The 111,319-nt window shown below is 41.8% G+C and carries 81 protein-coding genes and 3 pseudogenes; 35 read left to right on the top strand and 49 right to left on the bottom strand.

What is annotated here, in order from left to right; translation table 11 throughout:
- Positions 1-392: 392 nt before the first annotated feature.
- The 5 genes from V7K60_RS15355 to V7K60_RS15335 all read right to left on the bottom strand — a co-directional run bounded on the left by V7K60_RS15355 (position 393) and on the right by V7K60_RS15335 (position 6,666).
- Positions 393-545: a hypothetical protein gene (locus V7K60_RS15355; RefSeq protein WP_334926727.1), complete on the bottom strand. Its 153-nt coding sequence runs from the start codon at positions 543-545 to the stop codon at positions 393-395.
- Complete coding sequence (locus V7K60_RS15350; protein ID WP_334926726.1) at positions 521-1,336, bottom strand: DUF928 domain-containing protein; 816 nt, start codon at positions 1,334-1,336, stop codon at positions 521-523. Before V7K60_RS15350 ends, V7K60_RS15355 begins: the two co-directional genes overlap by 25 nt.
- Positions 1,337-1,396: 60 nt before the next feature.
- Positions 1,397-3,796 carry a CHASE2 domain-containing protein gene (locus V7K60_RS15345; RefSeq protein ID WP_334926725.1) on the bottom strand — a complete coding sequence of 800 codons (2,400 nt, stop codon included), beginning with the start codon at positions 3,794-3,796 and terminating at the stop codon, positions 1,397-1,399.
- A 461-nt stretch (positions 3,797-4,257) separates the two neighbouring features.
- On the bottom strand, positions 4,258-5,409 hold the full coding sequence (locus tag V7K60_RS15340) for a DUF1822 family protein (protein WP_334926724.1): 1,152 nt from the start codon (positions 5,407-5,409) through the stop codon (positions 4,258-4,260).
- Between the two features lie 75 nt (positions 5,410-5,484).
- Positions 5,485-6,666: a sigma-70 family RNA polymerase sigma factor gene (locus V7K60_RS15335; protein WP_334926723.1), complete on the bottom strand. Its 1,182-nt coding sequence runs from the start codon at positions 6,664-6,666 to the stop codon at positions 5,485-5,487.
- Between the two features lie 324 nt (positions 6,667-6,990).
- Between V7K60_RS15335 and V7K60_RS15330 the strand changes: the two genes are divergently transcribed.
- From V7K60_RS15330 to V7K60_RS15290, 9 genes and pseudogenes are all read left to right on the top strand, one after another.
- Positions 6,991-7,332 carry a hypothetical protein gene (locus tag V7K60_RS15330; protein WP_334926722.1) on the top strand — a complete coding sequence of 114 codons (342 nt, stop codon included), beginning with the start codon at positions 6,991-6,993 and terminating at the stop codon, positions 7,330-7,332.
- Positions 7,333-7,760: 428 nt separating this feature from the next.
- A pseudogene (locus V7K60_RS15325) lies at positions 7,761-7,976 on the top strand (cysteine peptidase family C39 domain-containing protein); the annotation flags it as partial.
- A gap of 322 nt (positions 7,977-8,298) precedes the next feature.
- A complete protein-coding gene (locus V7K60_RS15320; RefSeq protein WP_334926720.1) occupies positions 8,299-8,679 on the top strand; it encodes a hypothetical protein in 381 nt (126 codons plus the stop codon).
- Positions 8,680-8,960: 281 nt separating this feature from the next.
- A complete protein-coding gene (locus tag V7K60_RS15315; protein WP_334926719.1) occupies positions 8,961-11,180 on the top strand; it encodes a peptidase domain-containing ABC transporter in 2,220 nt (739 codons plus the stop codon).
- A 55-nt stretch (positions 11,181-11,235) separates the two neighbouring features.
- Positions 11,236-12,738, top strand: a complete 1,503-nt coding sequence (locus tag V7K60_RS15310; protein WP_334926718.1) for an HlyD family efflux transporter periplasmic adaptor subunit — start codon at positions 11,236-11,238, stop codon at positions 12,736-12,738.
- Between the two features lie 200 nt (positions 12,739-12,938).
- A complete protein-coding gene (locus V7K60_RS15305; RefSeq protein ID WP_334926717.1) occupies positions 12,939-16,613 on the top strand; it encodes a two-partner secretion domain-containing protein in 3,675 nt (1,224 codons plus the stop codon).
- A gap of 765 nt (positions 16,614-17,378) precedes the next feature.
- A complete protein-coding gene (locus V7K60_RS15300) occupies positions 17,379-20,543 on the top strand; it encodes an S-layer family protein (protein WP_334926716.1) in 3,165 nt (1,054 codons plus the stop codon).
- A 33-nt stretch (positions 20,544-20,576) separates the two neighbouring features.
- The gene (locus V7K60_RS15295; protein WP_442944407.1) at positions 20,577-23,240 is read left to right on the top strand and encodes a CHAT domain-containing protein; all 2,664 of its coding nucleotides are present in this window, start codon (positions 20,577-20,579) and stop codon (positions 23,238-23,240) included.
- 243 nt (positions 23,241-23,483) lie between these two features.
- A complete protein-coding gene (locus tag V7K60_RS15290) occupies positions 23,484-24,857 on the top strand; it encodes an alpha-amylase family glycosyl hydrolase (RefSeq protein WP_334926715.1) in 1,374 nt (457 codons plus the stop codon).
- 27 nt (positions 24,858-24,884) lie between these two features.
- Here the strand turns inward: V7K60_RS15290 and hisD are convergent, their stop codons facing one another.
- Positions 24,885-26,165: a histidinol dehydrogenase gene (gene hisD, locus V7K60_RS15285; RefSeq protein ID WP_334926714.1), complete on the bottom strand. Its 1,281-nt coding sequence runs from the start codon at positions 26,163-26,165 to the stop codon at positions 24,885-24,887.
- Positions 26,166-26,301: 136 nt separating this feature from the next.
- On the opposite strand from hisD, the gene V7K60_RS15280 reads away from it, so the two are divergent.
- Positions 26,302-27,090: a tryptophan-rich sensory protein gene (locus V7K60_RS15280; RefSeq protein WP_334926713.1), complete on the top strand. Its 789-nt coding sequence runs from the start codon at positions 26,302-26,304 to the stop codon at positions 27,088-27,090.
- A 213-nt stretch (positions 27,091-27,303) separates the two neighbouring features.
- Positions 27,304-27,540 carry a hypothetical protein gene (locus tag V7K60_RS15275; RefSeq protein WP_334926712.1) on the top strand — a complete coding sequence of 79 codons (237 nt, stop codon included), beginning with the start codon at positions 27,304-27,306 and terminating at the stop codon, positions 27,538-27,540.
- Positions 27,541-27,796: 256 nt separating this feature from the next.
- On the opposite strand, the gene V7K60_RS15270 is transcribed toward V7K60_RS15275, so the two are convergent.
- Positions 27,797-28,156, bottom strand: coding sequence for a Rieske (2Fe-2S) protein (locus tag V7K60_RS15270; RefSeq protein ID WP_334926711.1), 360 nt, complete (start codon positions 28,154-28,156; stop codon positions 27,797-27,799).
- Positions 28,157-28,415: 259 nt separating this feature from the next.
- On the opposite strand from V7K60_RS15270, the gene V7K60_RS15265 reads away from it, so the two are divergent.
- The 4 genes from V7K60_RS15265 to V7K60_RS15250 all read left to right on the top strand — a co-directional run bounded on the left by V7K60_RS15265 (position 28,416) and on the right by V7K60_RS15250 (position 34,367).
- Entirely contained in the window at positions 28,416-30,260 is a 1,845-nt protein-coding gene (locus V7K60_RS15265; RefSeq protein WP_334926710.1) for a vWA domain-containing protein, read from the top strand.
- Positions 30,261-30,495: 235 nt separating this feature from the next.
- Positions 30,496-31,539, top strand: coding sequence for a type I glyceraldehyde-3-phosphate dehydrogenase (gene gap, locus V7K60_RS15260; RefSeq protein ID WP_334926709.1), 1,044 nt, complete (start codon positions 30,496-30,498; stop codon positions 31,537-31,539).
- Positions 31,540-31,781: 242 nt separating this feature from the next.
- On the top strand, positions 31,782-33,212 hold the full coding sequence (pyk, locus tag V7K60_RS15255) for a pyruvate kinase (protein WP_334926732.1): 1,431 nt from the start codon (positions 31,782-31,784) through the stop codon (positions 33,210-33,212).
- 150 nt (positions 33,213-33,362) lie between these two features.
- Positions 33,363-34,367, top strand: a complete 1,005-nt coding sequence (locus tag V7K60_RS15250) for a transaldolase (protein WP_334926708.1) — start codon at positions 33,363-33,365, stop codon at positions 34,365-34,367.
- A gap of 204 nt (positions 34,368-34,571) precedes the next feature.
- Here the strand turns inward: V7K60_RS15250 and psbN are convergent, their stop codons facing one another.
- Complete coding sequence (gene psbN / locus V7K60_RS15245) at positions 34,572-34,703, bottom strand: photosystem II reaction center protein PsbN (protein WP_292866665.1); 132 nt, start codon at positions 34,701-34,703, stop codon at positions 34,572-34,574.
- An 85-nt stretch (positions 34,704-34,788) separates the two neighbouring features.
- On the opposite strand from psbN, the gene psbH reads away from it, so the two are divergent.
- The 3 genes from psbH (at position 34,789) to pth (ending at position 36,180) form a co-directional block, all read left to right on the top strand.
- Positions 34,789-34,992: a photosystem II reaction center phosphoprotein PsbH gene (psbH, locus tag V7K60_RS15240; protein WP_334926707.1), complete on the top strand. Its 204-nt coding sequence runs from the start codon at positions 34,789-34,791 to the stop codon at positions 34,990-34,992.
- A gap of 142 nt (positions 34,993-35,134) precedes the next feature.
- Positions 35,135-35,407 (top strand): TatA/E family twin arginine-targeting protein translocase, encoded by a 273-nt coding sequence (locus V7K60_RS15235; protein ID WP_099103129.1) that lies wholly within the window; start codon positions 35,135-35,137, stop codon positions 35,405-35,407.
- Positions 35,408-35,538: 131 nt separating this feature from the next.
- A complete protein-coding gene (pth, locus tag V7K60_RS15230; protein WP_334926706.1) occupies positions 35,539-36,180 on the top strand; it encodes an aminoacyl-tRNA hydrolase in 642 nt (213 codons plus the stop codon).
- Between the two features lie 270 nt (positions 36,181-36,450).
- Here the strand turns inward: pth and rpsU are convergent, their stop codons facing one another.
- Complete coding sequence (gene rpsU, locus V7K60_RS15225; RefSeq protein ID WP_069073049.1) at positions 36,451-36,630, bottom strand: 30S ribosomal protein S21; 180 nt, start codon at positions 36,628-36,630, stop codon at positions 36,451-36,453.
- Positions 36,631-36,986: 356 nt separating this feature from the next.
- On the opposite strand from rpsU, the gene V7K60_RS35285 reads away from it, so the two are divergent.
- From V7K60_RS35285 to V7K60_RS15210, 3 genes are all read left to right on the top strand, one after another.
- Complete coding sequence (locus V7K60_RS35285) at positions 36,987-37,163, top strand: hypothetical protein (RefSeq protein ID WP_442944406.1); 177 nt, start codon at positions 36,987-36,989, stop codon at positions 37,161-37,163.
- A 310-nt stretch (positions 37,164-37,473) separates the two neighbouring features.
- Entirely contained in the window at positions 37,474-37,602 is a 129-nt protein-coding gene (locus tag V7K60_RS15215) for a hypothetical protein (RefSeq protein WP_334926705.1), read from the top strand.
- A gap of 71 nt (positions 37,603-37,673) precedes the next feature.
- Positions 37,674-38,519, top strand: coding sequence for an SPFH domain-containing protein (locus V7K60_RS15210; protein WP_334926704.1), 846 nt, complete (start codon positions 37,674-37,676; stop codon positions 38,517-38,519).
- Here the strand turns inward: V7K60_RS15210 and folP are convergent.
- Entirely contained in the window at positions 38,516-39,376 is an 861-nt protein-coding gene (folP, locus tag V7K60_RS15205) for a dihydropteroate synthase (RefSeq protein WP_334926703.1), read from the bottom strand. The genes V7K60_RS15210 and folP overlap by 4 nt on opposite strands.
- A gap of 52 nt (positions 39,377-39,428) precedes the next feature.
- Positions 39,429-40,160: a triose-phosphate isomerase gene (gene tpiA / locus V7K60_RS15200; RefSeq protein WP_334926731.1), complete on the bottom strand. Its 732-nt coding sequence runs from the start codon at positions 40,158-40,160 to the stop codon at positions 39,429-39,431.
- An 88-nt stretch (positions 40,161-40,248) separates the two neighbouring features.
- On the opposite strand from tpiA, the gene V7K60_RS15195 reads away from it, so the two are divergent.
- Both V7K60_RS15195 and V7K60_RS15190 read left to right on the top strand, forming a co-directional pair.
- A complete protein-coding gene (locus tag V7K60_RS15195; protein ID WP_334926702.1) occupies positions 40,249-40,542 on the top strand; it encodes a hypothetical protein in 294 nt (97 codons plus the stop codon).
- Positions 40,543-40,604: 62 nt separating this feature from the next.
- Positions 40,605-42,086, top strand: a complete 1,482-nt coding sequence (locus V7K60_RS15190) for a GTP-binding protein (RefSeq protein WP_334926701.1) — start codon at positions 40,605-40,607, stop codon at positions 42,084-42,086.
- Between the two features lie 71 nt (positions 42,087-42,157).
- On the opposite strand, the pseudogene V7K60_RS15185 reads toward V7K60_RS15190, so the two are convergent.
- The 3 genes and pseudogenes from V7K60_RS15185 to hisF form a co-directional block, all read right to left on the bottom strand.
- Positions 42,158-42,253 (bottom strand): annotated as a pseudogene (locus V7K60_RS15185) (IS5/IS1182 family transposase); the annotation flags it as partial.
- 150 nt (positions 42,254-42,403) lie between these two features.
- Positions 42,404-42,595 carry a hypothetical protein gene (locus tag V7K60_RS15180; RefSeq protein ID WP_334825280.1) on the bottom strand — a complete coding sequence of 64 codons (192 nt, stop codon included), beginning with the start codon at positions 42,593-42,595 and terminating at the stop codon, positions 42,404-42,406.
- 99 nt (positions 42,596-42,694) lie between these two features.
- The gene (gene hisF, locus V7K60_RS15175; protein WP_334926700.1) at positions 42,695-43,468 is read right to left on the bottom strand and encodes an imidazole glycerol phosphate synthase subunit HisF; all 774 of its coding nucleotides are present in this window, start codon (positions 43,466-43,468) and stop codon (positions 42,695-42,697) included.
- A gap of 235 nt (positions 43,469-43,703) precedes the next feature.
- Here hisF and ruvB point away from each other — a divergent pair, with 235 nt between their 5' ends.
- The 3 genes from ruvB to V7K60_RS15160 all read left to right on the top strand — a co-directional run bounded on the left by ruvB (position 43,704) and on the right by V7K60_RS15160 (position 48,658).
- Complete coding sequence (gene ruvB, locus V7K60_RS15170; protein ID WP_334926699.1) at positions 43,704-44,804, top strand: Holliday junction branch migration DNA helicase RuvB; 1,101 nt, start codon at positions 43,704-43,706, stop codon at positions 44,802-44,804.
- Between the two features lie 167 nt (positions 44,805-44,971).
- On the top strand, positions 44,972-45,775 hold the full coding sequence (locus V7K60_RS15165; protein ID WP_334926698.1) for a tetratricopeptide repeat protein: 804 nt from the start codon (positions 44,972-44,974) through the stop codon (positions 45,773-45,775).
- A gap of 96 nt (positions 45,776-45,871) precedes the next feature.
- Positions 45,872-48,658, top strand: coding sequence for an HAD-IIIC family phosphatase (locus V7K60_RS15160; protein ID WP_334926697.1), 2,787 nt, complete (start codon positions 45,872-45,874; stop codon positions 48,656-48,658).
- Positions 48,659-48,772: 114 nt separating this feature from the next.
- Here the strand turns inward: V7K60_RS15160 and V7K60_RS15155 are convergent.
- The 3 genes and pseudogenes from V7K60_RS15155 to V7K60_RS15145 form a co-directional block, all read right to left on the bottom strand.
- Positions 48,773-50,182 (bottom strand): annotated as a pseudogene (locus V7K60_RS15155) (cytochrome P450).
- Between the two features lie 74 nt (positions 50,183-50,256).
- Positions 50,257-51,072, bottom strand: a complete 816-nt coding sequence (locus V7K60_RS15150; RefSeq protein ID WP_334926696.1) for a TIGR01548 family HAD-type hydrolase — start codon at positions 51,070-51,072, stop codon at positions 50,257-50,259.
- Between the two features lie 40 nt (positions 51,073-51,112).
- Positions 51,113-51,583, bottom strand: coding sequence for a DUF29 domain-containing protein (locus V7K60_RS15145; protein ID WP_334926695.1), 471 nt, complete (start codon positions 51,581-51,583; stop codon positions 51,113-51,115).
- 137 nt (positions 51,584-51,720) lie between these two features.
- Between V7K60_RS15145 and V7K60_RS15140 the strand changes: the two genes are divergently transcribed.
- Entirely contained in the window at positions 51,721-52,020 is a 300-nt protein-coding gene (locus V7K60_RS15140) for a 30S ribosomal protein PSRP-3 (protein ID WP_094333099.1), read from the top strand.
- A gap of 10 nt (positions 52,021-52,030) precedes the next feature.
- Here V7K60_RS15140 and V7K60_RS15135 read toward each other — a convergent pair whose 3' ends face one another.
- The 4 genes from V7K60_RS15135 to atpD all read right to left on the bottom strand — a co-directional run bounded on the left by V7K60_RS15135 (position 52,031) and on the right by atpD (position 58,560).
- The gene (locus V7K60_RS15135; protein WP_334926694.1) at positions 52,031-53,875 is read right to left on the bottom strand and encodes a serine/threonine-protein kinase; all 1,845 of its coding nucleotides are present in this window, start codon (positions 53,873-53,875) and stop codon (positions 52,031-52,033) included.
- 228 nt (positions 53,876-54,103) lie between these two features.
- Entirely contained in the window at positions 54,104-56,209 is a 2,106-nt protein-coding gene (locus V7K60_RS15130) for an SPFH domain-containing protein (protein WP_334926693.1), read from the bottom strand.
- 259 nt (positions 56,210-56,468) lie between these two features.
- Positions 56,469-56,882 carry an ATP synthase F1 subunit epsilon gene (atpC, locus tag V7K60_RS15125; protein ID WP_334926692.1) on the bottom strand — a complete coding sequence of 138 codons (414 nt, stop codon included), beginning with the start codon at positions 56,880-56,882 and terminating at the stop codon, positions 56,469-56,471.
- A 229-nt stretch (positions 56,883-57,111) separates the two neighbouring features.
- Positions 57,112-58,560 (bottom strand): F0F1 ATP synthase subunit beta, encoded by a 1,449-nt coding sequence (atpD, locus tag V7K60_RS15120; protein WP_190891177.1) that lies wholly within the window; start codon positions 58,558-58,560, stop codon positions 57,112-57,114.
- 753 nt (positions 58,561-59,313) lie between these two features.
- Here atpD and V7K60_RS15115 point away from each other — a divergent pair.
- Positions 59,314-60,138 carry a SirB1 family protein gene (locus V7K60_RS15115; protein ID WP_334926691.1) on the top strand — a complete coding sequence of 275 codons (825 nt, stop codon included), beginning with the start codon at positions 59,314-59,316 and terminating at the stop codon, positions 60,136-60,138.
- A 109-nt stretch (positions 60,139-60,247) separates the two neighbouring features.
- On the opposite strand, the gene V7K60_RS15110 is transcribed toward V7K60_RS15115, so the two are convergent.
- Positions 60,248-60,697, bottom strand: coding sequence for an SRPBCC family protein (locus tag V7K60_RS15110; RefSeq protein ID WP_334926690.1), 450 nt, complete (start codon positions 60,695-60,697; stop codon positions 60,248-60,250).
- Between the two features lie 262 nt (positions 60,698-60,959).
- On the opposite strand from V7K60_RS15110, the gene V7K60_RS15105 reads away from it, so the two are divergent.
- From V7K60_RS15105 to V7K60_RS15085, 5 genes are all read left to right on the top strand, one after another.
- A complete protein-coding gene (locus V7K60_RS15105) occupies positions 60,960-62,636 on the top strand; it encodes a mechanosensitive ion channel (RefSeq protein ID WP_334926689.1) in 1,677 nt (558 codons plus the stop codon).
- Between the two features lie 144 nt (positions 62,637-62,780).
- Positions 62,781-62,984, top strand: coding sequence for a hypothetical protein (locus tag V7K60_RS15100; protein ID WP_334926688.1), 204 nt, complete (start codon positions 62,781-62,783; stop codon positions 62,982-62,984).
- A gap of 12 nt (positions 62,985-62,996) precedes the next feature.
- Entirely contained in the window at positions 62,997-63,203 is a 207-nt protein-coding gene (locus V7K60_RS15095) for a hypothetical protein (protein ID WP_334926687.1), read from the top strand.
- A gap of 26 nt (positions 63,204-63,229) precedes the next feature.
- A complete protein-coding gene (locus V7K60_RS15090; protein WP_334926686.1) occupies positions 63,230-63,817 on the top strand; it encodes a hypothetical protein in 588 nt (195 codons plus the stop codon).
- A gap of 345 nt (positions 63,818-64,162) precedes the next feature.
- Positions 64,163-65,194: an HNH endonuclease gene (locus tag V7K60_RS15085; protein ID WP_334926685.1), complete on the top strand. Its 1,032-nt coding sequence runs from the start codon at positions 64,163-64,165 to the stop codon at positions 65,192-65,194.
- Between the two features lie 385 nt (positions 65,195-65,579).
- On the opposite strand, the gene V7K60_RS15080 is transcribed toward V7K60_RS15085, so the two are convergent.
- From V7K60_RS15080 to V7K60_RS14955, 26 genes are all read right to left on the bottom strand, one after another.
- Positions 65,580-66,881, bottom strand: coding sequence for a hybrid sensor histidine kinase/response regulator (locus V7K60_RS15080; protein ID WP_334926684.1), 1,302 nt, complete (start codon positions 66,879-66,881; stop codon positions 65,580-65,582).
- The gene (locus tag V7K60_RS15075) at positions 66,878-69,727 is read right to left on the bottom strand and encodes a CHASE2 domain-containing protein (RefSeq protein ID WP_334926683.1); all 2,850 of its coding nucleotides are present in this window, start codon (positions 69,725-69,727) and stop codon (positions 66,878-66,880) included. Before V7K60_RS15075 ends, V7K60_RS15080 begins: the two co-directional genes overlap by 4 nt.
- 249 nt (positions 69,728-69,976) lie before the next feature.
- Positions 69,977-70,963 carry a DUF928 domain-containing protein gene (locus V7K60_RS15070; protein WP_334926682.1) on the bottom strand — a complete coding sequence of 329 codons (987 nt, stop codon included), beginning with the start codon at positions 70,961-70,963 and terminating at the stop codon, positions 69,977-69,979.
- Between the two features lie 194 nt (positions 70,964-71,157).
- Positions 71,158-73,719: a CHAT domain-containing protein gene (locus V7K60_RS15065; protein WP_334926681.1), complete on the bottom strand. Its 2,562-nt coding sequence runs from the start codon at positions 73,717-73,719 to the stop codon at positions 71,158-71,160.
- Between the two features lie 77 nt (positions 73,720-73,796).
- Complete coding sequence (locus tag V7K60_RS15060; protein ID WP_334926680.1) at positions 73,797-76,277, bottom strand: S-layer family protein; 2,481 nt, start codon at positions 76,275-76,277, stop codon at positions 73,797-73,799.
- A 140-nt stretch (positions 76,278-76,417) separates the two neighbouring features.
- Positions 76,418-76,726: a hypothetical protein gene (locus V7K60_RS15055; RefSeq protein ID WP_334926679.1), complete on the bottom strand. Its 309-nt coding sequence runs from the start codon at positions 76,724-76,726 to the stop codon at positions 76,418-76,420.
- A 538-nt stretch (positions 76,727-77,264) separates the two neighbouring features.
- A complete protein-coding gene (locus V7K60_RS15050) occupies positions 77,265-77,432 on the bottom strand; it encodes a CopG family transcriptional regulator (protein WP_094348841.1) in 168 nt (55 codons plus the stop codon).
- A gap of 564 nt (positions 77,433-77,996) precedes the next feature.
- Entirely contained in the window at positions 77,997-79,337 is a 1,341-nt protein-coding gene (locus V7K60_RS15045) for a DUF4910 domain-containing protein (RefSeq protein ID WP_334926678.1), read from the bottom strand.
- Positions 79,338-79,351: 14 nt separating this feature from the next.
- Positions 79,352-80,290: an NAD-dependent epimerase/dehydratase family protein gene (locus V7K60_RS15040; RefSeq protein ID WP_334926677.1), complete on the bottom strand. Its 939-nt coding sequence runs from the start codon at positions 80,288-80,290 to the stop codon at positions 79,352-79,354.
- Positions 80,291-80,330: 40 nt separating this feature from the next.
- Positions 80,331-81,215 carry a hypothetical protein gene (locus tag V7K60_RS15035; protein ID WP_334926676.1) on the bottom strand — a complete coding sequence of 295 codons (885 nt, stop codon included), beginning with the start codon at positions 81,213-81,215 and terminating at the stop codon, positions 80,331-80,333.
- Positions 81,216-81,380: 165 nt separating this feature from the next.
- The gene (rfbC, locus tag V7K60_RS15030) at positions 81,381-81,938 is read right to left on the bottom strand and encodes a dTDP-4-dehydrorhamnose 3,5-epimerase (RefSeq protein WP_334926675.1); all 558 of its coding nucleotides are present in this window, start codon (positions 81,936-81,938) and stop codon (positions 81,381-81,383) included.
- Positions 81,939-81,977: 39 nt separating this feature from the next.
- Positions 81,978-82,631: a PIG-L deacetylase family protein gene (locus tag V7K60_RS15025; protein ID WP_334926674.1), complete on the bottom strand. Its 654-nt coding sequence runs from the start codon at positions 82,629-82,631 to the stop codon at positions 81,978-81,980.
- Positions 82,628-83,425 (bottom strand): sugar phosphate nucleotidyltransferase, encoded by a 798-nt coding sequence (locus V7K60_RS15020; protein ID WP_334926673.1) that lies wholly within the window; start codon positions 83,423-83,425, stop codon positions 82,628-82,630. Before V7K60_RS15020 ends, V7K60_RS15025 begins: the two co-directional genes overlap by 4 nt.
- Before the next feature lie 39 nt (positions 83,426-83,464).
- Complete coding sequence (locus tag V7K60_RS15015; protein ID WP_334926672.1) at positions 83,465-84,730, bottom strand: class I SAM-dependent methyltransferase; 1,266 nt, start codon at positions 84,728-84,730, stop codon at positions 83,465-83,467.
- A gap of 20 nt (positions 84,731-84,750) precedes the next feature.
- Complete coding sequence (locus tag V7K60_RS15010; protein ID WP_334926730.1) at positions 84,751-85,779, bottom strand: NAD-dependent epimerase/dehydratase family protein; 1,029 nt, start codon at positions 85,777-85,779, stop codon at positions 84,751-84,753.
- Positions 85,780-85,784: 5 nt separating this feature from the next.
- Positions 85,785-88,328: a glycosyltransferase gene (locus V7K60_RS15005; protein WP_334926671.1), complete on the bottom strand. Its 2,544-nt coding sequence runs from the start codon at positions 88,326-88,328 to the stop codon at positions 85,785-85,787.
- A 50-nt stretch (positions 88,329-88,378) separates the two neighbouring features.
- Positions 88,379-91,024, bottom strand: a complete 2,646-nt coding sequence (locus tag V7K60_RS15000; protein ID WP_334926670.1) for a tetratricopeptide repeat protein — start codon at positions 91,022-91,024, stop codon at positions 88,379-88,381.
- A 368-nt stretch (positions 91,025-91,392) separates the two neighbouring features.
- Entirely contained in the window at positions 91,393-92,637 is a 1,245-nt protein-coding gene (locus tag V7K60_RS14995; protein ID WP_334926669.1) for a calcium-binding protein, read from the bottom strand.
- Positions 92,638-92,750: 113 nt separating this feature from the next.
- Positions 92,751-92,921, bottom strand: coding sequence for a hypothetical protein (locus V7K60_RS14990; RefSeq protein ID WP_334926668.1), 171 nt, complete (start codon positions 92,919-92,921; stop codon positions 92,751-92,753).
- A 6-nt stretch (positions 92,922-92,927) separates the two neighbouring features.
- Positions 92,928-94,190, bottom strand: coding sequence for a nif11-class peptide radical SAM maturase 3 (locus V7K60_RS14985; protein WP_334926667.1), 1,263 nt, complete (start codon positions 94,188-94,190; stop codon positions 92,928-92,930).
- Between the two features lie 67 nt (positions 94,191-94,257).
- Positions 94,258-94,698 carry a Nif11-like leader peptide family RiPP precursor gene (locus tag V7K60_RS14980; RefSeq protein WP_334926666.1) on the bottom strand — a complete coding sequence of 147 codons (441 nt, stop codon included), beginning with the start codon at positions 94,696-94,698 and terminating at the stop codon, positions 94,258-94,260.
- A gap of 85 nt (positions 94,699-94,783) precedes the next feature.
- Complete coding sequence (locus tag V7K60_RS14975; RefSeq protein WP_334926665.1) at positions 94,784-97,876, bottom strand: tetratricopeptide repeat protein; 3,093 nt, start codon at positions 97,874-97,876, stop codon at positions 94,784-94,786.
- 532 nt (positions 97,877-98,408) lie between these two features.
- The gene (locus tag V7K60_RS14970; RefSeq protein ID WP_334926664.1) at positions 98,409-98,639 is read right to left on the bottom strand and encodes a hypothetical protein; all 231 of its coding nucleotides are present in this window, start codon (positions 98,637-98,639) and stop codon (positions 98,409-98,411) included.
- Between the two features lie 436 nt (positions 98,640-99,075).
- Positions 99,076-99,864 carry a peptidylprolyl isomerase gene (locus tag V7K60_RS14965; protein WP_334926663.1) on the bottom strand — a complete coding sequence of 263 codons (789 nt, stop codon included), beginning with the start codon at positions 99,862-99,864 and terminating at the stop codon, positions 99,076-99,078.
- Positions 99,865-99,971: 107 nt separating this feature from the next.
- The gene (locus tag V7K60_RS14960) at positions 99,972-101,519 is read right to left on the bottom strand and encodes an HlyD family efflux transporter periplasmic adaptor subunit (protein ID WP_334926662.1); all 1,548 of its coding nucleotides are present in this window, start codon (positions 101,517-101,519) and stop codon (positions 99,972-99,974) included.
- 147 nt (positions 101,520-101,666) lie between these two features.
- Complete coding sequence (locus V7K60_RS14955) at positions 101,667-104,777, bottom strand: peptidase domain-containing ABC transporter (protein ID WP_334926661.1); 3,111 nt, start codon at positions 104,775-104,777, stop codon at positions 101,667-101,669.
- Positions 104,778-107,263: 2,486 nt separating this feature from the next.
- On the opposite strand from V7K60_RS14955, the gene V7K60_RS14950 reads away from it, so the two are divergent.
- Both V7K60_RS14950 and V7K60_RS14945 read left to right on the top strand, forming a co-directional pair.
- A complete protein-coding gene (locus tag V7K60_RS14950) occupies positions 107,264-108,463 on the top strand; it encodes an acyl-CoA dehydrogenase family protein (RefSeq protein ID WP_334926660.1) in 1,200 nt (399 codons plus the stop codon).
- Positions 108,464-109,070: 607 nt separating this feature from the next.
- The gene (locus V7K60_RS14945) at positions 109,071-110,120 is read left to right on the top strand and encodes an FHA domain-containing protein (RefSeq protein WP_334926659.1); all 1,050 of its coding nucleotides are present in this window, start codon (positions 109,071-109,073) and stop codon (positions 110,118-110,120) included.
- A 183-nt stretch (positions 110,121-110,303) separates the two neighbouring features.
- On the opposite strand, the gene V7K60_RS14940 is transcribed toward V7K60_RS14945, so the two are convergent.
- Positions 110,304-111,251: a D-2-hydroxyacid dehydrogenase gene (locus tag V7K60_RS14940; protein WP_442944405.1), complete on the bottom strand. Its 948-nt coding sequence runs from the start codon at positions 111,249-111,251 to the stop codon at positions 110,304-110,306.
- Positions 111,252-111,319 lie beyond the last annotated feature (68 nt).

Below are 111,319 nucleotides of genomic sequence, written 5' to 3'. Positions count from 1 at the left end.
CAACAGCAAGATTTGATTCAAGGCTTAACTGGTTTTCATTGGTGGATTCAAATCGAGGCTTAATCATAAGTAATTTACCGAACATGATATAACTCCCCCGATGCCTTGGGGGAGAACCGGATATTTCCCCCCTTTTTAAGGCAGGGCTGTTTCATTTCACAAAGGATAAGAGTTTGTCAATATCATTAGAGGTAAATCTTTGGGCTGAGGTGATGGAAGAATAACCATTTCGGCGCCAAATATTGAGTGCGATGCCGTTCGTAGAGCGTCTCGTAGAGAAGGCGGGCTTTTCTGCAGAACGCTACGCGAACGCCTACGTTCCAAGTACTGATAGATTTGCAGGGGCGTTACCCTTACGTATAGTCGAATGATCTTCATTAAAAATCACATCCTTAAACGGCAGTCGCCTCAAGTCGGGCTTTGCCGCCCACAGCGCTACCTTCCCAATGAAGACGATTCTCAATCCCCCAAACCGAATTTGCCTGACCGACTTTTGCAAGAGGTCTATTGCTTTGCTGTGCTACTTTGCATTGGCTTGGCAACATTTTATCAGAGGTTGTTTAGCTAAATTCTCTAAATCTACGGATTTAAGCAAATTCATCCACTCCACGGCTAGAGTTGGATCTTCAGGTTTGCTAAGATGTAATTCAGCCAAAGTAGTCAAGGCATCGTACCAAATACCATTCTGGGCATAAAGGTTTACCCGTTGCTGAGGAGTTGCTTGCTTCAAGCTATCTACTAATTTAGGATTTAGATTGACCCGTTGCACCCATCCTTCTACATACTCCTGTTCTACGGGTTGTTGTGGATTGCAAATAACTTTTATCTTGAAAAACCAGTGATACATCTTGTTTACTTGCAATGGGGAAGTATTTGCACTTAAGGGAATGCTAATAATTCCTGGTACTTCTGGTATTGTTACTATTGTTCGGTAAAGGGTTTGACTTGGTTTACCTGACTCATCTTTGACAACAAACTCAATGGAATCAATTAGGGATTTTTGATAGGGGACAAAAAACCAAAAAGTTGGATATTCCTGATTCGTCAAGCCCCAAACTTTAGTAACAGAAACAGCTTCTGTTTGTCCTTGTTTAAGTGTTTCTTCGTATACAGGTGTAAGTGCAATAGCAGACTGATTACTAACACCACAACCACGACTTGCAGCTCCTCCGCGATCGCCTGCTGCACCCCTGTCTGGAGGAGGCGGAGGAGGCAAAAATTTCTTAGGAATGGCGGCAACTGATGTCATCCAAATCATTGGAGAATAGCCGATAATTCCCAACAAAGTCGTTCCGAATGCAGCGATTAATTGTATTTTTTGCCAATAGCTTTTCATAAAACCTCCTAACTACTGCCTGCTAAATGGCGATTTTCATGTTTCCAATTGGCGTTATTATTAATTTTTAAATTTTATGTTTAAGTAAGTTGTAGCTATTAAACTATTACCTATTAAAGCCAACATAGCAGGAATCAGGGGAACCCAACAGCTATATACAATTAAAAATATAAAACAGCTAACGTATAAACTGATTATGGCTATTCCTCCTGCCAAGCTTAAGTAAATGAATCGGTGCAGATAAGCAGTAAACAAACCGCCTAAAAAAGACCAACCCCAAATCCAAATTACCTCACCCCAAAGTGGCCAAATCCACAACAGAGGTTGTCCGTCCAAAGCAGCACTGAGCAGTTGACTAACCATCTGGGCTTGTAAAAATACTCCTGGTATTGCCTGTAATTTTCCTTGAGGAGTGATGTAGGGAGTTAACCAGTAATCACCAAAAGTTTCTGCTGTTGTGCCAATAATTACTATTTTGCCTTTGACTGCATTGGCATTTAGCTTACCCGTTAGCACTTGTTGTAAGGTCATACTTGGTGCGTTGGCGTTGGCGTAGCCTCTCGTAGAGAAGCCTGCCGAAGGTATCGCTTCTGGTGAAGGAGAAGAACGATAATTTAATAAAATTTGGTGTCCAAAAGCATCAACTCCTTGATAACCTCCGGTATGAGCTTCTATTGGTTTAAATGTCACCTTCCCTAATTGCCACGCGCCATCAGAGTTAAATTGCAACCGAATTCCCTTGGTGTACAGGTAACGCAGCGCAAGTTGAACACTCAGGGCATAGGGCGCAGTACAAGGAGATGAGGGCGAAGGAGTTAACGCTAACAGATGGCGACGCACGACATTATCTGAATCTATGGCAATATCGCTAAAACCTAGATTCTGTGAAGAAAGTTCTGGGGGTGGTTTTACACCTGGTTTTCTGGCTTGGGAATCGCTGAGTTGACACACCCCCACAAAGCGATCGCTTTTTCGCATCCTTTCTGCCAATGCTGGATAATCCTTACCGACTGGATAATCTCGGTATATATCCAAACCAATAACTTGTGGTTGATATGTCTCTAATTTTTCTAACAGTTGGGCAAGTGATTTGTCTGACAACGAACCTTGAGGTCTTTCCCGTTTTTGCGCTTGCACATCTTCTTCAGTCACAGTGACAACCAATAGGCGTGAGTCTGGTTTTTCAGGAGGACGCAAACGTACCAGTTGGTCAAATGCACTTAACTCTAATGGTTGCAGCACGCCCAAATACCGTATCCCGATTAATATTCCAGTTACTACCATACTCGTCAGTAAAATCAATGAGAAGCCAAGCCGATTTGTGATTCCTCTAACAGGCGTGGTTTGAGACAAAGATGCAGGAAGATTGGGTGTATTTCTAAACAATTCCCCCCAATTCAATGGCATCTCAGCCGGATTTTGAAAGATCACAGGCAACCATGTAGCGCAGGGAAATTGGTTTTCTAGTCCCTGTAACCTTTCTCGTGCTTCCCTGACGGCTAAATACAACGAGCCTCCCCGCGCAAAGGCTGACAAAAAATACTTTAAAAACTGCTGCGCCACGCGATCTGGTACAGGCTCTCGCATCACAATAATTTGAGGAATATGTAAATCTGCAAACTCCCATGCCAATCCCAAGCCATCACAGGAATTGAAAATCGCTAGTTGTAGACCTCGTTCTACTGCCTTTTTCAAGGCATACTTTAACTGGCTAATTGTTAGACTTTCTGTTTGATTGATGTAGATTTTTCCTGTTTGATTCGTTTCCTGAGTGAAACTATGTCCGGCGAAAAATAGAATCTGCCAATTCTGCTCCCATAGCTGGTCAGTCAGATCAAGGCATTGTGGTTCAACTAAAAAAGTGATATCTGTATTGGGTAACAAATTAAGCAGCGCCTGGTCTGCTTTGGTATCAATACCTTGACTGTTACCCAAAATCGCTAAGATTTTTACTTTGTCGTATATAGTTGCTATGCGCTTAAGGTTGACTTGTTCGTAGGCAGGAGCGCTCAGGGCTATTTCTGCCTGGGGATAGCGTTCTAGCAAATCCCAAAGATGCCAGGGGAGTTTCTGTAATCGGAGGTCTTTGGTTTGTAAAAGCATCCGAATATTATCCGCAAGCATGAGTTTTTCTAACAATGTCTCGCGGATAGAACGAAAGGAATCGGAAGCAAGCCAAGTATTAAAACTTACTTTAAATTCCTCACTCACCTGCTGGCAGTATTCTAGGCTGGGGACTTGGTTAAGTTCTTTAGGTAAACCAATCGGACGAGATGGCAACCTTAAATTACGATAAATAGATTGCCAACGGTGATAATCGCGGAGAATTTCTGGGTTGGGGGGAAGCTCACCTGTGATTTCCACAGTCGGACGGACATTTTCATCGCCAATCTGTAGAGTCACGGTAAACCCTTGTTCAAAGTTTCCCTCCCCTAACTTTAAGATGATTAACTTGTCCACAGCTAGTTCTCCCTAGATGTTGAGTTGTATCTATGTGAGGTACACCCGATGGGTGTAAACTTAAGCTCAAACTCTTGTCCCACATACGCTTTACCCTACCCTAACCCTCCCCTTTACAAGGGGAGGGAACTCGATTTCTGGCTTCCCCCCAATGCATCGGGGGGATTGAGGGGGGTAATTCGACTTGTGTGTACACCGTAGCCCCAAAGCATCGGGCAGGGGCGGTTTTGGCTTTAGACAAAACCGGGGTGAGGTGACGCTGTGAGTAACCATAAGTGAATAAACTCAATATCACGTCTTGACAAGGGTTTCACGTTAAATTAACACCTATGGGCACTGCCGTGCCCTTACACCCTGCTATATATATCTTGGTTGCTAAACGAATTGGTTGCTGTGTGTAGTTAAATTCAGTTTAAGAGTAAATAATAGAGGCTAAACGTGAAGATTTTTGAAGGTAATACTTAAAACCGCAAAATTTCTCGGTCATAGTCTTCAGGTGTGGGTTCTATTTCCCAAACTAATCCTTCTCCTAGTTCCAAAATTACTTCCAAATACAACATATCTACAGGAGTTGTTGCCGTATCTTGATTATTTTCAAAAGCTTGTAAATCTTCCGTTAATAGTCGGAGCTTAAACCCAGCCGGAATTTGACCATCAAGAGTTGTACTTCGCAATTCAAAACGCCAAACATAGTTCTCAGAAGCGCTTTTTGGGAAAATGCGTAACTCGTATGTTTGCTCTGCAATTATTATTTGCCGAGACAAGCCAAGAACTGGTTCTGCACTCCGCATTCCCGTAGGTACAACAACGAATTCTCTTTTTTCCCATCCCCACTGTTGAGCTAAATTGGCTACTCCTGTCTGTAACCATTGCAGAATTGACCACTGTATGAGTAAACCCTGACGCAGTTCATACAACTTTTTTCGCCAACCGCTATGTGCCAAGAGCGCACCCCAAAGTGAAAATGGAACTGCCAAACGCGGGAATTTCACATCGGGATCGCCCAATCTTTCTAAGAGGTTTTCTGCCTGGATTTTGGCAATAGAATCTAAAGGTGCAATCTCGGCACGTAAGGCTTCTGGCCGATTAAGTTGGCGTGTAACCCACAGCACATTAATATCTGGAATTAAATCTTCACTTTCCAAGCTGTAAGTGCGATCGCCAGCATCATAAACCCCTTTTGTTTTCAGAATTTGATGGGTTGTGTAGCCAAAAATCTTCATCCAGCCATCATCGGGATTAACTTGTACTGCTATGTAATAGTCAGCAACCCACTCTGGTATATCTACCCATTCCTGCGGTACGCGTAACTCATCGTCATCCATAGCGAGGGTGGGAATTAATACAAGGCGATCGCCATCGAAAGTAATAGCTGTGCCATTGACTACTTCCCAAAAACTCGGCAATGCCGCACAATTAGGGTAAACCCTGGCGGTGGCAGCAATTTCCTCCTGGAACCAAGGCAAAAATGCTTGCAAGCATTTTTGATTTATCCACCCACGTTGACAAGCACCAACTGTTGAGTATGGTTGTTCTTGCTCCTTTGGAGATTGGGTAATTTCCAAGTATAAATGCTGTGAGTCAATGGTGAATGGGGGAGGTGGGTTCAACATAAATAATTTGAGAATGGCTCCATATAAAGACCATATTAGAGAGAGGGAGAGACAAAATTATTTCTTGTCTGCTCATTAAATCTGGGTATGGCTATATTGGACTTTGAGCCATTCCTCTAAACTTGTGTTTATGGCATCTACTACGTCGGATTTAGGGGAAATATGCAAGGTGTTTTGACTCCATTGCGTTAAAGTTAAAAGCAATGACTTTTTAATGCTGCTAAGGCGACGGGAAACAGTATATTGTTTAATTTCTAACTGTGCAGCAATTTCTTGTTGAGTCAGTTGTTGAACGTAGTAAGCTTGTAGTACTTTTTGAGACTTAGCATCGAGTGCAGCGATCGCTTGAGACAAAACTTGGTTTAACTGAGTTTGCTGCGATCGCATATTCACAGCTTCTTCCTGCTCAATAATTTCCGTTAGTAAAGATGTTTGCAAATCTACAGGCAATATATCGAATAAATTACCCTCATCTTCTTTGAGGGGAGCGTCTGCGGAAACAAACTTAGGATAAAGGAAAGTACGGGCAGCTTTAGCAGCAGATAATACCCAGGTTTCTATGGTTTGCTGATTGATTGCGGCAGTGGGCGAACTCAATCGGCCCAAACGTTCTGCATTATAAAGATGACTAATAGCTTCCCAAGTCCGAGCATCTGGTTTGGTAAGCTGACGAATTTTTGTATTGTCACCTGTGTAGAGTTCCTTAAAGCATTCCCAGGCTAAAACATAACTCTCGATGCTTTCGGCGTTAAATCCGGCATTTTGTAATGACTGCACTAGTCGTTTGCGGCTGAGTTTGTGCAATAATGCCCAGTCTGAGCAAATGTCTGCTTCCCGTTGTAAGCGCAGTGCATCTTTGATAATCGATTCAAAAGCTAATTGTGCGTAAGCTTTTAAATGCGAACTGTATTCAGGATTAAAAGTTTTGAGTATTTTGTTAATATGAGCGATCGCCATCTGAAAACAATCTGCTACAGACGACTGTGTGAGAAAGTTGAGGGCGAATGTTCTGGCAGTCCAATAGCACACCTCTTGTAAATAAGCAGAAATATGTGCTTGTGCCATAACACTAGATTCAGTCTGCCAAACTCTATACCAGTAAAGTGCCCAAAAGGTATCTGATTTCTCAGTTGACGACTCCAGGCAAACTTTCATACTGCGTCGCAGTTTGGCATCTGTTGCCCAACCACTAAATTGGTCTACATCAAATTGCACAAAGGTAGAAAAGATTTCAACAATGCCCTGTCGGGGTTGCATGGAATACTTGCCGATAGCTGATTTCAATTATAATACAGCCATACAGCCAAAAGTTCATTCCTTGCTGCGTAAGGATTTTACAGATTTTTCAAAATTTTTCCGATCCAAGTGCATAAAAACTAAAAGTCATCGTAGAGAGTGATATGCAGAGAAGTTCATTTAAAAAGATGCTTTCTTTAGGGAATAGCGGAATCATTGAATAAGTTCGTCAAATACAGAACAAAATTTCGATAGTTATATCCACAAATTATCCCACAAATATGCAACTTCTTAAAAGTTACCTAATTATCTCTGCATGACCTAATTAACAAAGAGAGAAAAACCATGTTAACTAATCAAAGCTGCCTAGAATCTTTTGATTTGATTGAAGAACTTGACGAACAAGCTGCTGAAACAATTAGTGGCGGTTATGAAGTTTTTAGCATTAAAAACACAGTAGGATTTGACGTTAACTTTTCCTTAGATGATACGTCATTTACACTGCCTGCAAATGAAACATGGATATATACCGCTTACAGCGGAGGAACTATTGAGTTTGACAGTGATAAGCGAGGTGGCTACGAGCAATACAAAACATACAATTTAGCTGATGGAAAAGTATATGAGTTCCAAGATAACCCAAGTCCTGGCAATCCATATGATTTCGATATCTATTCCGTAGCTTAATCTGCAATTCTCAAGTGGATTTACTGATTTGAAGTTCTAAGGTTAGATTGTCCTGTCTTAGTTGAAATCAAAGAGTCACTACTCAAAAATCTGGGCTAAGAAGCTGAATAGAATATAAGGTCGGGGCAAGTGCCCCGATTTATTTATGCATAAAGATTTGCCAGATTTTTCAAAACAGTTCTGCTCTAAATGCATAAAAACTCAAAGTCGTCGTAAAGAGTAATATGCAGAGAGGTTCACCTATTAAGTACTATAAAAAAGGTGTAAATAAGGTGAATTATAATTTATCTAATTATCTCTGTATTGGGCATTTAATTAGTGCCTAATTGGTAACTTTTCTAAGCTTTTTGTGTAAGCTTCAACTGCATCCCTGATCTATCGGGGTGAAAGCCTCGATATCTCTTTCTCCCTTGCTATTCGTCTTGAAAATGAAATACCAGATAGTTCTACAACACAGTGAAGAAGACTGCGGTGCTGCAAGTCTTGCAACCATTGCCAAACACCACGGACGCACATTTACCCTCAACCGCGTTCGAGAAGCCGTAGGCACAGGTTCTAGAGGAACATCCTTGCTGGGATTGAAGCGAGGAGCAGAAGTACTAGGATTTAATGCCCGCCAAGTAAAAGCAAGCCAAAAGCTAATTTCCTGCTGCGTAAGGATTTTACAGATTTTTCAATAATTTTTTGAGCCAAGTGCATAAAAACTAAAAGTCATCGTATAGAGTGATATGCAGAGAGATTCACTTAGTAAGTACTAAAAAATGTGCGAACAAGGGGAATGAAAATTTATCCAATTATCTCTGCATGAGGCATTTAATTACTGCCTAATTGGTGACTTGTTACTTGGAGGTAAAACTTAATTCTATAGTTATTGAGCCAACTTTGATGTTGAACTTCCAAGTAACAAGATCGTCTGGAAAAAGTATTTCCAGAAATTTAAGTCAATTACAATCAAGGAGAAAAACCATGTTAAATATCGACAAAATCCGTTCTAACAATTCTGCTGTTGATCAAGAACAACTGTTCACCGAATTAACTCTCGAAGAAGGAGCCGTGATCGAAGGTGGTGTTCTCTACAGTCTCGGCAACAAAGCGGGTTTTACCGTCAACTACACTATTAACGGACGAAAGGACTTTTTGTTTTTTAATGATGAAAGGCAATATGATTTCAAAAAACCACCAATTGTTAGCTTCGACCAAAAGATTGGACCTGGCTATGAAGTAGTAAGCATATCACTATCTCCAGGAAACAATAACTTTGATACCAGTGAAGGTTATTTAATCTTAGGTACTGATGTTGTACCTAACATAACTACTGGTTCTACAGAAGGCCTTGCTGATACCTAATACCTAACGATGCTGCTTTTTAGCCTCTGAGTCAAGCGAAAGTAGTTATAGCCAAGCAGTCACAAGTCTGAACTGATATCATGTCCGGCAAATTACTTGTGATATGTCATTGCGAGTGCAACAAAGTGGAACGAAGCAATCGCAAGACCTCTGCGATTGCTTCACTTCGTTCGCAATTGACTTGTGTTTAACCGGACATGATATGACAAGCTAAACGCTCAATTAAGTCGAGTCAAATGACTCGACTGTATTTTTTCACCCATAAATAATTGCACCTGAAAATGAAATACCAAATAGTCCTTCAACACAGTGAAGAAGACTGTGGTGCAGCGTCCTTAGCCACCATTGCCAAACACTACGGACGCACATTTACCCTCAACCGCGTTCGAGAAGGCGTAGGTACTGGTTCTAGAGGAACATCCTTGCTGGGATTAAAGCGGGGTGCAGAAGTACTGGGATTCAACGCCCGCCAAGTTAAAGCCAGTCCCCAACTAATCGACCAATTAGATCAAGCTCCTTTACCAGCCATTATCCACTGGAAAGGCTACCACTGGGTCGTATTATACGGGCAAAAAGCCAAAAAATACGTCATCGCTGACCCTGGTGTTGGTATTCGTCATCTTACCCGTCAAGAGTTAATGGCGGGTTGGGGTAATGGCGTAATGTTACTGCTGACTCCAGACGACAGTCGTTTTTATCAACAAGAATCAGATAAAATTGGCGGTCTGGGAAGATATCTGCAACGGGTTTGGCCTTATCGCTCTATTCTCGCTCAAGCGATCGCTATTAACATCGCCATTGGACTGCTTTCTTTGGCATCTCCCTTCATGATGCAACTCCTCACCGATGATGTCTTAGTACGAGGTGATACCCAACTATTAACCACCGTCGCCATTGGCGTTATCACCATGAACTTAATTAGAAGCGCCATTAGTTTAGTCCAATCTCACCTCATCGGTCACTTCGGTCAAAGATTGCAATTAGGACTAATTCTAGAATACGGACGCAAACTCTTACATTTACCTCTATCCTACTTTGAAGGACGACGCAGTGGGGAAGTTGTCAGCCGCATTGCCGATGTCAAAGCCATCAATAACTTAGTTTCCCAAATTGTCCTGGGATTACCCAGTCAATTCTTTATTGCTGTAATTTCCTTGGGTTTTATGCTCTTTTACAGTTGGGAACTAACTCTCGCTTCCATAGTTGCATTTATGATTGTCACGGGTGTTAACCTGCTTTTCTTACCCGCGATGCGCCAGAAAACCCGAAATTTAATTGTTTCAGGTACAGAAAATCAAGGTTTTTTGGTAGAAACATTTCGCGGCATCCAAGTATTAAAAACTACCCAAGCCACTCCCCAAGCTTGGTCAGAATACCAAGGAAATTATGGTCGCCTCGCCAATTTGGGCTGGAGTATGATGAAATTGGGACTGTATAGCAGTACAGTTACTGGTATTCTTTCTACTTTCATTAGTATTGGCATCCTTTGGATAGGTAGCTATTTAGTCATTAATCGCACCTTAACAATCGGTCAATTAATGGCATATAACGGCATGAGTGGCAACTTTCTTGGCTTCTTAGGTGCTGCCATCGGCTTAGTAGATGAGTTTATCACAGCCCAGATAGTCCTGCAACGCATGACAGAAGTTATTGACGCTACACCAGAATCCGAAAATGATTTTAAAAAGCCTTGGGCACAAATTCCTGGTCATGCAGATATTACTTGCACTGAACTTAACTTTCATCACGCAGGTAGAGTTGACCTCCTACAAGATTTTTCCTTAACTATTCCTGGCGGTAAAGTCATTGCTTTAATTGGCAAATCTGGCTGTGGTAAAAGTACCCTGGCAAAATTGATGACTGGCTTATATAAAGTCGAGTCTGGCAATATTCGTTATGGTTTTTATAATCAACAAGACCTATCCTTAGAATGTTTGCGTCAACAAGTGGTATTAGTTCCCCAAGAACCCCACTTTTGGAGTCGTTCTATTATTGATAACTTCCAGTTTAGCTATCCCCATATTAGTTTTGAAGAAATTGTCAGAGCTTGTCAAATTGCAGGTGCAGATGAATTTATTAGCAAACTCCCTGATAAATATCAAACTGTTTTAGGAGAATTCGGAGCAAATCTTTCTGGTGGACAACGCCAAAGATTAGCCATAGCCAGAGCCATAGTTACTCAGCCACCGATCTTAATTTTAGATGAATCCACGGGGGCACTCGACCCAGTAAGCGAAAGACAAGTATTAGATAGACTTTTATCCCATCGTCACAATCAAACGACTATTTTAATTAGTCACCGTCCCAAGGTAATACAGAGGGCAGATTTAATTGTATTTTTAGAACAAGGACGCTTAAAAATCCAAGGTACACCAGAAGAATTGCGCTCTTTACCTGGCGAACATTTAGATTTTTTAGATGATATTTTTCCCTCTCATAATGGGTTGGCGCTGATATCTTCCCCGGCTCATCATAACGGTAAGACTGCCACCATTAATTAAGATAATTCGTACCTCGGCTCCGCTCGGCAACCTAATTTGTAATTGGTATGACATCATGGTTAGCAACACAAATTTTCTCCCCCCAATTCAAACAAACGAATTTCTCCCACCAATTACTCGTTGGACAACATGGGGCGGCATGTTTATTCTCTGCGTTCTCGGATTAGCTGTGCCACTTGCTGCAATTTGTAAGTATAAGGTTACAGTCCAAGCACAGGCGGTTGTGCGTCCGGCGGGTGAATTGCGAATTGTGCAAGCGGCGACTGAAGGTCAGGTAATGCACATTTATGTCAAAGAAAATCAACTTATCAAAAAAGGAGATGCGATCGCAACTATCGATGACTCCCGTCTGCAAACCAAAAAGAGCCAATTGCAAATTAGTATTCAACAATCTAAGTTACAACTAGTGCAAATCAATGCCCAGATTAGTTCCCTTAATAGCCAGATTCGAGCCGAAACTGACCGCATCAACCGGATTATTACTGGCGCCCAAGCGGAATTGAGCGGCCGCCGTCGCGAATATCAAGATAAAAATCTGACCACTGTTTCCGAACTCCAAGAAGCTAATGCCAACGTCAAAATTGCTGAGAAAGAATTACTGGCTGGGGAAGCACAGTTAAAAACAACACAAGCAAATCTCCATGCTGCTGAAGCTGCCTTGGGTGTAGCCCAATCAAAACAGAAGCGATATGAGAGTGTAGCCAACCAAGGGGCGCTATCCCAGGATCAATTTGAAGAAGCACAATTAGCTGCCAAACAGCAAGAACAAGCGGTAAAGGCGCAAGCAGCAGCAGTGGAAGGGCAAAAAGAAACAATTGAACGGTTACAACAAGCAGTATCTGCTGTCATTGCCAGAAGACAACGCGCCCAAGTTGCCGTAAATCCAAGTAATACAGAAGTAACTGTTGCTACTGAAAGGATAGCTCAAGAAAAAGCTGGAGGGGAAAGCAACAAAGCAACGATAGAAAAGGAACGTCAAGCCTTAGTTAATCAACAGATTGAAACTGAAAAACAGCTAGAACGCGATACTAGCGAACTTAAACAAGCCGAAATAGATTTAGCTCAAACTGCGATCGCAGCTACTGCCGATGGTATCATCTCCCAACTCAATCTGCGAAACCCAGGTCAAACTGTGCGGGCTGGCGAGGAAGTATTGCAAATTGTCCCCACTGATGCACCTCAGATTTTGAAAGCTGCGGTGGCATCTGATGAGCAAAGTAAGTTAAAAATTGGTCAAAAAGTCCAAATGCGAGTCAGCGCTTGTCCTTACCCAGATTATGGTACTCTGAATGGTCAAGTGCAGACGATTTCTCCAGATGCGATCGCTCCTCAAAAGAATGGCACAAATGCATCTATGAATGGGACTACTAGTCCAAAAGCTACTGCGACTGGTGCTTTTTATGAAGTGACTATTGAACCGGAAACTCTGGTTTTAGGTAAAGGGAAAAACCAGTGTCACATTCAATTGGGTATGGAGGGTAGGGTTGATATTATTTCCCGTGAAGAAACTGTGCTGCAATTTTTTCTCCGTAAGGCGAGGTTGATTAGTGATTTTTAACTTTTTATTTTGGGAACCATTACCTAATTTTAAGTTTTAAAAACTTTACTTTCATCTAGTTTAAATATCTGGTGAAATTAATTGTAGAAAAATTGATCGGGACGACTAGCTGAAAACCTTTGAAGATGTGGCTCAAAGCCGTGGCTTAAGGGAATTGCATATTCACAGGTATGAAATGAGCAAACGAGGCTGGTTGTGACATGGCAATCTATGGAGATAAAAATTTGCACTCAAATTTATTAGGAGTGTTTAGTATTATTGGAGTGCTTGCTCATGTCATATTTTGTTGTGAAAATCACGCCTTAGCCCAGATTAACCCTGATAGAACATTGGGTAATAACTCTTCAAGAATCACTCGCAATATCAATATTAAAGGTAGTGCTGCTGACCGCATTGATGGTGGAACAATTCGCGGTGCTAACCTGTTCCATAGTTTCCAGGAATTCAATATCGGAGAATCCCAGCGAGTTTATTTTACCAATTCCACGGGAATCTCCAATATTTTTACACGGGTGACGGGAAGTAACGTCTCGAATATTCTCGGTACTTTGGGGGTGAATGGTGGTGCAAATTTGTTTTTGATTAATCCCAATGGCATTTTATTTGGGAAGAATGCACGGCTGGATGTGGCGGGTTCGTTTGTGGCAAGTACGGCGAATTCATTTGTGTTTGGCAATGGGTTGGAATTTAGTGCAACTAATCCTCAGACTCCTTCCCCATTACTAACAGTTAATCCTTCGGCATTGTTTTTCAATCAACTTCAGACTGGCAGAATTGAAAACAGGTCAATTGCACCAGCAGGAATAGATTCGGCAGGTTTCAATGCATTTGGTTTACGAGTAGGAGATGGTAAAAGTTTGCTGCTAGTGGGCGGTAATGTCAGCATGGATGGTGGGAAATTATTTGCTTCTGGTGGGAGAGTGGAGTTAGGAGGGTTAGCAGCACCTGGAAATATTAATCTTGTTTTTAATGGCGATAATCTCAGCTTGAAATTTCCTCTGAATGTGACTCGTGCAGATGTATCGCTTACCAATGAAGCGCGTGTGGATGTAAAAGGTGCTGGTGGCGGTAATATTGCGATTAATGCCCAAAATGTAGAGATATTAGGCGGAAGTACCCTTAATGCTGCTATTGGGGAGGGTTTGGGGACACCTGAGACTATTGGAGGAGATATTACGCTAAATGCTACCGAAGAAATCAAAATTGCTGGCTTTGGTAGCGGGATTAACAATTTAGTAGAAAAAGGAGCATTTAGTAATGGGGGTAACATTACCATTGATTCTGGTAACTTATCTCTAAGTGATGACGCTGGAATTAATGTCGTAACTTTAGGAGTGGGAAATGCAGGGAATGTGACAGTGCGTGCAAAAAATGCTATTTCCCTTGCAGGTAATAATGGTTATGGCATTTTCAGCATCGTGGGAGCCGGAGGTGTCGGTAAAAGTGGCAATATCGACATTAATGCAGCAACCCTGTCACTCACTAATGGCGCTGCAATTAATGTCGTAACTTTAGGAGTGGGAAATGCAGGGAATGTGACAGTGCGTGCAAAAAATGCTATTTCCCTTGCAGGTAATAGTGGCATCGACAGCGGGGTGGGGCAGGGTTCTGTAGGTAACGGTGGCAATATTGACATTAATGCAGCAACCCTGTCACTCACTGATGGCGCTAGCCTGTCAACTTTTACTGGTCTTGCATCTGATACCCAACCAGCAGGAAGAGGGGATGCAGGCAATGTCAATGTGAAAGTAACAGGTACTGTTGATATTGCTGGAGAGAAAAACGGTATTAAAAGTGGGATTTCGAGCTTGGTGTCCATAGGAGGAGTTGGCAATGGGGGTAATATTACCATCGATTCCGGTGACTTCTCTCTAAGTGATGGCGCTGTACTTCTTGCCTCAACTTATGGGCAGGGGAATGCGGGGAATGTGAGAGTGAGTGCAAAAAATGCTATTTCCCTTGCAGGTAATGCTTACATCTCCAGCGTAGTGGGAGACGGAGGTGTGGGTAAGGGTGGCAATATCGACATCAATGCAGCAACCCTGTCACTCACTGATGGTGCTAGGCTGCAAACCTTTACTAGTCGTGCATCTGATACCCAGCCAGCAGGAAGAGGGGATGCGGGCAATGTCAATGTTAAGGTAACAGGTGCTGTTGATATTGCTGGGGAGAAAAACGGTTTTAGCAGTGGGATTTACAGCTTTGTTGACACAGGAACAGTTGGCAATGGGGGTAACATTACCATTGATTCTGGTGACTTCTCTCTAAGTGATGGCGCTGTACTTGTTGCCTCAACTGTTGGACAGGGGAATGGGGGGAATGTGAAAGTGGGTGCAAAAAATGCTGTTGACCTTGCAGGTAATGCTTATATCTTCAGCACGGTGGAAGCGGGAGGTGTGGGTAAGGGTGGTAATATCGACATCAATGCAGCAACCCTGTCACTCACTGATGGTGCTAGCCTGCTAACCTTTACTAGGGGTACATTTGATACCCGGTCAGCAGGAAGAGGGAATGCAGGCAATGTCAATGTTAAGGTAACAGGTGCTGTTGATATTGCTGGAGAGAAAAACGGTTTTAGAAGTGGGATTTACAGCTTTGTAGACACAGGAACAGTTGGCAATGGGGGTAACATTACCATCGATTCTGGTTCATTCTCTCTAAATAATAACGCTTTCCTTTTTGCCTCAACTTCAGGAGTGGGGAATGCGGGGAATATTCGCATCAATGTCAAAGATGCGGTAACTGTTTCTGATTTTAGTGGTTTATTTACATCTACTAATTCTACTTCCACTGGCATTAGTGGTGATATCTCAGTAAACACCAATATCTTTCGGATCTCCGACGGCGCTTTCCTAGATGCACGTACTACAAATAATCAAAAGGGTGGCGATATTACGGTAAATGCAAATCTCTTTGAAGCACTCAATGGTGGACAACTCACCAGTACTACCTCAAGCAATGGACGTGCAGGTAAAATAACTATCAACGCTGATGATCAGGTAATAATTAGTGGTATTGACCCTACTTACAGCGATCGCATTGCTAAATTTCCTGATTACGTAGCAAATATCAGCGCTAACAGTGGCTTATTTGTCAATTCCACAGGTTCAGGAATTACAGGCGACATCGAAATCAACTCACCCAAAATTACCTTAGACAACCAAGGTAAACTCAACGCCGAATCTGCATCCGGTAACGGTGGTAACATCAACGTCAACAGCGATTTACTCTTACTCCGTCGCAACAGTCAAATCTCCACCAACGCAGGTACAGAAAAATTAGGTGGCAATGGTGGTAACATCAATATCAACTCAAAATTTATCGTTGCAGTTCCCAAAGAAAATAGCCATATCAGCGCTAACGCCTTTACAGGGATTGGTGGTAGAGTTGACATTACAACAAACGGTATTTTCGGTATTCTTCCGCAAAAAAGCCCAACCGAAAACAGCGACATTACAGCGAGTTCACAATTGGGAGTGAGTGGGGAAGTAACTATCAACAGTCCAGATACTGACCCCAGTCGCGGTTTAATTCAACTACCCTCTAATCTCGTGGATGCATCCCAACAAATTGCCCAAGGTTGCACTCCCAGAAGAGGACAAAATGCCAGTAGTTTTATCGCCACTGGACGCAGTGGATTACCCCAAAGTCCTAATGAACCGTTGCGGGGACGAGCAGTGATTACTGGTTGGGTAGATTTGCCCGCACAAGCAACAGCCATCACGGATAAATCATCTACTGCATCTATGACCAAATCTACTGATCAGATTGTGGAGGCTCAAGGATGGATTGTTGATGATAAGGGTGATGTTATCCTTATGGCTCAATCTGGGCAAAGTTCTTCTATTCCTTCTGCCATGTCCTGTAGTCAATAATTCATTACTCCAAAAGTCGGGGAGCTAAGAGGATGTTTGAAAAGTCATGATTGATGTATCAAATATTTTTTACCCCACCCTAACCCTCCCTTTGCAAAGGGGAGCCACTGCGTTGGGCGGCTTTGCCGACTTAAAGCAAGTGGCGTGAGGGAACCAGATTTTTCTTGTTTTCTCCCTTGTAAAGGGGGGATTAAGGGGAGTAATAATGTGATTAAAATTACAGCTAACTACTTTTTAAACAACCTCTAACGGCGCTTTATTATCTGCAAACACCCAAAAGTCATAAAAACAATCAGTGGCAACGAATGTGTAACGGAGTGTAACATATAGTTCTTTGTAATTTTTTCTTTTGGGAAGCATTAGACATAGAAGTGAAAAACAGACGTAGAAGTGCTACCTCTATACAAAGGTTCTGGATAACGCATATTTAATTTCACTCCTAATGTCTATTACCTATAGGACTTACGCAAAAATAACGTAATTTTGTCATTACGAGTGATAGCGAAGTAATCCCCCCTGATGCTCTTATTGCTTCCTTACACTCCGTTTCGGTCGCAATGACAATATCGGCGTTGCGTAAGTCCTAACCTAATTTTAAGTTTTAAAAACTTTACTCTCATCTAGTTCAAATATCTGCTGAAATTAATTCTAGAAAAATCTATCAAGACGGCTAGCTGAAAACCCTTGAAGATGTGGCTCGAAGTCGTGGCGTAAAAAAATTGCATATTCACAGGTAGGAAATGAGCAAGCGAGGCTGGTTCTGATATGACAACCTGTAAAGATAGGAATTGGCACTCAGATTTATTAGGAGTTTTTAGTATTATTGGAGTGCTTGCTCATCTCATATTTTGTTGTGAAAATCACGCCTTAGCCCAGATTATCCCTGATGGAACATTGGGTAATAACTCTTCAAAAATCACTCCCAATGTCGATATTAAAGGTAGTGCTGCTGACCGGATTGATGGTGGAGCAACTCGTGGTGCAAACCTGTTCCATAGTTTCCAGGAATTCAACGTCGGAGAATCCAAACGTGTTTATTTTGCCAATCCTACAGGAATATCAAATATTCTCACACGGGTGACAGGAAGTAATATCTCCAATATTCTTGGCACTTTGGGGGTGAATGGTGGCGCAAATTTATTTTTGATCAATCCTAATGGCATTTTATTTGGGAACAATGCACGGTTGGATGTGGCGGGTTCCTTTGTAGCAAGTACGGCGAATTCTTTTGTGTTTGGCAATGGGTTGGAATTTAGTGCAACTAATCCTCAGACTCCTTCTACATTACTAACAGTTAATCCTTCAGCTTTACTATTCAATCAAATTACTGCTGCACCGATTCAAAATAATTCAGTCGCCCTAGCAGGATTCAATAAGTCCGGCTTTGATGCCTTTGGTTTACGTGTAGCAGATGGTCAAAGTTTGCTGCTAGTGGGTGGCAACATCAGTATGGATGGCGGAAGGTTAAATGCTTTTGGTGGGCGAGTGGAGTTGGGAGGATTGGCAAGTGCAGGAACAGTTGGGCTGAATGTTGATGGCAATAACCTAAGTTTGAGTTTTCCTCAAAAGGTGCAACGAGCAGATGTATCACTGATTAATCGCGCTCAAATAAATGTTCGTACAGACAATGGTGGCAGTATTGCAATCAATGCTCGAAATTTGGAGCTTTTAGGAGGAAGTAGCCTGCGGGCAGGAATAGGATTGGGGTTGGGTTCAACTGATAGTAAGGCGGGAAAGATTGAGGTCAATGCAACAGGAGCAGTTAATCTTAGAGATGGCAGCCTCATTTCTAACGCTATGCTAGGCGCAACTGGAAAGGGAGGAGATATTAACATAACGGCAGGATCATTTGCGCTTACAAATGCAGCTACTGTACTAACCAGCACCTTTGGGCAGGGAGATGCTGGAAATGTAACGCTTCAAGCTCAAGATAGGGTTGCATTCATCAATGGCTCCTACATAGGTACCAGTGGTTTAGGACAGGGAAATGCGGGCAGTGTGACGATTTCAACCGAAGGTGCCATTGTTTTCGATGCTCTCGACAGCCTTAAGCCTAATATCACGGGTGTATTTAGCAATGTAGAGTCGGAGAGTGTAGGTGATGCAGGTAATATCTACATTAATGCAGCATCAGTTTCTTTAGTCAACGGAGCAAATATAAGAAATCAAAACTTAGGAAAACTTGGTAATGCAGGCAATGTAATTATCCAGGCTCGTGGTAGCGTTTCCTTTGATGGCGTAAGTATAGATAAAAGTTCAACCAGTGGCGTTTTTAGTTTTTTGGGATCTAATACTGTGGGTAGGGGAGGAAACATCAGTATCACTACAGAGACGCTTTCACTTACTAATGGCGCTGAAGTAGCCAGTAGCACTTATGGGCAGGGTGATGCAGGTAATATCACAATTGATGCTAGCAATACCGTTTCCTTTGATAACAGCGCTATATTTAGCACGGTGGAAGAAAAAGGAAGAGGACAGGGAGGAGATATCCGCATTAGTGCCAAATCACTCTCTCTCAGTAATAATGCTCGACTGCTTACTAGTACCTTCGGACAGGGAAATGCAGGAAGTATCATAATTGATACAAAAGATGCTGTGTTTTTGGATGGTAATAGAAGTCGTGCCTTGAGTACGTTAGAAAATACAGGCGAAGGAAAGGGTGGAGACATCCGCATCACTACAAGAGCGCTCTCCCTTACCAATGGCGCTCAACTAGCTAGTAGTAGTGACGGTGATGGTAATGCAGGTAATATCATAATTAATGCCCAACAAACCGTTTCCTTGAGTGGAGATGATACTATTGCCTTCAGTACTTTAGATGATGATGGCAAGGGTCGGGGTGGAGACATTAACATCACCACAGCATCCCTTTCGATTACTAATGGCGCTCAACTGGCTGCCAGCACTTTTGGAAAGGGAAATGCGGGCAATGTCAATATTGATGCCGATGACACCGTTACCTTTGCTGGTGTAGGTCGTAATGGCTTGTTTAGTGGTGCTTTTAGTAGTGTAGAATCTGGGGCAGTTGGTGATGGGGGTAACATAAATATCACAACTGGCTCCCTTTCTTTAAATAGTGGTTTTCTGAGTGCCAGTTCATCAGGAGAAGGAAAGGCAGGCAACGTAAAAGTCGAGGCAAACTCTATCCGTCTTGATGAAGGTGGTATTGTATCTTTAACTACATCTGGTGACGGAGGAGATATTGTCCTATCAGCAAAAGATATCTTCCTGCTGCGCCGTGAAAGTCTGATTTCAAGCACCGCAGGCATTGCCCAGGCTGGTGGCAATGGTGGCAACATTACCATTAACACTCCTTTCCTCGTCGCCGTTCCCAATGAAAATAGCAACATCACTGCCAATGCCTTCAAAGGCTCTGGTGGCAAAGTCACAATCAATGCTACTGGTATTTTTGGTATAACAGTGCTGAGTCGAGAAGACTTGGTGCGACTGTCGGGAACTAACGACCTAGCTCAACTCGACCTTCAACAGCTTCCAAGTAGCATCACGGCAATTTCCCAAACAAGTCCTACGTTAAACGGTCAGGTAACTATCAACACTCCAGATACTGACCCTAGTCGCGGCTTAATTCAACTACCCTCTAACCTCGTGGATGCATCCCGACAAATTGCCCAAGGTTGCACTCCCAGAGGAAGACAAAACGCTAGTCGTTTTATCGCTACAGGACGCGGTGGATTACCCCAAAGTCCTAACGAGCCGTTGCGGGGACGAGCAGTGATTACTGGTTGGGTAGATTTGCCCACACAAGCAACAGCCATCACGGATAAATTATCTACTGCATCTATGACCAAATCTAGCGATCCAATTGTGGAGGCTCAAGGATGGATTGTTGATAGTAACGGTGATATTATGCTTGTGGCTCAATATGCACAAAATTCTTCTATTCCCTCTGCCATGTCTTGTAGTCAATAATTCGTTACTTCAAGATTCAAAGGAGGAATTCCGATGAAAGTCAAGATTCATAAAAACAATCAGTGGCAACGGATATGTGACAGATTTAATATATGGTTGATTCATCCCTTTAAAATCCATAAGTTGCCTGTTTTCATGCTCTTGGTTCTGGTGACAGCTTTTTTGTGCGTTACTGCTTTTCCTGTTGCTGCAACTATAGAAACACAACATATCGCAACTCTTGGAGTGTCAATCCAAAATCCTCCTGCACAAACACAAGACTTGCTGCAACAGGGTAAAGTGCTGTATGAGGCAGGACAGTTTGCAGAAGCGGTTAAAGTTTTGCAACAAGCAGTTAAAAGTTATGGCAGCCAGGGCAATGAATTGCGGCAAGCTGTAGCATTAAGTAATTTGGCATTGGCATATCAAAAGCTGGATAATTTGATACAAGCGCAACAGGCAATTACAGATAGCTTGAAGTTGGTCGAAAAATCCTCTCCTGGCGAAAATCTTCAGGTTTTGGCTCCAATTCTAGATATTCAAGGTAGTATTCAACTAGACTTGGGACAAGCTGAACAGGCACTTAATACCTGGCAACGTGCGGAGGTCACCTATAAGCAATTAGGCGATCGCAATGGCATTATCCGCGATCGCATCAATCAAGCACAAGCATGGCAAGTTTTGGGATTTTACCGTCGGGGTTTGACAATCTTGACTCAAGTGCAGCAGCAGTTACAATCAAAACCTAATTCAGTCAGTAAAGCAATAGAATTACGGTCTTTCGGAAATGCTCTGCAATTAGCAGGAGATTTGAATCAATCCCGTCAGGTATTACAGCAAAGTTTGTCAATTGCCCAAAAATTGGATTCTCCCCAGGATGTCAGCGCGGCCTTATTCAGTTTAGGCAACACGGCCCAAGGACAGCAAGATTTTAAGGGGGCAATAGAGTTCTATCAGCAAGCTGCTGCGATCGCTCCTAACCCGATTAGCAAAGTTCAGGCTCAAGTTAATCAGTTGAATTTACTAGTGAACACGGGACAAACAGCCGCCGTGCAGACACTATTGCCGCAAATCCAAACTCAACTGGCACAACTACCTCCTTCTGTAACAACTATTTATGCCCAGATTAATCTAGCTCAAAGCTTGATGAAGTTCGGGACTACACCCCAAGCGATCGCTCAAATCTGCGCCAGAGCCTTGCAACAAGCTGAAGATTTGGCAGATAAACGAGCTGAGAGCTTTGCTGTTGGGACTCTGGGCAGTGTATACGAGCAAACTAAACAATGGTCAATAGCCCAGAACCTCACCCAACAGGCACTGACCATAGCCCAAACAATCAACGCCCCAGATATCGCTTATCGTTGGCATTGGCAGTTAGGACGCTTGTTGAAACAGCAGGGAGAGATTGAAGGCGCTATTGCCACCTATGATACTGCGGTTAGTGAATTGCAGACTCTCCGTAATGACTTAGTGGTCGTAAATCGAGATGTCCAGTTTTCCTTTAAAGAAAGTGTAGAACCTGTATATAGAGAGTCCGTAGAATTATTGTTGCAGTTTCAGCAAACTCATCCGAGCGAAGCAACCCTAGACAAAGCTAGACAGAGGATTGAAGCACTGCAACTGGCGGAATTAGACGACTTTTTCCGGGAAGCTTGCATTAATGCCAAAACTGTTTTACTTGACACAGTGGTAGATAAAGATAATCCCACAGCCGCAATCATTTATCCAATTATTCTGCCTGATCAACTCCAAGTGATTGTTAAAATTCCTCACCAACCACTGCGTAATTATACAGTAAATAAGTCACAAAATGAGGTAGAACGTATTATCAGAGAACTCAGAGAGTATCTATTAGAACCTGATAGGGCTGAAGAAGTACAGGCGTTATCACAGCAAGTCTATGGGTGGTTAATCAAAGAAATTGAGTCAGATTTAAAAGATAATGGCGTCAAAACCCTTGTATTTGTACTGGATGGAATATTGCGAAATGTGCCAATGGCTATATTGTATGACGGTCAGCAATATTTGGTAGAAAAATACGCTGTAGCACTCAGCTTAGGACTTCAATTACTCGCACTCAAACCCTTAACACAAACAAAACTCAATGTATTAGCTGCTGGGTTAGTGCAACCACCACAAGGCTTTCAACAGCAATTTCCACCGCTACCAGAAATTAAATCAGAATTCGACTCTATTTCCCAAGCGATCGCGTCTACCACCCAGTTACTAGACCGAGATTTCAACAGCAAAAACCTAGAGAGTAAGGTAAATACTGTGCCATTTAATGTGTTACATCTGGCAACCCACGGTCAATTTAGTTCCAATGTTGAGAATACTTTTATACTTGCAAATGATGGCCCGATCAACGTCACGCAATTTGATAGCCTACTGCGCCGTCGGGATCAAACTCGCTCAGAAGCTTTGGAAATGCTAGTGTTAAGTGCTTGCCAAACTGCTACTGGTGACAATCGCGCCACACTAGGGCTAGCAGGAGCATCCGTAAAAGCTGGCGCCCGTAGTACCTTGGCTTCACTATGGCATATCAGTGATAAATCTACTGCTATCTTAATTGGTGAATTTTATCGTGAGTTAGTTAAAACTGAGGTGACAAAGGCTGAAGCCTTACGTCGTGCCCAAGTAAAGTTGTTAAAAGATTATCCTAATTACAGTCGTCCTGGTTACTGGGCACCTTATGTTTTAGTTGGTAACTGGCTTTGACAAATTCTATCTACTTATTGAAGTTTCTAGAGATTACCCTTCTGGAAAGTGATAGAAGCTGTTCATGAGCGATCGCCCCCTAATTGCAACGAGTTTTTAAATCTGAAAAATCAGGTATTAAGTGGAGTTGGAAAACAATAGTATTAATTGATGCTAATGTGAGGTAGTTATGACTGCTGAAGAACTGCTAGAGCGTTATGCTATCGGGGACGTGCCAAACTCGAATTAGGAGTAATATCTTTAATGAAAAATATCTTCATCTGTGCAGTTGTAATCTACACAACTTGTATTTACCCAATTAAGACATCAGCAGGAGAAAAACCTTCTGCGATTTTTCATGCATTTGACCAGCAGTACACTGATATCGAAAAGTTTGTCTGTGAAATAGGGAAGCAAGGATATTCTCACATTCAAATTTCTCCAGCCCAAAAATCTAATCCCGCTCCAGAATGGTGGGCACGCTATCAACCTGTAGACTACAGCATTATTGAAGGTAGAGGTTCACTCTTCAATTTAAAAAAACTTATTAGTCAAGCCCACAGTTGTAATGTAAAAGTGATTGCTGATGTTGTTTTCAATCACATGGCTAATTTAGATGGCAATGATGATTTTGAAGATTTAACTAAATTTCCAGGTCTTTCTATAAATGACTTTAATTCGGATTCAAATCGTCCAGGTAAAAAATTTTGTAGCATTAATTATAGTGATGGCAACAGAGATTCAGAAATTAATTGTTGGTTAGGTGGACTTCCTGAATTGAGATTTACCAATAATGTTAAAACAATTCAAAAAGCTCATTTAAAAAAATTGCTAGATTTAGGAATTGATGGATTTCGGTTTGATGCTGCCAAGCATATCCCAGTAGATGTTATTAAAGAGTACATCAGCTATGTGGATCAACAAAGTCAAGGCAAAGCATGGAATTATCTTGAGGTAATCACAGATAGCGACACCAGTACAGAAAATTATAACTGGATTGCTGCTGTCACAGATTTTGTTCTTTACAATTCAATGAAAAATGCCTTCAGCTTTGGTGGAGATTTGCGTTCTCTGCGAGTTCCCACAGGCATAAACGATCCACGTAGCGTCACTTTTGGCAGAAACCACGATACGATCCGTGAGATTAATTCCAATGCTATTAACCCCTATAGCGATCCTTCTGACTCTTTCCTCGCAACAGCATATATCCTGGCGAGAGAAAGTGGCACTCCTTTAATACTGAACTGGGATAATAGAGATGCTGCTTTTATCAAATATGGTGTTAAATTCCGCCAAATTATGCATCAACGAGGCAATCAGGGAAAAAATATCAAAGAAAATATTTTAGCAGTCGTTGATAGTCCGACTGTATTGCTAATGGAGCGAGGTAGTGAAGGATTTTTTGTTATCAATAAAGGGAATAATAAATTTAATATCCCAGCACTGGATTTGACCTTGACAAATTTGGATGGATGTTATCGGGAACTCCGTAATAATTTTACTGTTGTGATTGAACGTCGCGATCGCAAGAAAAAATTTATAACTCGTTGGGGAGGCTGGAATAGAGGCGGTATGGAAGTTCAAAAACGCGATGCCCTCTATTTTATTCGAGAACCTTTTAATCAATGTCAAGTGTAGAAGCTCCCTCCATTTCTTCTCAGCTTTTTATTGCAAGCGTACAGATACACTACCTGCATGGGCTGGCAAACCTTCTGCCTCTGCTAAGGTGACAGCTGCTTTGCCTATTGTCTGTAATGATTGTTTGTCACATTCTAAAAAAGTAATTCGTTTGAGAAAGTCGTAGACACTCAAACCAGAGGCAAAGCGGGCAGAACGGGCAGTTGGCAGTACATGGTTGGGGCCTCCTAAATAATCGCCAATCGCTTCTGGAGTATAGCGTCCTAAAAACACGCTGCCGGCACACTTAATTTGATCGGCAAGCAGTTGCGGGTTGTCTGTACACAATTCCACATGTTCTGGAGCTAGTTGATTCAGCAGTGGTATACTCTCGGCTAAATCACTGACCAGAATCACGGCTGCATAATTTTGCCAACTTGCACTGGCAACTTCTCTAGTGGGTAAATCGGCAAGAATTTTCTCAACAGCCTTTATTACTTGTTGCGCGAAGATTTCGGAATCAGTAATTAAGATTGACTGGGCACTAGGATCGTGTTCTGCTTGCGATAGTAAATCCCAGGCAATCCAATCTGGGTTGTTCTGGCTGTCGGCTACCACTAAAATTTCTGAAGGGCCAGCGATGCTATCAATGCCAACAGTGCCAAAGACTTGACGCTTGGCTTCAGCAACATAAGCATTACCAGGGCCAACAATTTTATCCACCGGGGCAATGCTTTCTGTACCATAAGCTAATGCTGCGATCGCTTGCGCCCCACCAATGCCATATATTTCTGTAACACCAGCAACTTGAGCAGCAGCCAATACGGCAGGATTAATCTCACCGCCAGGCATCGGTACTGTCATGATAATTCTTTCAACACCAGCAATCTTAGCTGGTAAGGCATTCATCAACAAAGAACTCGGATAGCTAGCCCGTCCCCCTGGTACATAAATTCCCACTTGCGACAGCGCTACCCAATTCAATCCCAGTTTTACCCCGACTGTATCGGTGTAGCCAATATCTTGCGGTAGTTGTTTTTCATGGAAAGCCACAATCCTTTTAGCAGCAAATTCCAGCGCCGCCAAGACATTGGCAGGACATTGCGTTGCGTGTTCGGCAATAAAGGTTTCGCTTAGATGCAAAGACTGGAGATTGTTGCGATCAAAGCGGCTAGTATAGTCCTTGACTGCGGCATCACCACGTACTTTGACATCAGCTAGAATCTCACGTACTGTCCCACTAACATCAACTGTAACTTCCCGGCGATCGCTTACAAGAGTTTGGAATTTGACAGAAAAATCTTTGTCGGTAGTTTGAAGTAGCTGCATGGACAGTACCTTAAAAGCAGTGAGGTCAATAATTAGTTTAACTCCTGATTAACTTGCTCGATATGACTGTGGCTTATATGCATCACTCTTTTTCAGATGTAAGCTAAAAGCACAAAAGATTATGAATTAACATCCTATGCAGCAGTCCACAAGAGGCAATTACCGGGATCTTTGGCGGCAGCTTGTTACTTTGGCTGCAATCTTCGGTGCTTTCTTTATCAACGTAGTATCAAACGTTTTTCCGCTCAATGGACTTAGCATCGGGGAAATTTCCAATACCTTGTTTAAAAATGTCCTGATTATCCCTGCCAATTACGCCTTTGCTATCTGGGGGCTGATTTACCTTGGCTTGTTTGCTTTTGGGGTATACCAAGCTCTACCTAACCAACGACATGAGCCTGATTTACGTAAGACAGGTTATCTGTTGGTGATTGCCTGTGTTGCTCAAAGTATCTGGGTGTATCTGTTTTTGTCTCGGCTTTTTGCTCTTTCTGTCATTGCAATGCTCTTGATTCTGTTGCCCCTGATTGCTGTCTATGTGCAGTTAGAAATTGGCAAATTGCGTGTACCTCGGCTGAAAAAATGGTGTATTCACTTTCCGATTAGCATTTATCTAGGCTGGATTAGCGTGGCGACCATTGTTAACGTAGCGTGTGCCTTGGATTTTCACAGGTGGAACGGTTGGGGCATTTCTACTGTAATCTGGACTCTGATCATGGTATTGATAGCAACAGCAGTTGCAGCAGTTATAGTTATCCAGCATCGAGACATCGCTTATACAGGAGTAACACTCTGGGCATTGGTGGCGATCGCCCTCAAGCATTCTAATAACTCAATGCTCAGAAATACCGTATTGGTTTTGGCAATTGTCCTACTTTTAACAGCTACGATTAACAGCTTACGCACCCAACAAGAACATATTTAAGTGTGATAACATACCCGCCCAGCGTCTCTCAAGAGAGAACTTTTAGCAAGCGTTCGTTAAGCACGTACAACAATAGTCGGTTGTTACACACACTAGTCTGATTGTTATTAGTCAAAAGAAACAAAGCAAATAAAGCTCCTTTTTATAAAAACACCTCTAAAACTTTGTTTGATTACCCAAAATTGAATTAAAAAGTTAAGGAAAGATTGAAATATGGCACTCATTCGTTGGGAACCATTCTGTGAAATGGAGATTCTACGTCGTCAAATGGATCAATTATTCTCTGAGCTTACAGTAGCCGAGCACGGTAACTCCGAGATTTCTGCATCACCGAGAACAGCGTGGGTTCCTGCGGTTGAATTACATGATAATGGTTCAGAGTTGCTATTAAGAGTTGAGATTAAAACGAGAAGTGCTATAACATCACAGCAAAGTGTTCAAACTGCTTGAGAAGACGTTCTATTTTCTCATTCAATGATTCCTATATCTCTGAAATAGGTAAATTTTGATAGAAACCCCAGCCAATGAGTTTAGCTGGGGTTTTCTTTTTTGACTTAAGTAAGTAGGCGAGATAAATCAAAGTAGATTAAGTAATGTAAAAAATCTTGAGATAATTTCGTACTGGGGACTTCAGTCCTCACTACAAACCTTGAATTATTTACGTCGCTCTACTTAAAACTATTTCAGTAAATTCAGGGAGAGGGTGCTATTCCTCTTGCACATCAACCCAGATACTGCCTTCTTCAACACGAATTGGAAACACTGGCAGTGTTTTTGGTTGTGAAACCAACGAGAGTACCTTACCTACACCAGGTGGCCAGGAACACCATCCTTGTACTTCACCAGTCCGCAGGTCAAAAGCACTGCGATGGAAGGTACAAACTATTGCCCCACTTTCAGTGATTTTCCCACTTTTCAACGGTAATTTTAAGTGAGGACAGTTGTTATCTACAGCATAAAGCTGACTTTCGTGATTCAAAAGCAAAATTTTCCGGTTGCCAACTTTCACCACTTCTCGCGCACCAGGGGAAAGTGCTTCGACTGCAAGAACTTTAGTCCAACTCATTAGGTTCTCCTCTCCTAATATATCTGCTTTCAGTTTCCCGCAATAGTGACCAGTGCGATCGCCTTTCAGTACCGGAGAGTCGAGAATGTCTACGACGGGCTTTGTCTAAGCTGGTGAAAAAATATAACTATAAAATATTACATTAAATACCAATTTTATACTGAATAAACTTATTTCTGGGTAAACTAAATAAAGCACTTACTGTCTATGCATCATAAGGCTTGTAGCTGATAACAGACAATTCTCAGGGATATAAAAAATGATTAAGACAAGTTACGAATTTGACCAGTCTATCCTCACCGCAGGATCTTCATTAAAGACTAATATTCTGCTACGTTTTCGTGCTGACATAGCTAAATCTCCTCAACGTAACCTTAACCTGTCGCTTGTAATTGACCGTTCCGGCTCTATGGCAGGCGCTCCCTTGCATCACGCACTCAAAGCCGCTGAGTCTGTGGTAGATCAACTTGAGCCTGATGACATTCTCTCGGTAGTTGTTTACGACGATGAAGTGGACAGTGTTGTGCCACCCCAGTCTGTGACTAACAAAGCCGCACTGAAAAATTCTATCCGCAAGGTGAGAGCAGGCGGTATTACCAACTTATCGGGGGGATGGCTCAAAGGCTGCGAACACGTGAAAACGCAACTCGATCCGCAAAAAATCAACCGTGTTCTCCTGCTTACCGATGGTCACGCCAATATGGGCATTCAAGACCCTAAGATACTAACGGCGACAGCAGGGCAAAAAGCTGAAGAAGGCATTATCACAACTACGTTAGGCTTTGCTCAGGGTTTCAATGAAGACCTGCTGATTGGGATGGCAAGGGCAGCCACAGGCAACTTCTACTTTATTCAGAGCATCGACGAAGCAACTGAAGTGTTTAATATTGAGCTAGACAGTCTCAGAGCAGTAGTGGGACAGAACCTCAAGGTGACACTTGAATTGGCTGATGGTGTCAGCCTTGTTGATACCTTAAGTCTGGCTAAAGTTAGCCAGAATGACGCCAGTCAAGCTGTGATCACCTTGGGAGAGCTTTACGAGGGCGAAGATAAACTTCTCGGTTTGAGTCTGGGGATATCAAGCGCTCAAGTTGGTGAGTCACCTGTGATGAAACTGCACTACAGTGCCGATGTTGTGCAAAATAACCGCATTCAAAGCGTGTCAGGTACTATAGATGTCGTCACTAAAGTTGGTACTGTTGAGGAAGCAGCTTTTGCTGCTACAAGCCATATTATTCTGGAACTGAGTCGCCTGACGATCGCTAAAGCCAAAGAGACTGCCCTTAATCTCGCTGAACATGGCAAGCATCAAGAAGCTGAACAAACCCTGCGGGCACTTGTGAAAGATTTGCGAGATAAAGGGTTGAACGAGAATTTTGAAATTGCTGAAGAGATCGATCAGCTTGAGTATTTCGCAGGTCGGATCGCCCAAAAAGCTCTAGGTAATGCCGGACGTAAAGAGATGCAGGATCAGACTTACCAGACGATGACGCGCAATCGTAACGATTTGGTGGGGCGCGGTGTCACTGCTGGCGATGAAGTGTACGCCATGCCGATTGTGAATGAAGTCGGTTCAGGTGTTGAATTGTATTGCGTTCGTGAAGGGGGTAAACTGCGGGTCAAGGTCATGTCCGAAGGCTACGATTCAACCAAGAACATCCAGTTTCCCCGGGCTATTCGTGCCGAGGGCGCACGCTATGTTGTTGAAGGACTGGAACTCTCAAGCGAACGCACTTTCTATCGGGTACGTGGTAATATCAGCCGTTTTGCTCAACCCGGTGAAACAGATATCTTTGTTGCCTCTAGACAATCGCATCCAACTAACACAGGTAAAGCTTCCAAAGGCCCTGCCAGTGCTGCCGATCTTTCCACAACTGACAGTGTAGGAAACAGCATTTTAGTTCAGTGTGTCAAAGATGGCAGCAAGCTACGTGCTAGGGTGGTTTCCGACGGATATGAACCGGATTGGAACATGCGTTTTCCGCGATCGGTTCGTGAGGAAGGAATACTTTACGTGGTTGATGAAGTCAAAACCGCACCAGATGGCAAATCTTATATTGCCTGTGGTGAAATTAAGCGATTTGTCCAACCTACTACTAATTGAATTGGGGACTGGGGAGCAGAGGAGCAGAGGAGAATAATTAATGCCCAATGCCCAATGCCCACTTGCTCTGAGCGAAGCCGAAGGGATGCCCAATGCCCCAATCCTTAAAAGATGCCAAGTAAATATGCCTTAGCTGACTGAGACTGTCAGGATCAAAGAGTAAAGAGTAAAAGGCAATCTATTTTGACTTTTAACTTTCTCCTTTTGTTCAACTTCCACAACGGGAGGTTTAATCTTGACTAAATTGAAAGTTGGTATCAATGGCTTTGGTCGAATCGGGCGACTTGTACTTCGCGCTGGCATCGATAATCCCAACATTGAGTTTGTGGGCATTAACGACCTAGTACCACCAGATAATCTCGCTTATCTATTAAAGTACGACTCAACCCACGGTCAATTAAAGCACAAGGTTGAAACCAAGGAAGACGGCATCCTGATTGACGGACATTTCATTCCTTGTGTGTCAGTTAGGAATCCAGCAGAGTTACCTTGGGGAAAATTAGGTGCAGATTATGTCGTGGAAGCTACTGGACTCTTCACTGACTACGAAGGAGCTGCAAACCACCTGAAGGCAGGTGCAAAGAGAGTGGTAATTTCCGCTCCCACCAAAGATCCAGATAGAGTTACTACCCTGTTAATGGGTGTCAATCATCACCTATTTGAACCTGGCAAGGATATCATTGTCTCCAATGCTAGCTGCACTACAAACTGTCTAGCTCCCATAGCTAAGGTCATTAATGACAACTTTGGGTTAACTGAAGGGTTAATGACCACAGTCCATGCTATGACTGCCACTCAGCCAACTGTAGACGGACCCAGCAAGAAAGACTGGCGGGGTGGTCGAGGTGCATCCCAAAATATTATTCCCTCCTCCACAGGCGCAGCTAAAGCCGTAGCACTGGTTTTACCAGAATTGAAGGGCAGGTTAACTGGGATGGCATTACGAGTTCCGACTCCCGATGTCTCTGTAGTTGATTTAACTTTCAAAACAGCCAAAGCCACCAGTTATAAGGAAATCTGTGCTGCTATGAAGGAGGCTGCCGCAGGTTCGCTAACGGGTATCTTGGGCTACACAGATGAAGAAGTAGTTTCTACAGATTTTCAAGGTGATACTCATTCCAGCATCTTCGACGCAGGTGCTGGGATTGAGTTAAATCCCAACTTCTTCAAGGTAATTGCCTGGTATGACAACGAGTGGGGCTACTCAAATCGTGTGATTGACCTGATGTTGTCTATGTCACAGAAAGAAAAACTCGCCCCGACAGCGGCTGTGGTTTGATTAGTCATTAGTCATTAGTCATTAGTCATTAGCTTTTGACTGCTGACTCTTGACTAGGGACTTTTGGGATTTGGGTCAAATGGTAAATACTCCGAAAATAAAACGGAATCTAGTATTTTTATTTAGCAAACCAGTGATATGAAGCACGTGTGAATTTGGATGTTTCGTGCGATGTCTACGACGGGCTACGCCTACGCTCAAAGCATCCAAATTTGCAGGTTACTCCTCAACCCCCAATCCCTATGCGTCGAACCAAAATCATTTGTACTGTTGGACCTGCTACATCTGCACCTGAAAGGCTGCAAGCCATAGTAGAAGCTGGAATGAACGTGGCACGGCTGAATTTCTCCCACGGAGCTTATGAATTCCACGCCCAAACTGCTCACTATCTCAGGCAGATTAGTACTGAGCAGCAAAAGCCAATCGCCATTATGCAAGATTTGTGTGGCCCCAAGATTCGCTTGGGAACTTTGCCACCGGAAGGGTTAAATCTGGAAGCTGGTAGTGAAGTTACCTTTGTTTTGCAAGAAAAGGGTGAGAGTATTGACGAACTACCTCTACCATTGCCGACTTTGTTTGCAATGGTGCGACCAGGCGAACCGATTTTAATTAATGATGGTCGCGTCAAATTAATTGTCACCGATCGCGATGCCGATCGCATTCGGGCACAGGTGAAAATTGGCGGGTTAATTTCTACGCACAAGGGAGTAAACCTACCCCAAACTCCTTTACCTGTCAGTTCGATTACCGAAAAAGACTTGCTGGATTTGCGCTTTGGGATTCAGTTGGGTGTAGACTGGGTGGCGGTGTCCTTCGTGCGATCACCACAAGACTTAGAACCCGCCAAGCGCATGATTGAAGCAGCTGGTGCTTCCATCCGCTTAATTGCCAAAATTGAAAGAGCAGAGGCAGTAGAAAACTTTGACTCCATTCTGAAAGTTGCCGACGCGATTATGATTGCCCGTGGCGATTTAGGGGTGGAAGTGCCAATTCACGAAGTACCCCTAATTCAAAAAGATATTATTCGCCGTTGCAATCGTGCTGGCAAGCCGGTGATTACAGCCACCCAAATGCTAGAGTCGATGATTAGCGCCCCTGACCCCACCCGCGCCGAAGCAACCGATGTTGCCAACTCCATCTTAGATGGTACGGATGCGGTAATGCTTTCTGGTGAAACAGCTGTCGGACAATATCCTATTGCCGCCGTTCAGATGATGCACAACATCGCCGTGCGGACAGAACAGGCTCTAGATGAGGGTAGCAGACATGCCTGGTGTCATGAAGCAGGCAGTCTCAGCGTTACCGAATCTGTGGCAGAATCCGTGTGTCGCATTGCCTATGAAACAGGCTCACGGGCAATTCTTTGTAACACTTCATCAGGAAGTACGGCGAGAATGGTGTCTAAATATCGGCCTACTTCTCCCATTATTGCCCTCACCTCTGACATCACCGCTTATCGCCAACTAGCGCTTTCTTGGGGTGTGGAAGCTTTGCTGATCCCACCAGTCCACAATGCCGAAGAGATGTTTACCAATGTGGTGAACACAGTTGTAGACATGGGTCTTGCGAATAAGGGCGATAAGGTGGTAATTACCTCTGGGGTTCCAATTGGTAAATCGGGAACAACTAGTTTAATCAAAGTGCATTCCATTGGACAGCCAATTTCGGCATAACCCACCTAGAATAGGGCTGTGGCTGTGAATAGTAAGCAAAGTTGGGCAATGATTCCGAAAAATTGCCAGAATCAGAATTGAAGGAATAGTCAAGAGTTTAAATAACTGGGGAATTAAGTAAATCCTGTAACATTCATCACGGAGTATTTTATGTCCAAGAGTTTACTAGAACAATTGCGGAAAATGACTGTCGTGGTTGCGGATACGGGGGATATCCAGGCAATTGAAAAGTTCAAACCTCAAGATGCCACCACCAATCCTTCTCTGATTACTGCTGCGGCGCAGATGCCAGAATATCAGGAAGTTGTCGATCAAACTTTACTCCAGGCAAAGAAAGATGCTGGAGCCAATGCTACCCAAACACAGATAGTTTCTCTAGCTTTTGACCGTCTGGCAGTTGCCTTTGGATTAAAGATTTTGCAAATCATTCCCGGTCGCGTGTCTACAGAAGTGGATGCTCGCTTGTCTTACGATACCGAAGCTACGCTGACTAAGGCACGGGAATTAATTGCCCAGTATAAAGCTGCCGGGATTGGCCGCGATCGCGTTTTAATTAAAATTGCCAGCACCTGGGAAGGCATTCGGGCAGCAGAAATCCTGCAAAAAGAAGGTATTCACTGTAACCTTACCTTGTTATTTGGTCTTCACCAAGCGATCGCCTGTGCAGATGCTGGTATTACCCTAATTTCTCCCTTCGTCGGTCGGATTCTCGACTGGCACAAAAAAGATACTGGACGGGATAGCTACCCAGCAGATGAAGATCCAGGAGTTTTGTCTGTCACCAAAATCTACAACTACTACAAGAAATTCGGTTATAAAACCGAAGTTATGGGAGCTAGTTTCCGTAACGTTGGTGAAATTACTGAACTTGCTGGGAGTGATTTATTGACAATTTCCCCGTCACTATTGGGTGAATTACAGGCAACCATTGGAGAACTGCCACGCAAACTTGACCCTGCCAAGGTAGCAAACTTGGAAATTGAAAAGATATCCATTGACAAAGCTACCTATGACAAGATGCACGCCGCTGACCGCATGGCGACTGACAAGCTAGACGAGGGCATCAAAGGTTTCACCAAGGCATTAGAAGACCTTGAAAAACTTTTGGCAGTCCGACTAGCTCGCCTTGAAGCAGAGGTAGTAGCAAGCCATTAGGGACTTGCAATTAAAAAACATCTAAAGTAGTGTGCGTTACGGCTCAAGCCGTAACGCACTTCAAATATCATGTCCGAGTAATTAGTTATGATTCCCAACCACTCATGGAGGAAACCCCGATGAGCAACAGCAATACTTGTCTACGTAAGCGTAGCCCGTCGTAGACATCGCACCAAAAATTTATGCGGATATGATATGACTCTTTTAATCTTCGTGGTCATCGAACGGATCGTTCAATTCCTTGCTAGGAGGGCCAAAGGAGGTATAAATCGAAACTCCAGTGATGGCAATCACCACGGCAGCTACAGAAATGCTAAGAACTATTGCGGGTTCCATAATTGAGAGATAGATGATGAGTGCTATTCTTATAGAATATTACAGAAGATTAAAAAAAGCTTTGGCAAGTAATCTTAGGTGAACTATGGCACAAAGAACTAGGTTGGGAGATATCCTGAAACCACTGAACTCTGAGTATGGGAAAGTGACTCCAGGTTGGGGTACTACCCCTGTGATGGCTGTTTTTATGGCGCTATTTTTCGTGTTTCTGCTGATTATTCTGCAACTTTACAATAAATCACTGTTGGTTCAGGATGTATTTGTCGATTGGCGCAGTTTAGGACGCTAACAGATAATACAGCGAGCGAGTTTGGATAACAACTTAAGTTACACCCGGTTTTTCCGGGTTTTTTTGTGAGTTGCGATTTGCTACTAGACTAACTATATATGTGAGTTTCTGTAGTGGTTTTAGAGTTTACAGGAGACAAAAAATGAATATATTTGGTATCGGTCTACCGGAAATGGCTGTAATTATGGTAGTAGCGCTGTTAATCTTTGGCCCAAAGAAGCTGCCAGAAATTGGTCGGAGTGTGGGCAAAACAATTCGTAGTTTCCAAGAAGCTTCTAAAGAGTTTCAAAACGAGTTTCAAAAAGAAGCAGAACAGTTAGAAGAAGTTGTCAAGACTACTGCTGAATTAGAACCTAAGCAAATCCACCCTGCGAAATCTGAGCAGGATACCGCTAGTTCTTCCCAACCTAGCTAGTAGTCTGTCAAGTTCGTAGTAAGGACTTTAGTCCTTATTTTCTAAGCATTAAAGTGCTTACTACAAACCCTTCATTACTAGCTTAGACATTGTACTAGAAGAGTGATGAATATCAATTGACTGTAGACAAAATGACAGAAGTTGTTACACAACCAGCTTTGGTAATTCCACAACTAATCGTCGGGTTAGGGAATCCAGAAGCTAAGTATGACCAAACACGCCATAATATCGGTTTTGCTGCTTTAGAAGCTCTCTCCCGTTCTTGGCGCATTTCCTTAGCGGAAAACCGGAAGTTTCAGGGTGAGTATGGCGAGGGTATAGCCCCAGGTGGAGGTAAGATTCGCTTGCTAAAGCCGTTAACTTATATGAATCGCTCAGGACAAGCTATACAAGCGGTGACAAGTTGGTATAAATTGCCGCCTGAGTCAGTGTTGGTGATTTATGACGATATGGATTTGCCCTTGGGAAAAACTCGTTTGCGTTTATCTGGTTCGGCTGGGGGACATAACGGCATGAAAAGTGCGATTGCACATCTTAGTACCCAAAACTTTCCCCGTTTGCGAATCGGTATTGGTAAACCCAAAGATGCAGCTAATAACGATGATTCCGGTGCTATCTCTCATGTGCTAGGACGATTTTCTGCTGCCGAAAATCAGCAGATGTCTCTTGTACTTCAGTTCGTAGTTGAGTGTATTGAACTAAGTCTCAAACAGGGAGTAGAAAAGGCGATGAATGTTTGTAATAGCCGCACCATTAATAATTCTGAGTCTTAGGGCTGGATGAATACTGTCCTATCAGCTGATTCAAGAAAGCTAACCGATGTTTAAAGGCGCTTATTTTGGTTGATAGGCAGCGATTTTAGCTTGCTCCATCTAACCAAGATAAAGTCTCTAACGCGCTCTAAATATAGGAAAAATAACTCATTTTCACCCTAATTAGCGGTGCGGCAGACTTTACTTAATGTTTGTATGAATAATGGTGCTGGCGCTATTGCCTGTTTTCAGTCATAACCTCAAGCAACATCGGTATCACACCAAATAGGTTTATTTAAAACGTCTTGTGCGTCTAGCTGCCACTGCCTTACGTTTGCGTTTTTCTATCGGTGTTTCAAAGTGCCGATGATATTTCACATCAGCTAATATCCCAGCTTTGGAAACCTGGCGTTTAAACCGACGCAAAGCTGAGTCTATTCCTTCGTTCTCTCCTAGAACTACCTGGGTCATTCTTCCCTTTTCCTCATCATCAATAGTTTCCATTCTAATATTACCCTCAACCTTAGTAAAACCCCCCTAAGCTAAAGTCATGATTAAGAGGCTATTTGTCCAGTTGAGGTGGGTTATGTGTGCTTCTGTATCGTGAAATAGGTACTTAACTAAAAGTTAATCTAAGTGCCCTAATGCACTCTCAGAAGCAATAGAGAAGATGGGGAAATTATGATCCTAAATTTTTCTGACTGTACTCTGAACTGGGGAATAATGTAATCTTAGTTACTAAGATACATGATGAAAACAGATTTTAAAAGTTGATTCTGCCCTCATTTAGTAATTTATATCCAGATGCTAATGCTGTAAAAGCAACTATGAAATTCCATAAGCTAGTTGGCTTTAAAATAACTCCACTGCTTAAGAAAACTAATACTATGCCGATGCCTAAAAAAATCTATCCCAAGTTACCAGTTTCTCTAGGAAAAAAAACTAATGTAAATATACCTGCCATCGTTGCCAAAACTGAACCTGTAGCAGGTAAGCTACGGTAAAAATATGAATAGTAACCGCTAACAAATATGATGTTTTGACCAAAAAAGTATAATCCTGTGAAAAGTAGAATTAAACCTATAAGTTTGATTAACAACCTACCGATAATATTTTGATATTTTTAATGGCTGAAGCCAATTTTTATCCGATTATAGTGGGGTTTTTAAAATCTTGCTAAATTCTACCTTCGTATAATTTATTTTACGTAAATATACTGAAGATAAATCCAGGCTGTCTGAAAATGCCAGTACAAGTAATGTTGATTACATCAAGTAGTCCTTGCCAGCGTTTTATCAAGGTGCTTTAATAGCGATGTCTGACGACAAGAAGCAGAGCTTCTACGCATTCTGCAAAACAGTCTTACTTACAGCTTATGTACAAAACTTGCAGCGACTCGACATCGCTGCTGGTGTTGATAAAATTACAGACTCAAAACATTAAACTCAAAGATATGACAAGCTAGTAGCATATCTTTGACACTAAATTCTCCCCAAAGCTGAATAGGAGCATACATGGAGCCAATTATTGCTATAGTTTTAGCCCTTATAGGTTATGCATTAGGTTCTGCAAAACTGATTAATCAAGGAAATGAAGCCTTAGTCGAACGCTTAGGGCGGTATCATCGGAAACTTAAACCCGGGCTGAACTTTATTGTTCCCTTGGTCGATCAGATTGTGATGGAAGATACTACACGAGAGCAGTTTTTAGACATCAAACCTCAGAATGTGATCACCCAAGACAATATTTACGTAGAAGTGGACGCTATTGTATACTGGCGGATTCGAGATATCGAGAGAAGCTTTTACGCGATTGAGGATCTGCAAGGGGCATTGACACAGATAACCACAACCACGCTGCGAGAAATCATTGCTCAGAATACCCTAGAGGAGACTAACGTCTCTAGAGCCGAGATGGACTCAGCGATCTTAGACCAGTTGAATAGTATAACGGCAGATTGGGGAGTTGATATACTCCGGTTAGATATTCAGAGAATTACTCTACCTGAGAGTGTCCGAAAGTCTAGGGAAGAGGAACAAGCCGCTGTCATCAAAAAACGGGCGCTGATTACCGAAGCAGAAGGGGAAAAGGAAGCTGCTATAAAAAAAGCAGAAGGAACTATGGCTTCAGTGCAAATCATTTCTCAAGCTCTCCGTTCCAATCCCGACAGTAGGGACATTCTGCGGTATCTTGTAGCTCAAGATTACGTAGATGCCAGCCAAAAACTTGGTGAGAGCAGTAATGCCAAAATTGTCTTTGTAGACCCAGCTAACTCAAGTGAAATGTTTCAGGAGTTGATAGCCCACCCAGGAGAAAATCAAGAAGGTAACGGCAAAAAATCCGAAAACGGTAATACTTAACAATTACCTTGTGCAGCTTGTCTCAATAAGGCATCAGCTACTAGTGAAACATCACGCATTTCTTGAACATCGTGAACTCGAAGGATATCAGCGCCATTAAAAATAGCAGCACAACAAGCTGCTGCCGTTCCCCAAACTCGTGCTTTGGGATCTGGTTGATTTAAAATGCGACCAATGAAACTTTTACGAGATGCTCCTACCAAGATAGGACAGTTGAGTGGTGCGAGCGATCGCAAGCCGCGAAAAATTTCTAAATTTTGCTCATAGTTTTTAGCAAAACCAATACCAGGATCAATAATAATTTTATCCAGGTCAATGCCCGCAGTCGTTGCTACCCCAATTTGCCGAGCCAAAAAACTATAAATCTCTGCCAGCAAATCTTGATAATCAGTTTGTTGTTGCATTGTCTGTGGTGTTCCCCGGATGTGCATTAAAATCATCGGCACACCTAACTTTGCCACTGTTGCTAACATTTCTGAGTCAAAAGTGCCGCCAGAAATATCATTAATAATATCCGCTCCAGCTTCTACAGATGCCTTAGCTACAGCAGCACGGGTTGTATCTACAGAAATCGGGACTGAAATCTCTGGTCTTAACACCTGTAATACCGATAGTACCCGGTCAAGTTCCTCCACCAGAGTTATTTGCTTTGCCCCTGGTCGAGTTGATTGACCGCCCACATCGATGATGTCAGCACCAGCAGCCACCAGTGCTTGCGCCTGTACTAAAGCAGCAGAGGTAGTGTTAAACTCATCCCCATCACTAAAGCTGTCAGGCGTCACATTCAAAATGCCCATCAAATAAGTCCGCTGTCCCCACTCAAAACAGCGTCCTCGAATTATCAAGTTGCTTGGCATAAATCTACATTAGGCATTCCCATGCAGAGCATGGGAACGAGAAGAAGGCATATTACACTGACTGAAAATTCACAATCCGAGCGAAACTCTCAGGTTCTAGACTTGCTCCTCCTACTAAAACACCATCAATTTCTGGTTGAGCCATAATTTCATCAATATTATTTGGCTTGACTGAGCCGCCATATTGAATTGATACATTCGGATTACTCAACTTGCTCCGAATTAAGCCAATTATCCGATTCGCCTCCGTTGCTTCACAGGTATCACCAGTACCGATCGCCCAAATCGGTTCATAGGCAATCACCAAATTTTCCTGATCAATATCTAGCAAGCCTTTGTCGAGTTGGAGAGTAATCACTGATTCAGCTTCTCCCGCATCTCGTTGTTGTTTAGTTTCGCCAACACATAAAATTGGGGTCAAACCAAACCTTTGAGCAGCTCGGAGGCGCAGATTAACGGTTGCATCCGTTTCACCAAAGTATTGCCTTCGTTCACTATGACCGACAATCACAAAGCGCACACCAATTTCTGTGAGCATTGGGCCAGAAACCTCGCCTGTATAGGCTGCATATTCTTCCCAATGGACATTTTGTGCCCCCAGGTGGATGAGGCTACCGTGCAAACTCTGGGACAAAAGGCTTAAATCAGTGAAAGGAGGGCACAATATCACTTCTCGCCCTTCGGGGCTTTCGTCTAAGTAGGGCAGAAATCCTTGTAAAAACTCCTGGGTCTCTGCCTGGGTTTTGAACATTTTCCAGTTGCCGGCAATAACGATTTTCCGCACAGGTAATTTAGTCAAGATCCTAACGAGTTATTTAGATGCATTTTTCAGTTTATGACTTTTTGTTAGCCATTAGTCCACTAGTTGAGCATTGGGAATAGGGGATGAGTCTTTAATACTCGCCGACGAGTCTTTGATACTCGTGAATGAGTCTTTGATACTCGCTGACGAGTCTTTGAACTCTGTTAATGAGTCTTTAATACTCGCCGACGAGTCTTTGATACTCGTGAATGAGTCTTTAATACTCGCTGACGAGTCTTTGAACTCTGTTAATGAGTCTTTAATACTCGCCGACGAGTCTTTGAACTCCGTTAATGAGTCTTTGACTTCCACTCTTGTATCCTACTGCTCCCCCTGCTCCCTTATCTCCACAAACCCCTGTTAAAAATAACTACGATAAGAGACAGGGCTAATTTAAAAATCCCAAAATTCAAATCTCAAATTGATATGACTTCGACATTGCCCCTGCCTGAACCTGATCAAAGCGATTCTGCCAACACTGACGCAAATTCTCTCAGCTGGGAGGAAGAATTGAATAGTGCCATTTTCAGTTTTGAAGATATTCAGACGGAACTGAATTATAAACAAGCACAAACGGCGCTGCGAAACTTGGTAGCCAATCTCGACCTCACCCCCCAAGAGAAAACCGGATTAGAGACGGAAATTGCTGATTTGGAAACCATGCTAGGGAAGTTAGACCGCATGGTAGTGCAGATTGCAACTTTTGGCATGGTGGGACGTGGTAAGTCTTCTCTACTCAATTCTTTGGTTGGGCAAACGGTATTTGAAACTGGGCCACTGCACGGTGTCACCCGTACTGCACAAACAGTTAATTGGAGTATTAGCGAGGAGATGATTGGGGAAACTGAACGTGCTTTGCGTGTCACTCTCCCTGGTGTAGGTCAATCCCAAGTGGAATTAATTGATACTCCTGGGTTAGATGAAGTAGATGGTGCAACCCGTGCCGCGTTAGCTGAACAGATTGCCAAACAAGCGGATTTGATTCTGTTTGTGATATCTGGTGATATGACAAAGCTGGAATACGCTGCCCTTTCTCAGCTGCGGGAAGCAGGTAAACCGATCATTCTAGTGTTTAACAAAGTAGACCAGTATCCAGAAGCAGACCGGATGGCAATTTATCACAAAATCCGGGATGAAAGGGTGCGGGAATTACTCACACCTTTAGAAATTGTCATGGCTGCGGCATCGCCATTGGTGAAGACAGCAATTCGTCGCCCTGATGGTACGAGGGGTATACAGTTGCGTACAGGGAATGCCCAAGTTGAGGAACTGAAGCTGAAAATATTGGAGATTCTACATCGTGAGGGCAAAGCTTTGGTTGCTCTTAATACTATGCTTTATGCCGATATCGTAAATGAGCAGTTGATAGAACGAAAACTGATGATTCGGGAGGTGAATGCCAATCAGTTGATTTGGAAGGCTGTGATGACTAAGGCATTAGCGATCGCACTCAATCCTGTAACTGTGGTAGATATTCTGAGTAGTGTGGTAATTGATATTGCTCTGATTTTGGGTTTATCTAAACTCTATGGCTTCTCCATGACCGAAGCCGGAGCTGTACAATTGCTACAAAAAATAGCCCTGAGTATGGGTGGCATCGGTGCTAGTGAATTGTTAGCAAATTTAGGCTTGAGTGGATTAAAAACTTTACTTGGAATCTCTGCAACAGCTACGGGTGGTATTGCGCTAGGCCCTTATATATCGGTAGCAATTACCCAAGGAGGAGTAGCTGGTGTTTCTTCTTACGGGATTGGACAAGTTACCAAAGTTTATTTAGCCAATGGCGCAACTTGGGGGCCTGATGGGCCGAAAGCAGTGATTAATCGGATTTTGGCAAACTTGGATGAGACTTCAATTCTTAACCGTATTAAAGATGAATTACTTCACAAGGTAAAACTCAAAAAGTAATGCATAAATCAGGTTTGGTTAGCCATATTTGTCCTTATAGCTGATTCGTCAAGAAAAGCTTAAGGTGCTATTCACTTTACTATCAGACGAATCAATGAGCCATAAATTATTGCTTCACTTAGCTCTGTGTAAAACTCATAATTTTTACTCAAACGCCGAAATCGATTGCGACATCTAATTTGTGAATGTACAGGTGCGCTACCAAACGCGCTATAACCCCTTAAAATAAACCCTATGTAATCGCTTAATTATTATTACTTTGTCAAGCTTTTTCTGGAAGCTAAATTTTAAATATCTCCTCTCACACTCAGCACTCTCTAGGATACTTTCAACAAATAGGTCATACAATGCCCCATCAAAAAGTAAACTACTAACATGGCAGCGGCAGCAAGAGCAACTAAGGTACCAGCTAACATTAGAGAAAATTCTTTACTCTCATAGGCTTTTTCCATTAAGTGCAGCGACCACGCTACCAGGGCTACATCAAAAAGTAAAATAGGAAGCAACATATTTTTTAATATTTGTTAATACTTGTAAAATAATATTAACACCCTTTTCAGGAAGTGTGTCTAACCTTAGATGGATGTCATTAAATGAGTAATGGTAGCTCAATAGAATGTTCTGACTGGCACGTTGCGATCACGCAAGTAACTTTTAATTTCTGCTACGCTTAATTGTCCGTAATGTAATAGTGACGCGAGTAATGCAGCTTCAGCTTTGCCTTCAGTTAGGGCAGTGTAGATATGTTCACAATTACCTGCACCACCAGAAGCAATAACTGGAATTTCTACAGCATCAGCAATTGCCCTTGTGATTTCAATGTCATACCCAGCTTGGGTTCCATCAGCATCCATACTTGTGACTAGCAGTTCTCCGGCCCCCCGTTTTTCAACTTCCTGTGCCCACAATAGGGCATCTAAGCCTGTATTTTCTCTGCCACCCCGCACATACACATCCCAACCTGGATTTTCCGGGTTATTTCTGCGTCTGGCATCAATAGCAACAACTATGCACTGATTACCAAAGCGATCGCTTGCCCGATTAATCAAGTCTGGTTCCCGCACTGCCGCAGAATTAATACTAACCTTATCTGCGCCCACTCGTAACAAAGCTTTAACATTTTCTAAGGATTGAATGCCACCACCTACAGTCAATGGAATAAAGACCTGTTCAGCAGTGCGGTAGACCACATCTAAAATTGTAGCTCGGTCTTCATGAGTAGCTGTAATATCCAGAAATACTAACTCATCAGCACCGGCTTCGTTGTAAACCTTGGCCAGTTCTACCGGATCGCCTGCATCTTGGAGATTAACAAAGTTAACTCCTTTTACAACCCGTCCCGCCTTCACATCTAAGCACGGTAAGATTCTTTTAGATAACATAATAACTTTTGTACTTCTGGTTAATTGACCGGAATTTAAATTTTAAATTGACGCGGGTATTCTCTAACGAAAATTTTCATGGGTATGGGGCAAAGAGAGTGTTGAGTTAGGTAGTTAGGAGTTAGGAGTTATTTATTTTCCCCCTAGTCCCCAGTCCCCAGTCCCCAGTCCCCAGTCCCCAGTCCCCAATCCCCAGTCCCCAGTCCCTAGTCCCCTAAAAGTAGATAGCTGAATTATGGCGATAATCTCCTCGAAAAAACAGCCTCCAGAACCCAACGGAGAACCAAAGCAGCGTCGAGAGTCGGCGAAAGCACCATCCACAGAAAATATTTTGAAGCCTGAAGCTGCTATTGATGAGCAAGAACAGCAAGAAGAAGGTATTCGACCACACCGATTTGCTGATTACATTGGGCAAAAAGATTTAAAGGATGTGCTAGATATTGCCATTAAAGCAGCCAAGTCTCGTGGTGAGGTACTGGATCACTTGCTGCTGTATGGGCCACCGGGATTGGGCAAAACCACAATGGCAATGATTTTAGCATCGGAAATGGGGGTAAATTACAAAATTACCAGTGCGCCAGCCCTAGAACGTCCACGGGATATTGTTGGGCTATTGGTAAACCTCAAGCCAGGGGATATCTTATTTGTGGATGAAATTCATCGCCTCTCGCGGATGACGGAGGAAATTCTCTATCCAGCAATGGAAGATTATCGCTTAGATATTACCATTGGTAAGGGTTCCAGCGCTCGGATTAGAAGTTTGCCGCTATCAAAGTTTACCCTAGTGGGTGCTACAACCCGTGTTGGTGCTTTAACTTCACCACTGCGCGATCGCTTTGGTTTGATTCAAAAACTGCGATTTTACGAAGTTGACGAACTGACTAAAATTGTACTGCGAACCGCTCAATTACTCAAAACTCCCGTTACAGAAGATGGTGCTGCAGAAATTGCCCGTCGTTCACGCGGAACGCCACGTATTGCCAATAGGTTACTGAAACGGGTACGTGATTATGCGGAAGTAAAGTTATCTGGAGAGATTAATGAAAGCATTGCATCTGAAGCATTGCAACTATTCCAAGTAGATCCCTGCGGTTTAGATTGGACAGACCGCCAGATGCTGAGTGTAATAATTGAACAATTTAACGGTGGACCAGTGGGGTTAGAAACAATGGCAGCAGCGACGGGTGAAGATACTCAAACAATTGAAGAGGTGTACGAACCTTACCTCATGCAGATTGGGTATTTAACTCGAACTCATCGCGGCAGGATGGCGACAAAGGCAGCATATAAGCATTTGGGATTCACGCCGCCTAATGAACAGTTGTCATTATTGTAAATTATGGGCATGGGGCATTGGGCATGGGGGCATTGATACTCGTTAAAGAGCCTTTGAACTCCATTAAAGAGTCTTTGAACTCCTTTAATGAGCCTTTGAACTCCATTCCTCTGCCCCATGCTCAATGACAAATGACAAATGACAAATGACAAATTAGGTAAAGCTAGATGATTAAGTTAATTAGTATTTTTCTTAGTCTGTTAATTGTGTTTGGCTGGGGTACTCCAGTCATGGCACAATCTCAGCCGCCCATTACTCAAGAACAGTTAAAACAAGGTGATGAGTGGGCAAATCAAGCATTTATAGCGACGAATCAAGGTGACTTTGCTACGGCTGAAACTTACTGGACAAAGATTATTGAGCAATTTCCCACAAATGCGGGGGCGTGGAGTAACCGGGGAAATTCGCGGGTGAGTCAGAATAAGTTACAAGAGGCGCTGGCAGATTATAACAAAGCAATAGAATTAGCGCCGAATGTCACCGATCCTTACTTGAATCGGGGGGCAGCGTTGGAAGGGTTAGGAAAATGGGACGATGCGATCGCAGATTACAATCGTGTTCTAGAACTCGATCCTAACGATGCAATGGCGTATAACAATCGCGGTAATGCCACAGCAGGTTTGGGAAAATGGGATTCGGCGATCGCAGACTACAAAAAATCTAATGAGATAGCCCCAAATTTTGCTTTCGCCCGTGCTAACTACGCTCTCGCTCTTTATGAAACTGGTCAAAAAGACCAAGCAATTCGTGAAATGCGGAATATTGTCCGTAAATATCCCAAGTTTGCCGATATGCGTGCCGCTCTCACAGCTGCCTACTGGGTAAATGGAGAACAAGGTGAAGCCGAAAGTAACTGGGTAGCAGCTTATGGACTTGATAGCCGTTATAAGGACATCAACTGGGTAACAAATATCCGCCGTTGGCCGCCCAGTATGGTATCAGCTTTAAATAAATTCTTGAAACTGGAGTAATTGCATTTTTAAGTGATTTTTACAACCTCCAACAGAGGGATTTACTGTATGTATTTTTTGTATTATTTTGTGTAGCGAAGTATAGATGCATCTACTATGAAACTGATCAAAATACTGGCTGCACTCTCTATAGAAACTATCAATTGGCTCTATCCATTGGTGCTAATGATTCTGGTTGGACTTCTGGAGGCTTGGCTGATTTTAAGTATCTTACCAGAAACCAAGAGCCTGGTTCTGATGGCAATATTGCCTATCGTTTACTTATTCTGGTTGTTTCTCTTTTTGTGCCTGAGTGCATTAGTCACAACTCTTCTATTTAAATCTGTCAAGAAACCAAGATTTGTAGAAATCAATGTTCTTGAAGATGTATTATTACTGATTCAATTATCACCTACAATTAACTCTTATAGATTACTAATATTGCTCGATTCATTGCCTTTGCTGAATTATTTTAAACTTACCCCAACTGCATTGAAATGGCTCAGAAATCTGGCAATGCGTGCCTATTCTCCAAAGGTACATATCGGTAACAGATCGACAATAGTTGTATGGCTACAAGATCCAGATTTGACATACATCGGCAACAATGTTGTTATTGGTAGTGAATGTCATATTGTTGCTCATGCTCTCAACACATCTGATGGTAAAGTTAAATATATTTCAGAGCCAATTACAATTGGAGATCGCAGTACCATTGGTGGTAATACCCGAATCGGAATGGGTGTCAAAATTGCAGAGGACGCTATAGTAGAAGTAGGTAGTAATGTTCTTCCTTATACACGAATAGGACGAGGGGAGGTTTGGGGCGGTAATCCTGCTATTTTGATACGCAAACGAAATGAATATGCAGATCAGACCAAACCAAAGTCTTTGCCTAAGCAAATAGCTGCCTCAGAATTGAATGAAATAATTGCTAATGCTATTCGTTTATCACCAGAAGAGGTTTCTGCTGACCTGAATAGTGACAACTGTATGACATGGGATTCTCTGGCAACAATGTCAATTACCGCTGCATTATATGACCGATTTTCAATTCGTGTTCCTCCTGAAGATATTTTCAAACTAAATTCTCGCAATTCAATTGAGCAAATAATTACTACCTATACAGAAAATGATTTTCCTGATAGTTTGGGCGTCGAAACCAGTCCTATCCAAGATACTAAGATTCCCAATAATTCAGAACTTCTTCCACTTTACGATTCAGAAACTGTCACTCAGGTACTTGCTCGTCGTTTTCGGGATATAACGCAAAGTGATAAAAAAATTATCATCTCTGCCAGTTTTACTGCACAACCACTAGGTTCTACCTTAGAACTATGGTGTCGAGCCTTCTACATTCCATTTTTGGTTGAGTTCGCTGAATTCAACCAATTGGAACAGACTCTTCTGGCCCCAGATAGCGCTTTTATGAATAATCCAAATGGGTTAAACGTCGTACTGACTCGCCCAGAAGATTTAATCTCTGATGGCGATCGGGATGGAATGATTCGCACCAATCAACTTTTGGATGCTATCAGTAGTTATGCTGCTAAGAAAAAGGGTCTAATTGTGTCGAATTTACCCCCAGCCGTTTCGCCATTTTTTCATGGAAAGCATCAACAGGTGGATAAACTACGCTTTTGGTGGCAGGAACAACTGGAAAAATTGGAAGGAATTCATATTTTAGACTTTGCCAAAGTTGTTGAGGAAATCGGACGACAGAATGCACAGGATGCTTCATTTGAGGCGATCGCTCGCGCTCCCTATTCACAGATTGTTTACCCTAGACTTGGAATTGCGATTACCCGTTTAGCTAGGGGAATATTTCTTCCAGCTAAAAAAGTTCTGGCACTCGACTGTGATGGTATTTTGTGGGGCGGTATCCTTGGTGAAGACGGTATTGATGGCATCGCCTTGAGCAACGATCATCCAGGTCGTAGTTTTCGTCTGTTTCAAGAAATGCTTTTGGATCTGAAACAACGCGGTATTTTACTGGTGGTGGTCAGCAAAAATGAGGAAGCAGATGTCTGGAATGTATTTGAAAATCATCCAGAAATGGTGATTCAACGCTCAGATATTGCTGCTCATCGGATTAACTGGAAGGCAAAATCTACCAATTTGTACGACCTTGCTAAGGAATTAAACTTGGGTCTGGACTCTTTCGTTTTTGTGGATGATTCCCAATTTGAATGCTTGGAAGTGCAGACTAATTCCCCAGAGGTAACTGTTGTTACCATGCCAAAAGATCCAGCACAATATGTTGCAACCCTTTCTAAACTTTGGTGTTTTGATGCTTCAAATATCACAACAGAAGACAAGATAAGAACAGAGTTTATAGTGCAAGAGCAACAGCGCCAGGAATTGCAGCAGAACGTAACTAGCCTTGAGACTTATCTAGAATCCTTACAACTGGTTGTAGAAATTCGGTCTGCCGAGGAAAGAGATTTGCCACGAGTTGTGCAATTGACTCAGAAGACCAATCAGTTTAATCTTTCCTTAATTCGCCGTTCGTTAGCAGAAATTCAAGAAATTCAGAAATCTTGTTCCATTCTGGTACTAAATCTTAAAGACCGCTTTGGTGATTATGGTCTTGTTGGTGTAGCAATTCTTCAACAGAAGGACAGATGTTTGTTTTTAGATACCTTCCTAATCAGCTGTCGTGCTTTGGGACGTGGAGTAGAGCAATCCTTTTTAAGAAGTATTTTTGACTTTGCTGCTCAAAAGAATTTAACTAAAATTATTGCTCCTTACAGTTCAGGTCCACGAAACGAGCAAGTTAAGGCTTTTCTTTTGAACATAGGTTTTTTGCAAAAGCAATCAGACATTCTAGAAGCTGAGGTCGCGATCGCTCCCAAAAAGCTTGAGCATGTTAAAATTCTGGTTCGGTTGCCAGAATTAGTTTAGTTAAGACCTGCTCTGGAGGCAACTATTAATGTTAGACGCCTCCAGAGATGCAACAATGCGTAGTTTACCGCCGCAGGCATCGCTCCCACCCTATCTCATATCATTTCAGACTTTCTACACTACAGTCGTTTCTAGTAATCGCTGATTTTGTTCACGCCTGCCAGTCACCATCATCTGTACACCGCCTTTTGGTCCCAACAAAGCGCCCTTACGTGTTGGTTGTACTGGTTGACTTTGGGCCAATTCCATCTGCCAGCAAGACAGTACTGTTGCCAAAACCACCTTCATCTCAAACAGGGCAAATGCCATTCCAATACAACGACGGTTCCCGCCACCAAAAGGTAAATATTCAGAAGGGGTAAACTGCCGTTCTAGAAAACGTTCTGGCTTAAATTGCTTCGACTAGGGATATAAATCTTCTTGATGATGGGTCAAATAAATGCAAGGAATTACCAAATTACCAGCATTCAACTGATAGCCCATAATTTTTAGGGGGGATTTTACCAAGCGATTTAATCCCAACATTGCCACTGGATATAAGCGCAGAGCTTCTGAACAAACAGCACTCAAATATGGCAACCGCAAAATAGCATTTGGGTCAGGGTTTTCACCCAGGCTATCTATTTCTTGCAGTAGTTTTGCACGCACATCTGGCAAATGGTGAATCCAGTACAAAGCCCATGCTAAGGAAGTCGCTGTAGTCTCGTGACCCGCTACCAAGAGGGTAATTAACTCATCGCGTAACTCTACATCAGTCATCCGCTGCCCCTCTTCATCACGAGTTGCCATCATCAAAGATAGGATATCAGTCCGAGATGGGTCAGGCTGCTGTTTGTGTAGGCGTAGCCCGCCGGAGGCATCGCTAATCTCAGCATATATGAGTTCATCCATTTGCTCTCATAAACGCAGAAATTTTCCCCAAGGACTCCAAGAACCTAAATCTCGTTGCAGTGATGGGAAAACAAGTATCATTGCCGTAACAAAAGGTTGCTGTGGATTCAGGATTTTCAGCAGCACTTCCTTGAGTTTTTCATAACGTAGCCCATCTGCTAGACCAAATACAGCTTTCAAAATTACCTGTAAAGAGATTTCTTGCATAGATGGCAGAACTGAAAAGGATTCCCCAACTTGCCATTGACTAATCACTTGCTTAGTGATGTCACGGCTTAACTGACCATAAGCCAACATTCTTTCTCCGTGTAAAGGGGGTGTCAACAACTTTCGTTGGCGCTGGTGAGGCTTGCCTTCTAGAGCTAATAGTGATTGCCGTCCTAATAAAGGCGATTTAATACCCGCCGATTCACCAGAGTCCAACTGTTTTGGATCTGTGATAAAAATCTGCTGAATCGCCTAGGGATTATTAATGAACACTTGAAGAGTAAAAACAGGGCCAATCCGAAGAGTGAAGATATCACCATAACGTTTAGCACAGGCTTCCATATATTCTATGGGATTAGTAAGCCATTGATACGTCTGTACCCAAGGGTGAGTTTGAGGGCCATTAGGCAGTTTAAGTCCAGACATTTTTATTAATCTCCCAATGATTAAAGCAAGATTGTTATCAGCCAGTCATCCATGCACCCCTAGCTTGATTTATCTTAGACCACAGTTTGGGCAGCTGAACTCACCAATTCTTGAATCTGCCTTGGGGTCAATTCCTGCACATTACTTAAAACTACCACTGCTCCTGCTGCTAGCAGTGTCTTGCTATATGCATCACCACGCGCTGCTGTTTCCTGTACATGCGGAGGTAAAACCCCTACACCAATCCAACTGCGAGAAGAATCTAAAGCCTGTGCTTTTTCGACAGTATACATATCTGCTACCGTATCTCCCACATACACTACAGCTAATCTTTGCTCAATTCCATTCTCTAATAAGCCAACTGTGGCGAAAAGTCCAGTCGGGTCTGGTTTACCTGGCGCATCTTCCATCGCAATCAACACTGGAGATTCTAAGCCCAGACGCTTTTCCAAAATGTAGTTAGCTGAACCACGAGTCGCACCGCTAAAAAATCCCCAAGTAATCCCGGCTTGGGTAAGTTGTTCTAAATAGCTAGGTTGTAATAATAAGGGTTCATTACAGATATACCCAGTAAAATTATTTGGGTCTGAGCCACGATAACGGGATTGAAAAAAAGCAACGATCGCACTGTAATCTAGTTGCAGTTGCTCACGGCTCTGTTTTTGGGTTTCAAAGTAGCGGTAAATTAATTCCTGCGATGCTTCCCAATCATTATTCCACACGCCTTCAGATTTGAGTTGGTCAATATCCAGTGGGGTTGGCCGATATGCTTGGGTAGTAAAATATTCTACGGTATCTGCGATCGCTCGGCGATAGGAACCGCCAACATCGCGCACAACGCCATCAATATCGAAAACAACGATCGCTGTTACAGAAGTTTTTTGAGTCATGGAGTCAGAAGCAAAAGAGTTTTACATCATCATAATGCGCTCATGACTCAGGTAAAAAATCAGGGTCGAGGGCTTGCTCTGGTGTGAATGAAGATTGTTCGGGGAAGGTAGCGATTGCTAATCCAGTTTCAATTACAGCCAGTCGTCTAGCGGTTTGATAGCTTTCATCAAAAACCCGATCAAAGTGAGGCTTCAAACTCGGACTTTCGTTGAGTGCCTTTTGGACTCGCCTGCGGTGTTCCAAAATTGTGTACTGCCGACTTTTTGAGCACCTTTCAGTTTGAATTTGGTATTTGAGCAGATGCATCAGCAACACTTCCAGATTGCTCTCCAATGCCCGCTTTTCACTTCTGCCCATCGTTTCAATTTCTTCAATCAGGTTGTCTAAGTCCAGTTGTGTGAAATTCTTTTGCTTGAGCAGTTCTGCCGTGGTTTGAATCCACAGATAAAAGTCTTGCTCATACAAATCTGAACCAGATGTTGTTTGAGATTGGGGCAGTTGAGCAGTCATAAGCATTTTTAGTTAGTGCCGACTACACCTTATGCTAGCCCAATCCAATCACTGTTTGGTCATTTGATAGGGTATTGCGTTAAAATAAGCGATCGCTATCCTAATTAAGTAATGCCCGGAAATTCCCGGAGGTGTGATTGACCAAGTTTATTTTGAAAATTCTGTGGTTAGATGAGAACGTTGCTCTAGCAGTCGATCAAGTTGTAGGCAAAGGCACCAGTCCCTTGACTAAGTACTTTTTTTGGCCCAGAAATGATGCCTGGGAAGAGTTAAAAAAGGAATTAGAATCCAAACATTGGATTACTGACCTGGATCGTGTTGAGTTGCTTAACAAAGCGACAGAAGTGATTAATTACTGGCAAGAGGAAGGTAGAAACCGTCCAATGGCAGAAGCTCAGTTGAAATTTCCAGAAGTTGCCTTTACAGGTAGCGCTTGATATTACAAAATTAGCTATTGTCCTGTTCTACAAGCTGCCACAGTTTGATAGTCTTGTCCCGGCTGCCGCTTGCAATTAATTGTGTAACTTTGCTCACAGCAACAGCAGATACTGAGTCTACATGACCAGAGAGAGTAGCAATCTCTTCTGCTGTGCTTACCCTCCAAAGTTTAACTGTTTTGTCGCAACTTGCGCTTAGGAGCGTTTCACCATCGGCAGTAAAAGCCACAGCCACCACAGACCAAGAATGGCCTACAAGTGTGCAAATTAGCTGACCAGTGTTTACCTCCCACAACTTAATAGTGTTATCATCACTACCCGTCGCCAAAATTTTCCCATCGGGACTAAAAGCGACTGTCAAAACCGCCCATGCATGACCCGAAAGGGTGCTTAACAAGCTATAGCATGGGCGGTTTTGAAATTTTCTTTGGAAACCTTCTATCTGCCACAAGCGAATTGTTCTGTCATAACTAGCGCTGGCTAAAAGCTGTCCTTGGAGACTAAATGCTACTGAATTTACCTGTAATTGGTGTCCAGTTAGGGTGCAAATTTCTGTACCAGTATTGACATCCCAAAGTTTAACTGTCTTATCCCAGCTTCCACTAGCGAGAATCTGCCCATTTGGACTGAAAGCAACTGATTTTACCGCGTGTGAGTGTCCCAAGAGGGTGCAGATTTCTTTTAATGTTTCAACCTGCCACAATTTGATCGTTTTATCGTCGCTAGCAGTTGCCAGAATTTGACCATCAGGATTGAAGGCAACTGATTTTACAGCTTGGGAATGTCCTGATAAGCTAGCTAGGACTTTTTGAGTATTTAAATCCCATAACTTGATGTTTTTGTCATCACTACCACTGACTAAAGTGTAACTGTCAGGACTGATGGCAATGGTATTCACCTTACTCAACACACCAGAATTTCCACTCAGAGTATGCAAGCATCGCCAAGGAGGAGTTGGTAATTTAAAATTTTGAGTTTTACATTCTATACCCATTGCTTGCATAACTTCATCAGCCAATTGAAAGCGACGGTTAACAGAATTTTGCAGCAGCTTGTCGAGGATTTGCGCCAAGCGTAGACTCTTTGAGTCTTGTCGCCAGACATCGCTTACCTTAGTAGTAAGATATTGTTGCCAAACCCAGCAATCATTTGCAATATCAAATAAATCAAAGGGAGAAATCTGAGTAAGTAAGTAAATACAAGTTACACCCAAGCTATATAAATCACTAGCAAAAACGGCTTTTCCTTTCGTCTGCTCTGGTGCAGCGTATTCTGGGCTGCCAATACTGGTTTCAGATGTTAGTCGATCGATTTCTGTGACGATTTTCGCAGTGGAAAAATCGACTATGACGAAATCCCCCTTCTTGGTAATTGGGGATCTACGGATAATATTTTGGGGTTTAATATCGCGGTGGATGATGTTGCGATCGCTAAGAAACTGAAAAACTGGCAATAAATCTTCTAAAAGTTGCCAAATCTGAGTTTCATTAAAAGCACCTTCTTCTTCAACCATCTGAGCTAAATTAGTGCCTGCAATAAACTCCTGCACTAAATAAAAATGCCTGTTCTGTTGGAAATAAGCCAACAAAGCGGGAATTTGGGGATGCTTTCCTAATTCTTCTAGCTGTTGCGCCTTCTGCTGAAAATTTTTAAATGTTTCGTCTTCTGGCGATAATTCTTGAACGACGCAAGGAATTGGTGGAAACTGACCTTCATCTACAGCGAGGAAGGTTTTGCAGAATCCCCCTTTACCAATCTGCTTGAGTAAACGATAACGTTCTTGTAAAAGCAAAATTTCTCCACCTACAAGGTGAGCAAAATGCCCGGTTTTTTGTAAGGGCACAACAATATTCATTGGTGCAAACTTAACGTGAAACCCTCTTAGTGAGAACGTTTTGCCCTCACCCCCAGCCCCTCTCCCATGAGTGAGAGGGGATCTTGAGATTCAATTCCCCTTCTCCCTTGGGAGAAGGGGTTAGAGGATGAGGGCGTGAGGTGATGTGTAAAACATTTACCCAATATAGCTTTGGGCTTAAGTTGACACGTATGAACAATGTTATGCCCCTACCGGATGTTCCTAATGTTACTTATCCCCCGGAAAATTCACAACTATCGGTGGATAACCGTTTTCTGGGGTTGGTTGTCCTTGGGTAACTACTGGTTGCGGATGCAAAGGTGTTGGTATCAATTCACCTTTACCAGTTTGATTCCATAAAATCATCGATAGTAGCCCATCCACTAAGCCATTATTGCTGCCGTTACTGCCAACTAAGACATCTGGAATCAAACGGACATTGCGATCGCCGATAATCTGCATCAGTTGCATTGCTGTATAACCTTGTGACCCCAAGGCTTCCACACCAGCGCGATAGGTTTCAGCTTTGGCATTACCTGTGGCCCGAATACCTTCAGCCTCAGCAATTGTCCTGAGTTTTGTCCCCTCAGCTTCACCGTTTGCCTCTTTGATTTGGGCTTGGGCTTTTAGGTCAGCAATATGCACACTCTGCTCTGATTTCACCATTTCTTGCTGGATATTAGCCAGTGCCGTTTCCCGGACAAGTTGCTGCCGTTGGGTTTGCGCCATCTGCTGGACTTCATAAGTCTTGCGTTCTTCTTCAGCAATTTTCCGGTCTGTCTGTGTCTGCATTAACGACGCTGGTGGCTGAATATCACCAATGAGGGTGTCGATCGCTTGCACGTCATAAGCCCGTAATGCTGTTTTAATATACTCAGCAGCCTCAGCTTGCCGTTCACTCCGAGCAGTCAGAAAGTCTAGTACAGTATAGTCTTGGGCTGAGTTGCGGAAATAATTCCCGATAGTCGGTTCTAATACATGGTCTACCAGATTTTGCATTGCACCAACACGAGAAATTACCTTCGGGGCATCCAAAGCACCCACATGAATAATTTGTGCTACTTCCAAATCAAAGGCAAACCCATCACGCGATCGCACTGTCAAGGAAGCTAGTTGAGCATCATAGCTGTGGCGTTCGGTGCGGTCTGACCAATTTAATACAATGTTGGTCGTTGGCACCAGTTCCATCTTCATAATCCGGGAATTAATTGGGTGTTTGCCAGGATATAGCGGTTCGATCCATACGCCTTTATGTCCAGGATTAACCAAGTTACCGTGGGTGAAAGCTGCACCACTGACATCTTGATGTGCCTTACCCACGAAAGAAATCACCACACCTACATACCCAATGGGAATTTCTGTCATCGGCACTTGCTCAACCTGGACAAACCAAGGATTCAAGTTCCAAGAACCAGAAAGCAATATCTGTTCTTGTAAACCTCGCCGCCCACCTCCATTAATAAATTTCTGACCATTTTGAAAGTTGTCGTGTCCGTCAATTATCGCGCCTGCGAGTTCACCTGCAGAAATTGGCACGCCATCTAAAGTAGTGACGATGCCAACTTTGTCAGATGCCAGACTATACACCCGCAACTGTTCTGGAGTCATGCCATGAGCGCTGGCATTTGCTGCCATGATGACTTTAAACAAGGCGGTGTTAATCCGGTATGTACCAGCCGTAAGAAAACCCATTTGCCGCCCTTTTTCCCCACCTTCGGTGAGGAATTTTCGAGCATCTTGGAAGTTGTCACAACCCACGATTTTACCCAAAATCCGCTCTGGTGGGTTGGATGCTCCATCTGCCGCCACAATCAAAGCGATTTCCCCTTGGGGAACGACAATTACTGGTTCTTTCTTTACAGAATACTGCCAAGGCCAATAGCCCCAGTGCCAACCAGGAGCTAAAGTATCTGCCTGTAAGCCAGCTTCGCCGTTGAGGGCAATCAGACTGCCGGCGGGGAGTCCACGCCCGGAAAGGGTAAATTTTCTCACCACAATGCCGACTTCACGTTCGCCAATAACCACCAGTCCACCAAAGAACAGGGGGACGAATATAACTAAACCGCCAACAAGTAGAATGGGAACCAGCACAACTGGATCAAGTCCAGCAGCTTGATATTGAGTCGTGCTTGTTTGTAACTGAGCAATATTTGGTGTGGTCTGATTTAGCTGGACAGTCGTTGAAGTAATTTCTTTTGCAGTAGTTGTTTTGACAGAAGTAGCATTGGCAGAGTGAATACTACTAGAAAGTGCTAACGTTGCTACCACAGATGCTGCAAAACGAGCTACCTTATTTTGTTTACGAGTACTAAGCAAAGATGAAATGCTTTTCATAATTTGTGCCCAAAAGGGCAACTAATTAGTTAATTTAACACTTCATCAAAGCGTGGCTCGATTTCTTAAACTTGGCGTAATTTTTTTAAAATTTAATAAACAAGGAGTCAGAATTCAGAATACTCCATCCCTTTACGGATAGAGTTTTAGCACCCGTACAGAATTCAGTATGAATTCTGTACGGGTGCTGACTTCTTCTGAATAAATATTTTGTAGGTTGGGCAATGTCCAACCTACAAAGTGGAAATATAAAGTTAAATTAGACCGAACCGCCAGCAGCTTGAAACCGAGCGCGGGCCCGTTTGAAGGCTTGGGTTGCCTGAATTTGGGCTTGGCGATCGTCTGCAGAAACTTGATTCAGACGTGTTTCTGCTTGGTTGTAAGCAGTACGAGCTTCATCAAGGTTGATTTTGTCGCCACGTTCAGCACCGTTAACCAGAATTGTTACTTCATTTTCTTCGACTTCGGCAAAGCCACCCAAAAGGGCGATCGCTTCCCAATTTTGATTTTTTGCGGCACGAACTCGCATGACACCAGTATCTAGAGCAGTCAAAAGTGGTGCGTGTCCAGTTAAGATACCTAGTTGACCAGTAGTACTAGGCAAAACGACTTCTTCAGCTGGAGCATCCCAGACTGTCTTATCTGGGGAAATTACACGAACGGTTAATGTCATTTGTCCTTTGTCCTTTGTCCTTTGTCCTTTGTCCTTTGTCCTTTGTCTGTTGTCTGTTGTCCTTTGTCCTACCCTGCGGGTACTCCGTTGGAGAACTCGTAGAGTAGCCGCTGGCACGTCTATGTCTTTTGTCCTTTATCATTTGTAATTGCCATTAGTCATTAGCACTTGAACTAATGACTAATGACTAATGACCAGTGACCAATGACCAATGACCAATGACTAATGACTAACCTTTGATTTTTTCAGCTTTGGCGATCGCTTCGTTAATATCGCCAACCAAGTAGAAAGCCTGTTCTGGCAGAGCATCCAACTCACCAGACAGAATCTTTTGGAACCCTTTGATGGTGTCTTCCAACTTCACATACTTACCAGGAGAACCGGTAAATACTTCTGCTACAAAGAACGGCTGAGACAAGAAGCGCTCAACTTTCCGGGCCCGTGCGACGATGAGACGGTCTTCTTCAGACAATTCATCTAGACCGAGAATGGCGATAATGTCTTGGAGTTCTTTATAACGTTGCAAAGTTGATTGCACCGCCCGCGCAGTATTGTAGTGTTCGTCACCGACAATATTTGGTTGAAGCATGGTGGAAGTTGAACCAAGGGGGTCAACTGCGGGGTAAATTCCTTTAGCTGCCAAACCGCGAGATAGTACTGTTGTACCGTCCAAGTGGGCGAAGGTGGTAGCAGGTGCGGGGTCGGTGAGGTCATCCGCTGGTACGTACACTGCTTGAATGGAGGTAATCGAACCCTCTGTAGTTGAGGTAATCCGCTCTTGTAGTTCACCTACATCGGTTCCCAATGTGGGCTGATATCCCACTGCTGAAGGCATCCGACCTAGTAACGCCGATACTTCCGAACCTGCTTGTACAAACCGGAAAATGTTATCAATAAACAGCAGCACATCCTGCTTGTTTACATCCCGGAAGTATTCTGCTACTGTCAATCCCGAAAGACCAACCCGCATTCTGGCTCCGGGTGGCTCGTTCATTTGACCGTAAACTAGAGCAATTTTTGATTCGTTGAGGTTGTCTTTGTTGATAACCCCAGATTCAATCATTTCGTTGTAGAGGTCATTGCCTTCACGGGTACGTTCACCCACGCCAGCAAAAACCGATACTCCACCATGCTGAGTAGCGATGTTGTTGATCAATTCCATCATGATCACGGTCTTACCAACACCAGCACCGCCGAACAGACCAATCTTACCGCCGCGTCGATAGGGAGTCAAAAGGTCAACAACTTTAATCCCAGTCTCAAACACGGAAGGCTTGGTTTCCAGGTCAGTGAATTTGGGAGCAGAGCGGTGGATGGGTAAACTTGCCTCAGCATTTACAGGGCCCCTGTTATCCACAGGTTCGCCAAGGACGTTGAAAATTCGACCCAAAGTGGCTTTACCAACTGGTACGTTGATCGGAGCGCCTGTATCGGACACTTCAAAACCGCGCACTAAGCCTTCGGTGGAACTCATCGCAACAGTCCGCACCTGGTTGTCGCCCAGCAGTTGCTGTACTTCAACGGTGATGTTGATTTCCTGTCCAGCTTCGTTGGTGCCAACGATTTTCAAAGCGTTGTAGATTTGTGGCAATTTCCCGCCGGGAAATTTTACGTCTACAACTGGGCCAATGATTTGGGTAATGTAGCCAATGTTTGTTTTTTCTGCGGTTGTGACCATGCTGCGCCTAATGAGTGAAGCTAGATTTCAGATAAGGTCGGAGAAGACATAAGAATAATTAAATGTCACCTTTTACTCTAGCATCGGACGGGGACATAACTCTCTTAGTAATTCCTTAAAAAGGAGTTTGGCGATTGTGGTTGTAGTCCTCATCTTGACCAGATTGACAGAATATGCTCAAGTTTATCCTAATCTCATTTTTCAGATGCGATCGCCCTAGTTGTCACGCGACGTAGCAAAAAATACCACTATTCTAAGCTACTTAGATATTTAAACTTGTAGGCAAAAAGCTAGGTATCAAATATCTAGCTTTTGCCTTTTTGTATTATGTTATGTGCTTTGCGTGGGTAAAGCCCATTGTAGACATCACCAACGCAGCATTTACTAAAAGTTAGTTAGTAATAGATATATTTAAAAATTCAAAATTCAGAATTCAAAATTCAAAATTCAAACATTTTAAACATTTCAGACGTTCGCGTAGCGTCTCATAGAGAAGAGAAGTGCCTTGCACGGGTTCCCCGCGTTGTGGCAACTTCGGGGGATTTAAACCCCGACTGAAACTGGTGCTACATATAGATGTAGGGGTCTTAAACCCTTGAAATTATGATAAAGCTATCCATAAATTACATTTCCAAAACTTCTGAATATCCATAAGATAAAGATAGATACGAAAAACAGCTTTTGGCCAAACTGCGATGCCTGGGTTGGTCATAGCTACGGTTTCATCCTCACACTTTCACTGAGCAACAACTTATGAATTTCTCGTCAGCACGACAATATTTTTACCAGGAGATTCAGCAGTCTGACGAGCAAATTGACTTAGCAAAGGCAGCTTTGTACATTGCACAAGAAGAATATCCCAACCTAGACCCAGAGGAATATCTCAATGCCCTTGATACAATGGCATGGGAGCTTCAAGAACGCCTGCCTGACTCACGTTATCCTTTGCGAATAGTTCAAAGTATTAATCAGTATCTCTACGAGGATTTAAAATTTTCTGGTAATAAAATTGACTATTACGACCCGCGCAACAGCTTTTTCAATGATGTAATTGATCGCCGATTGGGGATTCCCATTACCTTAGCGCTGATTTACCTGGAAGTTGCTCGACGAATTGATTTTCCGATGGTGGGTATAGGAATGCCGGGACATTTCCTGATCCGCCCAGATATTCCTGATATAGAGATTTTTGTGGATGCTTTCAATGGCGGTGAAATAATATTTGCCCAAGATTGCGAGGAACGGCTATATCAACTTTATCAGCAACCTGTAACGCTACAACCAGAATTTTTAGCTGTAGTCAGTAATCGGCAATTTTTGACCCGGATGCTGACAAATTTAAAATTTATCTACCTCAAACAGCAAGAGTTAGAAAAAACGCTGGCAGCAGTTGAACGAATTTTGTTACTGTTTCCTGGTTTAACTTTAGAATTGCGCGATCGCGGTTTGATCTACTATCAACTCGGTTACTACCCCCAAGCCGTAGACGACTTACAAAATTATTTAGCAAAAGTTCCTGATGCCGAGGATGCATCTGTGATTCGGCGGCTACTTACCGAATTGGGTAAAGACAAGTAGGGAATGGGGAGTGGGGGAAGAGGCAGGAGAGCAGAGGAGAAGTAAAAGTCAAGTTTTTCCCCTGTGTACCTCTGCCTCTTGTGCCCAATTACGAATTACGAATTACGAATTACGAATTATTTTGTTCTTCTGCGACTCGTTTGAGCCGACGTAGCTGGGCTTGCATATCTTCTTTTGTCCAAGATACAGCAAAGGTATTGAAGCCCCAACTAACTAAGGGGTTAGGGATATCGTACTCAAAGCAGTTGAGTAAAAGCGTTCCCTTTTCTGTGGGTTGACATTCCCAGCGATCGCGCCCTTGAAAAAATCCCTGAAATTCCCAAACTACCAAACCCGGTTGTCGTTCTACAACTACGCTATTCAAGGTGGGTTTTAGTAAAGGAATTTGAATAATAAAACGACTTTTACTGCCGACATCGGTACTCCAAACTTCGCCCACAGGTTCGCAACGGAGAACGGGGTTGAGCCAACGGTGCATGAGAGCTAAATCGCTAATACAGCGCTCCACCACCGTAGCTGTAGCATTAATTTGAATCGATTGTTCCAAGACTTGGGACATTCCACATCTTTGGTGCTGTTGCTGCAATTAGAGTAACGCAAAATTCAGCAAAGTGGGAGATGAGGGAGCAGGGGAGGCAGTGGAGACGAGGGGATATGAGGGAAAACTTACAACAAGTCTTTCCCCTTGTCCTCTTCTCCATGCCCAATGCCCGTATATTAAATCAAATATGAGTAAATATGTATGTTTTTACTGGTAAATTGATAGGCAAAACACTGACTCAGTGTTTGCGGCGAATACTTAAGCATAATTCCCGAAAACCATGAACACAACTTGGCAAGAAATAACCCAGGTGATGTCTACGACGGGCTACGCCTACGGAGTTAGTTTATCCACGAGGGTGCAGCAATTTTTAGCACAATCATCGCCCAGCCTGCAACCAATACAACCAGCAGTGAATCAAGGAATCGCTGATGTGCAAGGTATTGTTCAACAGTTAATTCTGTTTACGCCTCGTCTTCTAGGGGCGGTAGCAATTTTACTAGTAGGTTGGCTGATTGCAGCGATCGCAGCGGCACTGACGCGAGGAATCCTCAATCGCACAAATATAGATAACCGCATTGCCGCAGGGATAACGGGTCGTCAAGATGTTCCCCAAGTGGAGAAATTAATCTCCAGCTTAGTTTTTTGGAGCATTATCCTGTTGACGGCGGTTGCTGTTTTACAGACATTGGATCTGGAGATAGCCTCTCGACCCCTGAATAATTTTCTCAATCAACTTATTGGCTTTTTGCCAAAGTTGGTTGGTGCAGGAATCATTTTGGTAGCAGCCTGGTTTTTGGCGACCATTGTGAGGATTATCACTGTGCGCTCATTACAGGCATTTAACCTGGATGAGCGTTTGAATCCAGAACCAGAAGACAGAACACCCAGCCTCAATCAGCTGTCTCTGAGCGAGACGATTGGCAACGCTCTGTATTGGTTTATATTTTTGCTGTTTCTCGCTCCAATTTTGGATACTCTCGGACTACAGCAGGCTTTACAACCAGTACAAGCTTTAATTACAGAAGTTCTGCTAATTCTGCCGAACATTTTAGCGGCGATCTTGATTGCTGTAGTTGGCTGGTTCATCGCTAATGTGGTGCGGCGGATTGTGACGAACTTGCTGGCGACAACTGGTCTTGACTATTTAGGTAGTCGGTTGGGATTATCTCCAAGTGCAGGGGTGCAACCTCTATCGAGTATTATCGGCACAATTGTCTATGTTTTGATTTTGATTCCTGTAGCCATCGCAGCGCTGAATGCCTTGCGAATTGATGCGATATCTGTGCCTGCGATCGCCATGCTGCAACAGGTTCTCAATGCCCTACCTGCCATCTTTACAGCCGTAGCAATTTTGATTGTTGCCTATTTCGTCGGGCGGTTTATCGCGGACTTGGTTACAAGTATCCTCACCAATTTAGGGTTTAATAACATTTTCACTATTTTGGGTCTGACAACACCCAGCAGACGAGTTGTAATTTCTACAGAATCAACAACCCCCCCGATTCCAACCCGCACGCCATCGGAAGTTGTAGGCATTGTTGCCTTAGTAGGGATCATGTTGTTTGCAACGGTGGCGGCGGTAAATATCTTGAATATTCCAGCCCTGACGGCATTAGTGTCTGGGATTGTGATCGTATTCGGGCGGATTTTGGCAGGATTGATAATATTTGCCATTGGCTTATTCCTGGCAAATCTAGCTTTTAATATCATTACCAGTTCCGGCGATCGTCAAGCCCAGATTTTGGGACAAGTGGCACGGATTGCCATCATTGGCTTAGTCTCGGCAATGGCACTACAACAGATTGGAGTTGCCAGTGATATTGTAAATTTAGCCTTTGGACTTTTACTCGGTGCGATCGCAGTTGCTATTGCCTTAGCTTTTGGTCTTGGAGGGCGCGATATTGCACGAGAGCAAGTTCAAGAATGGCTAAACTCTTTCAAAGGTAGAAACTAAAAGTTGCTCAAAACGCAATTTCGTCTGTAAATCTGGAAAAGTGCAGCCGTAAGCATCAATAGTCTAGAAAATCTATGAGCGATTTTGCTTAAGAGGTTGAAAGTTAGAAGCTCAGAAACTCGGAGTTTGAGTAAAGAATTTGAAATGTCAAGTTCTGAAGCTCAAGTTCTGAGTTTTGAAGCTCAATTTAATCATATTTTCCGAGTCACCTTTTTTAGCTGCAAGAAAGCTGGGATAAAGCAAGGACGTGTAGACGCAGCCTGTCGTAGACATTGCAAGAAAGCGGGGCGTAGTCCATTGCAGGAACAATCGATTCTCCCAAAATTACCGAAAGCCGTGCTGATGTAGGTTATTAAAGTGATGAGTGCCGTATTGGTGGGAAATCTTGGGTCAAGATTTGATTTGACAGCTTTTGTGTTAGAAAAACCAATATTATGGGAAAACTTAAGACAAGACCCTGTGTTAAAGACATTTGCTGTAATTCGTCAGGCAAACGCTACAAATTACAAGATTAGACAACAGGAGTGGCAACCTGTGCATGAGTTGAGGAATAGCTTTAGATTCTAAATAAAAATTATTGTAGAATAACATTTATGGATTTACTTATTAAAATTATTAAACGTTTTTGGATAATTAATTGTTTCGGGATATTTTTTTTATCGGCTTGCACACCTGCATCATCCCAAGAAAAACTTTTAACATCTAAAGAAGGAAATTTTAGTATCTTAATGCCGGGAACTATTTTAGAAGAAACTAGTTCTCCAGGAAAAGGGATTAATAACCGGAATTGGACAACTCTTAAGAATGAATCTATATATTCAGTGACACATTCAACTTTTCTCCAACAAATAGCTCCGCAAAGAATCCCAAAAGTTTTGCAGATTCTAATTAAAACTGCTAATAAAACAAATTTTATTGATGGTAAACAAGTATCTCAGTCTTCCATTAATCAAAGTGGATATAACTGTCAAGACTTTACTTTAATGGGCAAACCGAGTACTTACTTGCAAGAAGAAACTAAGAAAAAAGGATTAAACATAAATAATAAATTATTATATCAGAGAAGTTTACTTTGTATGAAAAATAATTATGCTGTTGAAGCTATGATAATAACCCCATCACCTGAAGAGTTAAAAACGAATGGGGCATCTTTTATTAAATCGCTAAACCTCAAACCATGAGACTATTTTTTAATACTTAGTACGATCAATGCTGTTAGTATATTTTTTACTTTAGGGCTTAGAATACATAGACTTTACCGAGCGAATATTTTTATTGCCGCTATCGCTTCCGTTGGTTATGCAATGGTGTCGGACTAACTGATACCACCGTCTGCTGTCTAATGTAACAACTGATTTAGTAAGATTGTTATGGTCAGACAGTAAATTTTTTAAAAGTAACATACACAAACAATATAAAGTGATTACTATCTCTTTAAAAATTTTGGAAGTAAATTCGTCATGAATGCTGAGGTGTTTCTTAGTTTGAAAAAGAGAAACTGGAGGAAGCACTCTACAGCAAAAAACATGGATTTTATCAACCAAGCACAGAAGTTGGCAGATACAGTTAGAGATAAAGCTCAAGAAGCAGCCAACAATGTAGTAAACGGGATGAATGAAGTAGTTGATGGAATCAAGAACACTACTAGCGATATAACGACTTCAAGTATCCGTGCAGTTAATGATTTACAAAGTTTATCAACCACCACAACACAATCAGGTTTTCAAACTGTTCAAAATGTGAGTAAAACATTTCAACAAACTGCTGTTGGAGTTGCCGCATCTAGCATGGTTATGGCTGATACTTTGCAAAATTTACCAAAGACAGCTGCCGAATTAGCCCAAGAAATGCCCAAGATTGCAAATAGGCTGAGATATCGTGCTGGTGTTCGGGTGGGAGACTTACCTCGCTCTGATGCAGATGTCATGAAGCTTTTTGAGAAAATTCCTGGCACATCAAAGCTTGGAGGTAAAGAATATACAATTCGTCAATTTCTTAGAGATAAGCATGGTAGCCACATCAATCCACGTTCTCAAGGTGGATCGAATGCTGCTGATAATATCCTTTGGGAAGTAGGTGTTGATAATCTCCGCCGAGGAGCCAAAGTCATGACCGTTGGCGAACAGTTTTATATTCGGGTTTATAATGCGGTAGATTCTATTGTCAGCAATTCTGGGACAATCGCCAGACTTGGTATTACTGCAACGGGAACAGCTATTCTCACTCAGGTTGTAGTAACAGCGATTTCCTACTCTTTGGATCTTTATCGAGGCGACATTACTGTTGAAGAGTATCAAAATCTAATTTTTGAAGTAGCAAAAGCAGCAGGTATTGCGACACCAATTGTTTTTTTGCTCTTGGTAGCTGTGTTAGCTTTATTTCCAGAATTTACAGTTATTTTGTCAGCACCAGTCGTTGTTGCAGGCTTCAATGCTTTATTTGGTATTAGTATTGCTACACCCATCATTCAATCGCTAGTTCGTCATGTCGAAGCTGGAGGTTTTGGCATAGAAACTGCTGATGCTTACAAAACTGCGTTTGATGGTTCTGCGCTCTGAAATCATATTATGTCCGGTTAAAGACTTATCATTAAGAAGGCAGGGGGCAGGGAAAGAAAGAGTTTTCAGATTTTTGCACAGATGCAAGAATCATAACTAATCAGCCGGACATGAAATCAGCTATTCCAAATTGAAATTGCATAATTAGGGTGGGTATCTCGCCTGCCCATAGCCAAATGCGGGCCTTTCAGTCCATCTGACAAGATTGGATAATTGATTTGTTGTAAACCGTTCCAAATAATCAATAAAATCAGGTGCAACCTTTAAAGCTGATTCGTAAAGAAAATTTAAAGAGAAGTGAATCTGGTTTTACTCAGGTTATAGGCTAAATCGAGTGTAGTTATGTAGAGTCGCGGAATTTTTTATAAAATAAATGTATATTAGTTTACATAGGCAGAGTAATAATAAATTTTGTCCCCTCACCACGTACTGACAAGCAGTTAACTTGTCCGTTGTGTTTGTCAACAATAATTTGGTAGCTGATCGCTAATCCCAGCCCGGTTCCCTTACCTACGGGCTTGGTTGTGAAAGATTGCTCAAAAATTCGAGATTGCACCTCAGTAAGCATACCGGGGCCGTTATCTTGGATGCAAATTGTGACGGTTTGTTGTTGGAGATCAAGCGATGTCGTGATGGTGATGATGTTCGGGCAAGCAGCAATCTCTCGATCGGAATTATTTTGATGGAGTTCATCAAATGCATCAATGGCATTGGCGATGATATTCATGAATACCTGGTTCAGTTGTCCAGGATAGCAACTGATTGGAGGTAACTCACCGTATTGTGTGACAACCTGGATTTTAGTGCGATCGCCATTGCCTTTGAGTCGATGTTTCAACAGCATTAAGGTGCTATCAATTCCTTCGTGAATCTGAAACTCCACCTGAGATGAAATATCTGCGCGAGTAAAAGTTCTCAGAGAGAGACTGATCTCTTTAAGACGGGTAATTCCCTGGTGCATTGATGCCAGTAGTTTCGGTAGATCCTCTGCCAGATACTCCAAGTCAATTTCTTCAACAAGCTCTTGAATTTCCTGGTCTGGCTGCGGTAGCTTCTGCTGTTGCAGGTTCACCAGGCGAAGCAGATTATTTACATATTCCTCAATATAAGATAAATTTCCGCCAATAAAACCAACCGGATTATTAATTTCATGACCAATACCTGCAACCATCTGCCCTAAAGTGGACATTTTCTCACTCTGGATCATTTGTAGTTGGGTTTGCTGTAACTCTTGTAAAGATTGAGTTAATTCTGTGGTGCGTTCTTGCACCCGTTCTTCTAATGTGCGAGTGAGATGGGAAATTTTTAGGTGTAACTTTAAACGGGCAATGACTTCTTCCTGTTGGAAAGGTTTGGTAATATAGTCAACCGCACCTATTTCCAATCCGGCCACCTTGTCTGTAGAATCGGATAGGGCAGTCATGAAAATTACTGGAATATTCTGAGTAATGGGATTGGTTTTCAGTCTGCGACAAGTTTCAAATCCATCAATACCTGCCATCATTACATCTAAGAGAATCAGATCGGGATGAGCATATTCTGTTTGTTCGATCGCTGACTCTCCATCTGTTGCCATCAGGGCTTTCCAGCCACACCTCTGAATCGCTTCAGATAGCACCTTGAGATTGTTTGGATTGTCATCCACCAACAGAATATGTATGGGTTTTGAAACAGAAACAGCGATCATGGATGTAACTCCGTTGTGACAAATGATTTGAGTAACTTACGGATTTTTCCGGTTTGGAAATTGCCAGTGAGTTTGCTTAACTCTGCTGCAAAGGGAGCTAGTTGACTATTTTGCTCAATTAGTTCTTTTAACATTCCTTCAATCGCCGAGATATCCCCCATCATCGCCAGATGGTAGAGTTGTTGCAAAACATCCTGGGATGGTAGAACCCATTCACTAGCACCGATCTGCTCACCTTTGGGAGACAACTGCTGAGGCGAAGATTCGGCATACATCCACTCCACTCCCAACAGCGAGCGCAGTCTATTGAGTAGTTCTTCAATCTGGAGAGGTTTGGGTAGGAATGCTGTTGCCCCTGCCTCTAAACTCCGCTGACGATTTGACTCAAAGACGCTGGCACTAGAGACGATAATCGGAATAGAACAGGTTTGTGGATTCGCTTGCAGGTGAACCATTAACTCAAAGCCATCCATATTGGGCATGGCTAAATCGAGCAGAATCACATCTGGATTGTGTTCAATTGCCACCTGTAGCCCATGTTTGCCATCGGTTGCTTCTAGGGTTCGACAGCCAATTTCTTGCAGCAGATTGGTCAACATAGAACAGTGGTTGCGATCATCATCGACGATTAGAATTTGAGGCGCACTACCCTGAATCCCAGTAATTTTCTGGGGAGTTGAAGTGTAATCTGTCGTAGACATCGCTCGTCCACGCCAGTCATGAGCGAGTGGTACTGATACTGTCAAATCTAGCCAAAACAGACTTCCTTCGCCCAGGTGACTCTGCACCTGAATTTGGCTCCCCATCAATGCCGCAATTCTTTGGCTAATTGCCAATCCCAAGCCAGTACCTTCAGATCGTTGCCCTGCTTCACCCACTTGCTCAAACGGCAAAAAGATTTTCTTAAGTTGCTCTGGTAACATTCCAATACCCGTATCTTCAATCTGAAAACGAATATTTTGATGTGTCATTTGTCCATTGTCATTAGTGAGCCACTGCGGTCTTGGGGTCTCCCCAAGTGAAGCAAGTGGCGTCATTTGTTTAGACTCTTGACCAATGACTTCCACTTTGAACGTTACGCTACCGCTATTTGTAAATTTGATCGCGTTGCCCAGTAAGTTAATTAACACTTGCCGCAGCCGTTTTTCATCGACTTCAATGGCAAGTGGTAGGCGATCGCTAATTAAGATATTAAATCCAATCCCTTTCTGTTCAGCCCGAATACCACAAATCTCAGTTACACCATGTAAGAAACTTGGCAGATGGACGCTAGTGACAACCAAATCCAATTTCCTCGCTTCTATCTTCGAGAGATCGAGAATGTCATCGATCAGCATCAAAAGATGCGAGCCGCATTGGTAGATAATACTGACTCCTTCGAGGTTTTTAGCTGTCATGTTTGGCGATCCTTTTAGTAGCTGGGCAAAACCAAGGATGCCATTTAGAGGTGTGCGTAGTTCGTGGCTCATATTGGCGAGAAACTCACTCTTGGCCTGATTGGCAGCATCAGCAGCTTGCTTTGCCTCGACTAATTCATGAGTTCGTTCTTCGACTTTCGTCTCTAGGGTTTTGGAATAATCTAATAGTTGACTGTTGGCAATTTCCAGTTGGCGATTTGTTTCTTCTAACTTCTGCTGTTTATAGGCATTAGTTGTTGCAATCACACTACCGATAAACGCCGCTAAGGTGGGTGTTACCGGGATTAAAATACCATACAAAAACATCCCATAGCCACACAATATACAGGCTCCACTGATGCCTACAGTTGCCCAAAGAATTTTGCCGCCGGGAACCCGCAGCTTGCTACTAGTGGATAACAACCAACTACCTGTAGAACCAATGACAGACCACAAAACAATCCAGAGTGATAAAGAAATGCCAGAAAAACCGTGCAGACTGGCTTTTCCTGTTTTTGCTCCTCGTACTAGTTGATGAGCAATATTCGCATGAACAACCACACCTGGAGTCGGTTTTTGAGCAGATATCCAAGAAGAGAAGGGTGTGCTGAAGAAATCATTGGTACTGGAGGCAATTGACCCAATAAATACCATGCGATCGCGCATCAAATCTACTGGAATTTTCCCTGCTAAGACATCGCGCATCGCAACTGTCCGAAATGCGGCATCTGTTCCATGCCAATTGAGCAGAATTTGATAGCCTCCTAAATCGGCATCGGTATAACCTGCTTCTTGATTTTGCAGTGGCAGGTAAATTTCTTTACCCAACTGAAACTTTTGTTTTTGGGGATCAATGCTTTCTAAGCTAATTTTTTCAGCTTCGAGGTACTTTAGGGCTACAAGGGTTGCTAGTCCAGCTTTAATGGTATTTTTCTCTTTGGCATCTTCAGCTGTCAGCAGGGCACGACGTACAAAGCGATCGCCATCTAACACTAAATCTGCTAATCCTACCCGATCCTGTTTTTTCAATTCTGGCGGGGGATTAACGCGTTCGCCAGTAATTTTCTCAACTCCGATCAAATTGGGAGTGTTGCGAAAAACCTGAACAAGTTGCTCGTGTCCGCTTCCTTCCGGTAAATCTCGATAGAGATCCAAGCCAATGGCTCTAGGCTGCTGCGCTCGGATTTTTTCTAGTAATCGTGCTAGCGCCCAGTCTGGAACTGGCCATTTACGCACCGATTGGATATCGCGCTCATCGATTGTGACAATCACAATCTCATCAGCGATCGCCTGTGGCGATCGCTGACGAACCCATTCGTCACGAATTTCCCATTCCGGTAAATTGAAAAGTCCCAACGATTGCCCAACCATAACCGTCAAGGCAACGCTAGGAGTAATAATCAAAACGCTGCGAGTGCGTTGGACAAAAGCCTGGAATTTGCGCCACATATTTGTACTATATAAATGGGGATTGGGGAACTCGGCGTCCCCTCTGAAGATAAGGGGTAATGGGGACTGGATAGAAGAAACAAGAGAGGGACAAAAAGAATAATTACTCTTAACCTAATGCCCAATGCCCACTTGCCCTGAGTTTACGGTGAGCGCAGTCGAACTGCGACTTGTGCCGAGCGACTTATACTGAGCGTAGTCGAAGTAAGCCGAGGTAAGCCGAAGGGATGCCCAATTCCCAAACTGCAATTAGTTAGTAGATGCTAATAAGTTCGCTGTTACAATCTCCTTCAAACTGACTGAGGATAGAAGTTCTTCCCATTGTTTGCGGAGAGTTGCATTGTTGGGTTGAGCGGTGTATACTGCTGCAAGTGTTGCCACACAATCATACCAAACACCGTTTTTACCCAAAGCAGTAGCCCGCTTCAGAGCATCTTGCTCTTGGATTGCTGTTGCCAACTCAGCGCTGGGCTGAATACGCTGAACCCAACCATCGACGTAAGGCGTACTTGGACTGAGTTGCCCATCTACTTTGAGTGCTAAGAACCATTGATAATTTTTACCAACGGCTAAAGCGGGTGCATTGACTGGTAATTTGATCGCGATTACCCCAGTTTTACCCGCAACTGAAATGTTCATCTGATATTGCATATTGCCAGCTTCATCCTTGAGGCTGAACACGGCTTCCTGGGCATTGGAAACTGGGAGATACACCAATATTGTGGGACGTTCAGACAGTGTTGTGCCATAGAAGTTTTGGGGCAAGAGGGCGATTAACGCTGCTGGTTGTGTTGTACTTGTAGTCGCTGGATTCAAGTAGTAAGTACCAACGCGAGAAGCACCCGCACTTGCTTGTTGGGGAGCGCCTTTGCCGACAGCAGGTGTAAAGAGGTTGCCACGAGAAGCTCCTCCAGTTGCCTGTCTGGACGTACCTTTACCGACGGCAGGTGTAAAGAGGTTGCCACGGGAAGCTCCTCCAGTTGCCTGTCTGGACGTACCTTTACCGACGGCAGGTGTAAACATACTACCGCGAGAAGCTCCTCCAGTTGCTTGTCTGGGCGCACCTTTCCCGGCAGTAGGTGTAAACATACTACCGCGAGAAGCTCCTCCAGTTGCTTGTCTGGGAGAGCCACTGTTGGCGGGTGGGGTAAATGTAACAGCATGAGCACTAGTCCATGCACTGCTAGCGATCAGAGCGATGACGCTCAATGTACTAGCTAAATATCGACGTTTCATGATGTTTTTCCTTATGTCATTGAAATGTGATACAAACAAAATACGTTTCTTTCGACTATGGTTAGAAGCTCAGAGAATAAGTCTAAGTAATAGTAAAGTCAGAGAACTTCTACTAGCAGTATAGGCGAGCTTGAGCTAAAACACTGTAAAAAATAGCCTAAATTATTTGGAATAAACTCCGTTGTATTACTTAGCTAAATCCAGTTGCCGATCAAAACAAAGCCAGACCAAAAGAACGGTTCGTGGAAATCAGTTTGGCGAATTAGGCTAATTTGTGCTTGTCTTAGTGCTTCGGCTTTAGTAATTTTGGGTTGTCGCAGCTGGTCATAGAAGCGAGTCATTAGCATCGCAGCTGCCCGATCTTTGACGGGCCATAGGGTGGCGATAGTTGAGCGAGCGCCGGATTTGACAGCCAAGCCTGCTAGTCCCAGGACGGCGCGATCGTCTCCTGCTGCTGTATCGCAGGCACTTAGTACCAGCAGTTCGATGGCTTTTGATGGATCGCTACCCCGATTTTTCAGGAGTTCAGATAACTCTTTAACATTGACTTCTCCATCCCAAGTGAGCAAGAAGGTGTCTTCGAGGCGGGAACTAAACTGTCCGTGGGTTGCTAGGTGAACAATACTTGCACTACTAGATTTCACACGTTTAGCAACGGCTTGACTGGTGAATTCCTGATTCAGCAACACAGAGGAAGATACTGCCTTGGAGATTTGTTTTACTTCTGATTCCACGGCGGGTAAAGCACTAAAGCCAGCGCGAGATTGGCTAATGCCACCCACGATCGCACTGATGTGGTTTTGATGAAGCGATCGCGTCCCCATCAGTTGCAATCCTGGTGAGAGCGCCACAGCATATTTCTCAATCAGATATTGCTTACCATCAAAAAGAGCTGCTATGGGAATGTTCCGCAATCGACCATCTAAAACAAACACCAATGTCTTGGTATCAATGAATGCTTGCTCTGCTGACTCTGGGCGAATTAACCAATCATAAATCTGTTGGGACAATCGATCCCGGTTTTTGGAATCTGAGACAGGGTTAAGAGCAACCAAAAAATTGTCTAGAGTCTGCTCAATTTCAGCTTGAGATTTGTGAGTAACATAGGAACGGAGTGGTTGCCCTGCTTTGGAGAGAATTACTGTTAAACGATCTGGTAGGACGATCGGATAAATGACGGTTGCAGTGGGATCAACTTGATCGATCTGTTGAGTTCTATCTAAACAGGCTTCCCGAAAAAAGTTATTGAGTTCCGCAATTTGCAATGCCTCAATCAATTCACGAGCTTCTATTAGTTCTGCTTGACTCGGTTGATCCTCTAGAAGTAAATCAACCAGTTCCCGGTAGACCGGCTCCACACTGGTGCGAAAAGAGAACTGGACATCAGGGTTAATAGCTACCAAATCTCCCCGCAGTGCCTTTAAAGCATTGACTGCTTCTGTATAGGTGGTAATTGCTTTTGAGCGATCGCCTTGTTGTTTATACAACTGTCCCACCTGCCGAGCAGATTGAGCAATGATATCGTTAGCTTGAAGTTGACGGGCAATGTTGAGGGATTTCTGGGTTAACTCCTGTGCTTGTGATAACTGCTGTGTACGAAGATAGAGTTTTCCCCACTGATGTAGTGCATGAGCTTCGGCTTGAGTATCCTGGATTTGCTGTGCAGATTTGACTGTGATTGCCATCAGTTGCGCCAAATCTTTTAGCGGTAGGATTGGGTCAGAATTTGACTGGCGGTTGAGGGTGGCAACAAAATTGATTGCTGCGTAGAGTGAGGTGTGACTGGGGGGCAGTTCCCGGAGTTCTTGGAGTAGTTGAGGTGCGAGTGAGTTAACAAACTCTAGTTTGTCGTAATTGAGGAAAAGTTTGAACTGAGCTAAACGCGCTTGTAACCGATCGCTTGGGTTAGTTGTTAAGAGTTGAGCCTGTTCAAAGTAATCTAATGCGGCTTCTGGATCTTGCAAGTCAACGGCAGTTTGGCCTAGGTTGATCAGAATAGAACTTAACTGGGGTTGGGCTGAAATTTTACGAGCGATCGCTAAACTTTGCTCTAAAATCTGTTGACTTTTACTAGAGTCACCAATTATTTGCACAGCTAAACCAAGCGATCGCAGTCCACTAACTTTGATTTCATTATCCGGCATTACTTGGAGTTTTTCAGTCAGTACCTCTAACTGTTGTTTAGAACGGCGGTAAAATCCCAAAGTTTGTAAAGCTTGTGCCTGGTTGATTTGACTACCCAGGCTTCCCATTGTGTCGCCTGCTTGGTCATAAAATTTTTGAGCTTGTTGCCAACTTGCAAGTGCAGTTTCGGCTTTGCCAATGTGCAATTGCAAATTTGCTTGGGTATTAAGTGCTTGTGCCCAAAGAATTGGATCGGCAGAGGGAATAGAGGTTTGCAATAGTTTTAGACTTTGCTCAATAGACTGTTGGGCTGCTTGCCATTGATTAAGTTCCTGTTGTGCCAGTGAGAGGTAACTTAAACTTAAAGCTTCGTTCAGGCGATCGCCTTGGGTATGATACTGTTGTGCTGCCGTTTGCCAAATCGTCACTGCTTCTGCAAAGCGTCCCGAACGGTAGAGGTTCCGTCCCTGTTCCAGCCAATTGTTAGGTTGAGTAGATGTTGACACATTCAGGGTAGAAGTTGTCGGTACTTGCACAGATGCTTTTGCAGGTGTTATTGTCACTGCCAAACACAAGCTCAAAATACTCAAACTAATATACAGCCAACGACATTTTTTAATTTGGAAAGTCACAGGTAGTTACTGATGGTTTAAGAGTTTGTTTAGTAAAGTAATTGCAATGCCTAGTATGTTTAAATTCCTGGAGCAAATTAACTTCCACCAAGCGCAGCACAAGTTAATTGAGGCTGTATATTTGCGGGAGATGGCGCTGCAACTAACTCAACTTGGCCATTAGCGTTGCGATGCCAGGAAGTGGCTTCGAGGATAACCTCTGGTGATGTAGGCGTTTGGGCAGTGACATTACCAGTTTTGCGGTATGCTCTGAGGTCGCGGATATCAGACCAAGTGCGATCGCTTGTTACTTGCTGATTGGGATTTTGCGGCACGCCACCCCGTCCCGTTGCCACAAAGCGACTGCCTTGAGTATCCGAACAACCTGTGGCAATTTGCTGAGATGGATCGGTAACATTTGCTGGCAGTTCTACTAAACCGGAATTTGGATCGATGCCGATAGTATTGACTTGAACCGTGCCGCTAACCCCAAATTGGGAACTAGCAGTGATGTCATTGTCTGGTGTCAGTTGAGGACGAAACTTCAGTCCAAAAAGCCCTTGTGTGGCGATTTGAATATTACCCCCACGTCCTCGCAGTGCATTAGCAATAATGTTGCTGTTTTCTAATCCAGCGATGATCGGTGCATTGATATTGATGTTACCTCCATTACCATTACCGCCTGCTGTGGCAGTAATGTTGCTGCGATCGCGCATCAGCAACAACTTACCAACTTGTAAGCTGATGTTGCCACCATTACCAGATTCTGTCTGTGCTTGGATTAAGCCTTGATTTTGCAATTGGATGCGATCGCTTGTGATATTAAGATTGCCACCATTGCCAATGCCTTGACTGGTGACACTGACTGTCCCGCCATCCGTCAGCGTTAGGTTCGGTGTGGTAATACTCACAGTGCCGGCATTCGCTGTTAATATATCTGGCAGACCAAATCGTTTCCGCAACGACGGATCGGGTCGGATGCTGGAAGCGTTAATGCTACTATTAGTTGCCCGACCTTGACCACTGATGACGATCAATTCAGTAGCGTTGATGCTCAAATCGCCCCCATTACCTGCAAAAAATGAGGTAGTGGCAACTGCTCCCCCATCCAGAATTTGCAATTTGGCAGTATCCAGGGTCAAGGTTTTGGCACTTCCGGTTGCAAATGTAGTTGAGCTAATGTTGCTGTAAAGTCCAGAGGGACTTTCTCCCATCACCGTGGTATTAGTGTTGCGAATTATCACTTTACCGCTAGAACCACTGCCAAAGGTAGCCGAAGATAGTGAGGCTCCGCTTGATATTAGTAGACTATTACCATTGACGAAAACATCTCCAGCATTTCCAGTGCCCAGTGTAGTAGTGTTAATTGTGGTCACGTCAGCAGGATTAGTGGGTAAAAAGCCTGACAGTTCAATGGCGGTTGCATTGATGTAAATATTGCCACTGGTAGCTGCTCCAAGAGTTGTGCTATTCAACCCTGCTCCCCGATTGATGGTCAGTTTGGGAGTAATAACGCTGATATTACTACTAGCTCCGATACCCAGAGCATCACTACGCACTCCGCTCCGAATTGTGCCATCAGCTGTTCTGGCAATGAGATCGATGGACTCTGTAGCTTGAAGGCGAATGTCACCACCGGGGAGATTGCCAAAATTTTGCGCCAGTACCAGAGAGCCATCGGTGAATTGAATTTGCCTACCCTGAATTTGAACGGAACCTGCATTCACGCCGCTGATATCTAATAGCGATCGCCCTGCCAGCTGAATATCGCCAAAGCTTTGTACATCTTCATATTCCAGTGTATAGCCCTGTACGGTTGGTATCAGCTTTACCAATCCTGTACCGCTTAAACTACCCAATTCAACTCGCCCTTTTTCAGCAACCAGGTTTGCTCCATTTAGATGTAAGTCACCACCCACTAAAGCTAGGGTGTTTCCCGGCTGTACCCGCAGTTTTGTAGAACTGGGAATCTGAATCGGAGGAACCAGAGCTAATCCACTGCGATTAATAAAAGAGTGTCCTGTACCTTGAATGTTGATGGGTGCGGGATTGTTACCCAGTTGCAACCCAATAGGAACATTGATACTTAACAACGGGGCAGATTCAGAATTAATTACACTAAACTCAGCACCATCAGCAAATTTAATACTGCTGGCAGTTGTACCAATAAACGAACCCCCAATGTTCAGTTGAGCATTGGCTCCAAAGATTATCCCACTAGGGTTGATTAAGAAGAGACTAACAGGGTTTTTGGCGTTAATCGTCTGAATCAAGCCATTAATGTTAGAGATATTACCGCCAGTAACACGGCTGAAGATGTTAGAAATATTGGGCGTGTTTGCTAAATCAAAAGTAGCCGAACCGCCAGTGGGAACCGAAAACTCCTGGAAACTATGAAATAAGTTACTGTTGGCGGCACTACCGTTAGTAATGGTGAAGTTTTTACCGCTTTGGGAGACAGTAGTATTCAAGCTGCCATCAGGAGTTACCTGGGCGTTGGCAAAGCCGCACCAAAGTGGCATTACCATCAACGGCACTATTCTACTGCATAGACCCAAGCAAATGGAGGTCGTTGTCATTGCCAAGCCTTTATTTGTACTTTGTATTTTAGGTTGCCCAAAACGGCATAATTTTGAACCCTTAACAAAGCGATCGCTTCCCTCAAAACACTGAATAACTCACTGAAAAATACAGTCCATTTTCCTGGAGTGATCGCTTTTCACCGTCTACTGAGATTAGAGTCATTCTGCTCCAGAATCGGCTGATTCGGTAGTTTTAGGGATGGAAACAATTGATTCTCGTTTGCTGGTTTGGGTAGCACATCTGACGGTAACGCAGTGTCAGGAATATCATTTAACCGACCTGGGGGTAATGTCTGAGGTTCGGGAGTTTGAGCAATTGCATCTTGATAGTTGCACAATATTGCGGCGATCGCAAAGCTGAGTGTTATAAATCCAGCAAAAATCCTCAGTTCGCCCACAGACTTGCTTACCTTTGGCTGATTTCTAACCAAGATTTTTTTAACCATTGTTTGTAATTAAATAAATTCGGGATTAAATTATTAATACTTTGGAAAGTATAAGTAAATAATTAATAGGTACTATATGTAACTTAAATTCTTCTAAAAATAAATAATATTACTATTTATAAAAAAATAATTCAGGAGCAAAGCTAGATACAAGAAGGTTATTCTGTCCAAAAAATGGATAAATTACTGGTTAAAGACACCCACAAAAGTTGAAATTTGGTGGTTTGCAAAACGCTTGCGGACTCGCTACCGCAACGAGTAAGCAAGCTAGCAAGAGCATCTTGATTCTGAATTATACATTTTCTTCAATTAATTTGATATTTTTAATATTGCAAGTGTATCAAGATGATTGCACCATATCCAAAGCAAAAGTCAGAGCGAAGATTTCCTCGGCTCTGAACTTGGTAAGAGAGTATTCTTATTTAAATTCCCTAACTTTAGTTATAGGGATTTACTGTTAGCTGATAACTGTTAAGCAGCATATTTCACTGACAAATTAAAATGTACTTATCCTGATTTGATTTTTTTGCAGTCTGATTCATGAGGTTTCAGAGGCTTTTTCATCTTTAGGATAAAGAGAGCGAATTAACTCCCGAATTACATCAGTTGCTGGTCTGCCAGTCGTTGAACAGTATTGTTCAAGCTTCTGTGCCTCGCCTGATGTGAGATTGATTGTAAGTCGTTTAACAGCCCATTTTTTATTCATATACTAGACAAGGTATGTTTTTAAACTACTTCTCTAATATCAATCATCTAAACTGCTCTTACAATGGTATAAGTAATGATATTTAGTTCAAGTAATCATGAAGTTAAATAGGATATTTTTCCAAGCAAGGGTGAAGAGATGAAGTTTATTCTAGATTATAAAGTTAGGCTACTTTCTGGGCAATAATTATAAATACAATGTAAAAATAACATTAAATATATCAATATAAAATAAGTATTCTCACAGAACAGTTGAGGATAATAATATAAAAAAAGTTGGCAGCCCTAGCAAATAGAATTCGCGGCTACACACATCAAACCCACCTCCAGGGGTTTTATATCATGTCCGCCAAATCACCCATAATAAAAGAACACCACCCCCAACCCCTCCCCACAAACTCTTAGGGGAGCTAAAGCACAGCTTTTGCGGGGTGGGATTCCGGTTATTATGGTTAATTACCCGGACATCATATTAAACCCTGGATTTTCTTTTAGACTACCTGGTGAGAAGGACTTGCCTACGTTTGTGTCGTAGCGAATTTCATTTTCCCAATCTTTTTCAAACTTAGTTGATTTTAATTGTTAATAAGTCATGTGTTGATAATGTATCGACAGCAGATTTAATCACATCAAATGACATTCCCGACCTTTCTGCAATATCTAATAGAGTATGCTGACCGTCAGATAAATTTAAAACCCACAAGATTGCCATTTCATTTAGCCCGCTATCTTTGTTACCACCAACTGTCCGATATATTCCTCTTTTACCTAACTGTGGCTCACATTTGGGATTTTTGTTGTAGTAGATTTCGTTATTGTTGAGGATATACAACATCGAATGACATTGAAAGAATGACTCGGCAAGATATTCGGGTTGAACGAAATTTAAATCATCAGCTGAAGTATGGTATTCAGGAAAACTACCATGAGGCGATCGCATGAAGCAACCTACAGCTAAATTAAATCCAGGTGAGCAATATTGTCGCTCATCATAGCCATAGGGAAAGAAATCTATAATTTTGTGATCTTGTTTTGAGTTTTTGAGTACATAAGCAGCAACTTTATCGATTTCAGTGTCACCTTTACGGCTTTTTTTGTAGGTAAAATTGCCTGAATCTCCTAAACAAGTTAATACCAAGCCATGTTTAATGTTGTTGACTTTAGCTTCATTGAGAGCCAACCATGTAATTGAGCCAATGGTTCCAGGAATCCAGAGAAATCTATAGGAATATCTTGGTGTAGTTTGACTTAAATATTTAGCGATAAAAGTAGCGATCGCAATTCCTGAAAGATTATCATTACACAGTGAAGGATGACAGGCATGGCAAGAAATCAAGACTTCATCAGTACTCTCTCCTGGAATATAATACTCACCATAAGTCAAATAACCTGGTTGCAGAGAAGAATCAATACATACTTCATATTCTTCATCTTCTAATTGCAAATACTGATTGTAAGTGAGGCAAAAACCCCAACTTTCCTTGTAATATGAAGTTCGGTAAGGAATCCAATTAGGATAATCAGCAAGTGTAAATAGATGCGATTTAAGTTCTTGAAGAGATATTTTTTGATGTATAGGAATACTATAGTTAACAACGTGCAAATTTGAATTACTAAAATCTATAATCTTTTCACCTTGAGAGTTTTTAATATAGGCATCTTTAATATTCCACTCATTAGGGACTGTCCAATCAAATACCTCTGTTCCTGTTGGCACTTCATGAACTGACAAAGGAATATACTGCTGGAGAATTTTTAAAGTTTCTCTAAAACCATCACCTGTAATACTGCGGCAAATGGGATATAAATCAGAAATTAGTTGGTAAATTTCTAAACTGATATCCTTTAAGTTAAAAGAATTTTTTAGATCAACTAAATTAATATTCTGAAGTCTATCTGCAACCATAAGTAGAATCCTTGTTAACTGGTGTATCCAATCTTTTGTTGATGTTTTGTATACCAATTTACAGTCAATTCCAAGCCCTTCTTTAGAGGAATTGAAGGTTGCCAACCCAGTTTATCGTATGTATAAGCCGTATCAGCTACTCTTATTCTTTCCATCGGTCGCTCAGGTAAAGCACCAAATAGTGGCTGGATTTGAGGGTTAACCACATTAACAAGCTGGGACACAACTGCATGAATGGGTACTAGTTCTCCCGAACCTAAGTCGAATGTACAACCCTCTACACTAGGAACTTGTGTTGCAGCGAGAAGTCCTGCAATCACGTCATCGATATAAATCCAATCAACTTGACGCTCTCCACTGCTAAGTTTTGGAGCTTGCCCTTGCAACAAGGAAAGAATAACAGAAGGAACGATCTTATACACATTTTGCCCTGGCCCATAGGTCATAAAGGGTCTAACAAGAACTACAGGTGTTTGATAGAGTCGATGGAACATCCGACCATAAGTACTACTAGCAAATTTAGCAATAGCGTAAGGAGAAGAAGGAACTACTTCAGGACGATCTTGTTCTGGTTCCTCTAAAGAAGCTATTAATACAATGCGACTACAACCAATTTCGGCAGCTACCGTCAATAAGTTAATAGTACTAGTCAGTAAACTGTGAAAGGTAGGCAATATGAACTCTAAATTAGGAACTGCTGTTACAAGACCGGATAAATGGAAGATTATGTCAGGTTTAATGCTGTAGAAAAGGTTTTGAACAAACTTAATGTCTTCCATGTCACCATGCCACCATCGCAAGCAGCTGATATCAGAAGTATGAAAACTGCGAGAAACAGCATGTACTTCTGCACCATTGTGGCATAAATGACGGACTAAATGAGATCCTAGAAATCCGCTAGCACCTGTAATCAGTATTGTTTGTCCAGACAATTTTTCAACAGAGTTCACCATTTATTGCTCACAGACTGGAGTTTGGAAAACAAAAGTTCTTCTACAAGAGATTGTTTGTTGTAGACAACAACAATGTGTCAGTAATCGGGCAGAAGTCAGTGCCTCGTAAGAAGTCGCCTAAAGAAGTTCCTGTACAAGCTGAATCAATATTTGGCGCACCCTGTTGAGCTATGACATCATCAAAATGTACGGTTCTAAAGTCAATACTGAAACGGGTATAGCCTGATGTGTTGGGAATAGTGGAGTGCATCTGCGCTCCTGAAAACAGAATCATGCCACCGACTTGTGTAATTAACCGCAATTGCGGCTCCATTTGTAAAGTTTCTTCCGCATGGGGTTGCTTGCGCGTATCTGTTTTAATGTGCTGTGCCGCATTTTTGCGACTTTCTTTAGTCCACTGAGCATAGTTATAATCCCTTGAGCTATTCTTAACTGGTTGATTCCAGTAGCGGGGATGGAATGCCATCGCATTCTCTGAAGTAATATCGTAAACAGGAATCCACCAGTTGATCTGGCACAGAGGAGCAGAATACCAGGTGTCACGGTGAGGATGGAAAGCGTAAGCAATACCAGCAGTCAGATAGCGATCGCTGGTTGCTGTTCTCAGGCGAGGTACATCAAAATAGGTTTTGTTCAAGTCACATCCACTTTCTTTCAAGATGCCTTGAATGAGTTGTTTAGATTCAGGGTGATGGATAAAAGCTGGCTTGAGTTGTGCTAAAATCTCAACGTATTTCTCTACAGGCAGGCTATGTTGTGCTTCTCTCGGATCTAAAGGGGCAAACGCTTCTTCAACCAGACCACGAGCAAAATCACATAGAGCGATCGCACTGGCGCAAGGAGAAAAGACAAACACTTGTCCATCATAAAGATGCTTACGTCTGATTTCATCACTAAAAATCGAATCAAAATAAATTGTATTCACTTCGCCCTCATCTGCTGTAACAAAGTTTGAACACAGTGTTAATTAGGAAACTCAAAATTTTAAAAATTAAATTTTGAGTTTCTGTGTCTCTGCGCCTCTGTGCGATCCTAATCTGATATTTACTCAGCAACTATATTATATATTTTTAAATTGCTCTTAAAAGTCTTACATCACCGTAGGCATTTCAATTTTTTTCGATTCAAATAAACTCCAAGCCCGATCTTTATCCGAAATTTCAGTCACAGATAGAGGCCATTCAATACCAAAAGCTGGGTCATCATAGCGATACCCGCCAGCATATTCTGGTGCATAAAAGTCACCCATTTGATATATCACCTCCGTCTCATCGCTGAGAGTTTGAAAACCGTGAACACATCTATCTGGGATATAGAGAGCAAGACGATTTTCAGCAGTTAACTCTATACCAATATGAGATAAATAGCTAGGAGAATCTGGACGCAAATCGATAATTACATCATAAATAGCTCCCCTGATACAACGTACCAATTTTGTTTCCTGAGAAGGAGGCATTTGATAATGCATACCCCGCAATGTTCCTTTTTTATAGTTAAAAGATAAATTGCATTGGGCAATAGTAGGTTTTAAGCCACGATCTTGAAATTCCTGAGTACAGAAACTCCGAGCAAAAAAGCCGCGAATATCTCGGTGCAGTTCTAAATCAACAATAAATGCTTCTTTTATTTTAGTTTCAGTGAATATCATAAATTTCTAAACCTGAGATTAAATTCAAATTCTAATTTTTTAGAAAAAGATTTTTCGACAGTAAAATGCTTCTGCATATTGACTCGGTGAATTTGATTCAATCCCGCGAATTCTGAGAATTGAACGAAAAGTCTCTTCTGTAAACCACTGCTTATTATTCTGAGTAGCAAACGCATCCAAAATATATTGAATTTTTCGACGGCAGAGTGTTTCATTTAAATGGACAAAGAAATTAGGAATACCCAAATCACCATCATATTTGGGTATTTCATATTCTAAAATTAAATGATTTCTAAAGGTATTCCAAGTCAAGTCAGAAATTAAGCGGTGATCTTGGTGGCGATCGTCTCGATGATGAGTAAAGATTATATCTGGTGAAAATTCTTGCTTCAACTGTTCAAAGCATTCCTTCACCTCTATCCCTTGAAAAGGTAGAAAGCCATCTCGAAAATTTTTAATAATAATTTTCTTGACCGGGATTTCTTTTAAGAACAGACTAGCACTTGTGGTTGCTTCCTCTGCTCTTTGCTCATTGGAACTAAAGACAACCCAATAGATAACAACATCTTGGTAATTCTCTATCAGCTTTAATATTGTGCCTCCACAACCAATCTCGATATCATCACAATGAGAGCCGAGACAAAGAATTTTGTACTCAGATTCTTCTGTCTTATTCAAACTAAGTTGGATCATACATGGTTGATTTGTACTTGTTCATCTCCCCAAACTTCCCAAGGTCTTTTGCCTTGAGCATACATATCATCCAGCTGTTGTTTCTCTTTAAACGTATCCATTACTCCAAAAAAGCCAGTGTATTTATATGCAAAAAGTTCTTCTTTAGCAATCAATCTTTGAAAAGGCTCAAGGACAAGTTCTTCACCATAATTTATATAGTTAAAAATCTCTTTTTTAAAGATAAAATATCCTCCATTAATCCAAATATTACATTGTTTTACGTCTTGGATATTTTTTACCAAACCATCATCTTTCATGTCAACTAAGTGAAAAGTTTGGCTTGGTCTGACACACAAAAAACTACCGATTTTATCACGCTGATAAAAATTATTAATATACGTTGGTAAATGTAAGTCTGTCAAACCATCACTATAATTAGCTAAAAATACTTCTTCTCCTTCTAGATACTTTTCTACTGCTTTGAATCTTTGACCAATATTGGCAGTTAAGCCTGTATCTACAAATGTAATATTCCAATCTTGAATATCTCGATTAAACAACTGAATTTGGCTACCGTTGGAAAGGCTAAAGTTATTAGAAAGCCATTCATTGTAATTCAAAAAATAGCTTTTAATTAGGTCAGACTTGTAACCAAGACATAAAATAAAATCTTTGTGCCCATAGTGAGCATAGTATTTCATGACATGCCATAATATTGGTCTATAACCAATATTCACCATTGGCTTAGGAATACTTTCGGAATACTCTCTCATTCTAGTTCCTAAACCACCACAAAATAAAACTACTTTCATGTCACTTATTCTTTGTTGATAATAAAAAATATTAAATACCTAAGAGTAGACATTAACTTCAGGAATTGGTACAACAAATTGACCTCCCCAATCCCGAATGTAAGCTATTTGTATCATAATTTCATTTTTCAGATTCCAGGGCAAAATTAGTATATAGTCAGGCTTTGTTTCGGCAATTTTGTCTGGATGAAAAATCGGAATATGAGTTCCTGGTAAAAATTGACCCTGTTTATAAGGATTACGGTCTACTGTATAGTCAAGAAAATCTGTGCGGATACCGCAATAGTTTAAGAGAGTATTTCCCTTACCTGGAGCACCGTAACCAACAATCGATTTTCCCTCCTGCTTAACTTCGATCAAAAAATCTAATAAGTTGCGTTTAGTTTCTTTAACTTGTTCTCCAAAGGAAAAATAGTATTTTAATCGTGTAAAACCAGCCGTTTCTTCTCTATTTTTCAGTTCTGATACTTGGTCGCTAATAGGTTTAGAAGAATCTTCATTGTGGCGGGCATAAATTCTCAAAGAACCACCATGAGTAGTTAATTCTTCTACATCAAAAATTGTCAATCCGTGAGCAGCAAAAATCTTGTCTACGGTAAGAAAGGAAAAATAAGAGAAATGCTCGTGGTAAATAGTATCAAACTGATTTTCCTCGATTAACCGCATCAAGTGGGGAAATTCCATAGTAATTACACCATGCGGTTTGAGGATAATTTTCATTCCTTTGACAAAATCATTGAGATATGGTGTGTGAGCAAGGACATTATTTCCGAGTAATAAATCTGCCTGTTTGCCCTTAGCAACCTGTTCTTTTGCTGTCTCCTGACAAAAAAATTTGACAACTGTAGGAATACCTTTTTTAATTGCTACCTCAGCAACATTTGCTGCTGGCTCTATTCCCAACGCTGGGATGCTTTTGGCAACAAAGTATTGCAGTAAGTAGCCATCATTACTAGCAATTTCTATTACCTGACTTTCTTGGTTTAATTGGAAACGTTCTACTACCAAATCAACATATTTTTTGGCGTGTTCTAACCAGCTATCAGAGTAGGAAGAGAAATAAGCGTAGTCGCTAAAAATATTTTCTGGACTAATGTATTCTTGGAGTTGAACTAAAAAACACTCCTGACAAACATAGACATGCAGAGGATAAAATGGCTCTACTTCATTGAGTTGTTTGAGACTGCGATAACTTTCGCAGGGAGGAGACATACCTAAATCTACAAAGGTATGGTGTAAGCCTGTTCCACAGAATAGACAGTTACCAGTTATTAGCTGATTATTTTTTGGCTGTAGTAAATTCATAACTTAATTATATGAAATTTTTAAACAGTCTGCCAGAAGAAATCTCGATTGATTTGCTGAGTGCGAATGAGGTATTCTAGTTGTTTCAGGCGAGTAAAGCCTCTAGACTCAAATGTTCCTCTATCCAGATCAATTTGCTGGAAGAGATTATATAGTTGTTGGGCACCACGCTGGGCATCCCATTCACATTTGAATCCTGGTAAATTTTGGTTAATTTTATTAAATAAAACCCGATAGCTGCGGTTGTCAGGATCGTGTTTACCAAAGCTCAATTGACAATCTGTAAAAACTTCTGCAACTATTTGAGCAATTTGTTTGACTTGATAGTTGCTATTTGTATCGCCGACATTAAAAATTTGGTTGTGAATTACATCACGCGGAGCTTTTAAGGTACAGATAATTGCTTTGCAGATATCCAATAAATGCACTAGGGGACGCCAAGGTGTACCGTCACTGTTCATCTTGATTTCTTTAATTGTCCATGCCCAACCTGCTAGATTGTTTAAGACAATATCAAAGCGCATTCTCCCAGAAGCGCCATAGGCTGTAGCATTTCGGAGAAAGGTGGGAGAAAAGCTATCATCAGCAAGGAGTTTCACATCCTGTTCGACAAGTGCTTTGCATTTGGCATAAGCTGTTTGGGGATTGATGGTAGACTCTTCGCTAACGTAGTCTTCAGTGGCAAAACCATAGACACTGCATGATGAAGTATAGACAAAGCGTTGGATTCGGGCTGCTTTCGCCAGCTTCGCTAAATGTACTGAGCCTTTGTGGTTGATATCGTAGGTGATATCAGGGGCTAACTGACCTAAAGGGTCGTTGGAGAGTTCTGCCATGTGCACTACTGCTTCCACACCTTGCAGGTCTTCTATTGTAATGTGGCGGATGTCTTTGTTGAGGGTTTTGGCAGTTACCTTGGTGGCGTTATATAGCCAACCTACTTTATAAAAGCCAGTATCCAAACCAATAACTTCATGACCTTGTTGGATTAAAAGGGGAGCTAATAATGAGCCGATATAACCTTCAGTTCCAGTTACAAGTATTTTCATCATATCTAGCGGGCGATCGCAGTTTGTCCGGGTTTTAATTCAGTAGGAATATTGTCTACAGGTGCTGATAGCAACTTAGCAATGATTTCTTCTCTTACAGGAGCGGCTTCATCTTGAGTCAACCAAGCGAATAACTTTGCTACTGCTTGTGGGGAGCGATCTATTTTAAGGGACTCTTGCAGTATAGATAAAGCCCCGACGATATTGCCCACCTGGAGAGGAATTGCTGCCCGTGTTAGACAATAGTTGAAATTTTGGCTGCGAGCTTCGGCGGTAATCTTTGCGCGCTGCTCAATGGGAAAATAGGTATCAGAAATTTCAATCGCACGGCGAATAGCTTTTGGCATATTTCCAGAAAGCCAATTTGCAGACGTCAATTTTTGGGTATGTTCGCGATAACGTGCCAAAATGCCTGGTTCGTACCACCAATCGTATCCAGCAGCATAGCGTTTAAAAATTTCCCAGTCAGAAATTTCAGTTAAGTTCGGGTAATGCCCTCCTAACTGTTCGTAAGCGGTTCGACGAATGACTATTGCAGGTATGGTTACTAGACCACAGACACCAATCTGGCACAGCCAATTTGTCATGATGCCCCTGTGTTCTCCATACAACGAAACTACTTCTCCAGTGTTGATCGCTTCTCCTTTTTCGTTAATATATTCAAAACCCGTACAACCAACCCCAACTGTATCTGGGCAAGTTGCAAGACTTTGCTGGAGGCGTTCATAAAAACCTGGAAGTACACAGTCATCATCATGGAGAACATGCACCCACTGACCGCGACTCAGGGCAATCCCGGCGTTATAATTTCTAGCTCCACCAATATTTTCTTGATTGCGGTAGTAGCGGATTACTCCTCCCCCAATACTGTTTACTAGATCGAACAACGGTGGTGTACTGGCATTATCCATTATCAGAATTTCCATCTGCTCTGCCCCAGTCCATTGCACTAAGACGCTAGCCAGACATTCAAGGAGATAATCGGTGCGATTATATACCGGAATCACTACAGTCCAAAATGGTCGAGGTTTCTCTGGGTCTGTTAGAGGTGGAATCGCTGGAAACTGATAGTCGCCAACAGTAACCTCACCTTGAGGAATGGGGGGAGTAACGAACATTTCTTGAGTGATGACAGCATTCTGGTAAGCAGATACAGCTTTGGCATAGTGAGGATTGAGTAAAGTTAATGCCTGACGATACACAGAAATCGCCTCTGCTCTCTTGTTTTGAGCTTGGTAAACCTGACTCAAACGGATGTAGATTTTCCAGTTTAAGGGATTGAGTTTTAGGGCTTGGTCATAAGAGGCGATCGCTTCTGACCATTGAGCTTCTTCTTGCAGGGTATTGCCTAAGCTATAATATATTTCTGGCAAATTTGGGTCAAGAGCGATCGCTTGATGATAATAATTAATTGCTTTCTGAAAATCCCCTGCGATTGTGCAAGAAAGTGCCAATTTATGATTCAAATCCGCGTAGTCCACTTGTTGAGCTTTTGATAGTTTACCTTGCACATTCAGGGCGTTGCCTAAGTTGACTTTTGCTTCGGCACAGTTGGGCTGAAGTTCTAAGGCTTTTTGATAACAAGTAACTGCTTCATCAAACTTGCCTTGTTCTTCCAAGGTATAACCCAAGTTATTATATATTGCTACTAGCTTGGACTCTAGGGCTATAACATCAGGCAGAGAAGCAAAATCAAAATACAATAGAAACCTTTGGTAAGGAATATTTTGAAAGTTTTTATTTTCTTGCTTAAATTTTTGAGATAATAAAATTATTTCTTCATCTCTATTTTTTATCTTAATATCGTTCAGTTTTTCTAAAAGCTCGCCATCTAATTCTCTGCCGCCATTTCTCGAAAATGCGTTCTTTTTTAACCAATGTGTGTGCCAGAAAATAAAGCCTAAATAATAAGGTGTGATTCCTTTAAATTGAATCGCTTCACAGAATGGAATTTTTGCATTTTTATCGAAAATATTTTGCGGTGAAACTGTCCAATATGCCACATCTCCATCACCAGAAGCAAGACATTTTAAATTTGTGTAGTAGTTGGGATCGTTGGGACGTTGATATAAATTTACTCCTGAAAAAAATAAGGCTGTATTTTGCAGATGATTTTGCTTCAAATAATTATAAATAATTTTTAATTTTTCCGGAATACCTATGCAATCGCCGTCGATATAAACGCAAATTTTATACCGCGTCTGACTGAGACCAAAATTAGAATAAAAAACGAAAGAATGAATGTTGTTTACATCCAATTCAACTTGTTCTTTTGTACAAAATGAATAAACGTGGGGTAAGTAATGAAAAGCGCGTATTTTCTGAGGATATTTTTGGATAAATGCCTCTATTATTTGAGGAGTTTTGTCTGTACACTGATGAAACACAATTACCAATTCATCAACATAATCAATCCAAGATTCGATCGTTAGTGCCAAAAACTCCTCTTCATTACGAACTCGCATCAGACCGCTGATACCATCTTGTCGATTTTGTGGCTCAAAAGATGAAGTATTTATAGTAGGATGCTCAACTTGACTAATTGACATAGTTTTTTACTCCAAAACTAGAAAATTTTTGCTTTTTCCTAAACAAGTCTTTATAAAGGAAGTGAGATAAATCTTGAGGCAATTTCTTCACGTAGAGGAGCTGCTTCTTCTTGTGTTAACCACCGGAATAACTTTGCCACTGCTTCAGGGCTACGATCTATTTTTAAAGTCTCTTCTAACCCTTGCCAAACTCCAGCCAGATTCCCAGCCTGTAAGGGAATTATGAGCGATTCTAGACAATAAAGAAAATAATGACTCCGAGATTGGGCGGTAATTTGTGCCGAGTATTCAGTGGGAAAATAACTCTTTGAAATTTCAATTGCACGGCGAATGGATATCATCTGTTTCCCAGAGAGTAACAGTTCGCTAGTAACATTGTTAGCATGTTGGCGGTAACGAGCTAAAATTTCTGGTTCATACCACCAATCGTAAACAGAAGCAATGCGTTTATAAACTTCCCAATCACTTGTATAGGTCAGTTCAGGATGATATACGCCCAATTGTTCGTGCGCTTCTCGACGAATTACTACCGCAGGCATATTCAATGAGTTACTAATTCCAATCATTGGCAGCCAATTTTGGGCAATTCCTCGCTGCTCTCCATAGACTTGTTGGCTGAAAATTACTTCCCCTTTCTCGTTAATATTTTCATAACCTGTAAAAGCGGCTCCTACAGAATCTGAACACCCTTCTAGACTTTCTTGTAGCCGGGAATAAAAACCTGGGAGAATATAATCATCGTCGTGCAGTAAATGAATCCAATGACCGCGAGTTAGAGCAACTCCGGCATTCCAATTTCCTGGCAGACCGAGATTTTGCGGGTTGCGATAGTAGTTGATTATGCCTTGGCCAATACTATTCACCAGTTCAAATACTGGCGTTGTACTAGCATCGTCCATGACAATGATTTCCATCTCTTCTTCTCCTTGCCATTGAGCCAATACACTGACAAGGCATTCGAGTAGATAATCTGTGCGGTTATATACAGTTACTATCACACTCCAGAAAGGGCGCTTGCTTATATCATTTGCTACGGTTGGAATAGTTGGAAAGCTGTATTGTCCTACAATTACCTCCCCTTGGGGAATTGAGGGTGTGACTGGTGCTTGTTGAGGAATTTTAGCATCTTCACCAGTTGCTAATGCTTTGGCATAGTGGGGATTAATTAGCTTTAACCCTTGTCGATAGGCAAAAACTGCTTTCTGGTCTTGGTTGAGTTGTTGGTAAATTTTGCCTAAATTGAGGTATACTTCTCCATTGTTGGGATTAAGTTCTAAGAGTTTTTGGTAGGATGCGATCGCCTCAGCTAATTCCCCTTGTTCTTGCAGCGCCAAAGCCAAGTTATAATGAGCTTCTAGCAAATTTGGTTGTAGTGCGATCGCTTGCTTGTGACAAGTAACAGCATTTTTCAAATCTCCTGCTTTTTTCCGGGCAACACCCAATTGATTATTTAATTGTGCATAGTAGATTTTTTGATTGCTGGAGAGCTTACCTTGAGCGTGTAACACATTGCCCAAATTAGTCTGTGCTTCGATAAAGTCTGGCTTTAATTCTAGAGCTTTTTGATAATAGTTAATTGCTTCTTCAAATAATCCTTGTTGTTGCAGAGTATAGCCCAAGTTGTTGTAAATTGGTAGTGAGTTAGGTAATAAAACTAAAGCTTGCCGATAAGCTTTCTCGGCTTCGGAAAATTGTTCTTGAACTAAATGCAAATTACCTAAACTGAACCACGTTTTAACAGAATCTGGTTGAACTTGTGAAGCTGCACTTAGCCACTGTTGAGCAGTTTGGAGTTGCCCCATCTGCTGCGCCAACATCCCTAAACCATATAAAGCTTCAGGGTTATCAGGTTGTTTTTCCAGAACTTGACTATATAGCAGTTCCGCCTCCAATAAACGAATGTTGGGATTAAGTTCTAAGAGTTTTTGGTAGGATGCGATAGCCTCAGCTAATTCCCCTTGTTCTTGCAACGCCAAAGCCAAGTTATAATGGGCTTCTAACAAATTTGGTTGTAGTGCGATCGCTTGCTTGTGACAAGTAACAGCATTTTTCAAATCCCCTGCTTTTTTCCGGGCAACACCCAATTGATTATTTAATTGTGCATAGTAGATTTTTTGATTGCTGGAGAGCTTACCTTGAGCGTGTAACACATTGCCCAAATTAGTCTGTGCTTCGATAAAGTCTGGCTTTAATTCTAGAGCTTTTTGATAATAGTTAATTGCTTCTTCAAATAATCCTTGTTGTTGCAGAGTATAGCCCAAGTTGTTGTAAATTGGTAGTGAGTTAGGTAATAAAACTAAAGCTTGCCGATAAGCTTTCTCGGCTTCGGAAAATTGTTCCTGAACTAAATGCAAATTACCTAAACTGAACCACGTTTTAACAGAATCTGCTTGAACTTGTGAAGCTGCACTTAGCCACTGTTGAGCAGTTTGGAGTTGCCCCATCTGCTGTGCCAACATCCCTAAACCATATAAAGCTTCAGGGTTATCAGGTTGTTTTTCCAGAACTTGACTATATAGCAGTTCCGCCTCCACTAAACGATTGTCTTGTTGCTGTTGAACTGCTAGAGCGAGGATTTTAGCTACTTCTGTTTTATCTAGCGATTCAGCTTTATCCTTGTCACCTGACTGATGCTTTTGCACCGCAATTTGAATAAGAGATTTAACTTTAGATTCTGAAATGCTTGTAGTATCCATAACTATATTGAATTTGATATTAGATTGTTATAGTAATCTATAACTTCAGAAGATAGGTGATAACTATCAATAAAATATTTTATCTATTTTTGCATGTTAAGAAAGCAAAGCTATTTAAATAAGAGAATAGAGAGATTTTGTCAACAGTATGGGCGAGAAATAATCCTGAAGTTAGTAATTAAAAGTTACCAACTCAAGTAAACTTCAGTGCGTACACCATAGGGGTTCCTGTTGGCAAAACCTCTCCCAGAAAAGGTATTGACTTTTTATTGTGCAATCAGATTTTTTACTCACCTGATTGTTTGGACTGAGATGCTTGTAAATCAGAGTCTGTTAGAGAATGAAACGAGCAATTAGCCTTAAGCAAATTATATTACCGAGCTTATCTCACTAGCACTCACGTTTGAAAATAGTATGCTTTGTTGAGGATTATTAAAGAGAGACGAAGAATTTAAGGTGAGAAGAGCGCCATCGTCGGTATCTGTTATGTTGCTTCGACTTCCCCAGCCATCTAATACAAGTTTATCAACACCAACCTGGAAATCTTGAATGACATCAAAGTCTTTTTTAAACAAGGTATCGGTACGTTTGAAGGTAAATGTGTCATTACCATCGCCACCAACTAAGACATCATTACCACTACCACCATTGAGAGTATCATTGCCTTTACCGCCATAGAGTGTATCATTGCCATCGCCACCATTTAGCAAATCATTACCTTGGCCGGCGTCGAGGTCATCATTACCTCTGTTTCCAGATAGCTGATCATCCCCCAAGCTGGCATAAAGTTTGTCTGCCCCGTTGGTTCCCCTCAGATTATCCTTCCGAATCGTGCCATAGATAACATCTGTACCCAGGTTGCCGATTAAAGTATCTCCTGCCAATTCAACAGAACTAGTATTAATTTTGACTATGGTTAAGTTGGTATTGCGATTAAAATTCCGCTCATAACTACCAACAGCATTACCATTCAAGAAGTCAGTACCATTGTCGCCATCAATATCAGAATCTTTATCACGACTGTCGATTGTGACATTGCGACTACGACCAAATTTTAGATCCCCGATTTGATCAGAGGAGATTAATTTACCCTGGATGCCAAAATAATCTAAAACTTTGGCCTTGTTAGGATTTGTGGTGTCTAATACCAAAAAAGTGGTTGTAGACTGACCCTTATTATATTCAACGTCAGGATTTTCAATTTCTTTAGCTGTTATTTCTAAATCTGCTGAAAAATCAAAAGAGAAGCTTTCATTACGGCCAACTGCAAAACTAGCAAGTACCTTTGCTTCGCTGTCGGAAGTACCTTCAAACTGACCACTTAATCCAACGACAGCAGCCTGAGTGAAAAGTGATGAAAAAGTTGGGTCAAAACTTGCTTTAGCCTCAGCAATTGCAGCAGTTATACCACCTTGAACTAATGTGTCTGCTTGGGTAGCAGTTAAAATGCTTGAAGTATCTTCACTATAGTTAGAAAAAGTAGCATCCCCTTGAGCGGTAACAAAATTAGGACTAGGATCGGGCTTGGGATCGGGCTTATTATTGAGATTAACTCTACCATTGAAAGAAAGTAATTTTTGAGGTGTCAGTCTTAGACTTACTCTTGATGCCATAAAAAACCTGTGTTGATTTTGTTAGTTGACAAATTTGTACGTAAATATTCGGGGAGTAATTCTCTCCTAATTTACGAGTTAAATCTCTCGATATCCCTACCCTAATGAACCTGTCAGCTTTTATCCAGGGCTTGCTTTGCTTTTAACAGCACTTTTAAATAGCTTAATTGACTATTCCAAGCTGAACGTGGAAGTAGTGGGATTTTCTCTAATTCTTGAGATGGTAATGACTCAAAGTCAGTTTTGTTCTCTGAAATTGTGGTAATTTCTGAATTTTCTGCCATGATTTATTATCTGACGATAGAGTAATAAAATTCGGGTTCTTGTTGCCAACTTTCTGACCACTGAATGCTGTCAGCAGTAAAGTGTAATCGGTCGTTTGCTGGCAATAAAGTATCTGTAGACTCAACAATTAGCTCAAATTCGCCATTATCAAATGGCAATCCTTGGGCCTTTACTTTAGGAACTACACGCTCTCTCATACCTTGTTTGGCATGAACAAGAGCGCGATGATGACAGTAAGGATTATTACCTCTCTTATCAAAGAAAACATGGGCAGTCCAACTGCAACCCCCACGACAAAGTTCAGCATATTCGCAGGTTTTACAGAAACCCCACAGGTGTTTTGTGCCTTCAGGTGTTCCTGCTCCTAGATTGAAGCGTAATTCTTCTGCACCTTCGATAATATTATGTAAGGTCTGTTCTCGAATATTACCACCTGTATAGGCAGTAGTCGGCAGTGAGGGACAACCTTTAATCGCTCCATCAGCTTCAATTCCCAAAGTTGAGAGTCCTGCTCCGCAACCTTGCCAAAATGAGAAGTCATGCTCCTTTCCCCGTCCCCGCAACAGTCGTTCATAAGGGCCGTAGTAACCAATGTTATTTCCCGCCTGAAGTTGCACACCTTCTTGGTAAGCACGACGCGCCACACGGGCAAGCATGGGGTAAATATCTAACAGTTCATGAGGTTGGAGGAGGATATCTGCGTTATCGGCTGCATTCCCCATTGGTACAGTTAGCTGAACTTGCCAAGCACGGGCACCAGCATCACGAATGCACTCATAGATGCACGGAAACTCTGGCGCTGACAGGCGGTTAATTTGGGTGTTGCAACCAAAAGAAATACCCACTTCTCGCAGATGACTCATGGTTTTAAATGCATATTTCCAAGAGCCTTTCTTTCCCCGCAGGCGGTCATGAGTTGCTTCCAAGCCATCAATAGAAACAGAAACAGTGCGAATTCCTGCTTCCTTCATTTTTTGGGCGGTTTCTAACGAAATGCCATAGCCGCCCGTAGTCATACCACATAACATTCCCGCCTCGTTGATAGCTTTGGCAATTTCCAGCCAGTCTGGACGCAGAAAAGCTTCACCACCAATGAGAGTCACTTCTTTAATTCCAACTTCTGCCATCTGCTTGACGAGATTCAAAGCTTCCTCTGGGGAAAGTTCTTTGGCACGCTCATGTCCTGCACGGGAACCACAGTGACTACAAGCTAGATTGCACTTTAAGGTAATTTCCCAAACTGCGTAGCTTTTGCGGTGATATGTCATAGATTAACTCTCAATCTCAACCCTCAAAATAAACTAACGCATTCTATTTTTTCATCGTTTTATCGGGTTATTGTACTTCTGTTTGACTAACAATTACTCCATATAACGCTTGTACAGGTGGATCTATTGCTTTGCAAGGAAGTGGCCATGGCTTGGGATGTGGTTTAGGAATCCATTTACATTTAACTGGTGGTTTTCCACTTTCTTCGGGAGGTAGGGCTACAACACCATACAATGGCTGCAAGACTTGTTCTTTGGTGTTTGTAAGCCCGCCAAAGGCTCCCAGTAATTCCTCTTCACTGAGGTCGTCAAACTGACCTAATTCTTTTAATTCCAATATTTTAATGGAGGCTGTTTCAAATTCTTCTTGAGAAAAGTTATAGCCACCTTCTTCTATTACTTTTATGACTTCATCAATCTTTTCACTCATTAATTGGGAGTAAAAAGTTTCGTCTTTAACTATTCTGATTATGAACTCTTTAACTTTCTCGAAAATTGTTAATGACATAATTTTTGCTGTGTTGTTATAGTGATTGTATTTTTTGTTTAAGTTTAGATTGATGGCAATTGGCGATCGCGTGAAATAATCACGTCTAGCCAGAAAATTTTAGTGAGTCCACTTGTGTAACTTCTTGTTGCTGGGTTTGGTAAATCTCTCCTAATTTGATATTGGCTTCCTGGTGTTGGGGATTGAACTCCAAAGCTTTTTGATAGCAAGCGATCGCCTTTTCTAACTCCCCTTGTTCTTGCAGTATCATCCCCAAGTTATAATGGGCTTCTACTAAATCAGGCTGTATTGCGATCGCAGCTCGATAGTAAACAACAGCAGTTTGCCAATCAGCTGCTTGTTGGCGGGCAATGCCCATCTGATGATTCAATTGAGCATAATAGGCTTGTTTCTCTGTCGAAAGCTTCCCTTGGGCAAAAAGCGCATTCCCTAAATTGATTTTCGCTTCTATGCAGTTGGGCTGAAATTCCAGAGCTTTTTGATAGGATGCGATCGCTTCCTCCCACTTATCTTGTTGTTGCAAGGTGTAGCCCAAATTGTTGTAAATTGTCCCTGCATCTGGTCGCAAAGCAATAGCTTTTCGGTAAGCTGCTTCAGCTTCTGGTAACTGTCCTTGACCTTGAAGCAAATTGCCTAAACTAAACCAAATTTTCACAGAGTTAGGCTGAACTTGCGAAGCTGCACTCAAATGCTTCTCGGCTTCCTGCAACTCACCTTTCTGCTGTGCTAGCATCCCTAAACCGTATAATGCTTCTGAATAGTCTGGTTGTTTTTCTATCACCTGACGATATAGCTGTTCGGCTGTGTCTAGGCGATTGGCTCGATGATCTTGAAGTGCAAGTTGAAAGAGTTCAGCAACTTCTTGAGCATTAAATTGTCTTGGTTTATTAACCAGCTGCAAAATAAAATCTTCCAGCGCTCTGACTGGCTTTAAATCGCCATATAATTTATGTTTATTTTCTGCAACTTGCTGGGAAATATATTGCCGATATTTAGCATCTTTCCCTAGACGGATGGCAATTTGGACGTATTCTGATTTATTTGAAGCGATCGTCTCTTCTATATCCATCATCTGCAAAATTGCCAGAGAATGCCGCGATCGCATCAACTCTCCTGGTAAAGTGACAACCGGAATATTATGAGCAACAGATTCGAGCGTGGAGTTACATCCAGACCAACCAATACTATCTAAGAAGACATCTGCTAAAGCTGTAGTCCCAGCAAACTTCCTGTCATTGAGGAAAGACAAAAACAAACAGTGATTTTGATAATCTAACCCTAATGCTGCAAAAGCATGGTTTAAGCGCTGGCAAAATCTTTCTGTTATTTCTTCGCTTTTGCTTTTAATAAATATAAACTTAGAATTTTCTAATTCTTTAGCAATAGAAGGAAAAACATCATCATGATTTGGCAAATATTTATATAATGACTGACAACACCAGAAGAAAATATCATCTTCTTTTAAACCTATATCTGGTTTCTTAATTTCTTCGGGTTGAATTGCTAAAGGTATGTAATGAATAGATAGATTAGGTAATCTAACTAATTTTTCTGTATAATGTTCTTGAGCATTTTCTGGTTCCATTAAGTCACTGCTCAAGTAATAGTCAATTGTCGGTAGTCCACTAGTCTCAGGGTGTCCCCAAGATGTCATTTGAATTGGCGCTAATCTCAGACAACCCAGTTTTAGCGTCATTGGATCCATCCCAAATTCTGGGAAAATCAGGATATGTAATTTATCTTTTGTTATTACCTCACACCATTGTTCAGTTGAGCGAACACCTTGGACAAATTTATCAAAAGCCTTGGTGGCAGTCATTGTTGAGTAATCTGTTCTGTCGTCGGTGTAATAGCCAAATAATTCAAACTCACTTCGATCTATATTTTCTACCCAACCTTTAATAGGGATTTTCCAATTAGAATGACTAGATAAAAACCCAGAAACAATACCAATACGAACCTTTTGATTTTTATCTAAATTTGGCATCACAAGCGGCTGGCAATCTTGGGGATAGCGACTCGACATAATCTGGAAAATCATTTCCCCATACGTTCGCTGTAAATCTCGGTCATTTAAGCCTTGATATGTTAAATAAAAAGGTTGAAATGCTCCCACAGCCTCAAATGCTTTTGCCCGTTCTTCCTGATTAGTTAATTCATAATATTTAGCTAAACTTTGCAAATACTGTTGATACTGATTTCGTCTGAATGCAATTTCATCAACATTAGAATAGATAACTGGTAGTTGGCTCATACAAGCACCAAATTTAGCCAGATCATAGTTTGGTGTCACTTTGACGGCTTGCTCAAATGCCTGGACTGCCGCTTCTATTTGGTTATCATCTCTCAATGCTGTTCCCAAATTGCAATATATGTAATCAATATCAGGTCGAATTTTAATAGCTTTTTGATAGGATTCTATAGCGGCATCAAATTTATTTTGTGACCTGAGAATATTTCCCAAATTGTTATAGGTGATTGCAAAATCAGGTTGAATGCTTAAAGTTTTTTCGTAAACTTCTATTGCTTCTGCAAATTTTCCTTTTTCCTGGAAAAGATACCCTAAGTTGTGATAGGCGTAATGATAGTCTGGTTTAATTTTTAGTGCTTGTTGGTAAGAATCAATGGCATCATTGAATCGTCCTTGTTTTTGGAGTACCTCTCCTAAATTAGTATAAGCTGATACCATATCTGGCTGTAATGCAATAGCTTGGCGATAATATAATTCTGCTATCTTGAAATCGCCTGCCTGTTGCTTACCTAAAGCAAACTGCTCATTCAACTCTGCGTAGTAGACTTGTTTTTCTGGTGACAGCTTGCCTTGAATGTGGAGAATATTATTGATATTGATTTGTACTTCTATCCTGTCAGGGAGAATTTCTAGTGCTTTTTTATAACAGGCGATCGCTTCTTCTAGCTTACCCTGTTGTTGCAGACTAAACGCCAAGCTGTTATGTATTTCCCCTACTTCTGGTTGTAATTGCAAGGCTGCTTGAAAAAATTGTTCTGCATTTTGATATTGTTCCCGTTGCTGCGCCAGCAGACCTAATCCATATAATGCTTCTGACTGCTGGGGATCTGCATCTATAATTTGACGATAAATCTCTTCGGCTTGGCTAAAGCGCTTGGTTTGGTGATATTGACTTGCGAGTTGGAGAGCATCAGGAATTGTGGTCACGTCGCTTTGCTCCAAATTCAAAATTAACAATCCCCATAAATAAACTTAGGAACTTGTATCCTTTTATTTATGGGTCAGAATTTATACAATGATTAATTTTATTTAATATGTCTTTTGTTCTTATCTCTGTAAAGAATTCAAGCTTTTGAAACTTATAACTGATATCGATTGATATCATGTCTGCTTGATTACTTCCTAAACTTAATTAACAGGAATTTTACTCTTCTCTACCTTTCGAGAGTCTAAAAGAAGCTTAAACCTACAGTAAAGTGTTCCTCTTATGACTATTAGCCCAGAGTTTTAATTCAGGGCGGATAAACAACACACACTTAAAACTGGGTTGAGGATTAAATTTACAAAGTTTTATTGCAAAAACAGTTATTTAAGACCAAAGGATGTATTTTGGGTAAAAGCTGAAGGCTCAAATGAGCTAAAGAGCCTTCGGCAATTTATCAATATACTAAGCTTTCGAGCCTAACTCTACTTACAGAAGTTAATACTTTTGTAAGTAGAATTTAATTATTACTACTTGTTACGAAGAAGTTTGAGCATAGCTTGATGACGAAGCAGTAGCACTATTAGGAGTGGTGGTGGCGTTAGTAAAGGTTACAGCTATATTGTTGACGCCGCCAGTTGCTTTAGCATCTGCATCTGCTTGTGCAATGCTGTTGTAGTATTTGATTGTAGGCCTGTTGGTATGCGTACCACCACCAATAATTTCTTCAGAGGTAATTTCCAAGTAGTTCAGATCAGAAATGATCATTTTATTTCTCCTAAAATTTGTAACTGTTGTTGAGAATATTTTGTCTAACCAACTTGTTTCGTTTGGCTATACATCTAATATACTTTATTCTTCAAAAAAGTCAATGCTTTTTTGAAGAATTTATGATTAAAAAAACTAATATATTTATATTTAAAAATCATTTTATATAGTCCTATTTAAATTCAGAAAGAATTGCATAATAAATTTAAGCAGAAATTAAAATTATTGCTACCTATCAAGAGTTATAACGATTTAACTTAATTTTTAATTAATGCAAAATAGCACTTTGCCGATATATTCACAAAACACTAAAAAAGAAAAGCTATTAAGTTTTGAAGTAAATAAAACCTGCATCTGCAACATTTTTGAAGACTAAAGAAATCTCCCTTGATTTAGGGTAGATATTTAGTAACAAAAACATTTGAAAATTCCTAAATTATTTAGTTTTGGTGAATAACATATCTATTATTTCCTGTTTTGAACTGTCTGAGTCTATTTGAGTAACTATTTTCATCGTGGTGATTTGTTGCTTTAACCAATCAGAAAAGGATTCTGTAATAATTTTTTGGCGCAATTGTTCATCTAATTGGGGTTGAATGACTTCTTCCACCCAAATTAAATACACTCCCTTGGGAGTCGTTATCGGTTTGAGAGCTTCTGGTGGTGCAGCAGCAAAGACAGCGGCTGCAATCTCTGGACGAAAATCTTTGCGGTATCGGAGTCCTTTGTATCCATAAGCACGACGGGCTTCTGGTTCTGAGATATATAGACGAGCAATATCTGGAAAATTGATTTCGCCTTCTTCTAGGGCATAAAAAAGCTCTAAAGCCAAGTCTCGATCCTCGAAGACAACTTCGTAGGTAACGGCGGCGATATAATCTAGCTGATGTTCATAAAAGTGCTTTTCCAGTTGATTAGAAAATAGATGATTCGCTAACTTCTGCAAAAGGACATTGTTGTAGGCTAATTTATCAAACTGATCTACAGACAGGTGGTGTTTTTCTAGCCATGCCCAGGTGTCTTTAGCTTTGACAAGTTTCTTGGCGAACCGTAAGTTATCTCCTTCTTGCTGTACTTCTTCTGGGGTAACTGTAATTCTTGCCGCTTGAGCTGCTTCGGCAATAATACTTTGCGATGCGATCGCTTCCACAACAGCAGGTATCTGACAGGAGAGTTTTAGACTGTGAATGATATCTGAGGTGGAAATGTTCAGATTGTGGGGCATAACACGATATCTCCAATATATTAAGCGGATTGGGGATTGGGCAGGGGCATTGATTATTCCTCCAATCTCCCTTGTCCTATTTCCTGATTCCAGTGAGATACCTTTAACTACATCTCCAAACCACCCTTTTTCAGTTTCTTGAACGGATCTAGAACAAAGTCAATTACTCGCCGTTGACGAATGATGACTTCAGCATTTGCTGTCTGACCGGCACCTAATCGAATACGTTTGTTGCCACTTTGGACATACTGCTGGTCTAAGTTGATTTCTAATTCATAGGTTTCGATATTGCCTTGGGGTGTTTGGCTAACTTTCGAGTCAGGCGAGATCCAAGTAACTTTCCCTTGCACGATGCCATACTCTTGGAAAGGATAGGCATCAAACTTAACTTTTACTGGCATTCCGACCTTCAAGAAACCGCTATCTTGATTAGGCATATTTGCTCTGAGTACGAAGTCTGTTTTCGTGGGTGCAATTTGGGCAATCCTTTGACCGACTTGTACCACTGCTCCTGCCTTAGTGGTGGGTAATTCAAAAATCACCCCATTAATCGGCGATCGCACCACACGCTGCTGAATTTGCAATCTTATAGATATAAGCTGGCTTTTAGTCTGAGCGATTTCTGATTGCGTTGCTGTTATTTGTGCCTGTATATCTTTTAACTGCTCCTGATTTTTCATTACAGCTAGTTCTCCGGCTTGCGTAGCACTTTTAGAGCTACTTTGTTCTTCTTGCAGTCGGAGTTTTGCTTGTTTAATATCAGACTCCAACGTTTTGATCGTTACTTGATAACTATTTAGCTCTTGGGCTAAACGCAATTGAGCTTGTTTAATATCTGATAGAGACTTGTTATAAACTCGTTGGCTTTCTTGCTCTTGTTTTTTGCTTTCCTCTAATTGGATTTCAGCAACTACCTTCTTGTCAACAAGTTGGCTATAACGTTCAGTTTGCTTAGAATTTATACTCAAAAGTTTTTTAGCCGATTCCCAATCGTCACGACTGGTGGAAATTTGCTCCTCTGCTTGTTTAACTAATGATTGCTTTTCTAACTTTTGCAGGTTATAACTACTCAGTTTGGTATCCAGGTTTTGCTGCACCTGATTAAGTTGAGCCAATTTTTCTAATTCTTGGGATTTATTTTGTTGTTCTAAAAGACTCGTTGACATTAAAAGTTGGTTTTTCAGCAGTTCCAGTTGGGATTGCCGATTTTGTAGCCCTTGCAATTTGCTCTGGACTTGTTGCAGTTCCGTTTGTAGTAAATCAGCATCTAATTCCAGTAAAACCTGGCCGGCTCTAACTGTATCTCCTTCTTTGACCGTAACTGCTTTGACACTCCCACCAGCTTGAGCGTCTAATTTTTGAGTTGCGCCTTTAGGTTCTATACGCCCTCTAGCGCTACCAGTTTCATCTACTTTTGAAAGAATTGCCCAAGGTAAGAACAGACCAGCAAAGCCGATGAGCGCATACAACAAACCACGAGTCCAAATTCGAGGTAAGGCATCGAGTAGTTTTTCTGTACCGTAGTACAAATCTTGACTTTCATTTTCTGCCTCTGTCTGCTCGTCAAACTCTACCGATTCCTCTTGCTGTTTGTAACCTTGATATTCATCTTGCTCATTTTGGGGAAGTGGGGACGATCTATTGGGATGTGGCATGGTTTTATTTCCGATAACAGTAGATGGGGGGTGGGGGAGAAATCAATTCAAAATTCAAAACTTGTACTGAGCGGCGTCGAAGTATTCAAAATTCAAAATTGTTCGTGTAGAGTCTCGTAAAGAAGAAAAAGACTGCCCAATGCCCCATCAACTAACTTGAGACATCTGTTGTTGATTCAGGTAGTAATAATGACCTTTTTTAGCAATTAATTCGTCATGGGTACCGCTTTCTACCAAAATACCTTGATCTAAAACCAAGATTAAGTCCGCGTTGCGGACTGTAGAGAGGCGATGGGCAATAATTACACTTGTGCGTCCTTTAAGAATTGTTTTGAGGTTGTTTTGAATAATCCGTTCTGATTCTGAATCTAGGTGACTAGTGGCTTCATCAAACAGTAATAACCGAGGATTTCCGAGCAAAGCACGAGCAATAGCTAGGCGTTGGCGCTGTCCACCAGAGAGCATTCCGCCGCTTTCACCAATTTCGGATTCGTAACCCAGCGGTAATTTTTGAATAAATTCATCGGCTCCAGCATATTTTGCTGCTTGGATAATTTCTTCTGAAGAAGCATTTGCATTAGCGATCGCAATATTTTCCCGAACAGTCCCACCAAACAGAAAAGTATCTTGGTCTACAACGCCGATTTGGGAACGGAGCGATCGCATAGATACACTGGTGATATCGTTATCATCAATGAGTATTTTGCCATCTGTCGGTGGGTATAAACCTAAAATCAATTTACTGAGAGTTGTTTTTCCAGAACCGCTACGCCCTACGACTGCAACCATCTGTTCTGGCTGAATTTCAAAGTTGAGATTTTCTAATACGTTAGTGTCACTTTCTGAGTGATAACGAAAGGTAACATTCTGAAAACAAATGTTACCGCGGAGTTTACCTAACGATTTGCGGGGTTTTGTTGCTAAGTCTTCTTCTGGTTCCGCCTCCAACACATCATTAATGCGCTCAGTGGAAATCACGATTTCCTGTAATTCATTCCACAGCAAAGCCAGCCGCTGGAAAGGACTCAAGACGTTACCCACCAACATATTGAAAGCAACTAATTGTCCAATAGTTAGTTCGCCATTAATTACCTGCGTTGCTCCATACCACAGCAATGAAGTATTTACAAAGGTGTGGATGACGCCACTGATAATTTGCAAACGATTGTCAATTATTTGAGCATTAAAGTCTTTTTTAATTAAATCATTCAGCAGTTCCTCCCAACGCCAACGCACTGTCTGTTCAATTGCTAATGAGCGGACGGTACGAATTCCGCTTAGGGATTCTATGAGATAGCTTTGTTCTTTGGTAGCTGCATTAAAAATATCTCTGGAGATGCGGCGCAAAATACTTGTGCTGGCCAGCGCCAAGATAAAAAATGGCGGTACAGTACACAGCACGAATAATGCCATCCGCCAGCTATAGGAGAACATCAAAGCCAGATAAACCACTAATGTCAGCATATCCAACACAATCGAGAGTGTCTGACCAGTAAGGAAATGCTGAATTTTCTGGCTTTCTTGGATGCGCGAGATTATATCCCCAACGAAACGCGACTCGAAATAAGCAAGGGGTAAACGGAAGGTATGTTTGATGAAGCCTACGAGTAAGGCGATACTAATGCGGTTAGCAGTGTGAAATAAAAGATATTGCCGTACACCGTTGACAGCAACACCAAACAACCCAAAAACAATCATTCCCAAACCAATGGCGTTTAAGGTTGGAACACTACGTTGCACAAGTACTCTGTCGAGCAACAACTGGGTAAATACTGGCGTTACTAACCCAAATAATTGAATTACTATCGAAGCTATGAAAATTTCTAGCAGTGTTCGATAGTGAGGTTTGACTAACTCAAAAAATTTCCAGAAGCTTCTACTTTCGTCCTTAGCACTTTTTAGTAGAGCTGTCGGTTGCAGTAACAATGCATAACCAGTCCAACCCGCTTGAAATTCAGCTTTTGTCAGACTGCATTGACCAAGAGCCGGGTCACATATAATCACTCGCTTTTTGGTGATTTCATAAACAACAATAAAGTGTTTACCTTCCCAGTGAGCAATTGCAGGTAAAGGTTGTTCTGCTAATTTATCAAGAGTAGCTTTCACTGGACGGGTGGCAAAACCCAGGTATTCTGCTGTTGCTGCCATCGCCTTTAGGGATGCACCGTTGCGAGTCACATTAGTCATATCCCGTAGGCGATTGATACTAAAATGTTTGCCCCAATAGTTACCAATCATCACCAAGCAAGCAGAGCCACAATCAGCTGCACTTTGTTGGGCATAGAAGGGATAGCTCTTGGTGATACGTTTCCACCAATGCCCCATTTGTACTTTCGGACTGGGAAAGTAAAAACGTGATTTTTTTGTTGGCTGTTGTTGTGACTGCTTCTCTCTTTGAGGAAAAGGAATAATTTTAGATTTTGGAGATTGGGAAGTTTTTTCTCTAGTACCCAGTCCCCAACGATGCACTGAGCCGGCCGTTGTGTCCTCAGTCTCTGATTCCGTTTCGCTGACGCTCATGGCAAAAGCCCACTCCCCCAACTCTGGGAAATATTCTAATGCTGTTTGCATCTGGTCATTTTTCAGAATGTAAGCAATCGTTGGTTGCGTTGTTTGCCAATCTCCTTGTTTTGGTTGAGCAAAGATTGTACCTGGTGTCAAAGAATGGCCTTCAGAATGCCGCAGTTGACCTTTGTACAATAACCACAACTGTGAATCTTGGGATATTTGTGGACTTACAGAGTCAGTTTCTAACTGGTGTCGCTCAAACAAAGATAAGGCTTTGAGCATTCCTGAAACTTGTGATGTATGGCGTGGGAATTGTGATACTTGACGACATAACAATAACAAATCCCAAAGTTCTGCACGGGCGAATAGGCGATCGCAGATGTTAGGATACTTGTCTATCAACCTTTGCAATGCTTCTTGCCTGAAATAGCCAAGTTTTAAGCTTGTCGAAGCTCTAACTACATAAGGACTAAAGTTAGCTTCGGGAAACAAAGTCAATTCACCAAAAACAGACCATGCACCAAAGGTAGTAATTAAGTTCTCAGAGCTATCTAACAGTCGGACTTTACCTGTAAGAATAATGTATATACCAGGATTCGTCTGTGCAGATTGCCAGAATTGCTTTGCCGATGGTGGCTCCACAATTTCCATTTCTGCCAAGAAGTTCTCTAATTCTTTTTCTGAAAGTTTTGTATCCAAAGTGTACAAAAGTCTTTCACCCACATGTTGCTCAGAAAGCACTGGTGGCATTTTCTAATCTCCAAAAAAAATTTAGTTATCAGTCGGAATCCAATTCAAAAGTTCATTAAAAATATTATTTAATCCCGTATTTTCACCGAGGAAACTCTAAGCTTTATTAGAGTAAAGTTAGAAAGAAATAGCATGGTAGCAAAGCATCTATCTTTTATATACAAGGTATTTTTATTGGATGGGACAACCCACTGGTTGCAGCCAGTTATTGATGTGGCAATAACTAGTGTAAATGTCAAAATATCGAGTTAGAGCTTTGTTTACTTAACATTTAGCTTCAAGAGCAACTAACTGCATTAACATACTCCACACAAATAAATATGGATAGCTCACTTTGGCAATCAGCGGCAGTTGTAAGTGATGATTAAGAGGAATTATTTTCGGATCATAATTTTGCTATATGCAGCAATAGCTATGCAAAGTATTTCTTTTTTCAATCACAAACTATTGAAGTTTTTTCTAGTACGGGACAATGTTCTGGCTGAAAGTTAGCTTTCATGCTCTTGAACAAGACTTGACTCGGAAGAATTCTTAAAAGAATGTTTTCAGACATTCCTAACTTTTTAACAGTCTTGACTTAAATGGTGTGACATAATTGTAGTTATAAATTGCATTGAGTCGTAAATTATGGGAAAACGTAATTCATTGCAGTTGTGTGATCAAAGCCTGACAGCAAAAAAACCACAAGTACAAATCTGACTAACCTTGTAATGTTAATCAGAAATTTACACATATGCAATTAGCGCCTGGCATATTCCCCTAGTGCTTTGTGAGTCTTGGGGATAGTCTTCGGTATAGCTTCATTTTTATCGTGCAACCCGGAACAAAAAAGGATTTTGAGTAGGTTACAGGAAACAGAAGACTATAAAAACTATAAAGCTATAAAAGCACATTGTAATTTTTGTTTGAGTAGTATTTTACCAATTAAGCCAAACTCCACTTAAACAAATATTGCTTCAGCTTGCTTGGAGATTCCAGAATGGATCTTTTCCCAGCCCTGCCTAGTATCTTTAAGGGAGTATCTAGCAAGTTATTTAACGTTTGTATTATACCTCCTATAGTGTAATAAATGCAAGTGACTAAAAGAGACTTGCGAACATCATATTTACATACAAACATGATATTTACATAATTAGTTTACACTCCTTAGCTCTTAAATTTAGATATTTTAGGAGTTTTTTAATGTAAATTTTCTGACAAGTCACCTAATAGATGATTTTTAACAAAAAAAATATATTTTACAACCATTTATACATTAAATCTTTAAATAGCTAGGCGGCATAACATGATGGTAGTCATAACGGTGACTATTGTTTGCTTAAAGGTTATATTTAAGTTGTTTGAATTAGCTGTGAGGTAAAACACATTAATGTTGTGATCAAGCACACACACTAGTTAACTACCCCAATCTTAGCATTTTTCCCATCAAGGGTATAGCAGCAATACATATTACAGCTTGATAGAAATTGAGAAATAACCATCATGTTTAAATGAGTCTATAGTTCAAAAAAAGACAATAAGTCGCAAATTCGTCTTTTAAAACCTAAAATTGCGATCCGATCAAGTAAAGTAATAAATGGATAAATTTAATGGTGGTTATAGAGCCAGTGCCCTAACGAAAGTGTGACACCATAGATTTGGTTAAATATCGGAAATCACCCATAGCGGTTCTCAATCAGATGAGGTATATCCTCAAACTTAAAAAATTTATATATGAAGTCCAGTTATACCTCATTAACAGAGGAACCGCTATAAAAACAATGAGTATCACCTTGGTTGCGACGGCAATGCCGTTGCTGCATATTTATCCATTGGAAAATCTACTTGATGAGAAAATTATCCCTCTGTGATATCGGGATCTTCATATTACTCTCACCAGAGAATATTCAAACACTTGTTTATCTGTGCTTGGTTGCAAACAAGGATTTTTTAGCTTTGCCGATCGAGCAGGGCTTTGAAAAAGACTCAAGGTCAGCATCTTAGTTTTCTCTCCTCAATAAACATCAGCCGATGCGCTTTTACAGCAATTTTCAGGGATTTAGATTACAAGTGAGATGGGGTAGGGAGTAGGGAGTGGGGAGTAGAGAGTAGTGTAGTTCAATTACTTGAAAAGTGCTGTAAGTTGCATAGTTCAAATCGCTACAAAGACGCAAGACATACGGAGATTTAATTTGAATGACGATTAGCTTAAAAGACCAGTAGGGAATTTAGTTCCTAAGTTGTGGGGCGATCGCTAAATTCTCTGCTTGGCTTGCTCTATGACAGTAGTTTGTGTCATACTTACAGAAATCACTAATTACTAAATCTCGGTCGATTTTAAGTAGTATTTTCGGGATCGCTATAAGTAATACAGTTAGGGCAATGAAGATTGGGGATTCAGAGAGACCGCCGTCGTGCGAAAAGTTGATGTGCCTGCAAACTTGAGATGCTTCCATATTGAAAAACATCTCTGGTTTAGTAGTACAGTGAATTGCGAAGGAGTATTTATGTCACAGTTGGAGCAAGCAGTGCCAGACACCTTTGTAGCCAAAGGCTTAGAAACTCTCCCCAATATTTTTGACCGAGTTGAGGCTTTGGCCAAAGATTTTGCCACCCGTGCAGGGGCACACGATAGAGATGCTTCTTTTCCCTTCGAGAATTTTACAGCTTTGCATGAGGCAGGATTGCTCAACCTCACCATTCCACGTGAATTCGGTGGCCAGGATTTGGGATTGGCAACTATCTGCCGGGTGATTGAAGGGATAGCGCGTGGCGATGCTTCGACCGCATTAGTACTGACAATGCACTATCTTCAACATGCTCATGCAGCCCATAGCCGTCGCTGGCATCCAGAAGTATATAAGCGGCTGTGTCGTGAATCAATTGAAGGCATTGCTCTGCTGAATGCTGCCCGTGTTGAACCGGAGTTAGGAACGCCAGCTAGAGGTGGATTGCCTGCGACAATTGCCGAACGAACAACAGAGGGCTGGCGTTTAACAGGACATAAGCAATACACCACAGGCAGTCCTATCCTCAGCTATTTTGTTGTTTGGGCACGGACAACTGAAGATGAACCACAAGTTGGGAATTTTCTAGTTCCGCGCGATTTGCCAGGTTTGCGAATTGTCGAAACCTGGGATCACTTGGGGATGAGAGCTACAGGCAGCCACGATCTCATTTTAGAGAATGTATTAATTCCCTCAGAGTATGCTCTAAATATCAACCCCATATCTGCTGCGCCATCTTTTGATCTGCTAATTTCCACTTGGGGCAGTTTGACAGTGAGTGCCTTATATCTCGGTGTTGCTAGTAGTGCTAGAGACTGGCTTGCTAAATATCTTTGGGAGCGATCGCCTTCTAATCTCCAAGAGCCACTAGCAACTTTGCCACGCTTCCAAACTGCCGTGGGTGAGATAGAAGCACTGCTATTTGCTAATAATAGATTGATTTATAGTTTGGCTCAAGATATTGACAAGGGTGAGTATAAGCCTAACGTAGGATTACAGGCACAAGCTGTTAAATATCTCACCACAACCAACTCAATTCGTGCTGTAGAGATTGCCTTAGAACTGACTGGTAATCCTGGTTTGTTAAAAAGAAATCCTTTAGAGCGTCACTACCGTGACGTTTTGTGCAGCCGTATACATACACCGCAAAATGATGTTATTTGCCGATCTTTAGGGAAGTCAGTGCTGAAAATCAAGTGATTGGGGAGTGGGTAAAAGTTCTACCAATCTCAATACCCAAGCCTTGATACCCAAACCCTATCTTTTAACCATGCTTTATTCTACTCAAAATTATGTTTCATAAACATTTTCACAAGTAAAAAGTTGATGAAAATAGGCAACCTCGGCATTTCATGAGTCAAATAGTTTGAAATTGGCATAACAAATACACCTGTACAACTGAGAAGCGGTATAGTAGGGTATTTATCACCTACTTTAACAAAGCCAAATCAGAATTTAATTTTAACTTTAACTTAGTGTGATTCGGATCAATGCCGATTTGAAGGAAAATTCAAAAGTCACAATTTAGGAGTCAGAATCAGGACGCTCACGAACTCGCTAATACTACGCTATCAGTCGGAGATTCAGACCCACTAAATTTTCAATTTAGTGGGGGTGCAAAAACGCCGATTATTCATCCGCCAGTCGTACAGAATACCCAACTGAATTCTGACTCCTGATTCCTGAATTCTGTTCGATAAATTTCTCTTCAATTTTTTGTTACTACTTCCTGATCTTTATGCAGTCACATCCGAAATTATTCGGGAGAGAGTTGTAGTCTCTTACGAAGAGTTACAGGGTTAAAACAATGAACGCACTTACTTTAAAGTGGAACGAAGCAGGTAAACAAAATACTAAGCAAATTGACGATCAACAGCTAGAAAATAATTGTGGTACTTTCCGTATCGGCCGCGACCCAAACCGATGCAACATGGTTTTGAATAGTTCTACTGTATCATCTTTGCACATTGAAATATATTTTAATACCCAAATACAACGCTTTTGCATTAGAAATTTACGAGGCGCACAAAACCCCGTTCTTGTAAATGGAATTCAACTGGTTCAAGATGAAGAATTTACCTTAAATAAGGGCAGTATTATTGCTCTAGGAAATCAGAAAATCAAAATTGCTGATCTTTCTGTCTCTGCAAATACCAGCATTGATCCTACTATTTTACCAATGCAGCAAACCAAAAGCATAGATCCTACTACAAATAAAAGTAAGGAAACTAAATCTTGGCAAGAGACAACATTCGTACCAATAGTAGTAGCACTTTTAAGTGTAGCAGGTACTTGGTTTGTTTCTCAAATGAATACACATACAGAAGAAAAAAAGATAGAAGCCGAAAAAAACAAACTAAACTTAGAATTAAGAGCTAAAAAACAAGAAACTGATGAAGAGAGATTTTATAAACATCAAGATAAAGTTCGAGAAATCTTGATAAAAAATAAAAACCAATATAATAAAATAACTCTAAAAAACAAGTGTTTAACACCTGTAAATGTTGCAGCTAGCTTCACTGCTTTAGATGGTATATCAGAAACTAGAGGCTGGAATATAATTCCTCCTACTGAAGATATAACTCCTGCATATTTTACAGACGGAGAAGTAATATTTTTATATGCTAATACTATTAAAAATAATAAAACTTATGTGTTGCAAGGAGGAGACTTTTCGATTAAAAAGCTCATTGGGCACCAGCAGCAGTTTAATTATATTGCCGATACTTTTTATCGCTTAGGAACAAACAAGGTGCAATCGGTTAATTTTTACCAAGTTAAGTTTGATCGGAAAAACAAAGATGGTTCTACAACTAAAATCTTTCGTTGTGATGGAGACACTTTACAGTTAAACTAGAGGTAGTAAAAATCAAACTGAAATGCTTGCAAAAAAGTTGTGTAAAGTGCAGTCGTTCTATACAATGTCCGTTTAATTGACCATAAAATCGCTAGATTACACAGAATTATGGGCATACAACCGGATATGATATCGTAAGTTGATTTTAAGTAGAGACCTTGCATTGCAAGGTCTCTAACAGTATTAGTATCCAGCTTGTTTATCTACAACATTCTGCAAGGGCTGACCGTTTTGGTAGCGTTGAAGATTATCGATAAATAGTTGTGCTATGCGCTCTCTCAGGCGTGGCGACAAGGCTGAACAATGGGGTGTGATAAAAGCGTTCGGTAGCGACCATAAAGGACTTTCTGGCGGCAGAGGTTCGGTTGCAACAGTGTCTAATCCAGCACCCGCAATCCAGCCCTCACGTAGTGCGGTAAGCAATGCGGCTTCATCTACGATCGCACCACGAGCGATGTTAATTAGGTAAGCAGACTGACGCATAGACCGCAATGCAGCTTCATCGATTGAGCCTTTAGTTTCTGGGGTTAATGGTGTGGCAATAACTACATAGTCTGCGGCTGGGAGGAGCGTTTGCCACTCATCAGCACCGACAACTTTGTCAAAATTCGGTAGGGGTTCGGGATGGCGGCGACTACCCCAAACTGTAACTCCAAAGGCTTTGGCACGAGATGCGATGGCTTGACCGATATTTCCTGTGCCGAGAATTAATAAAGTCGCGTCTGCCAACTCTTCGAGAAATACTCCTCTTACCCAAGTATGTTCATTCTGCAAAGTTTGTAATTTCCGCAGATTCTTAGCGTGATAGAGCATAAATGCCAGTACAAATTCCGAAATTGGAATTGCATGAACCCCCGCACCATTGGTGAGGATAATGTCCTTTTGCAAAAAAGTTGGCGTGAGGATGTGATTTACGCCAGCGCTTGGTGACTGTTGCCAACGCAGTGTGGGTGCTGCTGTCAGTACTTTGTCAAGAGTAGAGGTTTTCAGGTAAAATCCATTGACATAAATCTCTGCATCACTGGCATCACCATCAAGATTACCTTCACTATCCACCTCCACGACATCTATATTAGATGGTAGGTGTGGCTTTATATCTGCAATGAGATGATCGGGTAAAATTAATTTCACAATTTGCTACTCCCTAATTCCATTTTGGATTGTGCAACCCAATCGGCAGCACCTCTTCATTTTTAATT

This window comes from Nostoc sp., assembly GCF_036917555.1.
Taxonomy (GTDB): domain Bacteria; phylum Cyanobacteriota; class Cyanobacteriia; order Cyanobacteriales; family Nostocaceae; genus Nostoc.
Note: the sequence above shows the minus strand (reverse complement) of the source record. Positions and strands in the feature narration are given on the sequence as shown.

Coding starts and splice junctions, on each gene's coding strand:
- V7K60_RS15355 (WP_334926727.1), bottom strand. CDS start 545: ATGTTGCCAAGCCAATGCAAAGTAGCACAGCAAAGCAATAGACCTCTT.
- V7K60_RS15350 (WP_334926726.1), bottom strand. CDS start 1,336: ATGAAAAGCTATTGGCAAAAAATACAATTAATCGCTGCATTCGGAACG.
- V7K60_RS15340 (WP_334926724.1), bottom strand. CDS start 5,409: ATGTTGAACCCACCTCCCCCATTCACCATTGACTCACAGCATTTATAC.
- V7K60_RS15335 (WP_334926723.1), bottom strand. CDS start 6,666: ATGCAACCCCGACAGGGCATTGTTGAAATCTTTTCTACCTTTGTGCAA.
- V7K60_RS15330 (WP_334926722.1), top strand. CDS start 6,991: ATGTTAACTAATCAAAGCTGCCTAGAATCTTTTGATTTGATTGAAGAA.
- V7K60_RS15320 (WP_334926720.1), top strand. CDS start 8,299: ATGTTAAATATCGACAAAATCCGTTCTAACAATTCTGCTGTTGATCAA.
- V7K60_RS15315 (WP_334926719.1), top strand. CDS start 8,961: ATGAAATACCAAATAGTCCTTCAACACAGTGAAGAAGACTGTGGTGCA.
- V7K60_RS15310 (WP_334926718.1), top strand. CDS start 11,236: ATGGTTAGCAACACAAATTTTCTCCCCCCAATTCAAACAAACGAATTT.
- V7K60_RS15305 (WP_334926717.1), top strand. CDS start 12,939: ATGGCAATCTATGGAGATAAAAATTTGCACTCAAATTTATTAGGAGTG.
- V7K60_RS15300 (WP_334926716.1), top strand. CDS start 17,379: ATGACAACCTGTAAAGATAGGAATTGGCACTCAGATTTATTAGGAGTT.
- V7K60_RS15295 (WP_442944407.1), top strand. CDS start 20,577: ATGAAAGTCAAGATTCATAAAAACAATCAGTGGCAACGGATATGTGAC.
- V7K60_RS15290 (WP_334926715.1), top strand. CDS start 23,484: ATGAAAAATATCTTCATCTGTGCAGTTGTAATCTACACAACTTGTATT.
- hisD (WP_334926714.1), bottom strand. CDS start 26,165: ATGCAGCTACTTCAAACTACCGACAAAGATTTTTCTGTCAAATTCCAA.
- V7K60_RS15280 (WP_334926713.1), top strand. CDS start 26,302: ATGCAGCAGTCCACAAGAGGCAATTACCGGGATCTTTGGCGGCAGCTT.
- V7K60_RS15275 (WP_334926712.1), top strand. CDS start 27,304: ATGGCACTCATTCGTTGGGAACCATTCTGTGAAATGGAGATTCTACGT.
- V7K60_RS15270 (WP_334926711.1), bottom strand. CDS start 28,156: ATGAGTTGGACTAAAGTTCTTGCAGTCGAAGCACTTTCCCCTGGTGCG.
- V7K60_RS15265 (WP_334926710.1), top strand. CDS start 28,416: ATGATTAAGACAAGTTACGAATTTGACCAGTCTATCCTCACCGCAGGA.
- pyk (WP_334926732.1), top strand. CDS start 31,782: ATGCGTCGAACCAAAATCATTTGTACTGTTGGACCTGCTACATCTGCA.
- V7K60_RS15250 (WP_334926708.1), top strand. CDS start 33,363: ATGTCCAAGAGTTTACTAGAACAATTGCGGAAAATGACTGTCGTGGTT.
- psbN (WP_292866665.1), bottom strand. CDS start 34,703: ATGGAACCCGCAATAGTTCTTAGCATTTCTGTAGCTGCCGTGGTGATT.
- psbH (WP_334926707.1), top strand. CDS start 34,789: ATGGCACAAAGAACTAGGTTGGGAGATATCCTGAAACCACTGAACTCT.
- V7K60_RS15235 (WP_099103129.1), top strand. CDS start 35,135: ATGAATATATTTGGTATCGGTCTACCGGAAATGGCTGTAATTATGGTA.
- pth (WP_334926706.1), top strand. CDS start 35,539: ATGACAGAAGTTGTTACACAACCAGCTTTGGTAATTCCACAACTAATC.
- rpsU (WP_069073049.1), bottom strand. CDS start 36,630: ATGACCCAGGTAGTTCTAGGAGAGAACGAAGGAATAGACTCAGCTTTG.
- V7K60_RS35285 (WP_442944406.1), top strand. CDS start 36,987: ATGAAATTCCATAAGCTAGTTGGCTTTAAAATAACTCCACTGCTTAAG.
- V7K60_RS15215 (WP_334926705.1), top strand. CDS start 37,474: ATGTCTGACGACAAGAAGCAGAGCTTCTACGCATTCTGCAAAACAGTC.
- V7K60_RS15210 (WP_334926704.1), top strand. CDS start 37,674: ATGGAGCCAATTATTGCTATAGTTTTAGCCCTTATAGGTTATGCATTA.
- folP (WP_334926703.1), bottom strand. CDS start 39,376: ATGCCAAGCAACTTGATAATTCGAGGACGCTGTTTTGAGTGGGGACAG.
- V7K60_RS15190 (WP_334926701.1), top strand. CDS start 40,605: ATGACTTCGACATTGCCCCTGCCTGAACCTGATCAAAGCGATTCTGCC.
- V7K60_RS15180 (WP_334825280.1), bottom strand. CDS start 42,595: ATGTTGCTTCCTATTTTACTTTTTGATGTAGCCCTGGTAGCGTGGTCG.
- hisF (WP_334926700.1), bottom strand. CDS start 43,468: ATGTTATCTAAAAGAATCTTACCGTGCTTAGATGTGAAGGCGGGACGG.
- ruvB (WP_334926699.1), top strand. CDS start 43,704: ATGGCGATAATCTCCTCGAAAAAACAGCCTCCAGAACCCAACGGAGAA.
- V7K60_RS15165 (WP_334926698.1), top strand. CDS start 44,972: ATGATTAAGTTAATTAGTATTTTTCTTAGTCTGTTAATTGTGTTTGGC.
- V7K60_RS15160 (WP_334926697.1), top strand. CDS start 45,872: ATGAAACTGATCAAAATACTGGCTGCACTCTCTATAGAAACTATCAAT.
- V7K60_RS15150 (WP_334926696.1), bottom strand. CDS start 51,072: ATGACTCAAAAAACTTCTGTAACAGCGATCGTTGTTTTCGATATTGAT.
- V7K60_RS15145 (WP_334926695.1), bottom strand. CDS start 51,583: ATGACTGCTCAACTGCCCCAATCTCAAACAACATCTGGTTCAGATTTG.
- V7K60_RS15135 (WP_334926694.1), bottom strand. CDS start 53,875: ATGAATATTGTTGTGCCCTTACAAAAAACCGGGCATTTTGCTCACCTT.
- V7K60_RS15130 (WP_334926693.1), bottom strand. CDS start 56,209: ATGAAAAGCATTTCATCTTTGCTTAGTACTCGTAAACAAAATAAGGTA.
- atpC (WP_334926692.1), bottom strand. CDS start 56,882: ATGACATTAACCGTTCGTGTAATTTCCCCAGATAAGACAGTCTGGGAT.
- atpD (WP_190891177.1), bottom strand. CDS start 58,560: ATGGTCACAACCGCAGAAAAAACAAACATTGGCTACATTACCCAAATC.
- V7K60_RS15115 (WP_334926691.1), top strand. CDS start 59,314: ATGAATTTCTCGTCAGCACGACAATATTTTTACCAGGAGATTCAGCAG.
- V7K60_RS15110 (WP_334926690.1), bottom strand. CDS start 60,697: ATGTCCCAAGTCTTGGAACAATCGATTCAAATTAATGCTACAGCTACG.
- V7K60_RS15105 (WP_334926689.1), top strand. CDS start 60,960: ATGAACACAACTTGGCAAGAAATAACCCAGGTGATGTCTACGACGGGC.
- V7K60_RS15100 (WP_334926688.1), top strand. CDS start 62,781: ATGTCAAGTTCTGAAGCTCAAGTTCTGAGTTTTGAAGCTCAATTTAAT.
- V7K60_RS15095 (WP_334926687.1), top strand. CDS start 62,997: ATGAGTGCCGTATTGGTGGGAAATCTTGGGTCAAGATTTGATTTGACA.
- V7K60_RS15090 (WP_334926686.1), top strand. CDS start 63,230: ATGGATTTACTTATTAAAATTATTAAACGTTTTTGGATAATTAATTGT.
- V7K60_RS15085 (WP_334926685.1), top strand. CDS start 64,163: ATGGATTTTATCAACCAAGCACAGAAGTTGGCAGATACAGTTAGAGAT.
- V7K60_RS15080 (WP_334926684.1), bottom strand. CDS start 66,881: ATGATCGCTGTTTCTGTTTCAAAACCCATACATATTCTGTTGGTGGAT.
- V7K60_RS15075 (WP_334926683.1), bottom strand. CDS start 69,727: ATGTGGCGCAAATTCCAGGCTTTTGTCCAACGCACTCGCAGCGTTTTG.
- V7K60_RS15070 (WP_334926682.1), bottom strand. CDS start 70,963: ATGAAACGTCGATATTTAGCTAGTACATTGAGCGTCATCGCTCTGATC.
- V7K60_RS15060 (WP_334926680.1), bottom strand. CDS start 76,277: ATGACAACGACCTCCATTTGCTTGGGTCTATGCAGTAGAATAGTGCCG.
- V7K60_RS15055 (WP_334926679.1), bottom strand. CDS start 76,726: ATGGTTAAAAAAATCTTGGTTAGAAATCAGCCAAAGGTAAGCAAGTCT.
- V7K60_RS15050 (WP_094348841.1), bottom strand. CDS start 77,432: ATGAATAAAAAATGGGCTGTTAAACGACTTACAATCAATCTCACATCA.
- V7K60_RS15045 (WP_334926678.1), bottom strand. CDS start 79,337: ATGGTTGCAGATAGACTTCAGAATATTAATTTAGTTGATCTAAAAAAT.
- V7K60_RS15040 (WP_334926677.1), bottom strand. CDS start 80,290: ATGGTGAACTCTGTTGAAAAATTGTCTGGACAAACAATACTGATTACA.
- rfbC (WP_334926675.1), bottom strand. CDS start 81,938: ATGATATTCACTGAAACTAAAATAAAAGAAGCATTTATTGTTGATTTA.
- V7K60_RS15025 (WP_334926674.1), bottom strand. CDS start 82,631: ATGATCCAACTTAGTTTGAATAAGACAGAAGAATCTGAGTACAAAATT.
- V7K60_RS15020 (WP_334926673.1), bottom strand. CDS start 83,425: ATGAAAGTAGTTTTATTTTGTGGTGGTTTAGGAACTAGAATGAGAGAG.
- V7K60_RS15015 (WP_334926672.1), bottom strand. CDS start 84,730: ATGAATTTACTACAGCCAAAAAATAATCAGCTAATAACTGGTAACTGT.
- V7K60_RS15010 (WP_334926730.1), bottom strand. CDS start 85,779: ATGAAAATACTTGTAACTGGAACTGAAGGTTATATCGGCTCATTATTA.
- V7K60_RS15005 (WP_334926671.1), bottom strand. CDS start 88,328: ATGTCAATTAGTCAAGTTGAGCATCCTACTATAAATACTTCATCTTTT.
- V7K60_RS15000 (WP_334926670.1), bottom strand. CDS start 91,024: ATGGATACTACAAGCATTTCAGAATCTAAAGTTAAATCTCTTATTCAA.
- V7K60_RS14995 (WP_334926669.1), bottom strand. CDS start 92,637: ATGGCATCAAGAGTAAGTCTAAGACTGACACCTCAAAAATTACTTTCT.
- V7K60_RS14990 (WP_334926668.1), bottom strand. CDS start 92,921: ATGGCAGAAAATTCAGAAATTACCACAATTTCAGAGAACAAAACTGAC.
- V7K60_RS14985 (WP_334926667.1), bottom strand. CDS start 94,190: ATGACATATCACCGCAAAAGCTACGCAGTTTGGGAAATTACCTTAAAG.
- V7K60_RS14980 (WP_334926666.1), bottom strand. CDS start 94,698: ATGTCATTAACAATTTTCGAGAAAGTTAAAGAGTTCATAATCAGAATA.
- V7K60_RS14970 (WP_334926664.1), bottom strand. CDS start 98,639: ATGATCATTTCTGATCTGAACTACTTGGAAATTACCTCTGAAGAAATT.
- V7K60_RS14965 (WP_334926663.1), bottom strand. CDS start 99,864: ATGCCCCACAATCTGAACATTTCCACCTCAGATATCATTCACAGTCTA.
- V7K60_RS14960 (WP_334926662.1), bottom strand. CDS start 101,519: ATGCCACATCCCAATAGATCGTCCCCACTTCCCCAAAATGAGCAAGAT.
- V7K60_RS14955 (WP_334926661.1), bottom strand. CDS start 104,777: ATGCCACCAGTGCTTTCTGAGCAACATGTGGGTGAAAGACTTTTGTAC.
- V7K60_RS14950 (WP_334926660.1), top strand. CDS start 107,264: ATGTCACAGTTGGAGCAAGCAGTGCCAGACACCTTTGTAGCCAAAGGC.
- V7K60_RS14945 (WP_334926659.1), top strand. CDS start 109,071: ATGAACGCACTTACTTTAAAGTGGAACGAAGCAGGTAAACAAAATACT.